The sequence below is a fragment of the Niallia sp. FSL R7-0271 genome, assembly GCF_038005785.1.
Taxonomy (GTDB): Bacteria; Bacillota; Bacilli; order Bacillales; family Cytobacillaceae; genus Niallia.
Genome location: NZ_JBBOTZ010000001.1, coordinates 937,744 through 1,053,086 on the forward strand (window position 1 = coordinate 937,744; position 115,343 = coordinate 1,053,086).

At 39.9% G+C, this 115,343-nt stretch carries 101 protein-coding genes, 1 pseudogene and 1 riboswitch (1 of these 103 running past the window's edge); of the genes and pseudogenes, 88 read left to right on the forward strand and 14 right to left on the reverse strand.

Going from position 1 to position 115,343, the window contains the following annotated elements:
- Nucleotides 1-258 precede the first annotated feature (258 nt).
- From MKX82_RS04935 to MKX82_RS04955, 5 genes are all read left to right on the forward strand, one after another.
- Nucleotides 259-1,563, forward strand: a complete 1,305-nt coding sequence (locus MKX82_RS04935; protein WP_237940984.1) for an ABC transporter substrate-binding protein — start codon at nt 259-261, stop codon at nt 1,561-1,563.
- Between the two features lie 69 nt (nt 1,564-1,632).
- On the forward strand, nt 1,633-2,505 hold the full coding sequence (locus tag MKX82_RS04940; RefSeq protein ID WP_396953793.1) for a carbohydrate ABC transporter permease: 873 nt from the start codon (nt 1,633-1,635) through the stop codon (nt 2,503-2,505).
- Entirely contained in the window at nt 2,492-3,379 is an 888-nt protein-coding gene (locus tag MKX82_RS04945) for a carbohydrate ABC transporter permease (protein WP_233316772.1), read from the forward strand. Before MKX82_RS04940 ends, MKX82_RS04945 begins: the two co-directional genes overlap by 14 nt.
- Nucleotides 3,380-3,431: 52 nt before the next feature.
- Nucleotides 3,432-4,022: a YesL family protein gene (locus MKX82_RS04950; protein ID WP_251645350.1), complete on the forward strand. Its 591-nt coding sequence runs from the start codon at nt 3,432-3,434 to the stop codon at nt 4,020-4,022.
- A gap of 34 nt (nt 4,023-4,056) precedes the next feature.
- Nucleotides 4,057-5,358 carry an alpha-glucosidase/alpha-galactosidase gene (locus MKX82_RS04955; protein WP_233316774.1) on the forward strand — a complete coding sequence of 434 codons (1,302 nt, stop codon included), beginning with the start codon at nt 4,057-4,059 and terminating at the stop codon, nt 5,356-5,358.
- Nucleotides 5,359-5,398: 40 nt separating this feature from the next.
- Here the strand turns inward: MKX82_RS04955 and MKX82_RS04960 are convergent, their stop codons facing one another.
- A complete protein-coding gene (locus tag MKX82_RS04960) occupies nt 5,399-6,943 on the reverse strand; it encodes a glycosyltransferase family 2 protein (protein WP_341075377.1) in 1,545 nt (514 codons plus the stop codon).
- Between the two features lie 363 nt (nt 6,944-7,306).
- Here MKX82_RS04960 and nagA point away from each other — a divergent pair, with 363 nt between their 5' ends.
- The 12 genes from nagA to MKX82_RS05020 all read left to right on the forward strand — a co-directional run bounded on the left by nagA (nt 7,307) and on the right by MKX82_RS05020 (nt 19,863).
- The gene (gene nagA / locus MKX82_RS04965) at nt 7,307-8,503 is read left to right on the forward strand and encodes an N-acetylglucosamine-6-phosphate deacetylase (RefSeq protein ID WP_251645391.1); all 1,197 of its coding nucleotides are present in this window, start codon (nt 7,307-7,309) and stop codon (nt 8,501-8,503) included.
- Nucleotides 8,503-9,255, forward strand: coding sequence for a glucosamine-6-phosphate deaminase (gene nagB / locus MKX82_RS04970; RefSeq protein ID WP_233316776.1), 753 nt, complete (start codon nt 8,503-8,505; stop codon nt 9,253-9,255). The genes nagA and nagB overlap by 1 nt, the downstream gene beginning before the upstream one ends.
- A complete protein-coding gene (locus MKX82_RS04975; protein ID WP_233316777.1) occupies nt 9,252-9,968 on the forward strand; it encodes a GntR family transcriptional regulator in 717 nt (238 codons plus the stop codon). The genes nagB and MKX82_RS04975 overlap by 4 nt, the downstream gene beginning before the upstream one ends.
- Before the next feature lie 4 nt (nt 9,969-9,972).
- On the forward strand, nt 9,973-10,893 hold the full coding sequence (gene murQ / locus MKX82_RS04980) for an N-acetylmuramic acid 6-phosphate etherase (protein WP_233316778.1): 921 nt from the start codon (nt 9,973-9,975) through the stop codon (nt 10,891-10,893).
- Between the two features lie 71 nt (nt 10,894-10,964).
- Nucleotides 10,965-12,413, forward strand: a complete 1,449-nt coding sequence (gene nagE, locus MKX82_RS04985) for an N-acetylglucosamine-specific PTS transporter subunit IIBC (protein WP_341075382.1) — start codon at nt 10,965-10,967, stop codon at nt 12,411-12,413.
- Between the two features lie 440 nt (nt 12,414-12,853).
- Nucleotides 12,854-13,198, forward strand: coding sequence for a DUF2294 domain-containing protein (locus tag MKX82_RS04990; RefSeq protein ID WP_233316780.1), 345 nt, complete (start codon nt 12,854-12,856; stop codon nt 13,196-13,198).
- A gap of 235 nt (nt 13,199-13,433) precedes the next feature.
- On the forward strand, nt 13,434-14,477 hold the full coding sequence (locus tag MKX82_RS04995) for an ABC transporter substrate-binding protein (RefSeq protein ID WP_251645354.1): 1,044 nt from the start codon (nt 13,434-13,436) through the stop codon (nt 14,475-14,477).
- An 18-nt stretch (nt 14,478-14,495) separates the two neighbouring features.
- The gene (locus tag MKX82_RS05000; protein ID WP_233316782.1) at nt 14,496-15,431 is read left to right on the forward strand and encodes a nucleoside hydrolase; all 936 of its coding nucleotides are present in this window, start codon (nt 14,496-14,498) and stop codon (nt 15,429-15,431) included.
- A 15-nt stretch (nt 15,432-15,446) separates the two neighbouring features.
- Nucleotides 15,447-16,268, forward strand: a complete 822-nt coding sequence (locus MKX82_RS05005; protein WP_233316783.1) for an ABC transporter permease — start codon at nt 15,447-15,449, stop codon at nt 16,266-16,268.
- A 6-nt stretch (nt 16,269-16,274) separates the two neighbouring features.
- Nucleotides 16,275-17,063: an ABC transporter permease gene (locus MKX82_RS05010; protein WP_341075393.1), complete on the forward strand. Its 789-nt coding sequence runs from the start codon at nt 16,275-16,277 to the stop codon at nt 17,061-17,063.
- Nucleotides 17,064-17,078: 15 nt separating this feature from the next.
- A complete protein-coding gene (locus tag MKX82_RS05015) occupies nt 17,079-18,140 on the forward strand; it encodes an ABC transporter ATP-binding protein (RefSeq protein ID WP_233316785.1) in 1,062 nt (353 codons plus the stop codon).
- Nucleotides 18,141-18,153: 13 nt separating this feature from the next.
- The gene (locus MKX82_RS05020) at nt 18,154-19,863 is read left to right on the forward strand and encodes an adenine deaminase C-terminal domain-containing protein (protein WP_341075396.1); all 1,710 of its coding nucleotides are present in this window, start codon (nt 18,154-18,156) and stop codon (nt 19,861-19,863) included.
- 49 nt (nt 19,864-19,912) lie between these two features.
- On the opposite strand, the gene MKX82_RS05025 is transcribed toward MKX82_RS05020, so the two are convergent.
- Nucleotides 19,913-21,406, reverse strand: coding sequence for a peptide MFS transporter (locus tag MKX82_RS05025; RefSeq protein ID WP_341075397.1), 1,494 nt, complete (start codon nt 21,404-21,406; stop codon nt 19,913-19,915).
- Nucleotides 21,407-21,696: 290 nt separating this feature from the next.
- Between MKX82_RS05025 and MKX82_RS05030 the strand changes: the two genes are divergently transcribed.
- From MKX82_RS05030 to MKX82_RS05045, 4 genes are all read left to right on the forward strand, one after another.
- On the forward strand, nt 21,697-21,813 hold the full coding sequence (locus MKX82_RS05030; protein ID WP_233316788.1) for a DUF4023 family protein: 117 nt from the start codon (nt 21,697-21,699) through the stop codon (nt 21,811-21,813).
- A gap of 129 nt (nt 21,814-21,942) precedes the next feature.
- A complete protein-coding gene (locus MKX82_RS05035) occupies nt 21,943-22,104 on the forward strand; it encodes a hypothetical protein (protein WP_233316789.1) in 162 nt (53 codons plus the stop codon).
- Nucleotides 22,105-22,180: 76 nt separating this feature from the next.
- The gene (locus MKX82_RS05040) at nt 22,181-22,390 is read left to right on the forward strand and encodes a hypothetical protein (RefSeq protein WP_233316790.1); all 210 of its coding nucleotides are present in this window, start codon (nt 22,181-22,183) and stop codon (nt 22,388-22,390) included.
- A 90-nt stretch (nt 22,391-22,480) separates the two neighbouring features.
- Nucleotides 22,481-22,756, forward strand: a complete 276-nt coding sequence (locus MKX82_RS05045) for a YqhV family protein (RefSeq protein ID WP_233316791.1) — start codon at nt 22,481-22,483, stop codon at nt 22,754-22,756.
- A gap of 59 nt (nt 22,757-22,815) precedes the next feature.
- On the opposite strand, the gene metG is transcribed toward MKX82_RS05045, so the two are convergent.
- A complete protein-coding gene (gene metG, locus MKX82_RS05050) occupies nt 22,816-24,456 on the reverse strand; it encodes a methionine--tRNA ligase (RefSeq protein ID WP_341075403.1) in 1,641 nt (546 codons plus the stop codon).
- Between the two features lie 526 nt (nt 24,457-24,982).
- On the opposite strand from metG, the gene MKX82_RS05055 reads away from it, so the two are divergent.
- The 3 genes from MKX82_RS05055 (at nt 24,983) to MKX82_RS05065 (ending at nt 28,778) form a co-directional block, all read left to right on the forward strand.
- A complete protein-coding gene (locus MKX82_RS05055) occupies nt 24,983-26,392 on the forward strand; it encodes a glycoside hydrolase family 1 protein (RefSeq protein ID WP_341075405.1) in 1,410 nt (469 codons plus the stop codon).
- A 78-nt stretch (nt 26,393-26,470) separates the two neighbouring features.
- Nucleotides 26,471-27,172 carry a GntR family transcriptional regulator gene (locus MKX82_RS05060; RefSeq protein WP_233316794.1) on the forward strand — a complete coding sequence of 234 codons (702 nt, stop codon included), beginning with the start codon at nt 26,471-26,473 and terminating at the stop codon, nt 27,170-27,172.
- A gap of 454 nt (nt 27,173-27,626) precedes the next feature.
- Nucleotides 27,627-28,778 carry a M20 family metallopeptidase gene (locus tag MKX82_RS05065; RefSeq protein WP_237941002.1) on the forward strand — a complete coding sequence of 384 codons (1,152 nt, stop codon included), beginning with the start codon at nt 27,627-27,629 and terminating at the stop codon, nt 28,776-28,778.
- Nucleotides 28,779-28,836: 58 nt separating this feature from the next.
- Here the strand turns inward: MKX82_RS05065 and rpe are convergent, their stop codons facing one another.
- From rpe to pepT, 3 genes are all read right to left on the reverse strand, one after another.
- The gene (rpe, locus tag MKX82_RS05070) at nt 28,837-29,484 is read right to left on the reverse strand and encodes a ribulose-phosphate 3-epimerase (protein ID WP_341075411.1); all 648 of its coding nucleotides are present in this window, start codon (nt 29,482-29,484) and stop codon (nt 28,837-28,839) included.
- 221 nt (nt 29,485-29,705) lie between these two features.
- On the reverse strand, nt 29,706-30,173 hold the full coding sequence (locus MKX82_RS05075) for a hypothetical protein (protein WP_341075414.1): 468 nt from the start codon (nt 30,171-30,173) through the stop codon (nt 29,706-29,708).
- Between the two features lie 165 nt (nt 30,174-30,338).
- Entirely contained in the window at nt 30,339-31,568 is a 1,230-nt protein-coding gene (gene pepT, locus MKX82_RS05080) for a peptidase T (protein WP_341075417.1), read from the reverse strand.
- Between the two features lie 180 nt (nt 31,569-31,748).
- On the opposite strand from pepT, the gene MKX82_RS05085 reads away from it, so the two are divergent.
- The 14 genes from MKX82_RS05085 (at nt 31,749) to MKX82_RS05150 (ending at nt 46,056) form a co-directional block, all read left to right on the forward strand.
- On the forward strand, nt 31,749-32,345 hold the full coding sequence (locus tag MKX82_RS05085; protein ID WP_341075419.1) for a hypothetical protein: 597 nt from the start codon (nt 31,749-31,751) through the stop codon (nt 32,343-32,345).
- 231 nt (nt 32,346-32,576) lie between these two features.
- Nucleotides 32,577-33,236, forward strand: coding sequence for a heme uptake protein IsdC (gene isdC / locus MKX82_RS05090; protein WP_233316800.1), 660 nt, complete (start codon nt 32,577-32,579; stop codon nt 33,234-33,236).
- 42 nt (nt 33,237-33,278) lie between these two features.
- Entirely contained in the window at nt 33,279-33,740 is a 462-nt protein-coding gene (locus MKX82_RS05095; protein WP_233316801.1) for an NEAT domain-containing protein, read from the forward strand.
- A gap of 44 nt (nt 33,741-33,784) precedes the next feature.
- Nucleotides 33,785-37,030 carry an NEAT domain-containing protein gene (locus MKX82_RS05100; protein ID WP_341075421.1) on the forward strand — a complete coding sequence of 1,082 codons (3,246 nt, stop codon included), beginning with the start codon at nt 33,785-33,787 and terminating at the stop codon, nt 37,028-37,030.
- A 68-nt stretch (nt 37,031-37,098) separates the two neighbouring features.
- Nucleotides 37,099-37,980: a heme ABC transporter substrate-binding protein IsdE gene (isdE, locus tag MKX82_RS05105; protein WP_233317182.1), complete on the forward strand. Its 882-nt coding sequence runs from the start codon at nt 37,099-37,101 to the stop codon at nt 37,978-37,980.
- 15 nt (nt 37,981-37,995) lie between these two features.
- Nucleotides 37,996-38,979, forward strand: coding sequence for a FecCD family ABC transporter permease (locus MKX82_RS05110; RefSeq protein WP_237941007.1), 984 nt, complete (start codon nt 37,996-37,998; stop codon nt 38,977-38,979).
- Nucleotides 38,969-39,739: an ABC transporter ATP-binding protein gene (locus MKX82_RS05115; RefSeq protein ID WP_233317180.1), complete on the forward strand. Its 771-nt coding sequence runs from the start codon at nt 38,969-38,971 to the stop codon at nt 39,737-39,739. The genes MKX82_RS05110 and MKX82_RS05115 overlap by 11 nt, the downstream gene beginning before the upstream one ends.
- 16 nt (nt 39,740-39,755) lie before the next feature.
- Nucleotides 39,756-40,508, forward strand: a complete 753-nt coding sequence (gene srtB / locus MKX82_RS05120) for a class B sortase (RefSeq protein WP_341075427.1) — start codon at nt 39,756-39,758, stop codon at nt 40,506-40,508.
- 8 nt (nt 40,509-40,516) lie between these two features.
- Nucleotides 40,517-41,464: an ABC transporter substrate-binding protein gene (locus MKX82_RS05125; RefSeq protein ID WP_341075430.1), complete on the forward strand. Its 948-nt coding sequence runs from the start codon at nt 40,517-40,519 to the stop codon at nt 41,462-41,464.
- 2 nt (nt 41,465-41,466) lie between these two features.
- Entirely contained in the window at nt 41,467-42,465 is a 999-nt protein-coding gene (locus tag MKX82_RS05130; protein ID WP_411410690.1) for a FecCD family ABC transporter permease, read from the forward strand.
- A complete protein-coding gene (locus MKX82_RS05135) occupies nt 42,465-43,238 on the forward strand; it encodes an ABC transporter ATP-binding protein (protein ID WP_341075431.1) in 774 nt (257 codons plus the stop codon). Before MKX82_RS05130 ends, MKX82_RS05135 begins: the two co-directional genes overlap by 1 nt.
- A gap of 12 nt (nt 43,239-43,250) precedes the next feature.
- Entirely contained in the window at nt 43,251-43,583 is a 333-nt protein-coding gene (gene isdG, locus MKX82_RS05140) for a heme oxygenase (protein ID WP_233317176.1), read from the forward strand.
- A 213-nt stretch (nt 43,584-43,796) separates the two neighbouring features.
- Nucleotides 43,797-44,678 carry a helix-turn-helix transcriptional regulator gene (locus MKX82_RS05145; RefSeq protein ID WP_341075435.1) on the forward strand — a complete coding sequence of 294 codons (882 nt, stop codon included), beginning with the start codon at nt 43,797-43,799 and terminating at the stop codon, nt 44,676-44,678.
- Nucleotides 44,679-44,778: 100 nt separating this feature from the next.
- A complete protein-coding gene (locus MKX82_RS05150) occupies nt 44,779-46,056 on the forward strand; it encodes a glycoside hydrolase family 27 protein (protein WP_341075437.1) in 1,278 nt (425 codons plus the stop codon).
- A gap of 38 nt (nt 46,057-46,094) precedes the next feature.
- Here MKX82_RS05150 and MKX82_RS05155 read toward each other — a convergent pair whose 3' ends face one another.
- Entirely contained in the window at nt 46,095-47,204 is a 1,110-nt protein-coding gene (locus tag MKX82_RS05155) for a GntR family transcriptional regulator (RefSeq protein ID WP_282581422.1), read from the reverse strand.
- A 354-nt stretch (nt 47,205-47,558) separates the two neighbouring features.
- On the opposite strand from MKX82_RS05155, the gene MKX82_RS05160 reads away from it, so the two are divergent.
- The 22 genes and pseudogenes from MKX82_RS05160 to MKX82_RS05265 all read left to right on the forward strand — a co-directional run bounded on the left by MKX82_RS05160 (nt 47,559) and on the right by MKX82_RS05265 (nt 75,161).
- Nucleotides 47,559-49,793, forward strand: a complete 2,235-nt coding sequence (locus tag MKX82_RS05160; protein WP_341075439.1) for a glycoside hydrolase family 127 protein — start codon at nt 47,559-47,561, stop codon at nt 49,791-49,793.
- 263 nt (nt 49,794-50,056) lie between these two features.
- A complete protein-coding gene (araB, locus tag MKX82_RS05165) occupies nt 50,057-51,760 on the forward strand; it encodes a ribulokinase (protein ID WP_233317172.1) in 1,704 nt (567 codons plus the stop codon).
- Nucleotides 51,744-52,469, forward strand: a complete 726-nt coding sequence (gene araD, locus MKX82_RS05170) for an L-ribulose-5-phosphate 4-epimerase (protein ID WP_233317171.1) — start codon at nt 51,744-51,746, stop codon at nt 52,467-52,469. Before araB ends, araD begins: the two co-directional genes overlap by 17 nt.
- Before the next feature lie 20 nt (nt 52,470-52,489).
- The gene (gene araA / locus MKX82_RS05175) at nt 52,490-53,983 is read left to right on the forward strand and encodes an L-arabinose isomerase (RefSeq protein ID WP_233317170.1); all 1,494 of its coding nucleotides are present in this window, start codon (nt 52,490-52,492) and stop codon (nt 53,981-53,983) included.
- 186 nt (nt 53,984-54,169) lie between these two features.
- Nucleotides 54,170-55,660, forward strand: coding sequence for an alpha-N-arabinofuranosidase (locus MKX82_RS05180; RefSeq protein WP_233317169.1), 1,491 nt, complete (start codon nt 54,170-54,172; stop codon nt 55,658-55,660).
- A gap of 4 nt (nt 55,661-55,664) precedes the next feature.
- Nucleotides 55,665-55,937: a DUF6171 family protein gene (locus MKX82_RS05185; RefSeq protein ID WP_233317168.1), complete on the forward strand. Its 273-nt coding sequence runs from the start codon at nt 55,665-55,667 to the stop codon at nt 55,935-55,937.
- A gap of 44 nt (nt 55,938-55,981) precedes the next feature.
- On the forward strand, nt 55,982-57,490 hold the full coding sequence (arfA, locus tag MKX82_RS05190; protein ID WP_233317167.1) for an arabinosylfuranosidase ArfA: 1,509 nt from the start codon (nt 55,982-55,984) through the stop codon (nt 57,488-57,490).
- Between the two features lie 43 nt (nt 57,491-57,533).
- Nucleotides 57,534-58,580 (forward strand): aldose epimerase family protein, encoded by a 1,047-nt coding sequence (locus tag MKX82_RS05195; RefSeq protein ID WP_233317166.1) that lies wholly within the window; start codon nt 57,534-57,536, stop codon nt 58,578-58,580.
- A gap of 45 nt (nt 58,581-58,625) precedes the next feature.
- Nucleotides 58,626-59,864 (forward strand): sn-glycerol-1-phosphate dehydrogenase, encoded by a 1,239-nt coding sequence (locus MKX82_RS05200; protein WP_341075448.1) that lies wholly within the window; start codon nt 58,626-58,628, stop codon nt 59,862-59,864.
- 507 nt (nt 59,865-60,371) lie between these two features.
- A complete protein-coding gene (gene iolA, locus MKX82_RS05205; protein ID WP_233317164.1) occupies nt 60,372-61,841 on the forward strand; it encodes a methylmalonate-semialdehyde dehydrogenase in 1,470 nt (489 codons plus the stop codon).
- An 84-nt stretch (nt 61,842-61,925) separates the two neighbouring features.
- On the forward strand, nt 61,926-62,744 hold the full coding sequence (gene iolB / locus MKX82_RS05210; RefSeq protein ID WP_341075451.1) for a 5-deoxy-glucuronate isomerase: 819 nt from the start codon (nt 61,926-61,928) through the stop codon (nt 62,742-62,744).
- Between the two features lie 18 nt (nt 62,745-62,762).
- The gene (gene iolC, locus MKX82_RS05215) at nt 62,763-63,758 is read left to right on the forward strand and encodes a 5-dehydro-2-deoxygluconokinase (protein WP_233317162.1); all 996 of its coding nucleotides are present in this window, start codon (nt 62,763-62,765) and stop codon (nt 63,756-63,758) included.
- Between the two features lie 11 nt (nt 63,759-63,769).
- Nucleotides 63,770-65,680: a 3D-(3,5/4)-trihydroxycyclohexane-1,2-dione acylhydrolase (decyclizing) gene (gene iolD / locus MKX82_RS05220; protein ID WP_237941013.1), complete on the forward strand. Its 1,911-nt coding sequence runs from the start codon at nt 63,770-63,772 to the stop codon at nt 65,678-65,680.
- A 15-nt stretch (nt 65,681-65,695) separates the two neighbouring features.
- Nucleotides 65,696-66,610, forward strand: coding sequence for a myo-inosose-2 dehydratase (gene iolE, locus MKX82_RS05225; RefSeq protein ID WP_233317160.1), 915 nt, complete (start codon nt 65,696-65,698; stop codon nt 66,608-66,610).
- On the forward strand, nt 66,607-68,028 hold the full coding sequence (locus MKX82_RS05230) for a sugar porter family MFS transporter (RefSeq protein ID WP_233317159.1): 1,422 nt from the start codon (nt 66,607-66,609) through the stop codon (nt 68,026-68,028). The genes iolE and MKX82_RS05230 overlap by 4 nt, the downstream gene beginning before the upstream one ends.
- A 62-nt stretch (nt 68,029-68,090) precedes the next feature.
- Nucleotides 68,091-69,128: a Gfo/Idh/MocA family protein gene (locus MKX82_RS05235; RefSeq protein WP_237942257.1), complete on the forward strand. Its 1,038-nt coding sequence runs from the start codon at nt 68,091-68,093 to the stop codon at nt 69,126-69,128.
- 90 nt (nt 69,129-69,218) lie between these two features.
- Nucleotides 69,219-70,094, forward strand: coding sequence for a sugar phosphate isomerase/epimerase family protein (locus tag MKX82_RS05240; RefSeq protein ID WP_233317157.1), 876 nt, complete (start codon nt 69,219-69,221; stop codon nt 70,092-70,094).
- Between the two features lie 14 nt (nt 70,095-70,108).
- Entirely contained in the window at nt 70,109-70,954 is an 846-nt protein-coding gene (locus tag MKX82_RS05245; protein ID WP_233317156.1) for a sugar phosphate isomerase/epimerase family protein, read from the forward strand.
- A gap of 36 nt (nt 70,955-70,990) precedes the next feature.
- Nucleotides 70,991-71,860 (forward strand): class II fructose-1,6-bisphosphate aldolase, encoded by an 870-nt coding sequence (gene fba, locus MKX82_RS05250; protein ID WP_341075471.1) that lies wholly within the window; start codon nt 70,991-70,993, stop codon nt 71,858-71,860.
- Between the two features lie 196 nt (nt 71,861-72,056).
- Entirely contained in the window at nt 72,057-73,730 is a 1,674-nt protein-coding gene (gene treC / locus MKX82_RS05255) for an alpha,alpha-phosphotrehalase (protein ID WP_341075474.1), read from the forward strand.
- Nucleotides 73,731-73,799: 69 nt separating this feature from the next.
- Nucleotides 73,800-74,228, forward strand: a pseudogene (locus tag MKX82_RS05260) (PTS sugar transporter subunit IIA); the annotation flags it as partial.
- A gap of 117 nt (nt 74,229-74,345) precedes the next feature.
- Entirely contained in the window at nt 74,346-75,161 is an 816-nt protein-coding gene (locus MKX82_RS05265; RefSeq protein WP_233317153.1) for a histidinol-phosphatase, read from the forward strand.
- 37 nt (nt 75,162-75,198) lie between these two features.
- Here MKX82_RS05265 and MKX82_RS05270 read toward each other — a convergent pair whose 3' ends face one another.
- Complete coding sequence (locus MKX82_RS05270) at nt 75,199-76,167, reverse strand: Gfo/Idh/MocA family protein (protein ID WP_341075480.1); 969 nt, start codon at nt 76,165-76,167, stop codon at nt 75,199-75,201.
- 245 nt (nt 76,168-76,412) lie between these two features.
- Here MKX82_RS05270 and MKX82_RS05275 point away from each other — a divergent pair, with 245 nt between their 5' ends.
- The gene (locus tag MKX82_RS05275) at nt 76,413-78,125 is read left to right on the forward strand and encodes a methyl-accepting chemotaxis protein (RefSeq protein WP_341075482.1); all 1,713 of its coding nucleotides are present in this window, start codon (nt 76,413-76,415) and stop codon (nt 78,123-78,125) included.
- Nucleotides 78,126-78,198: 73 nt separating this feature from the next.
- Here the strand turns inward: MKX82_RS05275 and MKX82_RS05280 are convergent, their stop codons facing one another.
- Nucleotides 78,199-78,546: a hypothetical protein gene (locus tag MKX82_RS05280; protein WP_237941024.1), complete on the reverse strand. Its 348-nt coding sequence runs from the start codon at nt 78,544-78,546 to the stop codon at nt 78,199-78,201.
- A 173-nt stretch (nt 78,547-78,719) separates the two neighbouring features.
- Between MKX82_RS05280 and MKX82_RS05285 the strand changes: the two genes are divergently transcribed.
- The 4 genes from MKX82_RS05285 to MKX82_RS05300 all read left to right on the forward strand — a co-directional run bounded on the left by MKX82_RS05285 (nt 78,720) and on the right by MKX82_RS05300 (nt 82,042).
- The gene (locus MKX82_RS05285; RefSeq protein WP_341075485.1) at nt 78,720-79,742 is read left to right on the forward strand and encodes a C45 family peptidase; all 1,023 of its coding nucleotides are present in this window, start codon (nt 78,720-78,722) and stop codon (nt 79,740-79,742) included.
- Between the two features lie 125 nt (nt 79,743-79,867).
- Nucleotides 79,868-81,082, forward strand: coding sequence for a Bcr/CflA family multidrug efflux MFS transporter (locus tag MKX82_RS05290; protein WP_233317148.1), 1,215 nt, complete (start codon nt 79,868-79,870; stop codon nt 81,080-81,082).
- A gap of 138 nt (nt 81,083-81,220) precedes the next feature.
- A complete protein-coding gene (locus MKX82_RS05295; protein ID WP_233317147.1) occupies nt 81,221-81,655 on the forward strand; it encodes a MarR family winged helix-turn-helix transcriptional regulator in 435 nt (144 codons plus the stop codon).
- A gap of 90 nt (nt 81,656-81,745) precedes the next feature.
- Nucleotides 81,746-82,042 (forward strand): putative quinol monooxygenase, encoded by a 297-nt coding sequence (locus tag MKX82_RS05300; protein WP_233317146.1) that lies wholly within the window; start codon nt 81,746-81,748, stop codon nt 82,040-82,042.
- Between the two features lie 42 nt (nt 82,043-82,084).
- On the opposite strand, the gene MKX82_RS05305 is transcribed toward MKX82_RS05300, so the two are convergent.
- The gene (locus tag MKX82_RS05305) at nt 82,085-82,477 is read right to left on the reverse strand and encodes a tautomerase family protein (protein ID WP_233317145.1); all 393 of its coding nucleotides are present in this window, start codon (nt 82,475-82,477) and stop codon (nt 82,085-82,087) included.
- Nucleotides 82,478-82,640: 163 nt separating this feature from the next.
- Here MKX82_RS05305 and safA point away from each other — a divergent pair, with 163 nt between their 5' ends.
- The 3 genes from safA (at nt 82,641) to MKX82_RS05320 (ending at nt 85,637) form a co-directional block, all read left to right on the forward strand.
- A complete protein-coding gene (safA, locus tag MKX82_RS05310; protein ID WP_233317144.1) occupies nt 82,641-83,231 on the forward strand; it encodes a SafA/ExsA family spore coat assembly protein in 591 nt (196 codons plus the stop codon).
- A 270-nt stretch (nt 83,232-83,501) separates the two neighbouring features.
- On the forward strand, nt 83,502-84,386 hold the full coding sequence (locus MKX82_RS05315; protein ID WP_233317143.1) for a cation diffusion facilitator family transporter: 885 nt from the start codon (nt 83,502-83,504) through the stop codon (nt 84,384-84,386).
- 93 nt (nt 84,387-84,479) lie between these two features.
- Nucleotides 84,480-85,637: an ROK family transcriptional regulator gene (locus tag MKX82_RS05320; RefSeq protein ID WP_341075494.1), complete on the forward strand. Its 1,158-nt coding sequence runs from the start codon at nt 84,480-84,482 to the stop codon at nt 85,635-85,637.
- A 41-nt stretch (nt 85,638-85,678) separates the two neighbouring features.
- Here MKX82_RS05320 and MKX82_RS05325 read toward each other — a convergent pair whose 3' ends face one another.
- The 3 genes from MKX82_RS05325 to MKX82_RS05335 are packed head-to-tail and all read right to left on the reverse strand — an operon-like array spanning nt 85,679 to nt 89,346.
- Nucleotides 85,679-87,163, reverse strand: a complete 1,485-nt coding sequence (locus MKX82_RS05325; RefSeq protein WP_341075496.1) for a UDP-glucose--hexose-1-phosphate uridylyltransferase — start codon at nt 87,161-87,163, stop codon at nt 85,679-85,681.
- Complete coding sequence (gene galE, locus MKX82_RS05330) at nt 87,160-88,161, reverse strand: UDP-glucose 4-epimerase GalE (protein WP_233317140.1); 1,002 nt, start codon at nt 88,159-88,161, stop codon at nt 87,160-87,162. The genes MKX82_RS05325 and galE overlap by 4 nt, the downstream gene beginning before the upstream one ends.
- 15 nt (nt 88,162-88,176) lie before the next feature.
- Nucleotides 88,177-89,346, reverse strand: a complete 1,170-nt coding sequence (locus tag MKX82_RS05335; protein ID WP_341075500.1) for a galactokinase — start codon at nt 89,344-89,346, stop codon at nt 88,177-88,179.
- Nucleotides 89,347-89,610: 264 nt separating this feature from the next.
- On the opposite strand from MKX82_RS05335, the gene MKX82_RS05340 reads away from it, so the two are divergent.
- The 9 genes from MKX82_RS05340 (at nt 89,611) to MKX82_RS05380 (ending at nt 103,264) form a co-directional block, all read left to right on the forward strand.
- Nucleotides 89,611-90,603, forward strand: coding sequence for a LacI family DNA-binding transcriptional regulator (locus MKX82_RS05340; protein ID WP_233317138.1), 993 nt, complete (start codon nt 89,611-89,613; stop codon nt 90,601-90,603).
- A 186-nt stretch (nt 90,604-90,789) separates the two neighbouring features.
- Nucleotides 90,790-92,067: a sugar ABC transporter substrate-binding protein gene (locus MKX82_RS05345; RefSeq protein ID WP_341075504.1), complete on the forward strand. Its 1,278-nt coding sequence runs from the start codon at nt 90,790-90,792 to the stop codon at nt 92,065-92,067.
- An 89-nt stretch (nt 92,068-92,156) separates the two neighbouring features.
- Entirely contained in the window at nt 92,157-93,413 is a 1,257-nt protein-coding gene (locus MKX82_RS05350) for a carbohydrate ABC transporter permease (RefSeq protein ID WP_251644677.1), read from the forward strand.
- Between the two features lie 15 nt (nt 93,414-93,428).
- Nucleotides 93,429-94,268, forward strand: coding sequence for a sugar ABC transporter permease (locus MKX82_RS05355; RefSeq protein ID WP_445738828.1), 840 nt, complete (start codon nt 93,429-93,431; stop codon nt 94,266-94,268).
- Nucleotides 94,269-94,299: 31 nt separating this feature from the next.
- Nucleotides 94,300-96,363, forward strand: coding sequence for a beta-galactosidase (locus MKX82_RS05360; RefSeq protein ID WP_237941034.1), 2,064 nt, complete (start codon nt 94,300-94,302; stop codon nt 96,361-96,363).
- Between the two features lie 131 nt (nt 96,364-96,494).
- The gene (locus tag MKX82_RS05365) at nt 96,495-99,233 is read left to right on the forward strand and encodes a glycosyl hydrolase 53 family protein (protein ID WP_341075512.1); all 2,739 of its coding nucleotides are present in this window, start codon (nt 96,495-96,497) and stop codon (nt 99,231-99,233) included.
- 271 nt (nt 99,234-99,504) lie between these two features.
- Nucleotides 99,505-101,088: a PTS sugar transporter gene (locus MKX82_RS05370; protein ID WP_341075514.1), complete on the forward strand. Its 1,584-nt coding sequence runs from the start codon at nt 99,505-99,507 to the stop codon at nt 101,086-101,088.
- Between the two features lie 123 nt (nt 101,089-101,211).
- Nucleotides 101,212-102,231 carry a threonine aldolase family protein gene (locus MKX82_RS05375; RefSeq protein ID WP_341075517.1) on the forward strand — a complete coding sequence of 340 codons (1,020 nt, stop codon included), beginning with the start codon at nt 101,212-101,214 and terminating at the stop codon, nt 102,229-102,231.
- Nucleotides 102,232-102,349: 118 nt separating this feature from the next.
- Complete coding sequence (locus MKX82_RS05380) at nt 102,350-103,264, forward strand: dihydrodipicolinate synthase family protein (protein ID WP_341075519.1); 915 nt, start codon at nt 102,350-102,352, stop codon at nt 103,262-103,264.
- 156 nt (nt 103,265-103,420) lie between these two features.
- Here MKX82_RS05380 and MKX82_RS05385 read toward each other — a convergent pair whose 3' ends face one another.
- Entirely contained in the window at nt 103,421-103,819 is a 399-nt protein-coding gene (locus MKX82_RS05385) for a (deoxy)nucleoside triphosphate pyrophosphohydrolase (protein ID WP_233317129.1), read from the reverse strand.
- Between the two features lie 421 nt (nt 103,820-104,240).
- Nucleotides 104,241-104,321, forward strand: a riboswitch (ZMP/ZTP riboswitch).
- A 122-nt stretch (nt 104,322-104,443) separates the two neighbouring features.
- Between MKX82_RS05385 and MKX82_RS05390 the strand changes: the two genes are divergently transcribed.
- From MKX82_RS05390 to putP, 11 genes are all read left to right on the forward strand, one after another.
- Nucleotides 104,444-105,643 carry a phosphoglycerate dehydrogenase gene (locus MKX82_RS05390; protein WP_233317128.1) on the forward strand — a complete coding sequence of 400 codons (1,200 nt, stop codon included), beginning with the start codon at nt 104,444-104,446 and terminating at the stop codon, nt 105,641-105,643.
- Nucleotides 105,644-105,876: 233 nt separating this feature from the next.
- Nucleotides 105,877-106,077: a hypothetical protein gene (locus tag MKX82_RS05395; RefSeq protein ID WP_341075522.1), complete on the forward strand. Its 201-nt coding sequence runs from the start codon at nt 105,877-105,879 to the stop codon at nt 106,075-106,077.
- Nucleotides 106,078-106,193: 116 nt separating this feature from the next.
- Entirely contained in the window at nt 106,194-107,399 is a 1,206-nt protein-coding gene (locus MKX82_RS05400; RefSeq protein ID WP_237941045.1) for a M20 metallopeptidase family protein, read from the forward strand.
- Nucleotides 107,400-107,552: 153 nt separating this feature from the next.
- Nucleotides 107,553-108,119 (forward strand): phosphate propanoyltransferase, encoded by a 567-nt coding sequence (gene pduL, locus MKX82_RS05405; RefSeq protein WP_237941047.1) that lies wholly within the window; start codon nt 107,553-107,555, stop codon nt 108,117-108,119.
- 139 nt (nt 108,120-108,258) lie between these two features.
- Entirely contained in the window at nt 108,259-109,227 is a 969-nt protein-coding gene (locus MKX82_RS05410; protein ID WP_341075525.1) for an SIS domain-containing protein, read from the forward strand.
- 104 nt (nt 109,228-109,331) lie between these two features.
- Nucleotides 109,332-110,150 (forward strand): PfkB family carbohydrate kinase, encoded by an 819-nt coding sequence (locus MKX82_RS05415; RefSeq protein WP_233317123.1) that lies wholly within the window; start codon nt 109,332-109,334, stop codon nt 110,148-110,150.
- Between the two features lie 72 nt (nt 110,151-110,222).
- Nucleotides 110,223-110,933 (forward strand): GntR family transcriptional regulator, encoded by a 711-nt coding sequence (locus tag MKX82_RS05420; protein ID WP_233317122.1) that lies wholly within the window; start codon nt 110,223-110,225, stop codon nt 110,931-110,933.
- 302 nt (nt 110,934-111,235) lie between these two features.
- Nucleotides 111,236-111,997 carry a transporter substrate-binding domain-containing protein gene (locus MKX82_RS05425; protein ID WP_445738838.1) on the forward strand — a complete coding sequence of 254 codons (762 nt, stop codon included), beginning with the start codon at nt 111,236-111,238 and terminating at the stop codon, nt 111,995-111,997.
- A gap of 313 nt (nt 111,998-112,310) precedes the next feature.
- Nucleotides 112,311-113,225: a proline dehydrogenase family protein gene (locus tag MKX82_RS05430; protein ID WP_233317121.1), complete on the forward strand. Its 915-nt coding sequence runs from the start codon at nt 112,311-112,313 to the stop codon at nt 113,223-113,225.
- A gap of 54 nt (nt 113,226-113,279) precedes the next feature.
- Nucleotides 113,280-114,848, forward strand: coding sequence for an L-glutamate gamma-semialdehyde dehydrogenase (gene pruA, locus MKX82_RS05435; RefSeq protein WP_341075531.1), 1,569 nt, complete (start codon nt 113,280-113,282; stop codon nt 114,846-114,848).
- 193 nt (nt 114,849-115,041) lie between these two features.
- A protein-coding gene (gene putP / locus MKX82_RS05440; RefSeq protein WP_341075533.1) for a sodium/proline symporter PutP crosses the window boundary here: on the forward strand, nt 115,042-115,343 show its beginning. The gene runs 1,162 nt beyond the window's last position; only the first 302 of its 1,464 coding nucleotides appear in the window; the start codon lies at nt 115,042-115,044; its stop codon lies beyond the right edge, outside the window.

Sequence of the window (115,343 nt, forward strand, 5' to 3'; positions counted from 1 at the left end):
TTGTAAGGGATATTCTTGAAAAAGCGGAAGCGGGCACTTAGACTAAAACTTGTAATTGGTAGCGGTTACATATTGCGCTATTAGGAATGATCCCCGTCTGACATCATAGAAATACAAAATTTTTTCTTTAAGTTTGTAAGCGGTTGCAAGTTTGTCTGATGTTTTAAAGAGATGAACGTGTTAGACTCTGAGTTTATTTAAGGGAGTGGGGTCCTCTTAGATAGTCAGAAATCAAACAGAGAAAAGAGGGGAAGAAACATGAAAAAAAGCAAGCTGATTTTGTTAACAATCGTCATGATTTTAGTGCTTGTGCCAATACTGCAAGCCTGCAGTTCCAAATCAGGCACTTCGGGGTCAGACGATACAGTCCAGCTCACCTTCTCAGCATGGGGAAATCCAGCTGAAATAAAGGTGTATCAAAAAGCGGTCGATGGATTCATGAAAGAAAATCCAAATATTAAAGTGAAGTTAGTACCAATCCCAAGTGATGGGTATATTCAAAAGCTGCAAACACAGCTGCAAGGAAGCCAAGCACCAGATGTATTCTATGTCGGTGACGGTGATATTTCCAAAATTATTGAAACAGGCAAGCTTGCACCGCTCGGTGAATTTATGAACAGCTCGGAAAGCTATGCAAAACCAGATGAATTTGCAGAAGGGTTATGGGGAGCGGCTAAAAAAGACAATGAGATTTACGGCATCACAGTCGATTGCAATCCGATGCTTATATATTACAATAAAAAGCTGTTTTCAGAGCTTGGAATTAAGTCTCCTCAGGACTATTATGACGAAGGCAAATGGAACTTCGAAGCGATGAAGGAAGTGACTGATGCCCTGCGTGACGGCGGCAAATATGGATTAATTGTTGATAACTCATGGAATACTCTTTTCAGCTGGATTTGGGCTAACGGCGGGGAAATTTACAACAAAGAGACTGGCGAATTCATTCTCGATCAAAATGAAAAAGGAATTGGCGCAATGAGTTTCTTGGAGCAAATGATTAAAGGAAAGAACTTCACTTATTCAGGATCTCTGCCGAAAGGTCAAGGCTCTGAGGCGATGTTTATGTCAGGGCAAGTTGGCATGGTTACTGCAGGCAGATGGTTCACACCACTTTTCCATGAAAATAAATCATTAGAATGGGATTATATTTCATGGCCATCTAATACAGAAAATAAGCAAGAGCCTGTTGCCATTCCGACTGCATATCTAGCTGCTAATAAAGATTCAAAAAATAAAGAGGCGGCGATGAAATTTGTTTCTTACTACACATCTAAGGTAGGGCAAGAGCAGCGTCTTAACGGTATCGGAAATGCAATTCCTTCTATCAATGGTATTGATGAAGCAATTACTAGCTCCAATGTTCCAGAGCATGTCAACTATATTATTGAAGCAAGGGAAAAAGGCTATGCAAACGCAATTCAATCCACCATTCCTGGGTTGGATAAGGAAGTCAATGACATTATGGACTTGATGTATCTTGGCAAAGATGATGCCCAGACAACAGTAGATAAACTGACGAAAAAAGCGAAAGAAATGATTGAAGAACATAAAGCGGAATAAAAAAGTAAATGGAGGAAGGGGAAGGAATTCCTTTCCCCCTTCTATTTTAAAAAAAGTGGGTGAACGCTGATGAGAGGCCGACAAAATCTTTGGGGATATGCATTTTTAGCTCCGCAATTAATCGGATTAATACTATTTTCATTGATTCCAGTTATCTTCACATTAACATTGAGCTTTATGAAATGGGACGGGTTTGGCGCTAAAGAATTTATTGGGTTAGCTAACTATATCGATCAATTTCAAGATGCCGACTTTTGGAAGGCCTTAGGAAATACGGTTTATTATACAATTTTAGTCATTCCTGTCAGTATCGCTTTGTCATTAGCGGTTGCAATTGCTCTCAATAAAATTAAGGGCAAAAATTTCTACAGACTTTTTTATTTTATGCCTGTTGTTACAAGCTCTGTTTCTATCGGGGTTATCTGGATGTGGATTTTAAATGGAGACTTCGGCATATTAAATCAAATTCTAGCAAACTTTGGAATTAAAGGACCAATGTGGCTGACAGACACAAACTGGGTCATGCCATCGATTGCTATTCTAAGTATCTGGTGGGGACTAGGACATAATATGGTTATTTTTTTGGCAGGCCTGCAGGGGATTTCTAAATCCTATTATGAGGCGGCAGAAATAGACGGAGCAACAAAGTGGCAAAAGCTTCGCCATATTACCTTGCCTCTGCTATCACCAACGACCTTCTTCATTGCTATAATGGCAATTATTTCTTCTTTCCAAGTTTTTGATCAGGCTTATGTTATGACAAGCGGAGGACCTGCTAAATCGAGCTACACGTTTGTGTATCATATTTACGAAGCCGCCTTTGTTGATTTCAAAATGGGTATCAGCTCGGCAGCAGCAATGGTATTGTTTGTCATCATACTCGCATTTACGCTAATCCAATTCAAAATGTCGAAAAGGTGGGTGCATTATGAAGATCAATGACGTACCTGTTAATACAGCCCCCAAGCCTGTGGTTCCATTGCCAACAAAGAAAAAAATCTCTGTTCTGCGCATATTGCTCCATCTTGTCCTAATTGCTGGTGCCTTTTTGATGGTTGCACCTTTCCTTTGGACAATAAGCAGCTCACTGAAAGATATGTCGCAAATTTTCCTTGTGCCGCCGAAATGGTTCCCTAATCCTATTAATTTCCAAAACTATCCCAATTCCTTAACAGCCATGCCATTTGCAAAAGCTTATTTTAACAGCTTCTATATAACAGCAGTTGTTGTGCTTTTAAACTTGCTGACTTGTTCCATGGCTGCATTTGCTTTCGCAAAAATGCGCTTCCGCGGTTCCAATCTGCTGTTCATTATGTTCTTGGCAACAATGATGATACCGAAGCAAGTGACGATGGTGCCATTGTACTTAATTATGGATGCCTTTGGCTGGATTGATACACATCTATCCTTAATTGTTCCAGCTGGCTTGTTTAATGCATTCGGGGTGTTTTTATTGCGGCAGTTTATTAGAGGGATACCGAATGAACAAATCGAGGCAGCTGTATTAGATGGGGCAAACCCAATTCGGATTTATCGAAGCATCATACTGCCATTGATCAAACCAGCACTTGCTGCCTTCGGAATATTTGCCTTTATGGGAATATGGAACAGTTTTTTAGAGCCGCTGATTTATTTAACTTCACCAGAAAACTTCACTGTTCCGCTGCTCTTGAATACCTTTAAAGGCTTATATTTTACAGACTGGTCCTTGATGATGGCTGGAACGACCATTTCCATTATTCCAGTTATTATTGTCTATATTTTTGCCCAAAAACAAATTATTGAAGGCATCGCCTTAACGGGCTCTAAAGGCTAAAGTCATTGATGGTTAGAACTATCCTTAATGAGGTGATCTTATTAACAAGCTGATGAATGCGTGCACATGGATATACCGCCTGCTGTATGCTAATCTTCTCTGGCTGCTGTTTACAGCCGCAGGACTTGTCCTGTTTGGAATTTTTCCTGCAACTGCAGCCATGTTTTCTTTAACGAAACAATGGCTCGAGGGAGCGGGAGATGACCATATGTTCCGAGAGTTTATGCTAAAGTTCAAAGCGTATTTCATCCAGGCAAATATTTTAGGGGCAATCGTTCTATTTACTGGTATCTTGCTGTATGTTGATTTCCAGTTTTTTTTACAAGCAGAGAGTACTATTTTTGTAGTTTTCAGATATACTCTACTGACTATTGCATTTGTTTATATCATTATGCTTCCATACTTATTTCCTCTATTAGTGGAAAAGAAACAAACTATAAGGGAAGTGCTGAAAAGTATGCTGTTTATGAGCATTACCCGGATTGCACACAGCGCAATTATGGTTATCGGCACTATCACGATTTTTGCTGTTTTCAGCCGATTCGCCGGCTTCTTCTTGTTATTCCTAGGAAGCACGATAGCGCTGTGGCTGACTTGGAATGTTAATACAGCATACAGGAACATACTGCGTAAACAAGCATAGCGGTTTTATAGAAGAATAGAGGGGAGAAAAACATATGTCCAAAATTACTTTCATCGGAGCAGGAAGCACTGTGTTTGCAAAAAATGTACTAGGAGACTGCATGATGGTCCCTGCACTGGAAGGTTTTGAGTTTGCTCTGTTTGATATTGATGAAGGCCGCTTGAAGGATTCGGAAAATATGCTGAACAATTTGCGTAACAACTATAATTGCTCTATTACGATAAAAGCTTATTCCAATCGGAAGGAAGCATTAAGAGGAGCAAAATATGTCATAAATGCCATCCAAGTTGGCGGGTATAAGCCTAGCACAGTTATCGACTTTGAGATTCCGAAAAAATACGGTCTGCGTCAAACAATTGCAGATACTGTTGGAATTGGCGGTATTTTCCGCAGTTTACGGACTATTCCTGTCATGCTTGAGTTTGCGAAGGATATGGAAGAAGTTTGTCCTGATGCCTTGTTTTTGAATTATACAAACCCAATGGCAGCACTTACTGGTGCGATGCTCCGTTATACGAATGTTAAGACAGTCGGACTGTGTCACAGTGTTCAAGTTTGTACATCCCATCTTTTAAAGTCTTTAGGGATAAAAGCCAGTAATGTAGAGGAGAAGATTGCCGGGATTAATCATATGGCATGGCTTTTGGAAGTAAAAGCAGACGGGCAGGACTTATATCCAGAAATAAAGAGGCGTGCGAGAGAAAAGCAATTGCAAAAGCATTCGGACATGGTCCGGTTTGAATTGATGGAGAGATTTGGTTTTTATGTGACTGAATCATCAGAGCATAATGCTGAATATCATCCATATTTCATTAAGAAGCGCTATCCTGAATTAATTGACCGCTTTCAAATTCCGTTGGATGAATATCCGCGCCGCTGTGTTCAGCAAATCGAAAACTGGGAAAAAATGCGCAAGGAGCTTGTACATAACAGCAATCTAACACATGTGCGCTCCCATGAATATGGTTCAAGAATTATCGAAGCGATGGAAACAAACATCCCTTTCAAATTTGGAGGCAATGTTTTAAACACAGGCGGCTTAATCAGCAACCTGCCTGAAAAGGCATGTGTCGAGGTGCCGTGCCTTGTTGATCGCAACGGGATATTGCCATGCTATATAGGCGAGCTTCCAGAGCAGCTAGCTGCATTAAACAGAACTAATATCAATACACAGCTGCTGACAATTGAAGCTGCTGTCACCCGGAAAAAAGAATATATTTATCAAGCAGCCCTGCTGGACCCTCATACTGCAGCTGAACTGTCTATTGATGATATTGTTGCCATGTGTGATGATTTAATTGAAGCACATGGAAGCTGGCTGCCGAATTACGAATGAAAAATGGATGCATCTATTATGGATGCATCCTGTTTTTTCTTTATTTAATTTTCAAAGCAAGATTTTGATTAACAGTACAATAGAAATGACAGTTTTTACTCTGCTGTTTCTTTAAGCTTTCTATAGATGCCGGGATATGCAATTGCACCTTTTGATAGTCATTGTAGCGTAAATAAAGATTGTACACTGATTTTGGAAGAGCGCTTAGCCACTCGAGCGGTATGGCTATTATTCCTTCACCATTTTCATCGACGGATGCAGGAAGGCTGAATTCTGATGCTGCGGACTGCCTGTCCCGTAAAAGAAGTTCTTGGATCGCTGCATCAACACCTGTTGCCTTCAAATGAAGGCTAATATGGTCCGTGTTAGGGGTGCAGTTGGCAAGCTCTGCATGAGCAGGAAGCTCGATATATTTATAGGGCTCTGCTAATGGTGACACCATAAAGACTTGATCATCTTTAAAATGAAAGTTTTTTATTTTTGTATTCGCATGCCAGCGGGTGAGTTCTTCCATTTCCTTATAGCAACCGTTTTTAAAAAGCTGATAGCATGCTTTGTTAATAGGCTTAAAGAAATGATCGCTAATGTCATAATCTAAACTCTTAGCTGTCCTTAATGTTTTTTTCATTGTCCAAACATAGGCTTTCCTTTTCAAATAGTCATTTGCTTTATGCTTTACTGAAGATTTTTCACTTCGCAAAGTATGGTAACGGTTGATAAAGCCGGTAAAGCAGTCAAATTCATATAATCTGTTCAGTATCATCTTTTTTATAACAGGATCAAGTTCTTTGCCCTTAAAGTAGCGAATCACCTTTTGATTACATTTCATCTTATGTAGGACATTCGTTCTTGAAGTTAAGGAATCTTTATTTTCGTTTTGTCTGTTTAAATAGTAAATGACATCTTTTGTTGTTGAGATGGATTTACAGCATGCGAGCACATCCATAAAAAATTGCTTATCTTCGGCAAATTTCATGGCAGGAAACTTTAGGCCATTTTCTTTAATAATGCTCGTTTTCATCATTCTTGCTCGTGGTCCTAAGTGATGAAAGATATGGGGGATAGAAACTGGCGGAACATTCCTTCGCTCTGTGCTTGATTCATGCTCTCCCACGATTGCTGTACCGTCTGTCCGTATTTTCACAGTTTTACCCACGATATAATCATCATTTGTTTCTTTAAGCACATTATAAAGCTTTTCAAGCCCGGATAATTCAAACCAGTCATCTGCATCAAGGAATGAAATATAGGGAGCCTTAGCAAGCTTTATACCTAAGTTTCTTGGGTAGGCAGGTGTCCCTGTATTCTTCTTTAGGAATGCTAGCTTAATATTTGGATGTTTCTTGCTGTACTCAAGCAGAATGGAGCGGGTATTATCTGTTGAACCGTCATCCACGAGGATGTATTCAATTTTTTCTCCTAATGTTTGATTCAAAACAGAATCGATTGTTTTTTTTATAGTGGCATCATTGTTGTATACAGGTGTAACCACCGTTACAATGGGGGCTGCAGTCTGGTTGGGATGCTGGAAAAGCTCATAATCGCTGGCAGTTTTAGTTTTCGGCCGAAAAAAGAGTAGATTCATCTATCATCCAAACTTTCTTTAATGTATTTATTTGAAGCTATTAGTTAAACTAGTGCTATCACCATTATGAAATATTTAGTATAAAACTATACATTTTTCACGAAATTATGCTAGTTTTAGAAATAAAATCCAAGGGAAAGGGGAGAATAAAATAGAAGTATTGACAATATAAAGGGCAGTCATTTATAATCTGCTTGTAAGCGGTTTCGATTGATCGCTAAAAAAATAGGTCAGATAATCTAACAAAAACCAAGCATTATTTTTAATATTTGCTAGAATTGGTTTATATTGAATTAACTGGTCTAGACATCTAGTTATATAGTTGATAAATCATTTTCAGTTAGAAGGGATCATGTTATGACAATGAAGGAACAAGGTGAGCTTTTGCTTCTTAAAGACTTAACCATTTACACAGAAGAGGGAGTGCTCTCAGATGGTTATTTGCTTATGGAGAAAGGAAGGATTCATTCTTACGGAAAATTAGCGGAGCTTGAGAAGACAGAGAACGTGCAAACAATATCATTCCCTAAAGGAAGCAAGCTTATTCCAGGGATGATTGACATTCATATTCATGGGGCGAAAAATGCCGATGCGATGGATGGTTCACACGATGGACTAAAGACAATCGCCGAAATCCTGCCATATGAGGGAACAACAAGCTTTTTAGCGACAACGATGACACAAGGGCAGGAAGAAATTGAATCTGCGCTTACGTGCATTTCGGCATTTATAGAAACAGACAACAAACCAGGCCAGGCAGAAATTCTGGGCGTTCATTTAGAAGGACCATTTATTAATGAAAAGAGAGCAGGAGCACAGCCGCTCGATGCAATTAAAACGGCAGATATTGAGCTTTTCCAAAGATGGAATCAACTGGCTGGTAACCAGATTCGACTGGTTACATTAGCGCCTGAGAAGGAGAATGGGCTAAAGCTTGCAGCTTACTTAAAAGAGAATGGTATTGTCGCGTCAATGGGACACACAGATGCTGTTTATGAGGAAGTAGTTGAAGCCGTACAAGCAGGAATGAATCATGTTACACATCTATATAATGGCATGAGAGGTTTCCATCATAGAGACCCAGGCACAGCTGGAGCTGTCCTCCTTCATGATGAGTTAACAGCAGAGATGATTGTAGATGGAGTTCATATCCATCCAGAAATCGTCAAACTGACCTATAAACAAAAGGGGAAGGATAAAATCATTCTGATAACAGACAGCATGAGAGCAAAATGGCTTGAGGATGGTGTTTCCTCACTAGGCGGTCAGAAAGTAATTGTAAAAGACGGCAAAGCGTTGCTCGAAAATGGGGCTCTTGCTGGAAGCACATTAAAGATGAATGATGCACTCACCAATATGATGGCTTTTACAGGCTGTTCGTTAGAGGATGTCATCACAATGGGTGCTTATAATCCAGCTAAACAAATTGGCGTTTTAGATAGAAAAGGCAGTATTAAAACAGGCAAGGATGCAGATTTAGTCGTACTAGATGACAACAATAAAGTAATCTTAACCATTTGCAGAGGAATAATCGCAGCAAAATCCGGAGGTGCAGAATAATGAAATGGATCGAAGTAGATAACTATGAAAAAATGAGTGCGCAGGCAGCAGATGCCATCATCAGACTTGTGAAGGAAAAGCCTGATGCTATTCTTGGTTTGGCAACTGGCGGAACACCTGCTGGGACATATAAACGTCTTGCAGAAGACTTTAAGCAAAACAAAACATCCTATGAAAACATCAAAACTGTTAACTTAGACGAATATGTGGGCTTAGAGGCAAATAGTGAACAAAGCTATTCCTATTATATGGATAAGCATCTGTTTGATCATATTGACATTAAAAGAGAAAATGTTCATCTTCCAAAGGCGGAAACACCGCCATATGAACAAGATGCCGCAGAATATGAGGAGCTGATCGACAAATTAGGAGGAGTGGACTTACAAATTCTTGGTATTGGCGAAAATGGCCATATTGGCTTCAATGAGCCGGGCACATCATTTACCTCGAAGACAAGTGTTGTCGAATTGGATGAGTCAACAAGAGAGGCAAATGCAAGATACTTCGAAAATCGCGATGACGTACCGACACATGCGATTTCTATGGGGATCTCTACCATCATGAAAAGCAGAAAAATCATTTTGCTCGCTTCAGGCAGCAAAAAAGCGCCGATCTTGTATAATCTTTTCCAAACAGAGGTGACAGAGGATATTCCTGCATCTATTCTGAAGCAGCATCCAGATGTAACAATAATTGCAGACAGTGAAGCTTTGGCAATTTTGAAGGATAAAGAAGGAAGTGTATATCGTTGATTATTAAGGATTCCCATATTCCAATCTATTTTCAGCTGGAAACGGAAATAAAGGAGCTTGTAAAGGGCTTAAATCCTGGGGACCCAATTAGTTCTGAAAGAGAATTTGCAGAGAAATATGACATCAGCAGAATGACTGTCCGTCAAGCTATCAATAATCTTGTCAATGAAGGTATTTTAGTTAGAAAGAGAGGCAAAGGAACCTTCGTTGCAGCACAGAAGGTAGAGCAGCCTCTTTCCGGCTTGACGAGCTTTTCAGAGGATATGCGTTCAAGGGGGATGAAGCCGCAGACGAAAATCCTTTCTTTTCAACAAATCAGTTCTGACAAAAATATTGCTGCAAAGCTGAAAATAGAAGAAAACATGCCGGTATATGAAGTGAGCCGTCTAAGGCTAGCAGATGAAAGTCCAATGGCGCTGGAGGTTTCTTATTTACCGGCCCATATTATCACTGACCTGACCGAAAAAACCATTCACGCCTCCCTTTATGATTATATTGAAAAGGAGCTGCAGCTTACAATCAGCCATGCATCACAAACGCTGGAGTCATCCCTTGCTCAAGGAAACGAATGCAATTTATTAAAAATTGAGGAAGGCGATCCTGTGCTGCTTATTGAACGTTACAGCTATTTGGAAAATGGAGCGGCCTTTGAGTATGTTAAATCCATTTACAGAGGAGACCGCTATAAATTTGTCATCGATATGAAGAGGTGAAAATATGAGCGAATTAAGAGGAACAGAGCAGCGCAATCCACACAGTCTTCATTTAGATGAATGGTCAACACTAGAGATTGTTCAATTTATGAACAAGGAGGATGAAGGAGTTGCTCAGGCAGTCCGTGGAGCACTGGCAGAAATTAGCCTTGCCGTCGATGGGATTGCTGACAGATGGAAGCGCGGCGGCAGATGCTTTGTTGTTGGGGCAGGGACGAGTGGCAGACTGGCGGTAGTTGATGCAGTAGAGCTAGTTCCGACGTTTTCAATCGCGCAAAACAGATGGGTGCCTCTCCTTGCTGGCGGATATGAAGCAATGTGGAATTCCCTTGAAGAAACAGAGGATGATGATAACTGGATTATTGCTGCACTGAACAGCCACTCTCTTGCAAAGGACGATGTGGTGATAGGGGTAACAGCCAGCGGGTCAACACCTTTCGTTCTCGCTGCTGCAAAACTTGCAGCTCAAGTCGGTGCGATGACAATTGGAATCAGCAACAACGAACAAACTGTTTTATCCTCTATATGCGAAATCGGGATCGAGGCGCCAACAGGACCTGAAGTGATTAGGGGATCAACAAGGCTGAAGGCAGGCACAGCTCAAAAAATGATTTTGAATATGCTGTCAACAGCAACGATGACAAAGCTCGGCAAAGTATATCAAAATGAAATGGCAGACATGAAACTGATTAACAAAAAGCTTGTGGACAGAGCTGTGCAGATGCTGATTAACATAACAGATACAACAGAGGAAGAGGCGCGGGCTGCTCTTATGAGTGCAGACCTTAACTTGAAATCAGCAGCATTTTTGATTCTGACAGGTGCAGCAGCTGAGGAAGCAGCGGAATTCTTAACACAATCAGAGGGGCATTTAAAAAAAGCGATTCAGCTTTATTTCCAGGACGTAAAGGAGGGGAGGGCTTAAACGAACAAAGAAGATTAATCTAAGCTATTATATATAATTTTTTTACTTTGAAAAACTAAAGGGGTAATAGTATGAAAGCTTATTTGCAAAAACTTGGTCGAGCTTTAATGCTGCCTGTAGCTGTATTGCCAGCGGCAGCGATTTTAATGGGGATAGGTTATGCAATCGACCCTTCTGGATGGGGAGCAGACAGTCCAACCGCAGCTTTTCTAATAAAGGCTGGTTCTTCCATTCTTGACAATATTCCATATTTATTTGCAGTTGGGGTTGCATTAGGATTATCTAAGGATAAGGATGGATCTGCTGCGTTAAGCGGTTTAGTAGCATTTCTAGTTATTAAGACATTGTTATCCACAAATTCCGTTGCGATGCTTCAAGGAGTTAATCCAGAAGATGTGAATATTGCCTTTACAAAAATTGAAAATGCCTTTATTGGGATGCTTTCTGGTATAGTCGCATCGATTATGTATAATCGCTTCAGCAAAACACAGCTTCCAGCCGCATTTGCATTTTTCAGCGGCAAAAGGCTTGTTCCAATTCTAAGTGCTGTCAGTATGCTTGTAGTTGCTGTTATCTTATTATTCTTATGGCCGGCTATCTACAGCGGATTAGTATCATTTGGAACACAAATCAGTAAGCTAGGAGCAATCGGAGCAGGTTTATATGGTTTCTTCAACAGACTGCTTATCCCGACAGGTCTCCATCATGCGCTGAATGCCGTATTCTGGTTTGACTTAGCAGGTATTAATGATATCGGGAACTTCTGGGCTGGCAAAGGGGAAAAAGGTGTGACCGGTATGTATCAAGCAGGCTTCTTCCCTGTTATGATGTTCGGATTGCCAGCAGCTGCTTTGGCAATGTATCATACAGCTAAGACGAAAAGAAAGAAGCAAGTCGCATCCCTTATGCTTGCAGCAGGAATTGCGGCATTCGTAACAGGTGTAACAGAGCCAATTGAATTTGCCTTTATGTTTGCAGCACCTGGATTGTATTTAGTTCATGCCGTGCTTACTGGTTTCTCACTGGCAATCGCGTCCTTCTTCCATTGGACGGCCGGGTTCTCCTTCAGCGGTGGCTTAATTGATTTTATTTTAAGCTCACGGCTGCCTTTGGCAAACCAGCCGTATATGCTGATTGTTCAAGGGTTGGTTTTCGCCGTTATTTATTATACGCTGTTCCGCTTTTTAATCACGAAGTTTAACTTGACGACACCAGGACGTGAGGAAGAGACTGCTGAAGAAGCAGCGGTAACAACACAGACTGGTGATAACAAATTTGCTGCAATGGCTTCACAAATATACGAAGGTTTAGGCGGAGATGAAAATGTCGCTTCTGTTGATAACTGTGTAACAAGATTAAGAATTGAAGTGAAAGACATGAATGCAGTAAATCAGAATAAAATCAAAGCGACGGGAGTGCCGGGAATTAATATCGTCGGCCCAACTAGCATTCAAGTCATTGTCGGCACACAAGTGCAGTTTGTTGCAGATGAAATAGAGAAAATCAGACAAGAAGACTAACAGCTGTCTCTTAAAATACGAACAAATCCCGATTAAAAGGTAATCGGGATTTGTTGTATGTTAATGGAGGCGTAACTCCTGTTATAAATAACCTTAAGAGTGATATTCACAAGAATTCTGCTTTTTTATTAAAAAAGTAATTTTCTAAATAATTTTATAATGATATGATATGTAACAAGATTAAAGAGATTTGGTTAAAGTGAAAACTGGTCAGATATTCTGACAAGTGTCTCGTTTTTTTACATGAAAAGAGGTAAACTAACGCAAAAGAGTGTTTTTTTTCTATTTAATAGGGAATGTTGTTTTTGGATATAGTTCGTATTTTGCTTGTATTTTATTACTTTAGAACTGTTTTTTTATAATTTTTTATTTAAAAAGCGCACATTTTGTTGTAAATAAATAAAAAGGTATGTATAATACAGGTATAAACAGTTTGGCAGGTGATTATCATAGATTCGAATGAAACGAAAAGATTACTTTCTCAAATCTATAATAAAGTATCAAAGGAATTGTTTGGTGCTGGTACCACATTGCTGAAAGTAACCATCGATCAAAACGTAATAACCTTGCAAGCCAAGCATCCGAGGGCTTCCCGATCAGCTGCACTGGAAGGGGAAGTGCCGAGCTTAAAGCTAGAGGTGGATTTCCATCTGTCTCTATTGTTTAAGAAAAAGTTCAGGCAGCAGCTTGAGGAACAAACAGGCTGGAATATTGAAGCTTTATTAAGAGATTACGATTCATTCACTCAATTTGCTTTTACAAATATCGTCTTAAATACTAAATAATGAGGATTTTTTCTTGGATTTATCTGAGTGAAACGCCAAAATATAAGACTAAGATAGTTTTCCCTTTGTTTATCAAAGAAAAGACAATCTTAAGTAGAAGAATGATTCTATTTAAGATTGTCTTTTTTTGTTTTGCTTCGCGCCTTTAAGGCGGGCAGGATAAAAAAAGGGAGTATTATACAGCATTTATTATAAAAAAATACCTAATAGAAATGAAAATGGAGGAGCATAAAAAATGAAAAAAATAGTTCAAGCATTTGCAGCATCATCTTTACTGTTATTGGCAGCTTGTGGTTCTAATGATTCAGGCAGCAACGAAGGAAAAGAGAAACTTGTTGTATCGACATGGGGCTTTAATGAAGACTTTTTCCGTGAAGAAATTTATAAGCCTTTTGAAGAGGAAAACAATGTAGAAATCGTTTTAGATACAGGCAATAATGCTGATCGTCTCAATAAAATCAAGCAAGGCAATTCAGATGTAGATGTTATTTTCTTATCAGACTACTATGCACAGCAAGGCATTCAAGATGGATTATTTGAGACGATTGACCGCGAGAATATTCCTAATGTTGACAAAATCTATGATGTAGCGAAAGCTCCGCTAGGGGAAGAATACGGACCAGCGTACACAATTGCTCAGTTTGGAATTGCCTATAACCCTGATGAGTCTCCAATTGAAATCACTTCTTGGAAGGATTTATGGAGTGCAGATTTAAAAGGGAAAATTACCATTCCAAGCATCACTTCTACAACAGGTCCGATGATGGTTGATTTAGCATCACAGGTGAGCGGTCAAGAAACATTTAACGAAGATGCAGCTTTCACATCCTTGAAAGAAATTATGCCAAGTGTTGTGAAGGAATACGGACAAACTTCTGAATATGTAAACATGTTTGCACAAGGCGAAATTGCAGCTGGACCAATTATGGAAATGTATTTTGCTGACTTGAAAGAAGCAGTTCCAAATGCAGAATTTGTAACACCGGCTGAAGGTGGTTATGCAGTAATGAACACAATGAATGTTATTAAAGGAACAGATCAAAAAGAGCTTTCTGAAAAATTCATCAACTACATTCTCGGTCAAGAAGCTCAAGAGAAATCAGCAAAAAATAAAGTGGATTCTCCTGTAAATATTGATGTCGAGCTGACAGAAGAGGAAGCTGAGGGACTAACATATGGAGAAGACTTGATTAACAGTCTTCACACAATGGATATGAAATTCGTTAATGAGAACTTGAGCAAGTGGATAGACCGCTGGAACCGTGAGCTTATTCAATAAGAGTAGGAGGAACTTGGAATGCCTGAAAAGCTGATACTTGATGTGGATACAGGGATTGATGACGCGATTGGCATTTTGCTCGCTGTTAAAAGCAAAAACTTTGACCTGTTAGGTATAACGACAGTGAGCGGAAACGTCTCCTTGAATACCGCGACTATTAATACATGCAAAATACTTGATTTGCTTGGTAGTACAGAAATACCGGTTGTTAAGGGAGCAGAGTCTCCCTTGTTTAGAAAGCCGGTTTTTGAACATCGTATTCATGGAGAGGATGGCCTTGGCGGAGCGTTAAAGGATATCCCTGTAAGCAATGAGATAAGCGATGGCTTTGCACCAGACTTCATAATCAATTCAATTTTAAGTTTTTCTGGAGAGGTTACCTTAATCTGTACCGGTCCTCTTACCAACTTGGCATTGGCTGTGAAAAAATGTCCTCAAATTACGAAGCATGTCAAAAAGGTGATTTTCATGGGCGGTGTAGTAAGAGGTGTCGGCAATATTACCCCAACAGCTGAGTTCAATGCTTATGTTGATCCAGAGGCTGCAAAGATTGTCCTTCAGGCTGGCTTTCCGTCCATTGTACAGGTTGGCTTGGATGTAACTAGAAAGGCATTGCTTACTAGAGATCATATTCAACAGTTGAAAGATGAAAAGCTTGCGAGCTATATAGATGAAAGCACAAGCGATTATCAGCAAAAGTACTACTCCCGCTATAATGTGCATGCATGTGCCATGCACGACCCGTTAGCGGTCGGAATTGCCATTAACAGCAAGCTGGTGGTAACAGAGAAGCATTATGTGGATGTGGAAACAAAGAGTGAATTATGCGATGGTCAGTTTGTGTGTGATTTCCAAAACCGCTTGAACAAGGAGCCTAATTTAGAGGTATGTCTTGAAGTGGATACGGAAGCCTTTTTTGAAATGTTTATTGAAACTTTAAATTCTAAAAACTAAACAGGGAGTGATGAGATGAAGAAAAGATATCTATACCTGTTGCTTCTACCAGGATTGCTGTTTTTAACTGTCTTTATGGTTATCCCAATCTTGTCGATGATTGGTACAACCTTTCATGATAATGGAACAATTAGTGTAAAAGGATATATCGATTTTTTTAAGGATGATTATTTCATCAAGATTTTACTGACTACCTTGCGTGTCAGCTTGTTGACGACGCTTATCTGTATCTTGATTGGCTTTCCGGTCTCTTATTATATTTCTAAACTTCAAGCTCGGAAAAAGGCAGTTTTCCTGCTGTTAACTATTTTTCCGTTGTTGACAAGCCCTGTTGTCCGCTCATTTAGCTGGATGATTATTATCGGGAAAAACGGAGTTCTGAACAAAATTTTACTAGGAGCCGGGCTTATTGACCAGCCGCTTGAAATTTTGTATACACCAACAGCTATTATTATTGGTTTAGTGCATTTATTCCTGCCTTTAGTAATTGTTACACTTGTTGGAGTAATGGAGAATATCGAAATGGATTTACTGCAGGCAGCAGAGAGTCTTGGGGCATCAAAACTCGGAGTCTTCTTGAAGATTGTTGTGCCGCTTTGTGTGCCAGGGCTGGTAATCGGCAGCATTCTCGTGTTTGTCGGCAGCTTTACAGCTTATACGACGCCAGCATTGCTAGGCGGAAAACAAAGGGTTATTTCGACGTTTTTATATCAAAATGCGATTACATTAAATGATTGGAAGCTAGCATCCATTGTAGCAACAATCATGATTGTGGTGACCTTTATTATTATTTCCATTATGAATGGAGTAGCAAAAAAACTTAATCCGAAGGGGTAGAGGTGTATGCAGGAAAAGAATAGAGGGTTGGCCCTGTTTACCTTCCTCGTTTTTGTTTTTTTACTAGGGCCTTTGCTAATTATATCAATTACTTCATTTGAGGGCGGAACCATCTTGAAGTTCCCTCCTGAAGAGTATTCGTTTAAATGGTATGAAAATATTTTTCAAGTAGAAATGTTCTTGAGCACATTCAAGACATCTATCCTTGTTTCCATTGCCGGAAATATTTTAGCATTATTACTTGGCGTGCCAGCTGCATATGCGTTAAGCAGATTTGACTTTGCGGGTAAGGGAATTATCAATGGGATTTTTGTTTCGCCAATTCTTATTCCGGGAATTGTGTTAGGTTTTTCCTTCTTACGTTATATTGTGGTTGCATATGAGCTGCCGATCTATACTTCCCTATTTATCGGTCATACTGTCATCATGCTGCCGTTTGTTATTCGTGTTATCTCGTCAAGCTTAACAAACTTTGATTTTTCGATAGAGGAAGCTGCACTTAGTTTAGGAGCAAGCAGAATTGGCACCTTTTTCTCGATAGTTGTCCCGAATATAAAATCAGGCATAATTGCAGCTGTAATGATTGCCTTCTTAGAGTCATTCAATAATGTTGATATCTCTGTTTACATGACAGGACCAGGTGTGAGCACATTCCCAATCCAGATGCTGTTGTATGTAGAGAACTACTTTGACCCTACTGTTGCAGCTATATCTGTACTGTTAATGATTATTACTGCATTGTTCATGTTTATAGTAGAACGATTAATGGGATTATCCTATTTTACAAAAAGATAGAAGGGATTGTTAAATGTGGCTTTGTTTACATTACAAGACATATCTGTAGCTTATAACAAAAAAGAAATTCTTAAGGATTTCAATCTTGAAATCGAAAAGGGGCAGCTTGTATCCCTGCTTGGACCAAGCGGCTGCGGCAAGACAACAACGCTTCGTCTAATTGCCGGTTTCCTGCAATCAAATAACGGGAAGTTCTTGTTTAAAGATAAAGATTATACAAAGGTTCCTGTTAACAAAAGAAACTTTGGGTTTGTGTTTCAAAACTATGCTTTGTTCCCCCATATGACTGTTGCTGATAATATTGCCTTCGGTCTTCGTTTGCGAAAGGTTCCGAAAGCAGAAGCTGTGAAGCGAGTAGAGCGCATGTTGGAAATCGTCAATCTAGAAGGATACGGTAAAAGATACCCTGCAGAGCTCTCAGGTGGACAAAGACAACGGGTCGCAATCGCAAGAGCACTTGTCATTGAACCGGATATTCTCCTTTTTGATGAACCATTAAGCAATCTCGATGCTAATTTGCGTGTCAATATGCGTGTTGAAATAAGAAGAATACAGCAAGAGCTTGGAATAACAACGGTATACGTTTCTCACGATCAAGAAGAATGCTTCTCTATTTCTGATCAAGTAGCCATCATGAATAAAGGCATCATCGAGCAATTGAGCGATCCTGCAACCATTTATAAATATCCTGCAACAAAATTTGTCGCTGATTTTATCGGCTTCAAAAACTTTATTGAGTTTGATAGAAGAGAAGATAAAGGGGATATAGTGGAGCTGTATAAGAATGGCAGTATGTTTACTGTTGAAAAACATTCCCATATGACGCCAGCTAAAAAGGTTGGAGCTGTCCGGCCAGATGACTTCCTGCTTGCAGAATGGAACGAAACACAAGTCCTTCCTTCTAATGGCATACCAGGAAAAATAAAGATTACAACATTCCTCGGCAGAAGCTATCAATATGTTGTCAGCACACCAATTGGTGAATTTACTGTTAATAAAGAGATGACAGCACCATTTAATGTCGGACAAGTTGTAGTCCTGATTATTCCAAAGGATCAGATGGTGCTTGTAGAGTAGGAGGGGTCAAACAATGAAAGTAGATATGCTTATTAAAGAAGCAATGGTTTTTAACAGCTATTTCAAACAGTTCACAAAAGCAAATGTCGCTGTTAAGGATGGCAAGTTCTTTTATATAGGTGCAAAAGGCAGTGAAACGTTTACGGCAGAGAAAATAATAGAAGCTGCTGGCATGTATCTTGTTCCAGGATTGATTGATATCCACCTCCATATTGAAAGCACGATGGTTACTCCAGCGACATTTTCATACGGTTTGCTAAAAAATGGGGTCACCACGATTGTACCTGAGCCTCATGAAATGGCAAACGTGTTTGGAATAGCAGGTGTAAAAGAGATGATCAAGGCAAGCAAGAACTGTCGTTTGGACATGTTCTATGCTATTCCAAGCTCGGTTCCTGCAACTAGTATGGAAACTACTGGCGGAGCAATTGAGATAGAAGATATCGAAGAATTGCTGCAGACAGAGAGAATAAAATGCCTTGGGGAAATCATGAATTATTATGATGTTATTTCCAAACCAGGCGGAAAAACAAACAAGATATTATCATATATGTCAGAGAATTATCCTGAGCTTATTATTGAAGGACATGTTCCAAAACTCCTTGATCTCGAATTACAGAGTCTGGCATTTGCAGGAGTTACATCCGATCATACCCATCAAACAGTAGCAGGGATGAAGGAGCGTATAGCAATAGGGATGTTCCTTGAAATTCAAGAAAAATCAATGACAAAAGAAGTTATAGATTATTTAATTGATCAAGATGTTGATGAGCATTTCTGTTTTGTGACAGATGATGTAATGGCAGATTCCCTGCAAAACAGAGGGCATTTAAATGTTCTCCTGAAAAAAGCTATCGCAATGGGCATGTCTCCTGAGAAAGCGATTTATGCTTGTACTTATACACCAGCTGCCCGCATGCGAATGTATGACAGAGGCGTAATTGCACCAGGCAAGCTCGCAGATTTTCTGCTAATTTCAGAGTTAGAAAGCTTTCATATCCAAGAAGTATATAAAGAAGGAACAAAGGTCTATGATGAGACAATTCCTTACGTACAGGAAGAAAGCAGCCAAGCATTTCCGAGCAGCTTCTACGAAAGTGTAAATCTAAACAAACTGGGTGAAGATGCTTTTCAAGTGAAGCTTATGAAAAATGATGGCAAAGTAAAATGCCGAATAATGAATGTGAAAAACGGCTCTACCTTCACAGAAGAAAAACATGATGATTTAAATATAGAAGCGGGTATGCTGCAGTGGGAGGAAAGTGAATACGGACTTCTTGCTACATTTGAACGCTATGGCAAGAACGGCAATAGTGCAAGAGGGCTTATTGGCGGGGATGTCCTGAAAAGAGGTGCTGTTGCCACAACTTATTCACATGATAACCATAATCTCCTTGTCCTAGGTCAAAATAAAGAGGATATGGTGATAGCAGCGAATGAAGTAATAAAGCAGCAAGGAGGAATCTGCTGTGTTCATAATGGCGAAATTCTTGCAAATGTGCCGTTGCCTGTTGGCGGTATTCTTTCAGAAGAGCCTTTATCTATCATTTCTAAGCAGGTAGAACAATTAACAGCAACACTCCAAGCGCTTGGCTATGAACATTATAATGCGATTATGTCGTTAAGCACTTTATCGCTGCCAGTAAGTCCTGCATTAAAAATTACAGATCATGGCTTAATTGATGTTAATAAAGGGATGGTTGTTCCTTTAGTGGTTAAGTAAGCAATAAAAAAAGAACTAGATCTAAATGGATCTAGTTCTTTTTTTATATTTATTTAATGCCCTTCATTTTGCCTTGAATCATTGGTGATAGAAGGAATAATACAAGAGCTAGTAAAATCGAGCAGCCACCGATGATGCCGAAGTACAACATTTCAGTTTTTTCTGAATAGAACTTAACAATTTGTGCATTCAATCCTTGTGCTGCAGCATTAGATAAGAACCAAAGGCTCATCGTTTGTGCAGAGAATGCAGCCGGCGCTAATTTTGTCGTTGCTGATAATCCTACAGGAGATAAGCAAAGCTCTCCAATTACAACGATAAAGTAGCTAAGCACAAGCCATAAAGGATTAACAAGCGAGTTCGCTCCGCCAAAATAAGCTGGAAGCAGGATTACTAGGAAAGAAAGACCTGCAAACAGCAATCCTATTGAGAATTTCTTTGGGATAGAAGGCTGGCGGTCACCAAGCTTAACCCATAGCCATCCTATAATTGGTGCAAAGATAATGATAAACAGCGGGTTCAATGATTGGAATAGTGTTGGCGATAAGTGCAAGCCAGCAAATTCAAGTTGTGTACGTTTATCAGCATATCCTGCAAGAATTGTAGAACCTTGCTCCTGTATTGCCCAGAACATTACAGATGCTAAGAACAATGGGATATAAGCAATCAAACGAGAACGTTCGTCAGATGTTGTTTTTGGACTGCGGTACATTACCGTAATATAGATTGCTGGAATCAAGAATCCAAGGATACCGACTACAATAGCAAAAGTGTCAAATGTAAGAAGGCCTGTTGGAATAGTAATGGCTAAGATGATAGCAAGAACAACGATTCCAATACCAATAATAGAATAAACCTTTTTCTTTTCAGTAGCTGAAAGAGGATTTGCAACAAGGGTACCTGCCAACCCAAGGTTTTTCTTTTTTGTAAACATAAATACTAATAATCCAATAAGCATACCGATTGCAGCAAGACCAAAGCCTAAATGGAAGCTTGTGTTCATGCCGACTTCACCGACGATCAGCGGAGAAAGGAATCCTCCAAGGTTGATACCCATGTAGAAGATACTGAATCCTGCATCGCGGCGATTGTCTTCCTGTGAATAAATTTCACCGACAATACTTGATACGTTTGGTTTCAATAAGCCTGTACCAATAACGATTAGCACCATTGATACGAAGAACATGCTGATGCTTCCTGGTACTGCTAAAACAATATGACCAAGCATGATGAAAATACCGCCATAAAATACTGCTTTAGAAGTACCAAAAATTCGGTCAGCTAACCAGCCGCCAATGATTCCTGACATATAGACAAGTGAACCGTAAATAGACGTAATGGCAAATGCAGTAGTTTCAGGAATGCCTAGTCCGCCTTTTGAAACTTCATAATACATGTAGTAAACAAGGATAGCTTTCATTCCGTAGTAAGAGAATCTCTCCCAGAACTCTGTGAAAAACAGAGTGAAAAGTCCTTTTGGATGACCAAAAAAACCCTTTTGCGGAACACTGTCCACAATTTTCTGTTTATTTAAGTCTAGCATTGTTTTAACCTCCTCTAGTATTCTAATATAATACTGAAAAAACAGATGTTTTGTCAAAAAAAATTTTAATATATCGAACGATATTGTTCTGTAAAGGATTAAACAAGTATTTCCATTTTTATAATCAAAATAGTTTTATGTAGTTTTAAGTAGAATTTTGTTATTTTATTATATCTATATATAATTTTTAGGTATAATTTGGAATAATTAGAAATGTAGTGAAAAGGAATGGAAATATGTACATTCGGTTAAATTAACAAATGTTTGTAAATTTAAGGAGGTTAAAAAACATGAAGGATACAAGTGAGTTTGTACAAACATTAAAGGAAAACAGTAAAAAACAAGAGAAAAACAAACATAAAGGAAAAGGCCATCCAGAAAGCAGCCTTCCTAACAAACAGCATTGATGTGAAAGCTGCCTGTTTTAATAAATGGGCAGCTTTTTTTCTTTCTGCCAATTCTAATTTTCCCCCAACTAGCACCTTTTTAAACGAAACGCATAACTTAACAAGGGCTGTTTAAGGAGGGAGAACAGATTGAAAATTGAACGTGTTGTCACTTATTACGGTTATGATCTGCTTATTAATGAAGAACTACATAAGAAATGTTTAAATTGTCAAAAGTGGTATGCTTTTGCAGAGGAATTAGGCTTTTGTCCAAACTGCATGAAATCCATTAGAGAGAATAAGCGTATGTAAATGGAAGCATGTTTTCCTAAATATCGGGTATTCTACTTATTAGACAATTAATGTGTGGAAGGGAGTACAAGAATTTATGAAGGAAATGACTGTTTACTTAAAGGAAGCAACAGAAGCACAGCCAATTAACTCATTAGAAGCAGCTTTAGTTACGACAGAAGGGATAGAGAGAGCCCTTGTTGATGTTTCGGACGGAGAAGTCAAAATTGTTTATGATGAAAACCAAATAACAAAGGAAACAGTACTAGAGAAGATAAAAGAGCAAGGGTTTCATTCTATAAGCTGACACTAATATAACTTAAGTAAAGAAAACTGTCCTATTAGTCTAGTAAATGCATATAAATAAAGTAAGTTTGCATGCTAATAGGAGGAGCTTATGTTTTCTTTAATCGGTAAGGCCGTGTTAGGAATGGCGTTGCTCAGACTGCTGTCAGGATGTATTGAAATAACAGCAGCAGTATTGATGCTAAAGTCCAATCAAATAGAAAAAGCCTTAATTATCAATAGTTCTCTTGCAATTGTCGGTCCGCTCATCCTGATTGCCACGACATCAATCGGCCTTTTCAGTATTGCTGACAAAATTTCGTTCGGGAAGATGCTATGTGTGCTAACAGGAGTTGGCTTTATCTTGTATGGTGTTAAGGGCAGCTGAATAATAATAAACCTGATAGACTTCTATCAGGTTTATTTTGCTTTTTGTTTATAGCAGCTCTAGCTGGTTGCTGTCTGGTTTTTTATTTTGTCTGTTTCTTCCTCTATAGAAACAACATCAATTCGTTCAAATAACGGCTCTATATCCTTTATAAAAGCAGGTATCTTTTCCGTGTATTCCCAAGACCATTTTTCAAGCTGAAATAGAGATTTAAGTTTGTTTGAACTAAATGGTAAAAAGGGATGGAGCATCTGCCCGATATTTATTAACAGGATGCAGCAATCATAAATCGTCTGACGGCATGATTCCTCGTCTTCCTTGATATCAATCCAAGGTTTCCTATTATCAAAATATTTATTCGAATATCGAATAAGCTCAAACAATGATTGAAGTGCCTGCTTTATTTCTCCTGCTTCTATTTTTTTGGCCACTAGTATGTAGCTAGTATTAATTTGCTTGCGGACTTCTTCGCTTGTCTCCCGTTTTTCCACATTATTTGAATAGTATTTACTGATGAATCTCACAGTCCGATTCACAAAATTACCAAAGCTGCCGAGAAGCTCACTGTTATGGCTGTAGATGAATTCGCGCCAAGAGAAATCAGCGTCCCGCTTTTCAGGAGCATTGATTGTAAGAAAATAACGAATAGAATCTGGGTGATATTTCTTGATTAAGTCAGGAATCCAAACAGCATAGTTTTGGCTTGTAGAAATTTTCTTTCTCTCCAATGTCATATATTCATTGGAAAGAATATAGTCCGGCAGTGCTTTGCTGTTTAAGCCAAGAAGGAGAGCCGGCCAAATAATAGTATGAAAGGGAATATTGTCTTTCCCATGCACATAATAAGACACAGTATTCTCATTCCAGTAATCATCATGCTTTCCTCCGGTTTTGTGAGCCCAGTGTTTGCTTGCTGAATAATATCCAGCAACAGCCTCCACCCAAACATATATTTTTTTATCTTCATAGTTAGCGATTGGAACACTCACACCAACAGGCAAGTCTCTTGTTACAGCTCTGTCGCGCAGTCCTTCTGTTAAATATCTTTCTGTCAAAAATCTGGCATTGTTTCTCCATGTCTCATTCTTTGAAGAGCTTTTCAGCAGTTGCTCAAGCTGCTGCTGAAAGGAGCTTAAGGAGAAGTAAAAGTGCTCCGTTGTTCTAACAGTAGGTTCATGCTGGCAAAGCTTGCATTTTTTATCATGAAGCTCCAATGCTTCTAAAATGGCAGAGCAATGATCACATTGGTCTCCCCGTGCCTTATTACCGCAGGCTGGGCAGATGCCTTCAACAAAGCGGTCTGGCAGAAATTGAGCACAATTTATACAGTATGCCTGCTCGACCTCTTTTTTATATAGATGACCATTTTTTTGTAAAGCTAAAAATAGCTCCTGAACGGTTTTATGATGATGGTCTGCATCTGTTCTTGTATAAACATCATAGGAAAATCCTAGTGCTTCAAAATCATGTGCAAATTCCTGATGATACCTGTCTGCGATTGTTTTTGGCTCAACGCCTTCTTGGTTTGCCCGAACTGAAATGGGAGTACCATTGCAGTCACTGCCTGAGACATAAAGTACTTTTTCTCCTTTTTGCCGGTAATATCTTGCCAGAATATCACCGGGCAATAAACTTGCGATATGGCCGATATGCAATGAGCCATTTGCATATGGCCAAGCTCCTCCAATAAAAATAGTCATCCTGCATTCCTCCTAAAAAGTTTTGGAAAAATGAACAAAGCTGCAAAATAAAAAGCCCCGCCCTTTTCCATAAGAAAAGGACGGGGCTCTATGCCGCGTGTTACCACCTTTGTTCACTGCTTGCTCACACAAGTCAGCCTCTGCAAGTACATCCAGCTTAATAAAAGCCTTCATACTGTGACATGGATAACAAGTGTCAAATCTTGCCGCAGCCTACTAATTAATATGTTCAGTGCGGAGCTCAGAGGCCATTTTTCTAATAGATATCAATGCTTCCTTGCAGCAGGGTGGAAGCTCTCTGTAAAAGATAATCTATTGTACTTTCCCTCATCAACGCTACATTTTATATGATTGGATATATTATAAGCTTTGTAATTACCAAAATCAACCATAAAAGAACAAAAGAAGAAAATCAAAATAAAGCGTTTACATTAATAATGAAAGCATTTACAATATAATTGTACCAACAAATATAAGACGTTCTAATAAATAGATGGTTAACATTAGATAATGGAGGTTCCATATTATGAAATTCCCTAAAGATTTTTTATTCGGTGCAGCATCGGCTTCTTACCAAGTGGAAGGTGCGTGGAATGAAGACGGTAAAGGTGTGACTAACTGGGATATCTTCTCTAAAATACCTGGAAAAACATTCGAAGGAACGAATGGCGATGTTGCAGTTGACCATTATCATCGCTACAAGGAAGATGTACGATTAATGGCTGAAATGGGATTGGAATCCTATCGCTTCTCCATATCTTGGGCACGGATTATTCCAGATGGTGATGGAGAAATTAATGAAAAAGGAATTGAGTTTTATAATAATTTAATAGATGAATGCCTAAAGTACGGAATTGTCCCATTTGTGACTCTTTACCATTGGGATCTCCCACTTCCATTAGAAGAGGATGGCAGCTGGACAAATAAACGCACAACAAATGCGTTTGCTAAATATGCGGAAGTTTGCTTTAAAGCATTTGGAGACAGGGTTAAGCATTGGATTACATTTAATGAAACAATTGTTTTCTGTACGCTAGGGTATTTAAACGGTGCTCATCCGCCAGGATTAGTGAATGCGCATAAAGAATATTTCCAGGCGACACATAATGTGTTTCTTGCCCATGCGATGGCAGTGAAGAAATATAAAGAACTAAAGCAATACGGGGAAATTGGTATTACGCATGTATTCAGTCCTGCATTCGGCGTGGACAGCAAGGAAGATAATCTGTTTGCTGCTAAACATGCGAATTACTACCAAACATATTGGTACTATGACCCTATCCTTAAAGGCGAATATCCGCAATATGTATTGGATGCACTAACGGAAAAAGGACTGACGCCAGATTGGACAAACGAGGAGCTTCAGCTTTTGAAAGAAACAGCTGGCTTCAATGATTTTATCGGGCTTAACTATTATCAACCGGCACGTGTTGAAAAAATTCAAGGGTCAGCTGAAGCAGTTGAAATCAGCCGAGACAATGCGACAGGCAGGCCTGGAAACCCATCCTTTGACGGGGTCTACAAAACGGTCATGATGGAGGACAAAGTGTATACAAAATGGGGCTGGGAAATCTCCGCAGAAGGATTTCTTGATGGCTTGCGAATGCTAAAAGAAAGATATGGAGATGTAAAACTGTATATTACGGAGAATGGTCTTGGTGACGAAGATCCAGTCATTGAGAATGAAATTGTCGATGTCCCAAGAATTAAATATATTGAAGAGCATTTAAAAGCAGTAAAAACAGCAATTGGAGAAGGTATCCATTTAAAAGGATACTACGCATGGTCTGTAATTGATCTTTTAAGCTGGCTGAACGGTTATAAGAAACAGTATGGATTCATCTATGTGGACCATAAAAACAATCTGGCAAGAAAGAAAAAGCTTTCCTTCCATTGGTACAAGCATATTATTGAAACAAGAGGAGAAGAGCTTTAATTGTAGTCTGTAAGTATTTAAAAGGGGTATTCTTCTAGGTAGAAGTCTGCCCCATTTTTATCGAGAGGAGAAAAGCATATGACAGTCAAATACCAAATGGTTGCCAGTGCCCTCGAGAATGATATTCTAAAAGGGAATTTCCAAGCGAACGAAAAGCTCCCGACAGAAGAAGAGTTGATGCATAGGTTTCAAGTCAGCCGTAATACCATTCGAAGAGCATTAAAAATATTGGCAGATGAAGGCTATGTCTATCAAGTGCAAGGTAGCGGTCTTTTTTTGAGAGAGTTTTCCAGGCCTGGCTGTATAACGATTCGAAAAATGCGGGGGCTCACTAGTGAGTTGGCCGGGGCTGATATGAACAGCTCTATCATTGAATTGTCACTCGTGCTGGCTGACAGCAAACTGGCTGCTAAAATGAAGTGTAAGCCTGGTGATTCTCTGTACTATATTAAAAGACTTCGCTTCGTAAATGGCGAGCCTCTTGTTTTAGAAGAAGCTTACTACAATAAGACATTGGTACCATATTTGAATACAGAAATTGCTGAATCATCTATATATCGATATATAACAGAAGACTTAAGACTAAAGGTAGGGTTTGCCGATAAACTCATTTATTGCGAGAAGCTTTCGAAAGAGGATGGTCTTCATTTAAGTTTGCCAGAAGGAGACCCTGCCTTAGTTGTGGAAAATACCGTTTTTTTAAATACAGGAGTTGTATTTAACGTTTCTCTAGAAAAATATAATTATGCTTCAGCAAGACTGCTGGCATTGACGTTTTAAAGAGGAGGCCGCTTATAAAGCGGTTTTTTTCATTATGAAAAAGGGGGGAAGTACGTTTGACCCTTATTGACAATAAATTTTTTGGCCCTATACTATTGTATATCGGTTAATTTTTCTGAATAGTATGTAAATTATTGATGGGCCATACACGTAAATCAAAAGATATTTAAAAGATTTGCCTAGTCCCCAAACAGGAAGATACTTGCATATAATAATAATGAAGAGGGAGTGTCAAAGTTTATATAAAAGCATTTTACCAGCAATAGAGGTTAGTATGCTGACTTATTATCATTGCTGGGTATCGTAAAATTATAACAATACTTGTCTTTAAAAACGGCACACTTATCGTGACGAAGATAAGGGGAGATTAACAAATAAAGAGAAGTAAGTTTTAAAAGAGCATCGAAAGAAAATATAATGGCTAAAAGCATGGATTATCAGGGGGAACACTATTATGGAGGAATATTTAAAAGAAAGGGAAAAAGAGATGATTGAGCTGCTCAAGAATCTCGTAAATATTGACAGCGGAAGCTATGTAAAAAAAGGAGTCGACCAAATTGCAGACATCTTAGAGAGTAAGTTTGCAGAGGCTGGCTTTGTTTCAACCATAAAAAAAGAGAAGAAAACAGGAAATAATCTTGTTTTGCGTCATAAGGATGCTAGAGATCCGAAAGTTATTATTGTTGCCCATATGGATACTGTCTTTCCGGAAGGCACTGCAAAAAAACGCCCGTTCCGAATAGAAGGAAACAGAGCATACGGCCCTGGAGTTGTTGATATGAAGGGCAGCCTTGTATCTGTTCTGTATGCAGTTAAAGCACTAAGAAGCATTCATTCTTCTGCACTAAAAAATGTGGAAATAGTCTTAAATAGTGACGAAGAAATCGGTTCAGCTAATTCAAGAAAGCTTATCGAACAAACGGCAAGAGGGAAGGATTATGCCCTAATTGTGGAGCCAGGCAGAAAGGATGGTTCGATTGTATCTGCTCGAAAAGGCGGGGGACGCTATACGATTATGGTCAAGGGAACCAGTGCACATGCAGGTGTTGAGCATGAAAAAGGGAGAAGTGCAATTGAGGAGCTGGCATACAAAACCATTAAGCTTCAAAAACTGACTAAATACCAAGAAGGAATAACTGTTAATGTAGGAATGATTGAAGGAGGAACATCCATCAATACGGTTGCTTCATCTGCGAAAGCTGGAGTGGATGTTCGTCTTGTTAATATGGAACAAGCTCCTCTTATTGATAAGCAAATCCGCGAAATCTGTGCTGTTTCTGACGTGGAAGGCACTGAGATTGAGGTGAAGGGGAGCATAAGCAGACCGCCAATGGAGAAAAACAGTCAATCAGTTCAACTATTAAAAATAATTAAAGAAGCTGGCAAGGAACTTGGAATTGAAGTCAAGGACACCTTTACCGGCGGAGGCTCTGACGGAGCATTTACAAGCTCGATGGGAATTCCGACAATAGATGGACTTGGACCAGTTGGAGGAAATGCCCACAGTGAGGAAGAATATTTGGAGTTGGATACTTTCATTGAGCGGACACTGCTTCTTGCAACAGTATTAACAAAACTGACCGCCAAAGTGAGAATGACAGCGTAAGCTAGATAATGCTTAACACAAAAAAAGCGAATCAATGATTCGCTTTTTTTTGTGTGTATTATTCGCCGCGCACAGCTTTAATGGCTGCAGCTCTGTCTTCACTGTCATAAATAAAGGAACCGGCAACAAGAACATTTGCACCTGCTTCTTTGCAAAGGACAGCTGTTTGTTCATTTACACCGCCATCTACTTCAATTTCAAGTCCTGGATTGAACTGATCAGCAAGTTTACGAACTTCTGTTATTTTTGGCAATACGCTCGAAATGAAAGCTTGTCCGCCAAAGCCCGGGTTTACCGTCATGAGCAATACCATTTCAACATCTTGAATTACATGCTTAATCATCTCAACTGGTGTGCTTGGATTTAGAACAACACCTGGTTTTGCGCCATGCTCTTTAATGAGCTGGAGTGTGCGATGAAGATGAGGACATGCTTCTGCATGTACTGTGATAATATCTGCACCAGCTTTAGCAAATGCCGGGATATATTGGTCTGGATTTTCAATCATTAGGTGGACATCCAATGGAAGTGTTGTAACCGGTCTGATTGCATTAACAATTAGAGGGCCGATCGTGATATTTGGAACGAAATGGCCGTCCATAACGTCAACATGGATATAATCTGCTCCGCCGCGCTCCACATCTTTTATTTCTTCTCCTAGTCTTGCAAAATCGGCAGACAGGATGGATGGTGCTATTTTAACCATAATAATTGCCTCCACTTATGTAATAATTTGCAGCAAGCTTTCCATTACGTCGCCCATGACTTGGACAAAAAAGCTTTATATGTCTTCTTAGAAAATTATAACAGAGCCTACAAGAAAATTGAAGTATACGGAAACACAGCCCATTGAGGAAGAAAGACAGCAAAAAGACCTAATATCCTCCTAGCTTAAAAGCAAGAGATATTAGGTCTTTTGAATGGATATTACATAGATTGTTCGATTGCTGTTCTTACGTCCTCTGGAGAGTTCTGATAGCCTTCGGATATGCATTGTACAAGTAATTCCTTGTTTTTGTATTGTTCAGGCTTGTTCTTATTATAGTAATAACGTACACATTCTTCTTCTTTAAAGAACGCTTTCCCGATTTTTAATAATGCAGTGACTGGTAGAGCACTAAAGGCAGGCGCGTTTGCTGCTTCAGCTGGTTGTGCCTTAACTTCTTTAACTTCTTGTGTGGATGCTTTTAATTCTGCTGCAGGCGCTTGTCCTTGGCCTTCATGATGGAATTCTTGAACCACTTGATTAATTAAGTTTTCCTGAGAAACAAGCTGCTTTAAAAGCTTTTTCTTTACACGTTTCTTTTTGGACTGCAATCCAAAGGTTTGGAGGATATAATGCTGCAGCTCAGTGTTTTCTGCTAATTCTTCATGTGTTTTGTAAATCGAATTCATTGCTTAACTCCTTTTTTTGCTTCTATCTATTTGCATATCTTATTCGAACAAATTTTTTGCACTTGTACTATTATATACTAATCTATGAAAAGTACAAAATATCCTTCGTGTTACGAAGTAATACTCACGAAAAAAGAGGAGGGCAGAGGCCCTCCTTTTAAGTATTTAAGCTCGTTCTTCAAACAGTCTTGCAATCTCAACAATAGTATTAGTTGCTTTTTGCATGTTATCTACTGAAATATACTCATATTTACCATGAAAGTTTTCTCCACCTGTGAAAATATTAGGTGTCGGCAGCCCCATATAGGAAAGCTGGGACCCGTCTGTTCCTCCGCGAATTGGTTCAATAATCGGTGATATTCCAAGGTTTACCATTGCTTCATGTGCAACTTCCACGATTTCTTTAACAGGTTCAATTTTTTCGCGCATATTATAATATTGATCCTTTAGGTCTAGGACTACTGTCTTTTCTCCATACTTCTTATTTAATTGAGCTACAATCTCAGATAAATTTGTCTTTTTCTCTTCAAACAGTTTTTTGTCAAAATCACGGATTATATATGCAAGCTTCGTTTGTTCCACATCACCTTCAAAAGATAGAAGATGGTAAAAGCCTTCGTAGCCGGATGTTTTTTCAGGGGCTTCTTCAGAAGGCAAGCTGTTTTGTAATTCCATCGCGATTTTCATAGAATTGACCATTTTTCCTTTTGCTGTGCCAGGATGGACATTTGTACCATTTACCGTGACTTTTGCCCCAGCTGCATGAAAGCTTTCATATTGCAGCTCGCCTAATGGACCGCCGTCCACTGTATAAGCAAAATCTGCTGCAAATGCTTTGACATCAAACTTATGAGGCCCCCTTCCTATCTCCTCGTCAGGAGTAAAGGCAACCCTGATTTTCCCGTGCCTAATATCAGAGTTCTTTAATGTAATAAGGGCAGTCATGATTTCTGCAATGCCTGCTTTATTGTCAGCACCTAAGAGGGTTGTTCCATCTGTTGTAATTAACGTATGACCTTTGTAGTTTGCAAGCTCTGGAAAATCAGCTGGAGATAATACAATATGTAAATCAGAATGAAGGACAATATCCCCGCCGTCATAATATTCTACTATTTGCGGACGGACATTTTTCCCAGTAAAGTCAGTTGCTGTGTCCAAATGGGCCAGAAAGCCGATAGTTGGGACACTTTTCTCTGTATTGGCAGGCAGTGTTGCCATAACATAGCCATTTTCGTCTATTGTCACTTCTTCCATGCCAATTTCTTGTAATTCATTCACAAGCTTTTTGGCTAGTGTCAGCTGTCCAGGTGTAGAGGGGCATGAAGTGCTTTCCTCGTTTGATTGTGTGTCAATGACAGCATAGGATATAAAGCGATCAATGATAGAATTTTTCATTATTTCATCTCCTTATTAGCATCTAATGCGATTTTACCATATAAATATTTCGCCTGTCTTAATTTAAAAAAGGGTTAACAAGCCGTTTGTCACAAATATGTCAGAATTGACTGGCAAAAGGATGTCTAAAGGCTTTTTCTGTTCGCTACAATAGAAATATCAAAACGAAGGGAGCGGAAGATGAATAAAAAGGTTAAAGGGCTAATTTTTTCGGCAGTGGTTATATGCTTAGCAGGGCTGCTTGTTATGCTGATACAAACGAACGGACCGAAAGAGATAAAGGACATTAAAAAAATTGCGGCTCAAGAGACATACACGCAAGCTGACAAGGAATATATTGTTTACTTTTGGCAAGAGGCATGCTCTTACTGTAAACAAATAGAAAATGTTGTCCTTGAATACACAAAAACTGGAGAAACTCCACTTTATATCGTTGATATGGGCGATAAGGAAAATGCAGTCAGCTGGTATGATTGGCAAGATCATCACAACAAGTACGACAAAGTGATTGGTAGGGTGGAGGATGGGAAGGAAATTCTCGATGATGCCATAAATATCAATGATTTTATAAATGACAAGGATATAGCTTGGTCTATTCAATCGAGGGATGATCATAAATTGTATGCTGTCCATCAGACTGCATATGAAAATCAAATGCCAAAGTCAGCCTCCGAACTAGAAATAGCAGGGACGCCAACCATGCTGAAGATAAAGGAGGGCAAGCTCGTCGATTATCGTGTCGGTGTGGAGGAAGTGGCTAAATTGCTGAAGAATTAACTAATTAAGAAAAGCAGTTGCGAAAAAACCACAACTGCTTTTTTCACAGCTTATTATCAACTAAATGAGAATAATATTTTCTAATTGAGAAAAAACCAATTGACAATGAGAATCACTTTCATTTAATATGAACCTAGGGCAGGTTGTGCCTGAAATAGGTACAGGAAGGGGGGCACTGAAAATTCGTATTTTAGCTTTACCAATATAACTATATAGAGGGGAGAAATATACTTGCTTAAACAGAAAGTTGCAATAAAAATAGTTGCAATATTAGCAATATTCACATTTCTATCTGTTGGTTTCAGCACTAAATCTTTAGCTGCATCACTAGCAGACGGCGAGTACTCCATTAATTACTCTGTATTAAGAGCAGATAATGACTCAGCCTCAATGGCTGATGGCTATTTCCAAAAACCGGCAAAATTGATTGTCGAAAATGGAGCTCTTAAAGTCCAAGTAGGTATTTCTACTTCAGCTATTACAGAGTTTAAAGTAGGAGGACAAAACGTTACCGAAATAAGTAAAAATGGTGAATCCAGTGTTGTTCAATTTAACATCAACTCACTTCAGAATCCTACAAATGCAGAGATTCATGTCATTGTGGAAGACCAGAATTACGACCATTGGTACACGATAAGATTTGATTTTGATGAAAGTTCAGCAAATGCTCTTTCTTCACAATCTAATTCATCCACTTCAGAAACATCAAATTCAACCTCTGAGACAGCAGCAAGTTCAACTGAACAAGACACAACAAAAGAAACAGCAGCCAAAGTGGAAAACCCAAGAACTTCTGATCAATCAGAAATCACTGTCTTCACTGTATTAATGGTTGTATCCCTTGGGATTATCGTATTTTATGTTGTAAACAGAAAAAAGCTAGTTAAATAGTTTCTAATAAGAGTTACAAATTCTACTAAAAAGGAGAAAAAGATGAAAATGAAAACTGCAAATATAGCACTTGCGTTTCTTGTAACAGTTTTTTCCGTTGTTAGTACAGTAATTCCTTTGGATAACAAAGCTTATGCTGCCGAGTCAAGCAGCCGTTCAGTTGTAGCAGATGGGGAATATAGTATCGGCTACACGGTATTGCATGCAACAAATAATGTAGCATCAATGGCCGACCAATATTATACAAAACCAGGAAAGCTAATCATAAAGAATGGTCAGGCTAAAGTCCAAGTAGAATATAGCAATTTAATTACAGAGTTTAAAGTAAATGGTACGCCGGCAACAAAGATAAGTGAAAGCGGCGGCAAAATTAAGGCTGAGTTTCCTGTTGCTGATATTGAGGGTTTAACAGCTGCAGAAATTCATGTACAAGTTCCAGCGATTAGTTATGACCACTGGTATACAGTGAGGATTGACTTTAATACTACTGGATTGTCCAACTAACAGCCGATTTAGTTCAGAATCAAGAAGCAGAACTAAATAACTACATGAAAAGAGCTACATATTCTACTAAAAAGGAGCAAAAGAACAGAATGAAGGCTGCAAAAATTGCACTTGCGTTTCTTGTAATAGTCTTTTCCATCGTAAGCACTGTCATTCCTTTGGATAATAGAGCTTATGCTGCCGAATTGAACAGCAGTACTGCTGTGGCAGATGGGGAATATAGTATTGGCTATACTATATTGCATGCAACAAATGATGAAGCATCAATGGCCGACCAGTACTATACAAAGCCTGGAAAATTAATCATTAAGAACGGACAGGCTAAAGTTCAGGTAGAGTACAGTAATTACATTACAGAGTTTAAAGTTAACGGCACTCCTGTTACAAAGATAGGCGAAGCTGGAGACAAAACTACGGCTGAGTTTCCAGTTGCTGATCTGGAAGGACTGACAGAAGCTGAGATTCATGTCGAAGTTCCAGCAATAAGCTATGATCACTGGTATACAGTCAGATTTGACTTTGATACAGCTTCTTTACCTGTTCAAACAGAACCAAGTGAAGAAGCAGAAGAACCTGCAACAACACCAGAAAATCCAGGTGAAGAAGCAGAAGAACCTGCAACAACACCAGAAGATCCAGGTGAAGAAGCGGAAGAACCTGCAACAACACCGGAAAATCCAGGTGAAGAGCAAGAAGAGCCTGTAACAACACCGGAAAATCCAGGTGAAGAGCAAGAAGAGCCTGTAACAACACCGGAAAATCCAGGTGAAGAGCAAGAAGAACCTGCAACAACACCGGAAAATCCAAGTGAAGAAGCAGGAGAGTCAGAGGAAGAAACCCCTGCTGCACCACAGGAAGATATCGTGTACGAAGACGGTGAGTATGAAGTCGACTATACAGTGTTGCATGGAACGGCAGAGGAGAAGTCGATAGCAGATAACTACTTCACAAAACCAAGTAAAGTTATCGTTAAAGATGGAAATATTACTGTGCAGACGGAGTACAGCAGCCTGATTACGGAATTCACTGTTAATGGTGAAAATCCGACGATTATCAGCAATGATGGCACAAAAACAGTTGCTGAGTTCCAGCTAGCATCTCTCAACAGCATTACAGAGGCGCAAATACATGTTGAGATTCCAGCAATTAATTATGATCATTGGTACAATGTAAGGTTTGATTTCAACACAGAAAACTTGCCTGTATTGGAAGAAAAAGAACCACTTGCAGATGGCACATACACAATCGATTACAAAGTCTGGAAGGAAAATGCAGATGAAGCTTCCAGCATGGGCAATTACTTATCAAAACCAGCGAAGCTAATTGTTGAAAATGGAAAAACATATATTCAACTAAATCTGTCTTCCAGCAATTTCGTAACAGGCTTTAAAGCAGAAGTGAATGGAGAATATATGGATGCTGACGTCATTTCAGAAGACGCTGCAGCCAATACAAAAGTGCTTCGTTTTGAAGTTCAGGATTTAAGTGGAGAAACAAACATCCAATTAGCCATGTCTTATGGAATGAGTCATGTAGTCAGAATGGTGTTTGATGAAGGCACTGTTGTTGTAAGTGAGCCAGAAGAAAATCCAGAACCTTCGCCAGGTGAAGGAGAAGAAGAGCCGCTTGCAGATGGCATATACACAATCGATTACAAAGTTTGGAAGGAAAATGCAGATGAAGCTTCCAGCATGGGCAATTACTTATCAAAACCAGCGAAGCTAATTGTTGAAAATGGAAAAACATATATTCAACTAAATCTGTCTTCCAGCAATTTCGTAACAGGCTTTAAAGCAGAAGTGAATGGAGAGTATGTGGATGCTGACGTTATTTCACAAGACGCTGCAGCCAATACAAAAGTGCTTCGTTTTGAAGTTCAGGATTTAAGCGGAGAAACCAATATCCAATTAGCCATGTCTTATGGAATGAGTCATGTAGTCAGAATGGTATTTGATGAAAGCTCCATTTCTGTTGATGATGAAGGAGAAAATCCAGGCACAATACCAGGTGAAGGCGAAGGAGAAAATCCAGGCACAACGCCAGGTGAAGGCGAAGGAGAAAATCCAGGCACAACACCAGGTGAAGGCGAAGGAGAAAATCCAGGCACAACGCCAGGTGAAGGTGAAGGAGAAAACCCAGGCACAACACCAGGTGAAGGTGAAGGAGAAAACCCAGGCACAACACCAGGTGAAAGTGAAGGAGCAAACAGTCAATTTGTAGATGGTGAGTATCAATTAGATTACAGCATTTTACATGCATTGCAAAATGAAAAATCAATGGCAGATCAATATTTCACAAAGCCTGGTAAAGTGACATTAAAAAATGGTAATGCAACTGTTCAAGTAGAATTCAATGACTATATTACAGAGTTTAAGATTAACGGTAAAGAAGCTGAAATTATTAGCCAAAGTGCTGGGAAAACAGTTGTGCAATTTGCTGTTGCTGATTTGACTGGACTAACTAGTGCAGAAATTCATGTTGAAGTTCCGGCAATTGGCTACGATCATTGGTATACCGTTCGCTTTGACTATGATACTAGCAAACTGCCAACAAAATCCGGAGATAATGGAAACGGTACAGGCGGGAACGAAGAAGGAAATGGCAATGGAAATGAAGAAAAGCCTGAAGAAAATCCAGGCAATGTAGATGAAGATAAAGAAGATGGCAAAGGTGATAAAGGCGAAAATACTGTCTTAAAGGATGGAGAATATACGGTTGATTATTCTGTATTACATGCAAGTAATAATGAAAAATCAATGGCAGATTCTTATTTCGTTAAGCCAGGAAAACTAATTGTGAAGGACGGCAAAGTAGTTGCTAGACTGACAGTTAACACAGAATTTATCACTGAATTCCTTGTAGGATCTAAAGCTGTAACGGTAATCAGCAAATCTGGCAATTCCACAGTAGTAGAATTCCCTGTTGCAGATTTAGCTAATCCGACTGTTGGTAATATTCATGTTGTAATTCCTGAGTTGAATTATGATCACTGGTATGAAATCCGCTTCTTATTTGATGTGTCAGATCTTCCGGTCGAAGGAATTGACAATGATTTTGACCAGATTAATCACGAAGACACTAATGCAGAAGATGGTACTACAGACAATGGTGAAAATCTTGAATTTAACCGAGATGGAGACACAACAGCTGATGAAACAAAAACAGCAGAAACTACCAATAAAGTTATCAATGCAAAAACTGGAGATACAGCACAAATAGCATTATATCTATCATTACTGCTTATTTCCCTTGCCGTGTTGATAAGAAAATATCGCAAACGCTCATTTTAAGATATTCTGCGAGATTGAGCAATCAATCTCGCGGAAAATGTATTTGCTTTAACTCAGGGAGGAGAAATATGAAATACGTTAAGACATGTTTATTTGTATGCATATGTCTTCTGCTTGCAAGCTGCTCTAATAACAGTAGTGATGTGTCCAGCAATAAGCCGGCAGAAAAACAACCGGAAGAAACAGTTGTTGCCACTACATTAGCAGTTGCTGAAATCATGGATAAGCTGGAAGTAGATTTAGCAGGAGTGCCGACAACACAATATACTCTGCCTGAAAGGTACAAGGATGTAACGGAGGTTGGCAATCCGATGAGTCCTGATATGGAAATCATTAAATCTCTTAACCCTTCAGAAGTTCTGTCTGTAACAACTTTGGAATATGACTTGAGCGAAAAGTTTGAGAGCATGAATATTCCGGCCTCTTTTGTGAATTTGGAAAGTGTCGATAATATGATTCAGTCTATCACAGAGCTTGGCGAAAAATATGAAAAAACCGATAATGCAAAGAAGCTTGTTGACTCGATTCAATCAAAGGTTGCAGAAATGGAGGAGCAGACAAAGGATAAGGAGCAGCCAGTTGTGTTGATATTGCTTGGTGTGCCTGGTGCCAGTTATCTTGTGGCCACAGAAAATTCTTATGTCGGCAATTTAGTGGAAGTAATGGGCGGGAAGAATGCCGTTGAAGATCAGGCCGCAGAATACATATCTGCAAATACGGAGTTTCTACAGCAAACCAACCCAGATATAATTTTACGCTTATCACATGGGGTGCCAGACCAAGTTGCCAAAGAATTTGACAAGGAATTTGCGGAAAATGATATTTGGAAACATTTTAATGCAGTGAAAAATGGAAGAGTGTACGACTTGGAAGAGCCGTTATTCGCTACAACTGCTAATTTAAACATCACGCAGGCATTAGACCAGCTATTGGAAATGATGTATGAGTAGCAAAGGAAGAGATACATGAATAAGAAAATTATCAGTTTTATTATCGTAATTATGGCGCTGATTGGAATAACTGTTTACTCTGCTGCAAAGGGGAGCATCTCCGTTAGTTTAATGACATTGGTAAATGGAGTTCTGCACGGTAACAACGAAGAAGTTAATGTCATTGTCGATCTCCGGTTTCCGAGAATTATCGTCGCCCTCCTTACAGGAGCGATTTTGGCAGTTTCCGGTGTTCTTTTTCAATCTGTCATGAGGAATCCACTGGCAGATGCAGGAATTATGGGGATTTCAGCCGGTGCAAGCTTTTTTACGTTATTTGGATTGTTATTTTTGCCAACGCTGTTCATCAGCAGCACCCTATTTGCCTTTTTAGGAGGAGCGGTATCTTGCTTTATTATTTATATGCTTTCCTGGAAATCTGGATTGAAGCCTTTAAGGGTTATTCTGACAGGTATCGCAGTGAGTGCTATGTTCACAGGGTTGAGAGAAGCTCTCATTAATATTTGCGCCTATTTTAATATCACTGTTGGAGCATCGAACGCATCAAATTTAACAATGAAAACTTGGGAAGATGTTGAGTTAATTGTCCCCCTTGGATTAATAGGTATCCTGCTCGCGTTACTAGTAAGCCCATGGTGTAACCTGCTGAAATTACAAGATAAGAAGGTTGTCCAATTAGGAGTTAATATTCAGCTTGTCCGGATTATTATTTCTGTGATTGCTGTATTTCTCGCATCTGTGGCAACATCTATCGCAGGTATTATTATCTTTGCCGGATTGATTATTCCCCATATATCAAGACAGCTAGTCGGGACAAATCATCATATTCTTATTCCTTTTTCGGCATTGGCAGGAGCTTTTCTGATATTAACTGCCGATACGTTTGGAAGACTTTTGATTGCTCCCCTAGAAATTCCTGCCTCGACAATCATGGCAGTAATTGGCGGTCCATTTTTGATCTTTTTGCTGAGGAAAGGGGATAAATTAAATGGAGTTTAAAGGCCTGTCTTTCTCCTATGACCAAGGAAGAGCCTTTATGGAGGAATTAGAAGGAAGGATAGAAAAGCATAAAATAACGACAATCATTGGTCCAAATGGCTGCGGAAAATCAACCTTGTTATCACTTTTAGCAAGAGGTCAAAAACAAACTGCTGGTGCCATCACCTTGGATGGTAAGGATATACATTCCTATAAAGCGAAGGATTTTGCCCGGAAAATTGCGATGGTTAACCAAACAAACCACATCTCAGAGGATATGACAGTCCAAGAGCTTATACAGTTTGGGAGAATACCTTATAAAAAGATTTGGAAACAGGACAATGAGGAAGATACAGATGCAATAGAGTGGGCACTTGCATGCACCAAACTGCAAGACTTCAAGGATACACCTGTGAGTGCATTATCCGGAGGGCAAAGACAGCGTGTCTGGATAGCGCTGGCACTTGCACAAAAAACAGAGATATTATTTTTAGATGAACCAACAACCTATTTGGATATCTATCATCAACTAGAATTACTGTCATTAATTAAAGAATTAAATACTGTTCACGGCATTACAATCGTTATGGTTCTCCATGATATGAACCAGGCGCTCCGATACTCCGATTTGGTCATCGTTATGAAGGATGGGGCAATAAAAGCTTATGGGCGTCCGGAACAAGTGATTACACAGGAAAAAATAAAAGAAATTTATGATGTTCATATAGTCGTTAATGAGGATGACGAAACAGGTTTATATATCGTTCCGTTGAGCATTTGAGAAAGGAAGGGAAACAATGAGTGCAAAGCTGATAATCCAACGAATAATTACCATCATGGCCGTTCTAGTCTTTGTTTACTCAGTCTATAAACTAGTTCCTCCTTTATATGATTACTACACCAACAGAAAAGTGCTGGAAACGGTGCAGGAAATCTATAAACCTAATCAAACGTCGGACGAAAGCTTACAGCCAACATCCATCCGCTCCTCATTTGATCCATTGCTGGAAATTAATGAAGATATGGTCGGCTGGATAACAGTTGATGATACAAAAATAAATTATCCTATCCTACATTCCTCTGATAATGAATTTTATCTGACCCGAAATTATAAAAAAGAAGAAACACGTGCTGGCAGTATCTTTTTGGATTACCGAAATGATAAAAAGCTTGAAAACAATAAAAATACCATAATTTACGGACATAGAATGAAGGATGGTACGATGTTCAGCGGTTTAAAGAAATATTTAAATGAGTCCTTTTTTGAAAAACATAAAAAAATTCACTTAGATTCTTTATATGAAGGCTATGAACTGGAAGTCTTTTCTGTTTATCAAACTACAACGGATTTCTATTATATTGAAACAGATTTTTCTACAGACAGTGAATATCTTGATTTTGTTGATTTATTGCAGGCGAAATCTTTGTATGATACAGAAATGGAGTTTAGTCCGGAAGATCGAATTGTTACATTATCAACATGTGATTATGCGATTGATTCACTGGAAGGAAGGCTGGTTGTTCATGCCAAGCTGGTGAAAAGGAGTTGATACAAATCTTGCTTAACAAAAAAATAGGAAAGTATATGTCTATATTGAGTATAGGTTTCCTGCTTGCAGCATGTGGAAAAACAGGCGGAGGAACAGCAGAGTCGAGTGCTGATTCTATAGCTGTTACTGATTTTGCAGACCGTACTGTAACATTTACGGAAGCACCGGAAAAGGTAGCGGCTTTGGGCAGTGGAGATGTTGATTTAATGCATGCATTTGGAGTAGAAGTAGTTGGGAAACCAACACTTTCAGACGAAAGCAAGCTTGAAATCGCAAAGGACGCTGAGCAAATTGGAACAACACATGAAGTTAACTATGAAAAAATCGCACTGCTTCAGCCGGATGTTGTGTTAGCAAATGTTGGCTTTAATCAGGAGGATGTGCCGACAATTGAAGGGCTAGGTACGAAAGCAGTTTTGACAGAAGCAAACTCTATTCAAGATATTAAAAAGCAGATTACTCTTTATGGAGAAATGCTGCAAAGTACAGATAAAGCTGATCAGTTGATAAAGGAATTGGATGCAGACTTAAAGGCTGCTAGTTCCGCTTTAAAAAATTCGGAAAAACGTGTGCTTCTTGTTTATGGTGCACCAGGCACGTATATGGCAGCATTGCCAAATTCATTAAGCGGTGATTTCTTAGCTGCGGCAGGAGGGATAAATGTAGCAAGTGATTATCCTGCCTTAGAAAAATTCCCGCAATATGCACAAATAAATACAGAAAGAGTTGTGGAAGCAAACCCGGATGCCGTTCTCTTAATTACACATGGTGATGCAGAGGAAATTAAACAAGGCTTTCTAAAAGAAATGAAACAAAATGCTGCTTGGAATACATTAGATGCTGTTAAAAATGACAGAGTAGAAATCTTGCCTGCCGATTTATTTGGCACAAATCCAGGTACAAGAGCAGTTGACGCTGTGCAATACTTGGTTGAATTGTTAAATCATTTGGAGTGAGCATGTTGGAATATGTAGAAAGAAAGAAAAAACGAATGGCAGTCCTTGTGAGTCTCCTATTATTGCTGCTTATTGCCATATATGCAGGCTTATCATTTGGCGCAGTTTCTGTGTCCTTTAAGGAGTTATGGAGTGTGCTCGCATCAGGTGGAGAAGGTGTGTATGAAAAAATTGTATACAATCTCCGTCTTCCGAGAGTTATTGTCGGCTTATGTGTTGGAGCATGTCTAGCTGCATCAGGAGCATTGCTGCAAGGGGTAATGAGAAACCCGCTGGCAGATCCAGGTATTATCGGAGTTTCGTCTGGCGGTGGCTTGTTCGCTATCATCACAATGGTTATATTTCCACAGTACAGCTATTTATTGCCGTTTATTGCATTTATCGGGGCCTTTTTAACAACCGTTTTGATTTATATGTTTGCTTGGGATAAAGGCGCATCACCGGTAAAGATTATACTGGCAGGTGTGGCAATGAATGCAGTGCTTGGAGCAATTATGAATGGAGTAATGGTCTTGTACAGCGACAGAGTCCAATCTGTAATTGGTTGGCTGTCGGGAGGGTTAAACGGGCGAAGCTGGTATCATGTTGATATCATCTTGCCGTATACAATCATTATGCTGCTTGTCAGCTTGCTCGCCATTAAACCTGTTAATATATTGATTTTAGGAGATGATGCAGCGAAATTATTAGGACAAAATGTAGAGTTAATTCGCATGCTGATTATTCTGCTCGCCTCTTTTTTAGCAGGGATTGCCGTCAGTGTTGCCGGTTTGATTGGGTTTGTTGGATTGGTGGTTCCCCACATCATACGCCTTCTTATCGGAGAAGATTATCGGTTTTTGCTGCCTTTTTCCATTATTGGCGGAGCAGCCTTAGTTGTCATTGCGGATACGGCAGCACGAAGCTTGTTTGATCCAATTGAATTGCCTGTCGGTATCTTGCTTGCAGCACTAGGTGGTCCTTTCTTCATCATTTTGCTGCGTCGAAGGAGGATATTGTAATGACAGTGTTAAAATCAGAGGATTTGAGGTTTGCGCAAGGGAAATTTCGTCTCCATGATATTAACCTTGAATTTCCACAGGGAAAAATGACAGCAATTGTTGGTCCCAATGGTTCAGGGAAATCGACACTATTAAAACTTTTTGCACGACTCTTAAAAACAGACAGCGGCAATGTGACATTGGACAATCAGCTCATTCATAAATATAAAAGAAAAGAGTATGCAAAGAAAATTGCCATGCTTCTGCAGGCAAAAGAAATAATGCCAAATATTACGGTGAAAGAATTAGTTGCCTATGGGAGAGTTCCATTTCATAAGCTTGCCGGAACTGCTTCAGCAGAAGATAAAGAGATTATTGCGTGGGCAATAAAAGAAACTGGGTTAGAAAAAATGGCCGATCGTATGGTAGGACATTTATCTGGCGGGGAAATGCAACGAGCGAGGATTGCCATGGCGCTTGCCCAGAAAACACCGGTTTTATTGCTTGACGAACCAACTACCTATTTAGATATTACCCATCAGCTGGAGCTGATGAAACTTTTAACAAGAATAAATAAAACGTATCAGATTACTATCATTATGGTATTGCATGAGCTGCAATACGCAGGGGCTTACAGTGATAACTTGATTGTTATGAAGGATGGCGCAGTCTATCAAACTGGAAAACCGCAAAGTATTTTAACAGCTCAATTGCTAAAAGACGTGTATGAAATTGATGCAAAAATAAAATTTGAAAATAATTATCCTATTATTATCCCAAACTACGAAATTTAGGAGGAAGAAAATATGTATATTGTAACAAACACGGTAAAGGTTAAAGAAGGATTTGCAGAAGGATTTATCGAGAGATTTAACAGAACTGGAAAAATTGAAGAAAAAGCAGGATTTATCGGATTAGAAGTACTGTTAACTGCTGGGACAACAGATTATGAGGAAATTACTATCGTCACTAGATGGGAAAACAAAGAAGGCTTCTTAGGCTGGGTAGGAAGTGAGGAATTTAAAGAATCACACGCACATAGAGGCGGTGTTCCTGAATTCATTATTGAAAACAAAACTACAAAATATGAAGTGAGAGTGCAACGGAAGCCGATTATTAAAGAGGTTGCTGGCAACTAATGAGGAAAAAGAGGAGCTGTGAAGGCTCCTTTTTCTTTTGTCTTTAAGCTATCTGTCATTGGCAGTAAAAGCAATCATTTCTCTAAGGATTGAAAACGCTTCAAAAAAGTGGTGGAAAATTAGGTAATGTTGTATGATAATAGACAATAAGTCTAATAAAGGAAATTATCCTGCACATAAATTTAAGCGCTTACATTTTTTGGAGGAGCAACCATGTCAAATAATAAACAGGAAGTATATGGTTTTCGGTTTTTAGACACATTGAATCAATCATTTTATCAGCTGTTTGCTGTAGGAAACCAAAGTATTACAAAGGAAGCTTATCATTGGAATGGATTAACACGTAAAGATGGTCCGCTTTTTTTGTTCCAATATACACTCGAAGGCTGTGGTTACATTGAAATAGAAGGAACTCTCTATAAATTAGAAAAGGGAACCGGCTTTATGGTCGAGATACCAAGCGACCATCGTTATTTTTTTCTGGAAAATAATTCGAATTGGGAGATTCTATTTATTATGTTCCGTCCTACCAATATTGAAGCAGAATGGCAAAGGGTCGTGTCTAATATTGGCTCTGTTTTTTCTATGTCAGAGGACAGCTCGCCGATTCGTTTCTTAAAAAGGATTTTTGCCAGTGCTGCGAAAAACCACATAACAGATGGCTTTCGGGCCTCTGCGATTGTCTATGAGTTTGTTATGGAACTGTTCAGACATCAAGTATCTGCGAAAAAGGCAAAACAGTCATGGCCCCTGCCAGTAGCAGAAGCTGCATCTTATATGGAGGCATCTTACCAGTGCTTGCAAAGCTTGGAGGAAATAGCGGATAAAGTTAATCTTTCCAAGTATTACTTTACAAGACTATATAAAAAAACAACAGGATACACACCAATTGAGTACTTAACAAAGATTAGGATGGAAGAGGCAATCAGGCTTCTAAGAGAGACGGATATGACAATGGAGGCAATTGCTCAGGAGCTTGGCTACTCGACGGGCAGTTATTTCATTAAAGTATTCCATCAGTGGATTGGCATTTCGCCAGGTGAATTTCGTTTGGCGACAGAACATGCTTATTTACATCAATTAAAATTAGATTAACATAGCAATATATTACATATATAAGCAAAAAGTTATCGTAGATGTGCTGTATGCGTTTCCTTTAAGATTAACTTATAAATCGCGAAGGATGTGAATAGTAATGAATCATCATCGTTTTGCCCAGACTCCTCCACTAGGATGGAACAGCTGGGATTGTTACGGCGCTTCTGTAACAGAAGAGGAAGTTAGAGGAAACGCTGAATATATGGCAACGCATTTAAAGGAGTCTGGATGGCAATATATTGTTGTAGATATCCAGTGGTATGAGCCTGGTGCGAACTCCTCTATGTATCGTCCATTTGTTGAACTGGAAATGGATGAGTTTTCCCGCTTAATTCCTGCAGTCAATCGGTTTCCTTCCGCTGCCGACGGAAAAGGTTTTAAGGAGCTTTCGGATTATGTACATAGCCTTGGCTTAAAATTCGGCATTCATATTATGAGAGGGATACCAAGGCAAGCTGTTCATCAGAATACGCCTATTTTAAACTCTGTTCATACAGCCCGCGATATTGCTCATCCTAATTCTATCTGTCCATGGAATACTGATATGTACGGAATAGATGCGAGCAAGGAAGGGGCACAAGCATATTATGATTCGCTGTTTAAGCTGTATGCTGAATGGGGAGTCGATTATGTAAAGGTCGATGATATTGCTGCATCAAAGCTTTACAACACACATGTGGATGAAATCGAGCTGATCAGAAAGGCGATTGATCATTGCGGCAGAGACATGGTTTTAAGCCTTTCGCCAGGACCTGCTCCATTAGAGTTTGCAGACACATTGCGTGATAATGCGAATATGTGGAGAATGACAGATGATTATTGGGACCAATGGGAGCTTTTGTACGATATGTTTGATAGATGCGAGAAGTGGAGCGGTCTTTCGGGACCAGGCTATTGGCCGGACTGCGATATGCTGCCATTAGGGCATATTGGCATTCGCTCCGTTGATGGAGGGGGAGCAGACCGCTGGACAAGATTTACAAAAGATGAACAGGTTACGATGATGACTTTATGGTCGATTTTCCGTTCGCCACTTATGTTTGGCGGAGAGCTTCGGGATAATGACAGCTGGACACTGTCATTGCTTACAAATAAAGATATGCTGGAACTAAACCAAAAAGGTTCTCACAGCAGACTTTTGTTTAGAGAAGACAATAAAGTTGTCTGGACTGCCAATGGTCCTGAAGATGCTGTTTATGTTGCTCTATTCAATATTGGTGAAGCACATTGTGAAATAGAGGTTTCTTTAGAGGAATTAGGGGGGAACAGTTCTTCCATAGTGAAGGATGTTTGGAGCAATGAAGCCACTTCCAATAAAGAAAAAATCCAAGTAACTCTTGCACCCCACAGCAGTAGACTATATAAAATAACATAATAGCAAAAAGGCTGAACATAATCGTTCAGCCTTTTTGCTTATTGTTTTACGACAGGAACTGCCGCAGTTGAATCTCTGATGATTATTTCTGGTTCATAGACAATCGATGGGGCAGGTTTGCTTTTCTTTTCAACAGCAGCGACAATCCACTTGGCCGCCTCTTCGCCCATTTTCATTTTTGGATGGGTAATAGATGTTAGTTTGACTTCTGAAGCTTCTGTTAAAAAAGAATCGTCAAAGCCTAGAATGGAAATGTCATTAGGAATAGATAAGCCCATTGTGCGCAAAATGCTGATTGCTTTAATCGCAAGCTGGTCATTATAGCAAACAATCGCAGTCGGCCTGTCTTCTCTTTTTAAAATTTCCTGCAAAGTTTCCAAGGATTTGTCTTGGTCTTCTGTTGTAAAGTTAATGATCATATCCTGAAAGAAAGGAACGGAATGATCTTTGTATGCTTGAATGAAACCTTTCATCCGGTTGACACCTTGCAAATCATCTGTTTTAAAAAGGCCGATGATTCGTTTATGTCCAAGCTTAATTAAATGCTCTGTAGCAATATACCCACCCTTTTCATCATTGACGATTATATAAGGCGGGGCAAGCTGGGAGTAGAACTGATTAATCATTAAATACGGAATCTTATTTTGCTCTAATTCCAAATAATAGCTGATATTAGGGTTGAAATTACTGCTTTTTGTCGGTTCAACAATCAGGCCGTCAATATTGCTACCAAGCATAGTCTGCAAGCTTTGCTTTTCTTTTTCAATATCATTATCCGTACATGCAAAGGTTAAGGAGTAGCCTTTTGTCGATAGATAAGATTCAATGCCTTTGATAATAGAAGGGAAGATGTAATCAGAAATATAAGTGGTAATTACCCCGATATTCTTTGTGCGCTTCACTGCTTGACCAGCAGAATTTGTACTTGTATTTCTGTCGGAGCAGAACGTTCCGGCACCTTGTTCTCTGTACAGCCATCCTTCATGAACCAAATCTCCAATTGCTTGGCGAATGGTATGGCGGCTTACGCCAAACATTTTGACAAGTTCATTTTCAGAATGAATTTTTTCTCCTGGTTTTACTTTGCCTGTTGTAATCCATTCGGTAATTTGTTCTTTTACCATGTTGTATTTTGTTTGTTGTGCCACACTATCACCACTTTCTCGCGTTTCCATATCTGTAACTTATACGTACAAAATTAGATATAGAGATATCGTACCAAAAAACACCGAAAAAAACTATCATTAAATTTTTTACCTAATGCACTTGGAGCAAACACCTTTCAGCTTATAGGAAAAAGGGTGTTTTCGTACAAGTGAATGTATGCAAGTTGTTCTCCATTTCAGCGAAAAAGAATAATACATGTCTAGAAATGTAAAAGGAATTCAGTTGACATGTACGAACAACTAGCATAAAATTTTTATTATAGAATGCGCTTACATAGAAGGATGCTTAAATTGCAGTTACTGCTTATAAATAAGAGATAGGGAAGTGAAGCTAAAATGACAGTTGAAGCTTTTCATTTAAGGCAAGTGAGAATTACGGATGGCCCGTTTAAACATGCGATGGAATTAAACAGAGATTATCTGTTGCAGCTCAAACCAGATAAGCTATTGTCCAGATACAGACAATATGCAGGGTTAGAGCCGAAAGCAGATCATTATAAGGGCTGGGAAGAACAAGGAATTTCCGGCCATACGCTTGGACATTATATTTCTGCATGCTCTATGATGGCAGCTGCAACAGGTGACAGCAGATTTAATGAAAGAACAGCATATATAATTGACGAACTAGCGCTTTGCCAACAAGCGGACGGAACAGGTTTAATTTGTGGCATACCGAGAGGGAAAGAGATTTTTCAGGAAGTAAAAGAAGGCAAAATCTATTCTCAAGGCTTTGACTTAAATGGAGGATGGGTGCCTTTATACACCATGCATAAAGTGTTTGCTGGTTTAAGAGATGCGTATATTTACACAGATAATGAAAAGGCGCTTCAAGTGGAAATAAAGCTGGGACTTTGGCTTGAGGACATGGTTAGGGGTTTGTCTGAAGAGCAGATGGATGAACTGCTTAAATGTGAATTCGGGGGAATGGCAGAGGTTCTTGCTGACTTGGCAGTCCATACTAGTGACGACCGATTTTTTGCTCTTTCAGAAAGATTTTATCATAAAGAAGTATTAAGTCCATTAGCAGATAGAAGGGATGCTTTAGCTGGAAGGCATGCTAACACACAAATACCGAAAGTGGTCGCTGCGGCACGGCAGTACGAAATCTCCGGCAACGAAATGTACAAGGAAATTTCTGAGTTCTTTTGGGACACTGTCGTTCATGAGCATTCCTATGTAATTGGAGGTAATTCACTTAATGAGCATTTTGGCGAAGCTGGCAAACTGAATGACCGCCTCGGTGAAAATACGTGTGAAACATGCAATTCATACAATATGCTGAAGCTTACAAAGCATCTTTTCAAGTGGAAACCTACAGCTGAAGAAGGCGATTACTATGAGAGAGCTCTTTACAATCATATACTTGCATCACAAAATCCGCATGATGGTAGTGTCTGTTATTTTGTGTCACTTGATATGGGCGGACATAAAAAATACAACTCTAAGTTTGACAGCTTTACATGCTGTGTAGGATCTGGGATGGAAAACCATGCGAGCCATGGCAATGCCATTTATTTTCATGATGAAAATAAACTGTATGTTAATCAATATATACCTTCTCGTCTTGACTGGGATAACATGGGGGTTATTGTCGAGCAAAAAACAGAATATCCACAGAATGGCAGAATTAGAATAGAACTGTCTTGCCAAGAGGAAAAGGCTTTTTCTCTCTATTTAAGATATCCTTACTGGGCGGTTAGTGGAATGGAAATCTCCATAAACGGTGAACAGTACCAGCATGATAATCAGCCTGCGAGTCTTATTGAAATAGAAAGAGTTTGGCAGGATGGAGACGTGCTGGATATTCATATACCAATGACACTTCGCAAGGAAGCAATCCTGGATAATCCAGACAGAGTCGCTTTTTTACACGGGCCGATTGTGCTTGCAGGAGATTTAGGGGAGATAAGTGACGCACAGGTTACGAAGGATTTATTATTTACACCGGTCCTTGTGACAGATGATGATCCAATTCATGCAATAGTCGCTACTGCTGATGCAGAATACAGGCTGGATGGCATCGGCAATCCTCGTGATGTGAAGCTATTGCCGTTTTACCTTCTGCATGACAGAAGTGCGACTGTTTATTGGGATGTGTTTACAAAAGATAAGTGGCAGGAAGCGGAGAAAGCTTATAAAGAAGCGCTTCAAAAGGAACAAGCGCTGCAAGAAAAAACGCTTGATTTCGTTCAGCCTGGAGAAATGCAGCCAGAGCGCGACCATCAGTTTGAAGGAGAGCATGTCGGAATTGGAACTGTGTCTAACCGGAAGTACCGCGACACATGGCCGAATGGGCATTTCAGATTTAATCTGACAGTCTTGCCAAACGAAAATAATAGTCTTATAGCAGCTTATACAAAAAATGAATGGAACAGCATGAAGGAATTTGATGTGTTAGCAGATGACAGGAAGCTTGCCGACGGAAAGATAGAATGGGAAGAAATGAGTCAATTTGTATACGTTAAATATGAGATTCCTAGTGTGGCAACAGACAGAATTTCCATTACATTCCGGGCACATCCAGACAAAAGGGTGCCGAAAGTTTTTGAGCTAAGGACAATTAAGGGCTAAATCATACAAGTTGAAAATAAATAAAAAATTTTCAAAAAAGAGATTGAAATAATTTCAATAGATGTTAGAATTACATTATAGTTATACGTACAAGTTGATAAAAGTTATCTGGTTGTAAGGATGAATGAGAAATGTTTATGAACAGAGACAACAGGCTTCTTGTACGTATAAAGATTTTAAAGAAGTAAAGGAAGAACTAGACAGATACATTTAAATATCTCAATTTTGAAAACGCATACTTTAGCTAGGAAGGAGAAATACACATGGCAAAGTACTCAATAGGAGTAGATTATGGAACCCAATCAGGCAGGGCGGTTCTTGTAGAGGTAGGAACAGGCAGAGAGGTAGCTACTGCCGTTAAGGAATATACACATGGTGTAATGGACGAGTATTTACCTGACGGAAAGACGAAGCTGGAACATGACTGGGCCCTTCAGCATCCTGCTGATTATTTAGAAGTTTTGCAGATTACGATACCAGAGGTTTTACAGAAAGCTAATGTTTCAAATGAAGATGTTATTGGGGTTGGGATTGATTTCACTGCTTGTACGGTCCTGCCGATTGATAAGAACGGCATTCCGCTCTGCTTCTTGCCAGAGTTTAAGCAAAATCCTCACAGCTACGTGAAATTATGGAAGCACCATGCAGCTCAAGATGAGGCAAACCGTCTGAATGAAATTGCTGCACAGCGGGGAGAAACATTTTTACAGCGCTATGGCGGAAAAATTTCGTCTGAATGGGCAATCCCGAAAATCTGGCAAATTCTTAATGAAGCACCAGATGTTTATGATGCCGCAGATCAAGTGCTAGAAGCAACTGATTGGGTTATTTCCGAATTGACAGGAAAGATTGCGCGAAACAGCTGTACTGCAGGCTATAAAGCAATCTGGCACAAACAAGAAGGCTACCCAAGCAAAGAATTCTTTAAGGCGCTAGATCCACGCTTGGAAAATGTTGTAGAAGAGAAGCTGTCTACAGATATTCATTCCATTGGTTCTAAAGCAGGGGAAATCACAGAAAAAGCTGCAAAATTAACAGGCTTAAAACCGGGGACAGCAGTTGCAGTTGCAAACGTGGACGCCCATGTTGCTGTGCCCGCAGTAGGAATAACAGAGGCAGGTAAGCTGCTAATGATCATGGGTACATCAACATGCCACATCTTGCTTGGTGAAACAGAGGAAATTGTACCAGGAATGTGCGGAGTGGTCGAAGATGGAGTTATTCCAGGCTTTCTAGGATATGAAGCCGGCCAATCTTGCGTTGGAGACCATTTTGAATGGTTCACAGAAAACTGCGTACCGGAAAGCTACCAGAAGGAAGCGGAAGAAAAGGGCTTGAACATCCATCAGCTGTTGACAGAAAAAGCCAGCAAGCTGAATGTTGGGGAAAGCGGACTGCTTGCTCTTGACTGGTGGAACGGGAACAGATCAACACTTGTTGATGTTGACCTGACAGGAGTATTGCTTGGTGCCACTCTTTTAACAAAGCCGGAAGAAATTTATCGTGCCTTAATTGAAGCAACTGCATACGGCACAAGGATGATTGTGGAGACATTCCGTAATAGCGGGGTGCCAGTCAATGAGGTTTACGCAGCAGGAGGCATCGCGGAAAAGAATACCCTTATGATGCAGATTTATTCAGATGTATTGAACATGGATATTAAAATTTCAGCATCCTCCCAAACACCAGCTCTTGGAAGTGCAATGTTTGGTGCTGTCGCAGCGGGTAAGGAGCGCGGGGGTTATGACCATATTAATGAAGCGGCTCAAGATATGGGAAGAATTAAGGACCATATCTATCAGCCTATTGAAAACAATGTCAACGTTTATGAGAAGCTTTTTGATGAATATTCCCGCCTATATGATTATTTTGGTCGCGGTGAAAATAATGTGATGAAAACACTCAAGCAGATTAAAAAAGAAGCTGCACTTGAGGGCAAGGAGGGAAACTATGTTAGAGAAGCTTAAGCAGGAAGTATTAGAAGCTAACCTGGCGCTGCCTCAGCATAATTTAGTAACTTTCACTTGGGGGAATGTAAGCGGTATCGACAGAGAAAGCAATCTTGTAGTCATTAAGCCAAGCGGTATCCCTTATTCACAGCTGAAAGCAGAAGACCTCGTTGTCACTGATTTGGATGGAAATATTGTGGAGGGGAATTTAAACCCTTCCTCTGACACACCGACACATCTTGCTTTATACCGAGCATTTCCAGAAATCGGCGGGATTGTACATACACATTCGCCTTGGGCAACAAGCTGGGCTCAGGCAGGCAGAAGAATTCCTGCATTAGGAACAACACATGCGGACTATTTCTATGGTGAGGTGCCTTGTACAAGAAAGCTGACGGAAGACGAGGTCAACCGAGCTTATGAGCTGGAGACAGGCAATGTCATCATTGAAACAATTCGAAAAGAGGGCATTGACCCGAAAGCACTCCCAGGGATATTGGTGACAGGCCATGCCCCGTTCTGTTGGGGAAAGAATGCAGATAATGCGGTCCATAACGCTGTCGTCCTGGAGGAGGTAGCTAAAATGGCCCTTCATACATTGCAGTTAAATCCAGATGTGGAGTGGATTGATCAGTATTTGCTTGATAAGCATTACTTAAGAAAACATGGTGCGAATGCCTATTACGGACAAAAAAGCGAAGAAACAAAACAAAAAACATCCAAATAAAATAACTAGGAGGAATTAATGTGTTAAATACAAGAGAGTACGAATTCTGGTTTGTTACGGGAAGTCAGCTGTTATACGGTGAAGATGTATTAAAGCAAGTGGAAGAGCATACGAAGACAATGGTAAACGGTTTAGATTCCTCGTCTTCTTTAAGCTATAAATTAAGATTTAAGGCGGTTGTGAAAGATGCTGATTCAATCAGAAGACTTGCTTTAGAAGCAAATGCTAATGAATCCTGTGCTGGTATCATCACATGGATGCACACTTTCTCTCCATCTAAAATGTGGATTGCCGGTCTTTCGGCCTTGCAAAAACCTTTATTGCATTTTGCTACACAATACAACAGAGATATTCCATGGGAATCGATTGATATGGATTTCATGAACCTTAACCAATCAGCACATGGTGACAGGGAGCATGGTTTTATTGGAAGCAGACTGCAACTGAACAGAAAGGTTATTGTCGGACACTGGGAAAATGAAGAAATCCGCGGACGAATCGGCAGCTGGATGAGAACTGCAGTTGCTTTCTCTGAAAGCAAAGCTTTGAAGATTGCTAGATTCGGAGATAATATGCGTCAGGTTGCCGTGACTGAAGGCGACAAAATTGAAGCACAGATTAAGCTTGGCTGGACAGTGAACGGCTACGGCATCGGAGATCTTGTAGCGAAGATGAATGAAGTAACGGATGCAGACCTCGACGCTTTGATGGCCGAGTATGAAGAAAAATACGATATCGTACCAGCAGGTTTAGAGGAAGGCTCAATCAGAGACTCCATCCGCGAGCAAGCAAAAATTGAATTAGGTATGAAAGCATTCCTGGAAGAAGGAAATTATACGGCTTTTACAACAACATTCGAAGATTTGCATGGTATGAAGCAGCTGCCTGGTCTTGCTGTGCAAAGACTGATGGAACAAGGCTACGGCTTTGCAGGTGAAGGAGACTGGAAAACAGCAGCGCTTGTCCGCTTAATGAAAATAATTGCAGGCAATGAAGGAACATCCTTTATGGAAGATTACACATATCATTTCGATCCAGAAAATGAAATGGTTCTCGGCTCACATATGCTGGAGGTATGTCCGACAATTTCGGCAACAAAACCGAAAATCGAGGTTCACCCGCTAGGTATTGGCGGCAAGGAAGATCCTGCCCGCATCGTGTTTGATGGAAGAGGAGGATTAGCATTAAATGCTTCTATCATTGACCTTGGCCACCGTTTCCGTCTGCTTGTAAACGAAGTGGATGCGATTCAGCCAGAAGAGGAAATGCCGAATTTGCCAGTGGCAAGAGTGTTATGGAAAACGCAGCCATCATTAAGCCAAGCAGTAGAAAACTGGATTCAAGCAGGCGGAGCCCATCATACATGCTTCTCTTATGTTGTATCAACAGAACAGCTTAGAGACTTAGCAGAATTAGTAGGTATTGAACTCGTTGTTATTAACAATGACACAAACTCTATTTCATTTGAAAACGAGCTGCGCTGGAATGATGTGTATTACCGTTTGAAAGGATAAGAAAATTCATCTATTAAGACGGAACAAAACAACAGCATGATAAGTCAGAACTTCCATGACAATTCTAGATTTTTTTAGAACAATGGAGGTTCTGACTTCAGCTCTTTTATCACAACGATAAAGATTAGCGGGAATATTAACGAAGTACATATTCTGTAAGCGAATCAATAAGGAGGAGAAGATAGCATGGGGAATACGGTAATCATTAACGCGGACGTAAAAAAAGGAAAAATTAATAAAAATATTTACGGTCATTTTGCAGAGCATTTAGGCAGATGTATATATGAAGGAATATGGGTTGGAGAGGAATCGCCAATACCGAATACAAAAGGAATAAGAAATGATGTTTTAGCAGCGCTAAAAAAAATTAATATTCCAGTCTTAAGATGGCCAGGCGGCTGTTTTGCAGATGAGTACCATTGGAAGGATGGAATCGGCCCAAGAGAAGACCGCAAACGAATGGTTAATACACATTGGGGCGGCGTCGTTGAAAACAACCATTTCGGAACACATGAATTTATGCTTCTGTGCGAGCTGTTAGGGACTGAACCGTATATCTGTGGAAATGTTGGCAGCGGCACTGTCCAAGAAATGTCAGAATGGGTAGAATACATGACATTCGAAGGAGAATCTCCAATGGCAAATTGGCGCCGCGAAAACGGCAGAGATGAACCATGGCAGCTGACTTATTTTGGCGTCGGCAATGAAAACTGGGGATGCGGCGGAAATATGAGACCAGAATATTATGCGGATCTTTATCGCCGTTACCAAACATATGTCAGGAACTACGGAGATAACAAAATTTATAAAATTGCAGGCGGAGCAAATGTCGATGATTATAACTGGACAGAAGTGCTCATGAAAAATGCCGGCCACTTGATGGATGGGCTTAGCCTTCATTATTATACAATTCCGGGAGACTTCTGGCTTGGTAAAGGCTCAGCACTAGACTTCCCTGAGGATGAGTGGTTCATTACGATGAAGAAAGCCATTCATATGGATGAGCTCATTACAAAGCATGGCAATATTATGGATAAATATGATCCTGATAAACGTGTTGGCATGATTATTGATGAGTGGGGCACATGGTTTGATGTAGAGCCGGGAACAAATCCAGGCTTCTTGTATCAGCAAAATACGATTCGTGATGCACTCGTCGCAGCACTGCATTTTAATATTTTCCATCAGCATTGTGACCGTGTCCAAATGACGAATATCGCACAAACAGTGAACGTGCTGCAAGCGATGATTTTGACAGAAGGCGAAGAAATGATTCTTACGCCGACATATCATGTTTTTGATATGTACAAAGTCCATCAAGATGCTGAGCTTTTAAGTGTGGATGCGCAAATTGGCAGCTATGAACATAACGGAGAATCCCTTCCGCAAGTAAGTGTGACTGCATCGAAGGATTCTGCTGGCCAGGTTAATGTGAGCTTCTGTAATATCGATCATGTAAACGGCAGCTCATTCGAATTGGATTTACGCGGACTGACCGAGGCGAAAGAGGTGTCTGGTACAATCCTGACAGCAGATGCAATGAATGCTCATAATACATTTGATGCGCCAGAAACAGTTAAGCCAGCTGCATTTACAGATGTGTTAGTAAACGGAAGCAAGCTGTCTGTGAATATTCCACCGATGTCTGTAGTGACATTAGCTATAACAGGAGCTTAAAAACATGATGCAAAAGAATGCATGCAAGGGCTGTGTCGAGAGTGTAATAGTTTCAGAGGAAGTCATTGAGGAGCTGCTTAAAGAGGCAGCAGAAACACCGGAAAAGCTTGTGCTTGATTCAGTCTATCAAGAAAGGCTGAGCATTTGCCGAGACTGCACTTCTTTACAATACGGGACGACTTGTGCCTATAGCGGATGTATTGTCCGCTATAGAGCAAAGTTTAAAAGAAAAGCATGCCCGAATATCGGAAACCCTAAATGGTCTAAAGTTGTATAAAGCTTATCTTTAAAAAACTTTCAAGAAGAAAGGAAGTAAAGCACATGACAGCGAATAAAGCAAAGATGATTCTAGAAAAGGATTTTAAAGTTGGAGAAATTGACAATCGGATTTATGGCTCATTCATTGAACATCTCGGTAGGGCTGTGTATGGAGGTGTCTATGAACCGAATCATCCGGAAGCGGATGAGAACGGTTTCAGGAAAGACGTTATCCATTTAGTTAGAGAACTTCAAGTGCCCCTTGTCCGCTATCCAGGCGGTAACTTTGTGTCCGGCTATAATTGGGAAGATGGTGTTGGTCCTGTTGAAAGCCGCCCGCGCAGATTGGATCTGGCTTGGAGAACGACAGAGACAAATGAAGTAGGTACAAATGAATTCATGAAATGGGCAAAACTGGTAGGTGCAGATGTAAACATGGCAGTCAACCTTGGGACAAGGGGAATTGATGCTGCCAGAAATCTTGTTGAGTATTGCAACCATCCAGGAGGTTCCTATTACAGTGATCTTCGTGCTGCGCACGGGGTGAAGGAACCATACAATATTAAAACATGGTGCTTGGGAAATGAAATGGATGGTCCTTGGCAAATCGGCCATAAGACTGCAGCAGAGTATGGAAGAATTGCTCAAGAAGCAGCCAAAGTGATGAAATGGGTCGATCCGTCCATTGAGCTGGTAGCCTGCGGCAGCTCTCATCGCAATATGCCAACATTTGCAGATTGGGAAGCAACAGTGCTTGACCATACATATGACCATGTTGATTATATTTCCTTACACCAATATTACGGAAATCAGTCTAATGATGTAGCCAATTATTTGGCTTTATCACTTGAAATGGATGACTTCATCTCCTCTGTCATCTCGATTGCAGACTATGTAAAAGCAAAAAAACGAAGCAAAAAGAAAATAAATCTGTCCTTTGATGAGTGGAATGTCTGGTACCACAGCAATGAAAACGACAAGTTGATCGAGCCTTGGAGCATCGCGCCGCATCAGCTTGAAGACGTTTACAACTTTGAAGATGCTCTGCTTGTAGGCTGTATGCTGATTACGATGTTAAAGCATGCAGACAGATTGAAGATTGCTTGTTTAGCACAGCTTGTAAACGTTATTGCGCCAATTATGACAGAGGATAATGGGCCAGCATGGAAACAGACTATTTTCTACCCGTATATGCATACATCTGTTTACGGAAGAGGAGTATCCTTGAATCCAATTATCTCCAGCCCGAAATATGACAGTAAGGACTTTACAGATGTCCCATTTTTAGAATCAACAGCCGTATATAACGAAGAACAGGAACAGCTGACTATCTTTGCTGTGAATCGTCATTTAGAAGAAGGTCTCCTGCTTGAATGTGATATTCGCAATTTTGAAGGGTATCAAGTTGTCGAACATATCGTTTTAGAAAACGATGATATCAAGGCGGAAAACAGTGCCGAAAAACAGCGCGTAGAGCCGCATACAAATGGGAATGCCGAATATAAAGACGGAATTATTACAGCTGTTTTGCCAAAGCTGTCCTGGAACGTAATCAGGTTAGAAAAACGATAATGCGCTATTAAACTAATAGCTGCTAGCGGAAGGGATAGATTATATGAACATAACAGTAGAAGCATATGGGAAAATCGGCGATAAAGCCGTAGATCAATACAAACTGACGAATGATAACGGAATGGATGTTACGTGTATCAACTACGGCTGCATTATTACAAGCATAGTAACACCAGACAAAAATGGCAGCTTTGAAAATATTGTTCTTGGATACGATTCACTTCAAGAATACGAGCAGGATTCCTACTTTTTAGGAGCGGTTGTCGGCAGGATAGCAGGCAGAATTAAAGGAGCTGGTTTTGAACTGGATGGCAAGCAGTATACACTTGCCAAAAATGACGGAGCAAACCATCTGCACGGAGGAGTAAAGGGCTATAACAGAGTCGTTTGGCAAGCGGAGCCAATAGAAGAGGACGGGGCAGTTGGCGTTAAGTTTACTCATACAAGTCCTGATGGTGACGAAGGCTATCCAGGTGAGCTGAGGCTAACAGTATCCTACTTGCTCAATAATGATAACGAATTAAGCATTACTTACGCAGGTACAGCAGATCAAAAAACAATCGTCAATTTAACAAACCACTCTTACTTCAATTTAAGCGGAAATCTTAAAAGAGATGTCCTAAACCATAAGCTGACAATAGCTGCTGACCGTTTTCTGGAATTGGATGGAGAACTGATTCCCACAGGTGTCCTAGCAAACGTGGAAGATACAGTTTTTGACTTTAGGGAAGGACGACTTATTGCGTCTGGTGCTGAATCAAGAGATGAACAAATATCACTTGCAGGTGGCGGCTATGATCATCCATTCCTTCTGAATAAAGAGAAGACGGACGAAATTCTGTTAACGGAAGAAGAGTCAGGCAGAACTTTGACAATCAGTACAGATGAAGCTGGTGTTGTGTTATATACTGGCAATCAAATTGACGAGTCCAGCAGATTTTTTGAAGTTCCGGCAAAACGATACCATGGACTTTGCCTAGAAACACAAGGACTTCCAGATGCAATCAATCAACCTGAATTTCCGACATGGGTAATGGAGGCAGACGAGGAATTTAAAAGAAAAACAACTTACACTTTTGGAACATTATAATAAATAAACACGTGGACTTGGCGGGTGTTAGAGGAGGAGTTTGCAATGGAAAATTTTGTTGCCGAAATTCATGATCTATTTAAAACATGCAGCTGCGGAAATCATCATAATGACATACCGATTGAAACAATTATGGCAGAGAACGGAGCTCTGAACAAAGTAGCTTCCTTCCTGGCTGAAAAGTCATTTATCAGTCCGAAAATCGTTGCTGACAGCAATACGATGACTGCGGCGGGAGATAAATTGACAGAGCTGCTTAACTCAGCAGGTTTAGCGGTAACATCCTGTGAAGTAACTCCAGATGAGAACGGAGATGTAGTAGCAGATGAAAAGGCACTTGTTCAAGTGCTGCTTGAAACAGGGAGAAACAGCGATTGTATGATAGCAGTCGGTTCAGGGACAATTCATGATATTACCCGCTTTTGCAGCGCTACATTAAATATACCATTCATTTCTATACCTACTGCACCTTCCGTTGATGGATTTACTTCACTGGGAGCGCCGCTCATTGTTAGGGGTGTGAAGAAAACATTTCAAATGACATCACCTATTGCAGTATTTGCTGATATTGATGTCTTAAAAAAGGCACCGAAAGAGATGATTGCAGCAGGTGTCGGCGATATGATTGCCAAGTACACGTCTCTAGCTGATTGGAAGTTTGAGCGTTATGCAGCGGATGTTCCTTATTGTGAGCTTTCTGCTGAATTAACTCAGCTCGCATTGGATGAATGTGTTGCCAATATCGAAAAAATAGCGAAAGCAGAGGACGAAGGCATCACCATCTTAATAGAAAGTCTTATCAAGTCAGGCATCGCCATGCTTGTCTTCGGGCAATCACATCCAGCTTCAGGAGGAGAACATCATTTATCTCATTATTGGGAAATGGACCTTTTGAAAAACAATCGTCCCCAAGTCCTGCATGGAGCGAAGGTTGGCGTTACTACTATATTGTTAAGCTCCATATATAAGAGTGAGTTTCTTAATGAACTGGACAATATATTAGAGAATGGCGAAATACAAGCAAAGCATGGTAAAGTGTTGGCTAATTTAAGAGAGAATAAAGACAAAGTGAAAGAAATACTTGAAGCGATACCTGATCCTGAAAGCACTAAAAGGCTGATTGAAAATTTAGGTGGGCCAGTTTTGCCAAATGAACTAGGCATCTCGGAGTCATTAGTGCACGACAGTCTAAAACATGCTCACCATCTTAGAGACCGTTACACAGTCTTGAAGTTTTTGAATGTAGTGTTACAAACAGAGTATGATTTTGCGGCAAAAGCATAATACAAAAAAACCTGCTGTTTAAAACAGCAGGTTTTTTTGTATTTGAATGGTTAACTTTTGAATATCTATCCAAAACTGTTGTGAAAATAAGTACCAAGAATCATTTTCAATAAAAACAAAAATAAATAGAGGAAAACACCTTTATTTGTAAAATATTTAGGTTGGTAGACAATTTTTTCAGTATTTACAGCTCTTATTCACTATTAATAACAAAAATGCACCAGAGATAGACAGGAAACCTATCCTTTTTATCTCTTTATCTCCAAAAATATGAAAAAATAAAGAGGAAAACGGTTGACTGAAAGCGTTATCCGTATTATGATGTAATCATAAATTATCAAAACATAACCAAAACATAACAACAAGATGATGATAGTATGAATAAGTTTTCCCAATATATTTATGAACTGCAGTATCAGCAGACAGAATAAAGTGAGAAGGGAAGCAATACAATCAACTTATTAGCTGTTCAAACAGCCGAAATAATATCTGGAGGAGGAAATGAAGATGTCTACAGTTACAGCAGAAAAACTGAAAAACTATATTAATGGTGAGTGGGTTGAAAGCAATACTTCTGTTTACGAAGAGGTATTTAACCCTGCTACAAAAGAAGTCATCGGTCGTGTTCCTATTTCCACTAAGGAAGATATTGAGCAGGCAACAGAAGCTGCAAAGGCAGCATTTGAAAAATGGAAGAATGTCGCGGTGCCAAGAAGAGCTAGAATATTATTCAACTATCAGCAGCTGCTTATGAAAAATAAAGAAGAGTTGGCAAGGCTGATTACAATTGAAAATGGAAAAAACTTAACAGAGGCTTTGGGAGAAGTACAAAGAGGAATTGAGAATGTAGAATTCGCAGCAGGTGCACCAACATTAATGATGGGTGACTCACTTGCTTCCATTGCAACAGATGTTGAAGCGACAAACTATCGTTACCCAATCGGTGTAGTCGGCGGAATTGCACCATTCAACTTTCCAATGATGGTGCCATGCTGGATGTTCCCAATGGCAATTGCTCTTGGCAATACTTTCATCTTAAAGCCATCTGAGAGAACACCGCTGTTAACAAGAAGATTAGTAGAGTTGTTCACAGAAGCAGGATTACCTAAAGGGGTATTCAATGTAGTTTATGGAGCACATGATGTTGTAAACGGCATCTTGGAGCATCCTGAAATTAAAGCAATCTCTTTCGTCGGCTCAAAGCCGGTTGGTGAGTATGTTTATAAAAAAGGTTCAGAGAACTTAAAGCGTGTTCAAGCACTGACAGGTGCAAAAAACCATACAATCGTCCTGAATGATGCTAACTTGGAAGAAACAGTCACTAATGTTGTTTCAGCTGCATTCGGTTCAGCTGGTGAACGCTGCATGGCATGTGCTGTCGTTACAGTAGAAGAAGGCATTGCAGATGAGTTTATGGCTGCATTAAAAGCGAAAACAAGCAGCATCAAAATTGGAAACGGCTTGGAAGACGGTGTGTTCTTAGGTCCTGTTATCAGAGAGGAAAATAAACAAAAAACATTAGGTTATATCGAAAAAGGTATTTCCGAAGGCGCAAACTTGATTGCAGACGGTCGACAAAATGCTCCAGAAGAAGGATATTTCGTTGGACCAACAATCTTTGATAATGTCACAACAGATATGACAATCTGGAAAGAAGAAATATTTGCTCCTGTATTGTCCGTCATCCGTGTGAAAAACTTAAAAGAAGCAATTGATATTGCGAACCAATCAGAGTTTGCTAACGGTGCCTGCTTGTTTACATCCAATGCATCTGCCATTCGCTACTTCAGAGAAAACATTGATGCAGGTATGCTTGGCATTAACCTGGGAGTACCAGCGCCGATGGCATTCTTCCCATTCTCAGGCTGGAAGTCTTCTTTCTACGGAACACTTCATGCAAACGGCAAGGATAGTGTAGATTTCTATACTCGCAAAAAAGTAGTTACAGCAAGATATTTGGCACCGACTTTTGATTGATAGATAGAATGAGAGTTTTTGTGAATTTTTTGGCCTCGATCAGAGTGGAAAACTCTGATCGTAAGGCTTAAGGAGGAAAAACGTATGAGTCAACTGCTGCGAAAATTTCAGCATACGGAAGCAATCGATGGTGTAAAAGTTATTCATAATGTTACGCAAGAAAACTCCCCGCTAAAATATGTTGGTTTTAAATTAATTGAATTATCCCAAAATGCTCAATACAAAGAGACGCTCGGTTTAGAAGAATGCTGCATTGTTGCTGTAACAGGAAAAATTACTGTCAGTGACGGCACAGCTGTATTTGAGAATATCGGCACTCGAGACAGCGTGTTTGAACGGATTCCAACAGACAGTGTCTATGTTTCTAATGGGAATGAATTCACAATCTCTGCAAACAGCAGAAATGCTAGAGTAGCCCTATGTTATTCCCCTTCTGATGAGGCAAAGCCAACGAAGTTGATTAAAGCAGAAGAAAACAGTGTAGAGCATAGAGGGAAATTTAATAACCAGCGCCTTGTCCATAATATCCTTCCCGATTCGCATCCTGCAGCCAACAGCCTTCTCGTTGTTGAGGTCATCACAGAAACTGCGAATTGGTCAAGCTATCCGCCCCACAAACATGACCAGGATAATTTGCCAGAGGAATCATTTTTGGAAGAAACATACTACCATGAAATCGATCCAAGACAAGGATTCCTGTTTCAACGCGTATACACTAATGACCGATCATTAGATGAGACGATGGCAGTTGAAGATGGTGATGTAGTAATTGTGCCTAAAGGTTATCATCCTGTTGGTGTGCCGGATGGTTATACATCTTACTATTTAAATGTCATGGCAGGACCGACAAGAATTTGGAAATTCAATAATGATAAAGACCATGAATGGATTTTAAACCGCTAAATTAGGAGGATGCTACCAATGAAATATGAATTCAATTCAGATAAAGAGTTTGACTTAATAGCAATCGGCAGAGCCTGCATCGACTTAAATGCAGTGGAATATAACCGTCCAATGGAAGAGACGATGACATTTTCCAAGTATGTAGGAGGATCACCGGCAAATATAGCAATTGGCAGCAGCAAACTAGGCTTAAAAGCTGGCTTTATCGGAAAAATTGCTGATGATCAGCATGGCCGCTTTATCAAGAGCTATATGCAGGGTGTTGGCATAGATGTTTCTAACATAGTGACAGACACAGAAGGTCATAAGACAGGCCTTGCCTTTACAGAAATCAAAAGTCCTGATGAATGCAGTATCCTCATGTACCGTGATGATGTAGCAGATTTATATCTTGAGCCTTCTGAAGTAAACGAAGAATATATCAAAAGAGCAAAGCTGCTGCTTGTATCTGGAACAGCTCTAGCTGCAAGTCCTTCTAGAGAAGCTGTAATTAAAGCAGTCCAACTAGCTAAGAAGAATGGCGTTAAGGTAGCGTTCGAACTAGATTATCGTCCATATACATGGAAATCACAGGAAGAAACAGCTGTTTATTATTCTCTTATTGCAGAGCAAGCGGAAATTATTATTGGTACACGTGATGAGTATGATGTGATGGAAAACAGGAAAGATGGCCGTAATCATGAAACAGTGCAGCATCTTTTTGGCCAAAGTGCTGAATTAATTGTCATTAAGCATGGTGTTGACGGATCATACGCTTATGTGAAATCAGGTGATGTCTTCAGAGCGCAAGCGTATAAGACGAATGTATTAAAAACCTTTGGAGCTGGAGATTCCTATGCATCTGCCTTCTTGTATGCATTAATTTCCGGCAAGGAGATCGGCGAAGCTCTGAAATACGGAAGTGCGTCCGCTTCTATTGTAGTAAGCAAGCACAGTTCATCTGAGGCGATGCCGCAAGTGGAAGAAATTGAGGAACTGATTGCGAAAAATGAAAAGATTGAAGCATCAAGATAGGAGGCAAAAGAATGGAAACGATTCGTTTGACAACTGCACAAGCGCTGGTCAAATTTTTGAATCAGCAGTATATCCATGTTGATGGTAATGAGTTTCCTTTTGTAGAAGGAATCTTCAATGTATTTGGTCACGGAAATGTATTAGGAATTGGTCAAGCCCTGGAACAGGACCGAGGACATTTAAAAGTGATTCAAGGTAAGAACGAACAAGGGATGGCACATGCTGCTATTGCTTACAGCAAGCAAATGCTCAGACAGAAGATATTTGCTGTTTCCACTTCTTCAGGTCCTGGCTCAGCAAATGTTATTACGGCAGCTGCCACAGCGCACGCTAATAATATTCCTGTTTTATTTATTCCGGCAGACACTTTTGCATCAAGACAGCCAGACCCTGTTTTGCAGCAAATGGAGCAAGAGTACAGCATTGCAGTAACAACAAATGATGCATTTTTGCCAGTTTCCCGCTACTGGGACCGCATTACTCGCCCGGAACAGCTGATGTCAAGTTTGCTGCGCGCATTTGAAGTGATGACAGATCCAGGGAAGGCTGGCCCGGCAACGATTTGTATCGCTCAAGATGTCGAAGGGGAAGCCTTTGATTATGATGTGAAGTTCTTTGAGAAAAGAGTGCATTATGTTGACCGGAAAGCCCCTCATGAGCGTGAGCTCGACGGTGCTGTCAAGCTGATCCAATCCTCTAAAAAGCCGCTTATTTTAGTAGGCGGAGGCGCGAAATATTCAGAGGCAAGAGAAAGCTTAATCGCATTTTCTGAAAAATACAACATCCCGCTCGTTGAAACACAGGCAGGCAAATCGACAGTAGAAAGTGACTTCAAAAACAATCTTGGCGGTATGGGTATTACTGGTACTCTTGCTGCTAATAAAGCAGCAAAAGAAGCAGATCTCATTATTGGTATTGGTACAAGATATACCGATTTTGCGACATCCTCCAAAACGGCCTTTGATTTTGCTTCAGCTAAGTTTTTAAACATTAACGTAAGCAGAATGCAAACATATAAATTTGATGCATTCCAAGTCGTAGCAGATGCAAAAACAACACTCGACCGGTTATTCCCGCTTCTTGAAGGCTATGAAAGCGAATTCGGAAGCAGAATCGGCCAATTGAAAGATGAGTGGCTTGCAGAAAGAGAGCGATTAGGCAAGGTTGAATTCAACCGTGAAGCATTTAATCCTGAGATTAAAAACCACTTTTCACAAGAAATTCTGAATGAATATGCTAACGCTCTTAATACAGAGTTAGCCCAAACAACAGCATTGCTAACTATTAATGATAGTGTTGCAAAAGACAGTACGGTTATCTGTTCTGCTGGTTCTCTGCCAGGCGACTTGCAGCGCTTATGGCATTCTAGTACCCCGAACACATACCATCTTGAATACGGATATTCCTGTATGGGCTATGAAATTTCTGGAGCATTAGGTGTGAAATTAGCTGATCCATCAAAAGAAGTTTACTCCTTTGTCGGAGACGGAAGCTTCCTCATGCTGCATTCAGAGCTTGTGACATCACTGCAATATAAGCAAAAAATTAATGTTCTCTTGTTTGATAATTCAGGGTGGGGCTGTATCAACAACCTGCAAATGGATCATGGCAGCGGCAGCTTCGATTGTGAGTTCCGCGATGCTGATAATCAGATTATGAACATTGATTACGCTAAAGTTGCAGAAGGCTATGGAGCAAAGGTTTATCGTGCCAACACAGTCGAGGAATTGAAAGCAGCTATAGAAGATTCGAAAAAACAAGATATTTCTACCTTGATTGAAATGAAAGTGCTGCCAAAGACAATGACAGACGGCTATGACAGCTGGTGGAATGTTGGGGTGGCTGAAGCCTCTAACATGGAAAGTGTCCAAAAAGCTAATGACTCCAGGAAGGCGAAACTTCAAGAAGCAAAACAATATTAAAAGGGGAGAATGGGGATGGGGAATCAAATCTTATGGGGTATTGCACCGATTGGCTGGCGCAATGATGATATTCCCGAAATTGGTGCCGGCAATACGTTGCAGCACTTGCTTAGTGATATTGTAGTTGCAGGTTTTCAAGGAACAGAAGTAGGCGGCTTTTTCCCAGAACCGAGTGTCTTGAATAAGGAGCTTGGTTTGCGAAACTTAAAGATAGCTGGGAAATGGTTCTCAAGTTACATCATCCGAGACGGCATGGATTCAGCGGCAGAAGCGTTCCATGAGCATTGCAAATATTTACAAGAAGTGAATGCGTCTGTTGCTGTTGTGTCTGAACAGACCTACAGCGTGCAAGGCACTTCAGAAAATGTATTTTTGACAAAGCCCTTCTTTACCGATCAAGAATGGAGACTGTTGTGCAGCGGCTTGAATGAGCTCGGTAAAATTGCTGAAACTTATCAATTGAAGCTTGTCTATCATCATCATATGGGAACAGGGGTTCAGACATTAGCGGAAATAGACCGTTTGATGGATCATACAGATGCCAATCATGTACACCTTCTTTATGATACTGGCCATATATTCGTATCTGACGGAGATTATATGACATTGCTTATGAAGCACAGAGACCGTATCAAGCATGTTCATTTTAAAGATGTCAGAGAAAATGCGCTTACTGAATGCAGTAAGGAAGGCTTGTCCTTTCTGCAATCCTTCCTTCGGGGCATGTTTACAGTACCTGGGGATGGCTGTATTGACTTTACAGAAGTGTATGCCTACTTGCTTGAGACGAATTACAGCGGCTGGATTGTGATTGAAGCAGAACAAGATCCCGCAGTCGCAAATCCTTTAGAATATGCTCTTATCGCCAGAAATTATATAAATAAGAAATTGCTTGTCCAAACATACACGGAAAAGGGGAATGTTGTATGACTACAAGCAAGGATACCCATAAAAAACACTTGAAGAAAATCACCATTATTTCTACATTCGGGGGGCTGCTGTTCGGTTATGATACAGGCGTCATAAATGGGGCCCTCCCCTTTATGTCAGAAGAAGATCAGTTGAATCTTACTCCCTTTACAGAAGGGCTTGTCACAAGTTCTCTCTTGTTCGGAGCTGCTTTTGGAGCAATGTTTGGCGGCAGATTATCTGATCATCATGGCCGGAGGAAGAATATTCTTTATCTTGCTATCTTGTTTATCTTTGCTACATTAGGCTGTACTTTTGCACCAAGTGTAGAATTGATGGTTACCTTCCGCTTCATTTTAGGTCTTGCTGTCGGCGGAGCTTCGGTAACAGTACCTGCTTTCCTGGCAGAAATGTCGCCTGCTGAAAACAGGGGAAGAATGGTTACACAGAATGAGCTAATGATCGTATCAGGGCAGCTGCTCGCATTTACTTTCAATGCTATTTTAGGAAATACACTAGGTGATACAGCTCATGTCTGGCGATATATGCTTGTCATTGCATCCCTTCCTGCTGTATTTCTATGGTTTGGAATGCTCGTTGTCCCGGAAAGTCCGCGCTGGCTTGCTTCTAAAGGCAGAATCGGCGATGCACTGCGCGTGCTGCAAAAGGTAAGAGCAGAAGCAAGAGCACAAGCAGAACTGAAAGAAATTGAGAAATCGCTTGAAGATCAGTCTCAAATGAAAAAAGCGACTTTTAAAGATTTGAATGTTCCATGGGTTCGAAGAATTGTGTTTATTGGTTTGGGGATTGCTGTTGTACAGCAAATAACAGGCGTTAACTCAATCATGTATTATGGAACAGAAATCTTAAAGGATGCTGGTTTTGAGACAAGAGCAGCTTTAATAGGAAATATTGCAAACGGTATCATATCGGTTGTTGCTACGTTTGTCGGAATCTGGCTCCTAGGTAGGGTCGGCCGCCGTCCAATGTTGATTACAGGTCAAATCGGCACAACCATCGCCTTGCTGTTAATCGGAATCTTTTCTCTTACGATGGAAGGATCACCAGCATTGCCATATATCGTCTTATCCTTAACTGTAACCTTTTTAGCCTTCCAGCAAGGAGCTATCTCACCAGTGACTTGGCTCATGCTTTCGGAAATTTTCCCGCAAAGGCTTAGAGGACTTGGAATGGGAGTGACAGTGTTTTGCTTGTGGATCACGAACTTCTTAGTTGGCTTGCTGTTCCCTGTATTAATGGCAGGAATTGGACTGTCCACAACATTCTTCGTTTTTGTCGGATTGGGAATCATTGCGATTGCGTTTGTTAAGAAGTATTTGCCGGAAACAAAGGATCGCTCCTTAGAGCAATTAGAACAGGAATTTCGCAACTACGGGAAGAACCTCTCAGATGATGATGCAATACCAGAAGCGAAATAAGTTTTTTTGTAAGCGTATACCAAAGGATAGAAAAGAAACTAATCGAAAAGAGGATGAGAGATATGACATTGAATATCGGGGTAATTGGCACAGGTGCTATTGGGCGTGAACATATTAAAAGAATTACAAACACACTGTCAGGCGGAAAAATCGTAGCTGTTACAGATGTAAATCAAGAGTCGGCAAAACAGGCTGTTGAGCAATATGGTTTAGATGCTGTCGTTTATCCAGATGATGTATCATTAGTTGCAGCAAATAACGTGGATGCTGTTTTTGTAACAAGCTGGGGACCTGCCCATGAAGCAAGTGTGCTCGCAGCTATTAGTGCAGGTAAATATGTGTTTTGTGAAAAGCCTTTGGCAACAACAGCAGAAGGCTGCATGAGAATAGTAGAAGCAGAAATGAAGCATGGCAAACGACTAGTGCAAGTTGGATTTATGCGCCGTTATGACAGCGGCTATGTTCAGCTGAAAGAGGCAATTGATAATAAATTTATTGGAGAGCCATTATTAATTCATTGTGCTCACCGCAATCCGGAAGTTAATGAAATGTATACAACAGATATGGCAATCTCAGACACATTAATACATGAAATTGATGTTCTTCATTGGCTAGTAGATGATGACTATAAATCTGTGCAAGTTCTATTTCCAAGAAAATCTAAATACGCACATGAAAACTTAAGAGATCCACAAATTGTCCTATTAGAAACACATTCAGGCATTATCATAAATGTAGAAATCTCCGTTAATTGCCAGTATGGCTATGATATTCAATGTGAGGTAGTTGGTGAAGACGGGATTGTGAAGCTTCCTGAATTCCAAAGCATCACATACCGCAAAAATGCTACATTAGGTTCTAATATATTAGTAGATTGGAAGCAGCGCTTTCTTGATGCCTATGATACAGAGCTTCAGGATTTTATGGATTCTATTAAAAAGACTGGAGAACCAAACGGCCCGACAGCATGGGATGGCTATATCGCTCAAGTGACTGCAGATGCATGTATTAAATCCCAGCAATCAGGCGAAAGAGAAGAAGTTGTTCTAGCGGATAAACCAGATTTCTATAAAAAAGGATTATCAGCAGCAAGTCTATAATTTATAAGTATAAGTTTCTGCATGGTTGAGGGGATTTATTTCCCCCTCACAAGCATATTTATAATTTTCAAAGGGAAGAGGTTAAAAAATATGAGATTAGCATACGATCCATCACACTTTAGGGATAATACAGGTTTAAAGGAAACAATCGACAATGTAGCAAGACTCGGCTACGAATATGTAGAGCTTTCTCCGCGCAAGGATTTCATCTGGTTTTACGAATATCCAAAAGTTGATAAGCAGCTAATCAAGGATTTGAAGAGATACTGTTCAGATGCAGGGGTGAAAATTTCATCTGTTTTGCCTGTACAGCAATGGTCTTCCCCAAATGAATTAGAACGGCAGGCTGCTGTGAGGAACTGGAAACGATGCATTGAAATCACATCTGATTTAGGTGTTGATTTAATGAACAGTGAATTTGCCGGCGATAAAACCCGCCCAACCGAAAGTGAAGCATCCTTCATTCGCTCCATGGATGAGCTTATGCCTATTTTCGAAAAGGAAGGAATTGCCCTTAATCTGCAATCACATCCTCATGACTTCATTGAATTGAATATTGAGGCTGTTCGAATGATTCGCGCGTTAGATAAGGATTGGATTAAGCTTGTTTACTCTGTGGCACATGCTTTCTTTTATGATGACGGCATCGGCGATATCGGAAAACAGCTGGATGAGGCAAAGGACTTGCTGGCACATGTATTGATTGCAGATACGCTGAACCATAAAGCAGCATTTGGCTTGCGCTATATCGTCAATCCGCCGAATGCTAATGTGACTGTTCATCAGCACTTGAACCCAGGCGAAGGCGAAATTGACTTTGATACACTATACCGCAAGCTGAGAGAATTCAATTTCAACGGCATTATCACAAACTCTGTTTTTGCTTATCCGGATAAACCAGATTGGTCCAATGAAGTGACATTGAGATCCATTAAAGAAGGATTAGGATTGTCAGCAGTTAAATAAGGAGGATTGTCAGAATGAAAATAGGATTAAATCAAGGGACAACATTGGAAAACTCAAGCTTAGAGAAGGATTTAGAGCTTTGTGAGAAATACGGCTATGACTATATAGAAATCAGATCAATCGACCAGCTGAAAGACTACTTAAAAACACATACACTTGAAGATTTAGCCCAGTACTTTCAAACTCATCATGTAAAGCCGCTCTCATTAAATGCACTAGTGTTCTTTAATAATCGCACAGAGGAAGAATATGCAGCATTGCGTGAAGAGTTTCAGGAAATGCTTGAGATTTCAAAAGTAATTAATTGTAAGAATATTGTTGTAGTACCGCTTGTTTCTGAACAGAAGATTCTGCGTAAAGACATTATCAACAGCAGTGTCGAGACTTTACGAGATTTGTCTGACTTGGCAGAGCCATATGGAGTGAAACTAGCAATTGAATTTATCGGCCATCCACATGCCACTATCAACACATTGGAATTCGCCAATGAAGTGGTCAAGGAAGTCGACAGACATAATGTTGGCATCGTGTTTGATACATTCCAATATTATGCGATGAATTCTACGCTGGAAAGCTTGAAAAACACAGATTCTGAAAAGATATTTATCTTTCATATTAATGACGTCGAAGATTATCAGCCTGGTATTTTAATGGATGTTGACCGAGTATGGCCAGGGCATGGAGCCATTGATTTAGACAGCATTATCCCTATCTTAAAGAATAAGGGTGTAGACCATGTGTCTGTTGAACTCTTCCGACCAGAATACTATCAGCTTGATGCGGAAGAAGTTATCAAGACTGCAAAGGAAACAACACTTCAAGTGCTTGCTAAGCATTTTGAAGCGGAAAAAGCTCTGTAAGTTTTAGGGGGAAAATAAATAGATGGAGGTGTAGCAATGGCGATTGTTTCGATGCATGATATGTTGAGAAAAGCGAAAGAAGAAAAGTATGCTGTCGGTCAATATAATATGAACAGCTTTCAGTGGGTTCAAGCAATTCTGCAGGCAGCCGAAGCTGAGCAAGCACCTGTCATTGTTGCCGCTTCCGACCGGTTAGTTGATTATTTGGGAGGCTTTAAAATAATTGCAGCAGGTGTATCTGCATTAGTAGAAGAATTAGAAATCACTGTGCCTGTAGCTCTCCATTTAGATCACGGCAAAAGCGTAGCAAGATGCAAGCAAGCGATTGATGCAGGCTTTAGTTCGGTCATGATTGACGGCTCCCATTCACCTATTGAAGAAAATATCAGGATGACAAGAGAAGTCGTTGATTATGCTAGGAACTTTGGTGTTTCTGTCGAAGCAGAGGTAGGAACGGTCGGCGGAAATGAGGATGGTTTAATCGGAGGTATTTCCTATGCAGATCCAAATGAGTGTTTGCAGCTTGTCAATGAAACTGGTATTGATGCACTGGCAGCAGCATTAGGATCTGTTCATGGACCGTATAAAGGAGAGCCAATCCTTGGCTTTAAGGAAATGGAGCATATTTCTCGGATTACAAATGTTCCGTTAGTCCTGCATGGCGGGTCGGGAATTCCGCTCCATCAAATCCAAAGATCGATTGAACTAGGTCATGCAAAAATAAACGTTAATACAGAATGTCTGCAGGCATGGGCTCAGGCTGTACGAGAGCTTCTCGTCCAGGATGACAAAGTATATGATGCGAGAACGATACTTGCACCTGGGCAAGCAGCGATCATAGCAACGGTGAGAAGCAAAATGAAAGAATTCGGAACAAGCCGGAAAGCTGTAAAGCTCAAAGCGTAAAGGAAATATGTAAATATTGGATGAAGACAAAGCTTATTGTGAAACCTAATCACAATAAGCTTTTTTGATTTTGTCAGAAGAAATCAAAAATGAAAACGCATTATTTTTTAATTGACAACATGTATATACATGTTATCATAAATATATAACCTGTATATACAGGGTTCATAAATGTAAATAATGGCGGTGTATATAGATGAATCAAACATGGTGGGAAAAGGCAGTTGTATATCAAATATATCCGAAAAGCTTCAATGATACTACTGGTAACGGTGTCGGTGATATTCAAGGCATTGTGGAAAAATTGGACTATTTGCATGAGCTTGGTGTAGATGTCATATGGTTAACACCAATTTATGCTTCTCCTCAAAGAGATAATGGCTACGATATTAGTGATTATTTCTCCATTCATCCTGAATACGGGACAATGGAGGATTTCGATGTATTGCTGAGTGAGGCTCATAAAAAAGATATTAAGGTTATTATGGACATTGTCGTGAATCATACGTCAACAGAGCATGAATGGTTCAAACAGGCGGCTTCCTCGAAAGATAATCCGTATCGAAATTATTATATTTGGAAAGACGGTAAAGAAGATGGAAGTGCACCGAATAATTGGCAGTCAAAGTTTGGCGGAAATGCATGGCAATATGATGAAAAAACAGGGCAGTATTATCTTCATTTGTTTGATGTCACACAAGCTGATTTAAACTGGGAAAATGAAGAAGTTCGCCATAAAATCTATGAAATGATGAACTTTTGGTTTGAGAAGGGCGTCGATGGCTTCCGCCTTGATGTTATCAACTTAATTTCAAAAAATCAGCAATTTCCAGATGACAATGTGGGGGACGGAAGAAGATTTTATACCGACGGACCAAGAGTGCATGAATTTATTCATGAGATGAACAAGGAAGTCTTCTCAAAATATGATTCTATGACAGTTGGCGAAATGTCATCTACAACATTAGAGCATTGTATTCAATATTCCAACCCGACGCGGGAAGAGCTTAGCATGACTTTTAATTTTCATCATTTAAAGGTTGATTATCCGAATGGAGAAAAGTGGGCGCTGGGCGATATGGATTTCCTTTCCTTAAAGAAAATATTATCTGATTGGCAGACAGGCATGAATAAAGGCGGAGGCTGGAATGCGCTGTTTTGGTGTAATCATGATCAGCCCCGGGTCGTTTCAAGATATGGCAATGATCAAAAATACCATAAGGAATCAGCGAAAATGCTTGCTACAGTCATTCACATGATGCAGGGAACGCCTTATATTTACCAAGGAGAAGAGTTTGGGATGACAGACCCTAAATTCGATTCTATTGAAGATTACCGGGATGTTGAATCAATCAATATGTTTCAACTATTAAAGCAAGCGGGAAAAATAGAAGAGGAAATCCTCGAAATATTAAGACGTAAATCTCGTGATAACTCAAGAACTCCTGTACAATGGAATGCAGAGGCAAATGCTGGCTTTACAACAGGAACACCGTGGATAAATACAGCTAGAAACTATCATGAAATAAATGCAGAAGCAGCCTTAAAGGATTCTGATTCGGTCTTCTATCATTACCAAAAGTTGATATCATTGAGAAAAGAGTACGATATTGTTACAAATGGCGATTATGAGCTATTGCTTCCAGATCACCAGCAGCTTTTTGCATATGTTCGTTCCAATGATAACGAAAAGCTGATTGTGGTTAATAATTTTTATGGAGAGCCTATTTCATTCGAATTGCCTGACACATTAGAGGTTGAAGGTTATACAAAAACCATGCTGTTATCTAATTACTCTGACTCAAAAGAGGATCTAGAAAATATCGAATTACGTCCTTATGAATCAATTGTGTTTTATTTAAAGAAATGACGTTCGTCCTAAATTCATGGAGGTGCTAGTATGTTCAAAAACCTGTTTAAGAAAAACCAGTCAAATGCAGATGAGAATTCCTTTATTCTTCCATTAGAAGGAAGACTTCTTCCTATTGAAGAAGTGCCAGACCCAGTCTTTTCCCAGAAAATGATGGGAGACGGTGCAGCCATTGATCCAACAAATGGCACACTAATCTCACCGGTTAATGGAACAGTTATTAATGTTTTTCCTACAAAGCATGCCATTAGTCTGTCAGATAACAACGGCAGAGAAATTCTCATTCATGTAGGATTGGATACAGTTACTTTAAAAGGGGAAGGCTTCACATCCTTTGTTACGGACGGTCAAAAAGTGAAGCAAGGTGAGAAATTAATGGAAATAGATTTTGAGGCAATTAAGGACAAGGTGCCGTCTGTTATTACACCAATTATTTTCACAAACCTAAAGGAAAATGAAAAGGTAGTTATAGAGGATAACCAGATAAAAATTGTGTAATTGATGCGGGCATGGAGAATTCTCCATGCCTTTTTTTATAGTCCGCCTCACATGACAGTACGATTCAGATTCGTATATACTTAGTTTACAAGATAAAAAGCAAGTGAGGAGAGGCATATGAACAGCATCTTATTTGATTTGCATACACACCATGACAGATGTGGCCATGCAATTGGTAAAATCGAAGAGTATATTCAGGCAGGGATTGAGAAAGGGCTGCATTATATTGGCATATCAGATCATTCTCCTTTGTTCTTTCATAAAGAAGACCAGCCGTTTCCACGGTACTCCATGGGGAAAAGTGAGTTTGTTCACTATGTGGAAGAGGTCCTCAAGCTGAAGGAAGCCTATAAGGACAAAATTCATGTTCTGCTTGGAGTGGAAAGTGATTATTATCCACATCTTCTTCATATGTACAAAAAAGAATATGATAAATATCCATTTGATTATATTATCGGTTCTGTTCATTATGTGAATGGAAAGAGTATTTTTGATAAAAGCAGATGGCCAGGGCTTACTGCTTCACAGCAAGTTCAAGAGAAGGAAGATTATTACCGATTAATTCAAGGATCAGCCAAAAGCGGTGTTTTCCAAATCCTTGGTCATATTGATGCAATGAAAGGTTATTATCCTGCCTTTTCAGCCATTGAAACACCAATCTTAGATGAGACACTGAAAATTATTGGCGAATCAGGTGTATCCATTGAAGTGAACACATCAGGAAAAATGAAGGATGTGGGCGGCTGGTATCCAGCTGATGACATGTTAGAACGTGCCTTTTATTATAATGTCGATATAACATTTGGATCCGATTCTCATCATCCTGACCGAATCGGCGATGATTTGTTCGCTGTCCAGAAGAAGCTGAAACAGATTGGATATCAAGAAATGGTCTATTATGTTGGCCAGAAAAGGCAAACAGCACCACTATAAAAGAGAGAGGAATGCAGAACAACTGCATTCCTCTTTTTTATTCAAATGGATAACGTATACCCCATTGATTGCGAACATCTGTCATAATTTCCATCACATCAACCGTTAATGGCAATGTGCTTTCCTTTTCTTTTTCTGCAACAAATCGCTCCATATCTTCAATTTCATAATGCAAAGCTTTACTGCTCTCTCCTGCTTCCACCGTCTCTTGTGTACCATCTAAATAATGAATGGTTGCCTTATCGGCTCTAGGAAAATCAGGAACCATGATATAGCCGTTGTCGCCAGCGATAATGCCAAGCTTTTGTGTTCTGGCTCTCATTGCAAGTGTGACGACAGCCATTTCGTCTTCTTTGTTTTTTAGGATAATTCCTGACTGTTCATCTGCACCTGTTGAATATTTATTAACGGTTGTCAGAATCTCATGAGGCTGGCTTGAAAGAAAGGATCTAGCAAATGAAAGAGCATATGTACCGATATCAAGCAAGGCCCCGCCTGCCAAATCCATATTAAAATAACGGTCTGTAGGATCATCTTCCTTAGAGCTGCCAAACAGCACATTAACCATTTTCAATTTGCCGATACTGCCTGAAGTGATCCGATGACGCAATTCTTTATACAGCGGCATATGGTAAATAGTCATTGCTTCTGCTAGTACAAGCTGTTTGTCTGCAGCTAGCTTTACTGCAGCAAGAAGCTGCTCAGAGCTAACCGTAATTGCTTTCTCACAAAAGACATGTTTATTGTTTTCTAGGCTTTTCATAATGAATTCATAGTGGTTTGAGTGCGGGGTTGCAATATAGACAACATCTATTTTGTCATCGTGAAGCATTTCCTCATAACTTCCGTATGCCTTTGCAACATTATATTGCTTTGCAAACTGCTCTGCTTTTTCTAATGTTCGTGAACCGACTGCATAGATGCTCCCGTGCATGTCATTTAACGCTCTTGCAAAATCAGCAGCGATACTGCCAGGTCCAAGGATTGCCCAATTTAATTTTTTCATCTACTGTCACCTCTTAAATAGTTTCATAGCCCGAAACCTATATAGAATAATTCCCTATATTATTCCATTGTAAACCATTTACGTAAGTGATTACCAATCCTGCAACTTGAATTTTAAACCAAATATTATAACTAATTTGTACATTATTTGCAAGAATAATAAATTTTATAAAGTGCTAATGTTTAAGGTAGAGTTGGACGATAGAGCAAGTAGGGGAGATAAATATAAAATGAGGAGCGAAAGGCATGAAAGTGATAAAAAACAGTAAAATTTCTATTAAAATATTAATGATCATTATATTCAGTGCTATATCATTAATTACAGTCGGAATTTATGCTATTAATGGTATGAAAAACATGGCTGACGGATCTGAAGAGATGTATAATGACCGCCTAATACCAAACACATGGGTGGCTAAAATAGTAAGCGACGATCAGGCGACAGATCGGTTTGTTTTAGAGCTGATGTTAAATGAGGATGACATAAGAAATAGTCAGCTTAATGAAATGTACAAGAAAACAACTGACGAAATAGATCAGTATGTAAGCAAATTAGACCAGCTGGATTTGTCTTCAGAGGAACAGACAGCGCTTGATCAATATAAACAGTCACTGACTGAAATCAGTGAAACAACAAATGAAGCTTTAGCATTAGCATTGGACAATAAAAATGCAGAAGCATATCGTCTTTATTCTGAAGAAGTAATAAGAAAACGGGAAGAAATGACAGATTTGCTCGAATCATTACAAAAGGCAAATGAAGACCAGGCAAGTAAAATCGCACAGGAAAACAAAGATAATTACAGTACAACGCTTGTGCTTTCCATCAGCATTATTGCGGTATTTCTAGTGCTGTCTGTATTATTCGGTCTCTATATTTCACGGACAATCACAAATCCAATTAAAAAGCTAAAAGGTTTAATGGAAAGTGGAGAAAATGGCGATTTCTCTCAAAGATCTGACTATGCATCGAAGGATGAAGTAGGCTCTCTGTCTTTAAGCTTCAATAGTATGGCTGACGGAATCAAAGAGCTTGTGGAAACAATCGGTGAAACATCTCAAGCTCTCGCTTCCTCTTCTGAGGAATTAAGTGCAAGCTCAGAGGAAAGCAGCAAAGCGAGTGAGCATATCTCAGAGACGATTCAGGAGCTTGCATCAAGCTCAGAGAATCAAATGAGATTAATGGCATCAAGCTCAGAGGGAATTAACAATGTAACGGCAAGCACGGAAAAAATCTCCGAAAACGCAGAAAAAGTAGCGCAAACAGCCTCCTCTACAGCTGAAGCGTCAAAAGAAGGGCTGCAAAACATTGAGGAAGTAACAGCTCAAATGAATTCGATTAATACAAATGTTGGGAACTTAGCTATGTCTATTGATACGTTGGAAGGACGTATTAAAGAAATCGGCGAAATCACAAAGGCAATTACGGACATCTCTTCACAGACAAACTTGCTTGCACTTAATGCAGCTATTGAAGCTGCAAGAGCAGGAGAGCAAGGCAAGGGCTTTGCTGTAGTAGCCGATGAAGTAAGAAAGCTGGCTGAACAGTCTGCCCAATCTGCAGAGCAGATCACAAGTCTTATCGGTCAAATTCAAGGCGATACAAGAGTTACGATTCAATCTATGTCAAGTGCAAAAAATGAAGTTGATTTAGGCTTAAACATTGTGAAAAATGCAGGAGAATCCTTCGGTAAAATAGAAGTGTCTGTTCTGGACTTAGTCAGCTTGTTTGAGAATGTGTTCACTTCGTTGAAAGAATTGAAGGAGAATACAGAAGTTATTAATGTATCGGTAATGGAAGTAAACAGCATGGCAGGGGAAGCGGCAGCAAATACTGAAAATGTGTCCGCTGCGACAGAAGAGCAAGTGGCGTCAATGGAAGAGATTGCAGCATCGTCGTCTTCTCTAGCAAATCTTGCCGAAAGCTTGCAAGAACTTATCCAGAAGTTTAAAGTGTAAATCACGTATCCCCTAAAAAGGCAAAGGCAGCAACGCTGCTTTGCCTTTTTTTATGCGTCCATATTCAGGTCAATTATACCTCTAGTATGGCAGCATTCTCAAAACCAGTGTTTTTAATGATACGATTAAATTGCATTTTAAGCATGGGGCTTTTGTTAATAATGAGAATCATGCTTTTGCATCCTGTTTCCTGGTAAACACGGAAACAGCGCTCCATATATGGAATCATTGCCTGTGTCAGCACATCAATATCTAAACAGTTAATTCTTAATGTGTGCTCACAAGATGGGATGCAATTTACCTGTAAAGCGTATTCAGCAAGAAACTCCTCTACCTTTTCAGGTGTAAAAGTCCCCGCAATAATCATATCAATTGATTTGGCTGAGGGATTCACTGTAATTTCAAATTTTCCACTGTTCATGTCCCTAGAATCTCCTTATTAGATGATGCAGCCTCCTCTTAAAACGAAGAAAGTTTTTATTTCTGTTCTCAATGAGCAAAAATTGACAGGTCTCATCAGTCTGTCGGATATAAACTAATTATAATAGCAGTGCAAGCTTGCTCTGCTACAATTTTAATTTAGGGGGCATATAAATGACAACTTTCAAGGCTTATATTTGGCAGCTGAGAAAAAGTTCCTTTGAAATCGGTAAGGATTATGGAGTTTTCTTGAAGAAACAGCCAGATTTGCTGACTATGTATAAACATGTAACAAAAGAAACGATTGATTGGCGCAATATGGAAGCCATCTATAGGGAACTTGCTCCACATCTTCTAGAGGAGCTTCAAGGTGTGGCAGAAAAGCTAGAAGTTAGCTATACATCGGCTGCAGCCTGTTTTAGCGGTTATGATGTCCCAAAGACAAAAGCAATGGGCTGTACAACGCTCATTGATAATGGTGTTTATACAAGAAACTATGATTTTTCGCCCCTTTTATATGATGGCATTTTTTCCATGATTCAAACCAACAGTCAGTACGCTTCAGCGGGGTACAATTTACAGCTGCTTGGAAGGCATGACGGCGTAAATGAAAAAGGGCTTGTAATTGGTTTGCATTTTGTCAGCAATGAAGGATATAGAAAAGGAGTTTCCCCATGGGTAAGCTGCAGAATAGTGCTGGATAACTGTTCGACCGTGGAGGAGGCTGTCTGTTTATTAAAATTAATTCCTCATGCGGCTTGCTATAATTTCTCCATTGGTGATGAAAAAGGAAATATGGCAACTGTGGAAACCTGTCCCGAAAAAGTGGAAGTTCTTTGGGGGAATGGCTCACTAGCATGTACAAATCACTTCAAGCATAAGAAGATGACCACAAAAAACCGTACAAATATAGCGGGATCGCTTCAAAGGCAGACTCATTTGGAGAAATTGATGGGAAGCAGCTGGAATCAGACTAAATTATTTGAGCATTTCAGTGAGGACACATCTCCGCTGTTTTTCACAGATTATCAGGACTTCTTCGGAACCATTCATACTTTCTCTTATGCTTTCGATCAAGGCTTAATTAAGACTGCTCTTGCTAAAAGCGCTCATCCGTTAGTGCTTGATTTTAAAAAGTGGGTGGGGGGAGATGACATTGTTGAGTCAGTGCTGACAGGGGAAATCAACGAAGGTTAGCATAATCCTTAGTATATAGAAATATTTTATCTAAAAATAACGATTTCAGCTATTCAAAGGGAGGATATCAAGTTATGATAGAAGCTAGCAAAAGTTAATTAAAAATATAGGAAGGTGGAAAGATTTTGTCCGATGTACTGGAAAGAAATAAAAGGCTGCGTTTAGCATTCCTGCTTGGTTCACTGGCTATTTTAGGTCCGCTTACGATCGATATGTACCTGCCATCCTTCCCGACCATTGTGAAGGATTACGGCACGACAGCCTCCCTAGTTCAGATTAGCTTGACTACCTGTCTGCTTGGCTTAGGAGCGGGCCAGCTAGTAATAGGGCCGATGAGTGATGTTATAGGACGGAGAAAACCTTTAGTCATTTTCCTGATTGTTTACTTAATCGCTTCTGTCATTTGTTCTTTTGCCCCAAATATTTACTTCTTTATTGTAGCACGCTTTGTCCAAGGCTTTTCAGCAGCCGGCGGGATTGTTATCTCAAGGGCGATTGTCCGCGATGTTTACAGCGGCAAGGAATTGACGAAATTCTTTGCGTTATTAATGCTTGTTAATAACTTGGGACCAATCTTAGCACCTGTCGCAGGAAGCACGATACTCAAGTTTGGCGATTGGAATGTTGTATTTCTTGTGCTTGCATGTGTAGGAGTAATCCTATCACTTACTGTTTCTTTGCGTCTTAAGGAAACATTGCCTCCTGAGAAACGAGTGCCGAGTAATATAGGGCAAATTTTGCGGAATTTCGGGACGCTTCTAAAGGATCGCCAATTCAGAGGATATGCACTTACACAAGGCTTTATTGTAGCAGGGATCTTTGCCTATGTTTCAGGGACACCGTTTGTTTATCAAAATATTTACGGCGTTTCGCCAACAACATTCAGTCTGCTGTTTGGAATGAACGGAATTGCTTTAATGATTGGCTCCCAGCTTGTCGGAAGGTTTGCAGATACTGTTTCTGAGAGGACTTTCCTGCAAATTGGCCTCCTTATTGCCAATCTTTCAGGTATTACCTTATTCATTGCCCTGTTGCTTCATGCCCCATTGCTAGCCATTGTTATTCCCATTTTCTTTTTTGTGTCGTCCATTGGAATTATTTCAACAACATCTTTCTCATTAGCGATGGAAACACAAGGTCATATTGCAGGAAGTGCATCTGCATTGCTCGGTTTGCTTCCATTTATTTTAGGATCCATATCCGCGCCTCTAGTAGGTATTGCCGGCGAGCAAACAGCCCTTCCGATGGGTGTGATTATGTTTTTAGCGAGCTTTTTGGCGCTGCTGTCTTATTACGGCTTTGTAAGAAGGGGCAGCCGTGTGGTTGGCTCACCACAGTAATTTGTACAGATGATAGATAAGCCGCTTCTTAAACAGAAGCGGTTTTTTGAATTAATTCTTTGACAATTGGAGAAAATAGGTTTATATTTGATGTATCAATTATTGACATGTCAACTAATTGTTTGGAAGGAGAATACCATGAGTAATGATTGCCTCATACAGCTCCAGATTTTTTATCAGCTGCAAAAGCTGAATAATAATGTAAATACAAAGTTTGAGTCCTGTTTAGGCTCCAGTCCGACAAGGATTGAGATCTTGCATTGCCTCTATAATGCTGATGAGATAAGCCAGAGTGCCCTGCAGAAGGAAGTTAACATTGATAATGCAGCAGTTACAAGGCATTTGAAACAGCTTGAAGCAGCAGGACTAATATCGCGCCGTAAAAAAGCGGAGGATAACCGTGTCACGTTAGTTAGTTTAACAGAAGGCGGCCGGGAGGAAATTACCGTTTCCCTTCAGGCGAAAAAAAGCTTTATTGAACAGACGTTAAACGGTTTTAGTTCAAGCGAGCAGGAAACATTGCTTGATATGCTCTCCCGCTTGAGTAAAAATGTGTCTACGGTTGAAATATAAGATAGCTTAGATACAGTTTAAGTGCGGCTGCCTGCCTTAAGCAAGTCAGCTGCAGCCGCTTATTATACAAATTATAAGGAGGAAATAACTATGTTCATTATTCACGCAAAAATGAAATTACAAGAAGGTAAAGAAGCAGCATTTTTAAATGAGGTACAAGCTTTAGTTAAAGCATCACAAGCAGAAGAAGGAAATGTTGCCTATAATCTTGTGAAAAGTGTAGAAGAAGAAAACACTTATTTAATGATTGAAGGCTGGAAAGACCAAGCTGCTATCGAAAGCCACAACAAAAGCAGCCATTTCCAAGGATTTGTTTCTAAAGCAGGCGAATATTTAGCTGCACCGCTTGAAGCAGAATTATACCATGCAGAGAAAATCGAAAGATAACAACATAACAAAAAGGGCAGAGAATCCACTCTGCCCTTTTTATTATGTCAACTTACCAGTCAAAAATTGTGCTTCTCCAAACCCAAAGCTCCAATCCTCATCATTGTTTATCGTAAAGGATACCATAACGTCATTTGGGGTAATCCCGCATTGGCGTTCAAGTTCATCTGTCAGGCTTTTATAAAATGTCTGTTTCTGATCAGGGGTGCGGTATCTGCTTGTCACACTTATTATGAGGACATTTTCACTTCTCGAAAAACCAAGCCCTGTATCCTCAATGACCATTTCATATGATTTGTGCTGGGAAACAATCTGATATCTGTCTCTTTCTGGCACCTGAAATGCCTCTACCATGACACGGTGAGATACATCAAGTATTTTTTTGATTTCTGTCTCAGATCTTCCTTCATACATATCGAAGCGTATTAACGGCATATTATCCTCCCCAATGTTTATGATTTAATATACCATAATATTATCATTAATTAATCAAGATGTCACCAACATATTATCTTTTTTCTGGAATAAGAATCGGGATATTTTTTTGAATATTTTTACCGGAAAAGACGCATCTTATCTTCGATAAGGAGGTGAAAACATGAAAAAACTAGTAATGGCGCTTCTGTGTTTATTTGCTGTTCCTACAATGGCTTTTGCTGATACATATACAGTCAAAAGCGGAGATTCTATGTGGAAAATAGCTGTTAAATATCAAATAGGCTTAAGGGAAATTATTGGAGCTAACCCTCAAATTAAAAACCCAAGCCTTATTTACCCTGGCCAAAGCTTAAACATTCCGAATATCGATTCTGTTAAAACAGTAGAACGTGAAGTAATTAGATTATGTAATATCGAAAGACAAAAAGCAGGCCTTGCTCCTTTAACAGAAAACTGGGAATTATCGAGAGTAGCAAGAGACAAGTCGATGGATATGGCACAAAAGAATTATTTCAGTCATACGAGTCCAACTTATGGATCACCTTTTGACATGATGAAAGCATATGGAATCAGCTATAGATCAGCTGGTGAAAATATTGCTAAAGGACAGACAACGGCGCAGCAGGTCGTAAATTCCTGGATGAATTCAAGCGGCCATAGAGCAAATATTTTAAGCAGCTCCTTCACTCAAATAGGTGTAGGTTACTATGCAACAGGACATCATTGGACTCAAATGTTCATTTCTAAATAAGCCTTTGGTTATTGCCGCCAACTTTCTAAAAATAGCAGGCGGCAATAATCCCTCTTATATCTAATTAACGATTCCTCTGTTTAAATTGAAGAAAATTTCCAATAATGAATGGTGTCTCATCTTTTTGGCTTTCCGTCATATAAACGGTTAACGTATCTGTATTTTGGCTAGGTGAATAGTTGTGGTAATGACCAACAATTTTTCTCTAGACCCATAAGGTTCGCGTTTGTTAAGATACAAAGGTGATTTTTTTAGAGGGGAAGTATTGCTTTGTCGACAAGAGAACGAATTGCGAAAAAAGTAGCTTGGATTAGCGTTATAAGCAATGTAATATTAACGATAGGAAAACTGGTAGTCGGCTGGGCGGCAAACAGTGACGCTGTGTTTGCAGATGGTATTCATTCAGCTGCAGATGTTTTTGCTTCTGTCATTGTATTGTTTGTTATTAAAATAGCAAACAAACCGGCAGATCTTGAACACCCATACGGACATGGAAAAGCGGAAATCATTGTTTCTGGAATTGTTGGAATTGTTCTGTTTGCGGTGTCTTTATATGTTGTTTATGAAGCAATCATCGGCCTGTTTCACCCGATTACAGCTCCGAATATACTTGCTATGTGGATTGCCATTATTTCATATGGCGCAAAGGAATACTTATACAGGTACAGCATGAAAATTGCTAATGACCAAAAAAGTAAAGCAATCGAGGCAATCGCGTATGATCATAAAGCAGATATTGTTGCAAGTATTGCAGCAGCAGCTGGTGTTATTCTCTCCATTATAGGAGATAAGTTCGACATCAAGCTTTTGCTGTTTGGCGATAAAGTTGCGAGTATTATTGTGGCATATTTGATTTTCAGAATATCGAGGGAAATGCTCAAAGAAGCTTTTGATATTCTGCTTGAGCGCAATATTGATTCTGCTATCTTAAGTGATTATGAGCAAATCATCTCTTCTTTTTCAGAGGTAAAAAGAATAGACCGGCTCAGAGCACGTGAACATGGTCATTATGTGCTTGTCGATTTGCGGATTTCTATCGATCATGACAAGACAATCAAGGAAGGGCATGATTTATCGAGAGAAATAAAGCAAAAGCTGATGAAAAAGCATGATAATATTGAAGAAGTGCTTATTCACTTAAATCCTTACTATTAAAACAGCCTGTGGACGCCTAAGTATGAAGGCAGCCACAGGCTGTTATGGTATAATGAAGGATATAGAAGGACTTTTAAATGGAGGATTTTTTTTGTGGAGCGTGGCAGTTTTCAATGGATGAAGTCTGTTAACAAGACAATCATCCTTAATAAAATCAGGATGTCAGAGCCGATTTCGCGAGCGCAGATTGCGAAGGAAACAAGCCTTACTCCGCCGACTGTCAGCAGTATTGTCAAAGAGCTGATGACAGAAGGGCTTGTGGTGGAAAGTACGCTTGGCGAATCGAGCGGCGGCCGCAAACCGACAATGCTGCATATTAACAGCACAGCTTTTTTTGCAGTTGGAGTGGATGCGGGACCAGAAACAGTTGAGTGTGTGCTTACAGATTTAACAGGGAAGATCTATGATCGCAGCACAGCAAAATTGCAGGTGCCAATTACGAATGAAGCGTTTATTGGAACGTTAAAGCAAGCTGTAATAAATCTATTTCTTTGTTCAGGCATTGATAAGGAGCAAGTTATTGGGATTGGCATGGCTATGCACGGTGTAGTTGATGTCGATGCAGGAGAGGTGCTTGTTGCTCCGAATATAAGCTTACGCAATATACGTGTTAAAGAGCTTTTCGAGGAAGAATTCGGCATGACGATAAGAGTGGAAAATGATGCAAGGGCAATGGCATTAGGAGAGTCATGGTTTGGCGGGCATGGTGGTGTGAACAGCATGGTGGCAATAAATATTGGCAGAGGTGTCGGTGCCGGACTTGTTTTGAATGGCAAGCTCCATCACGGGGCACAGGGAATAGCTGGAGAATTCGGCCATATGACGATTGATCTCCATGGTGCAGTATGTGAATGTGGAAATCAAGGCTGCCTGCAAACATTAATAAGCGGCAACGCAATAGAAGAGCGCTCGATTGGTATTTGCGGCGAGCGGATAAGTGGTGAGGAGATATTCGCTTTAGCGCAGGCAGGCAGCGAGGTTCATGCCGACTTCCTTTCGCAAATCGGCGAAATGATTGGAATCGGCTTGACGAATTTAATTCATTTGCTCAACCCTGATAAAATTGTGCTGGGCGGAGGCGTCATGAAAAGCGAGCAGTATTTGCTGCCTGCCATCCAAAGAAAAATCGAAAGAACAGCATTGACGAAAGAAGCAGCAAAAACAGAAGTGGTGGCAACGAGCTTAGGAGATGATGCTACTGTATTAGGAGCTGTATCCTTGCTGCTTGTCGAGCTGTTTGACCAAAGTTAAAAAAGCTGAACCTGCACTTAGGTTCAGCTTTTTTTGTACGTTTAGTTTAATATATCGAGGAAGCGCTGAAAGGATTGTTTTTCTTTAAAGACACCAGCATCTTCAAGCACTCTCACGAATTTTTTGCCTAACTCTTTTTTGACAATCTGTTCTGCTTCAGAAACAGTGGAGATGATCCCGTATTCTTGAACAATAGCATCAGCCCATTGCTGATGATAATCTTTAACCGCATTTTCTTTCCCGAGTAAAAGCTTTGTGATTTCACCAAGCTCCTCTTTTAAGCGGGGCGGAAGGACTGCCAGCCCCATCACTTCAATCAAGCCGATGTTTTCTTTTTTGATATGATGCACATCAGCATGAGGGTGGAAAATACCGAGCGGATGTTCAGCTGTTGTCCGATTGTTTCTTAAAACAAGGTCAAGCTCAAAGGACCCGTTTCGAACTCTGGCAATCGGCGTAATGGTATTATGAGGCACATCTTCTGTAAATGCATGAATATGTGCTGCTTTATCAGAATAGCCTCTCCAAGATTTTAGAATTAGCTCTCCAGCATTGACAAGCTCTATGCTGCTTTTCCCTCTCAATCGAATCACTGACATCGGCCATTTAAGGACAGACGCAGTGACGTCAGGAAAATTATTTAAGGGAAATTGGAAGCTGTCCTCTGCTCGAGTCATCGCGAATTCATAACAGCCGCCTTGATAATGGTCATGACTGAGAATAGAGCCGCCGACAATCGGCAAATCTGCGTTAGAACCGATGAAATAATGAGGAAATTTCTCGGTAAAATGCAGCAGTCTTTCGAATGCTTGACGGTCAATTTTCATATCTCTGTGTTCGTCTGAAAAGACAATGCTGTGCTCATTATAATAAACATAAGGTGAATATTGTAAGTTCCAAGTTTCACCTGCAAGCTCAATAGGAATAATCCGATGGTTCGATCTGGCAGGATGGCCGATACGGCCGGCATAGCCTTCGTTTTCTTTGCAAAGCAGGCATTTTGGATAATGAACATCCTTCTTCATCGCACGTTCCCGCTTAATTTCCTCTGGATCTTTTTCAGGCTTGGACAGGTTAATGGTAATATCCATAACGCCGTATGCTGTATCAATTTTATAGGAAATATTATTTTTTATTCTGTTCATTTGTATATAGTTGCTGTTCTTACTTAATTGATAAAAGTAAGCTGTTGCAGCTGTCGGTGCTTGTTTATATTTATCGTAAAACGTCTCCCTAACCGCTGAAGGACGAGCTACAAAACAATTCATTAAATTGGCGGCGAAAATGTCCTTCATATCCAATAAGTTCTCGATAATAGCTTGATCAGTGGCATAGGAAACAAGCCAGTCGATTACATCATGAATAGAAAGGTCATCAGAAAGTTTCTCGACAGCAGATTCTTCTGGAAAAGCTTCCAGTTTAAAAAGCTGTATTACTTGATTTCTTACATAAATGACATCCGCAGCTTCAATCAACTCTGCTTCCTTTGCTTTTTGGACAAGTTTGTCTATATAAGCATAAATCATCTGGCCACTTCCTTCTTGTATCCGTTCGGATGGGACAAGTGCCAGTTCCAGGCATCCTTCATAATCTGCTCAATGGAAGTTCTGCTCGGCTTCCAGCCAAGAACTTCTTTTGCTTTAGCAGAACTTGCAATTAAGGTGCTCGGATCGCCGGCACGGCGCGGACCGATAACAGCAGGGATTTCTTTGCCTGTTATTGTACGGGCTGTATCGACAAGCTCCTTAACAGAGAAGCCTTGGCTGCTGCCAAGATTGAAAATATCACTTTTGCCGCCTTGTTGTAAATATTGTACGGCTAGTAAATGGGCGTCAATGAGATCCTCCACGTGAATATAATCTCTTATGCATGTACCGTCCGGAGTGTTATAGTCATCACCATATATGGTAACAAATGGGCGCTTGTTCAAGGCAGCCTGCAGAATAATCGGGATAAGATGTGTTTCAGGATCATGGTCTTCTCCAATTTCCCCTGTTTCTCTTGCTCCTGCTACATTGAAATAACGCAGTGATACATACTTTATGCCGTAAGCCTTGTCAGCCCATTCTATCATTCTCTCCATAGCCCGCTTCGTTTCTCCGTAAGGATTAGCTGGATTCGTTGCCATATCCTCTGTAATAGGAACTGTGTCCGGCTCGCCATAAGTTGCTGCGGTAGAAGAGAACACAATATTCTTTACGTTAAACTCTACCATTGCCTCAAGCAGCATTTGTGTACCGTGAACATTGTTATCATAATATTTAAGCGGGTTCTCCATTGATTCGCCGACAAGAGAGTTGGCAGCAAAGTGAATAACTGCCTCAATTTCTTCCTGTGCAAAAACAGAACGGAGGAAATTCATATCACGAATATCTCCCTCATAAAATGATGCATCAGGATGGATAGCCTCTTTGTTGCCAGTCTCTAAATTATCGATAATAATTACTTTTTGCCCACGATCATGCAGCTGATGCACAGCGTGCGATCCAACATAGCCTGCTCCGCCTACCACTAAAATGCTCATAAATAACCCACCTTTTTAAATTTCTTTTGCTCCGTCGCCGATAGTCGCTTTATAAAAGGTTGCTTCATAACCAATCTTCTTTAGATAAATTTCATTAACATTCTTTTTGAAATCCTCTGCTTTATCTTCTTCCACAATCGCAATCGCGCATCCGCCGAAGCCTGCACCAGTCATACGTGCCCCGATAACGCCAGCTTGATTCCATGCTGCTTCGACAATTGTGTCCAGTTCAGTTCCAGTCACTTCATAATCTTCTTTTAAGCTGACATGTGATTGATTCATCAGCTCACCGAATCTATTAAGGTCGCCATTGTTTAATGCGGACAGCGCTTCCAATGTTCGCGCATTTTCATAGACAGCATGCTTTGCACGCAATAGATTAACTGGGTCTTTAATAAGATGTTTTGCATTATCAAATTCCTCAACCGTCAAAGCACCTAAGCTTTCAATGGACAGCTCTGTCTGAAGATCACTTAAGGCGGCTTCGCATTGGGAGCGGCGCTCATTATACTTTGAACCAGCAAGGGTGCGCTGTTTATTTGTATTGATGATCATGATTACATGGTTTGCCAGCTTAATCGGTGCATACTTATACTCTAATGTTTGACAGTCTAGCAAAATAGCAGAATCCTTCTTACCCATTCCAATTGCAAACTGGTCCATTATCCCGCTGTTAACTCCAATATAGCTGTTTTCGACTTTTTGCCCAAGTTTTATCATCGGTATGCGCTCAATTGGAAGGTCGAACAGACCTTGAAGGAGTACACCTGTCACAAGCTCGATTGAAGCAGAAGAAGAGAGGCCGGCGCCGTTTGGAATATCGCCGTAAAACAAGATATCTGCACCAGTATCGATTGAAAAGCCGGCTTCTCGTAAATGATGAATCATGCCTTTTGGATAATTTGCCCAGTCATGAGCCTTATCGTATGCTAATGAAGACAGGTCACATTCAATGATACCGCTATCAGAAAAGTTAACAGAATAGAAACGAAAGACAGAATCATCCCGTTTTGTAGCTAGTGCGTAAGTTCCATAAGAGATGGATGCAGGAAAGACATGGCCGCCATTATAGTCTGTATGCTCACCAATCAGATTGATTCTGCCTGGAGCAAAGAACTTCCGAGGCGCAGTATCTGTAGAAAAAATAGACTGATATGTTTCAAGTAAAGGATAGTTAGTATTCATAATAGCCTCCTGTTATCGACTGTTTTAACTTTGTTAATTAATTTAATTAAGTCTATGTTCAGATTACTACTATTCTGCAGAGGACGCAATAAAAAATATAGTGATTTTTTTAAATTCGTGGCATTTTGAAAAAACAGTTTACATCATCATTATTATTTAATATAATTTAGTAAAAAATAAGTAAAAAAATTTACTGATTAAAAAGAGCTATTAAAGTTCATTACATAGATGAAAATGGTGAATGATAAGGCATGGAGGTAAAAGATGGCTACCATTAAAGATATCGCAGAAGAATCAGGGTTTTCGGTTTCGACGGTTTCCCGTGTATTAAATAATGATAAAAGTTTATCTGTTCCAGATGAGACAAGAGAAAAAATTTATGAAGTGGCAGAAAAGCTCAATTACCGAAAGAAAACAGTAAGACCGCTAGTTAAAAACATTGCTTTTTTATATTGGCTCACAGACACAGAAGAGCTTGAAGATATATATTTCAAGGAAATGCGGATTGAGATTGAAAAATCAGCAAAGAAAGCAAATGTTGAAATGTCTACATATAAAATATCAGAAGGAATCATTAGCATACCAGATACAATAGAAGGATTTATTGCTGTCGGTTCTTTTACAGAAACAGAGTTAGCTTATTTAAGAAAGATTACCACAAACGGGGTATTTATTGATACTACTCCTGATCCGGATCATTTTGATTCTGTTCGGCCTGATTTGGCGCAAATTACGAAAAAAACGATAGATTTCTTAATGGAAAAAGGACATACGGAAATTGGCTTAGTCAGTGGTACTTATCATAACCCCAATACAGATAAGGATGAAATGGATGTCAGGGAAAAAATCTTCCGGGAAATTATGGCGGAAAGAGGGCTTTTAAACGAAAGCTACATTTTCTGCAGAAGAGGCTTTTCTGTGGAGAACGGCTATACTTTGATGGGCAGAGCCATTAAAAAGCTTGGTGACGATATGCCGACGGCGTTCTTCACCGCTGCTGATCCAATTGCGGTGGGCTGCCTGCAGGCATTGAATGAGCATGGTATATCCATACCTAACAGAGTCAGTATTATCAGCATAAATAATATCAGTATTGCCAAATATGTATCGCCGCCGCTGACTACTTTTCATATTGATATGAAGGAAATTTGCAAAAACGCCATCACCTTATTGTTAGAGCAGGTAGTGGAGAAAAGAAAAGTGGTTAAAACCTTATATTTAGGCTCAGAGCTTATTATAAGAAGAAGCACGAATTAAGCTAAAAGCAGCACTGTAAAGAGTGCTGCTTTTTTTTGTGAAGAAAAATAATTTCGTAAAAAAATTTACTTAATAAAGTAAAATAATTGTTTACATATTTCTTTACCGGTGCTATATTGATTTTAGTGAAACGCTTTCACATCAATTGGTGCAATTAGGAAAACTATTGGAAAGGATGTCCTATATATGAAAAAGTCTAAAAAGTATTTAAGCCTGATTGGAGGCATCGCTTTAACTTTATCACTGGCAGCCTGCGGACCTCAAGACAGCGAAGGTTCAAGCGGACAGAAAGCTTCATCTAATAAAGACTACGATCTATTAGTCTGGGAAGATATTGAAAAATCAGAAGGAATTAAAGATATCGTTGCTAAGTTTGAAGAAGAAAATGATGTTACAGTAAAAGTAGTGGAAAAACCGTACGCACAGCAAATCGAGGATTTACGCCTTGATGGTCCTGCAGGAACTGGTCCAGATGTTTTAACAATGGCTGGCGACCAAATTGGAACAGCAGTTACGGAAGGACTTATTAAAGAGCTTGCTGTTGATGACAGCACAAAATCCATCTATACAGAGTCTGCTCTGCAGTCACAAATAGTGGACGGAAAAGTATACGGTTTGCCAAAAGCAGTAGAAACGACAGTGCTTTATTATAACAAAGATTTGGTCTCAGAAGAAGAACTGCCAAAAACATTGGATGAATGGTATGAATATTCCAAGCAAAACACATCTGGGGACAAATACGGATTCCTTGCTTTATTTGACCAAATTTACTATGCACAAAGCGTGTTAAGCGGCTACGGCGGTTATATTTTTGGTGAAGATGAAAGCGGTGCTTATAAGCCTGATGACATTGGTTTAAACAATGCTGGGGCATTAGAAGGTGCACAATATATTCAGAAGTTCTATAAAGAAGGACTGTTTCCAGCTGGAATTATCGGCGAACAAGGAATCAATGTGCTAGAGTCATTATTCACAGAAGGAAAAGCTGCTGCAATTATTTCCGGACCATGGAATGTTGAGCCATTTAAAAAAGCTGGCATCAACTATGGTGTTGTGAAATTGCCAGAGCTTTCTAACAGTAAAAATATGAGTGCATTTATCGGCGTGAAAAGCTACAATGTCAGCTCTTATTCTCAAGACGCAGAGCTTGCTGAAAAGCTGGCAGTATATTTGACTAATGAGGAAAATTCAAAAACAAGATACGAATTGACACAGGAAGTACCGGCTGTACAGGCATTAGCTGATGATCCGGCTGTGAAGGAAAGCGAAATAGCAAAAGCAGTTGCTGAACAGTCGCAATTCTCTGAATTGACTCCGAATATTCCGGAAATGAATGAAGTTTGGACACCGGTTGATGCTGCCCTGCAGACAATCGCAACAGGCAAAGCAGAGCCAAAGGATGCCTTGAATCAGGCAGTTGAGACAGTTAAAGGTCAAATTGAAGCAAAGCATAGCAGCAACTAAAATTTACTGACAGTGCCAAACAAAAATTGTTTGGCACTGCATAATTCCGGCTCATTACATAAAGTAAGAATAATCAAGGGGTGAAAAAGGTGCAACATCGCAATAAAGCTCTTATTCTATCAATTATTCCAGGAGTTGGGCAGTTCTATAACAAGCAATGGGTAAAGGGTCTGCTGTTGCTTTTAACAGGCATAATGTTCTTTTTAGTATTTGGAGATTTGCTTAATATGGGTTTCTGGGGAATCTTTACTTTAGGAACAGAAGTACCTCGTGATAATTCTATTTTCCTTTTAGCAGAAGGAATCATTGCCATCATAGTTACATGCTTTGGATTAGCGGTATATTATTTTAACTTAAGAGATGCTTATAGAAACGGAAAATTACGTGATGAAAACATGGAATTAAGTTCATTGAAAGAACAATACCATAATCTGGTTGCGCAAGGATATCCGTATCTTGTGAGCGGACCTTCTTTATTCATTTTAATTTTTGCGGTAATTTTCCCAATCCTTTTCAGTTTCGCGTTAGCCTTTACGAATTATGACTTATACCATTCTCCGCCGGCACATTTGACAGATTGGGTCGGATTGAAAACATTCGCTGAAATTTTCACAGTAGATATATGGCGTTCGACATTCTTCGATGTGCTTGCATGGACGGTTGTGTGGACAATTGTTGCCTCAACTGTGCAAGTTAGCATTGGTATTGGGCTGGCAGTCCTTGTTAACCAAAAGGAAATCCGCTTTAAGAAATTTTTCCGCACAATTCTAGTATTGCCTTGGGCAGTGCCAGGTTTTGTTACGATTTTGATTTTTGCAGGATTATTCAATGACAGTTTCGGTGCAGTCAACAACGATATTCTTGCAGCATTAGGCATAGGGCCGATACCGTGGCTGACAGATGCTAGCTGGTCAAGAGTTGCCTTAATCTTAATGCAGGGCTGGCTTGGATTCCCATATATATTCCTAGTAACAACAGGTGTGCTTCAGTCTATTCCAGACGATTTATACGAAGCAGCAACGATTGATGGTGCGAGTATTTTTGCAAAGTTCAAGCATATAACAATGCCGATGATCTTAATCGCAATGGCGCCAATCATCATTACACAGTTTACGTTCAATTTTAATAACTTTAATATTATCTATCTATTTAATGGCGGCGGCCCTGCAGTGCCTGGTTCAACAGCGGGCGGCACCGATATTTTAGTATCGTGGATTTATAAGCTGACAATGCAATCAAGCCAGTACTCTTTGGCTGCCGCATTAACGATTCTGCTTTCTGTATTTGTTATTGCGATTGCTCTATGGCAGTTCAGACGCACAAATTCATTTAAAGAAGGAGCGTAAGAGATGAAGACAAACATGAAGCAAAAAAGATTCTTTCGGCTCCTTGTCTCCTATGGCATCTTAGCTTTTATGACAGTAATCATCATTTATCCTTTGCTTTGGACAATCGGAGCAAGCTTTAATCCTGGCAACAGTCTTATTAGTACGTCCATTATTCCGAGCAATCCGACATTGGATCATTATAAAGAGCTGTTCGCAGGCAAAGAGAGTCTGCAATATGCCAACTGGTATATGAACTCGCTAAAAATCAGTGTCTTTACCATGATAGGAACGGTTATCAGCGTATCGTTCACAGCATATGCGTTTTCTCGTTTCCGTTTTAAAGGCAGAAAAAATGCACTTACAGTGTTCTTGCTGCTGCAAATGATTCCGCAGTTCTCTGCATTGATTGCCTTGTTCGTTTTAGCTCAGCTTCTTGGGCTTATGAACAGCCATTGGCTTTTGATCTTACTATATATTGGCGGACAAATACCAATGAATACGTATTTAATGAAGGGCTATATGGATTCCATTCCGATGGATCTTGATGAAAGTGCCAAAATTGATGGCGCAAGCAATACAAGAATTTTTTGGCAAATCCTCATGCCGTTATCAAGACCGATGATTGCCGTTGTAGCAATGAATGGATTCACAGGACCGTTAGGAGATTTCGTTTTGTCATCAACTATCCTGCGCACACCGGAATCTTACACATTGCCGATTGGACTCTATAATCTTGTTAATGAAGTGATGGGTGCAAGCTATACAACATTCGCTGCAGGAGCCATTTTAATAAGCATTCCAATTGCCATCATATTTATTCTGCTGCAAAAGAACTTTGTATCAGGTCTGACTGCAGGTGGAACAAAAGGTTAACTAAAAATAAGGAAACAAAAAGGAGACTTTTATGGCAAACAAAGAGAAAACATTTGTTACAGATGCTAAATTTATGCTGCATGGCGGCGATTATAACCCTGATCAGTGGCTGGACCGTCCAGATATTTTAGCGGATGACATTAAGCTGATGCAGCTGTCCCACACAAACACTTTCTCGCTTGGGATATTTGCGTGGAGCGCCTTGGAACCAGAGGAAGGTGTCTACCATTTTGAATGGCTTGATGAGGTGATAGAAAGAATTCATGGTATTGGCGGCAAAGTGATTTTGGCTACGCCAAGCGGTGCAAGACCTGCATGGATGTCCCATAAATATCCGGAGGTGCTGCGTGTTGACGGCGCTAGAAGGAAGCAGCTCCATGGCGGGCGCCATAATCACTGCTTCTCTTCTAGTGTTTATAGAGAAAAAACACAGCAGATTAACAGATTGCTTGCTGAAAGATACGGCAGCCATCCGGCTTTGCTGATGTGGCATATTTCCAATGAATATGGCGGGGAATGTCATTGTGATACCTGTCAGGAAGCCTTCCGACAATGGCTGAAGAAAAAGTACGACAATAACTTGAAGGCTGTCAATGATGCTTGGTGGGGGCCGTTTTGGAGCCACACATACAGTGACTGGTCACAGATTGAATCTCCTTCTCCAATCGGTGAGAATGCAGTGCACGGATTAAACTTGGATTGGCGCCGATTTGTGACAGACCAGACAATTGACTTTTTTGAGAATGAAATTGTTCCAATTAAAGAGATTTCACCAGATATTCCGATTACTACAAATTTGATGGCAGATACATTTGATTTGATTCCATTCCAAAGTCTTGATTACAGCAAGTTTGCGCGTCACGTAGATGTGATAAGCTGGGATGCATATCCTGCTTGGCATAATGATTGGGAAACAACAGCGGATTTAGCGGTGAAGGTTGGCTTCATTAATGATTTATTCCGCAGTTTAAAAGAGCAGCCGTTTTTGCTGATGGAGTCAACACCAAGTGCTGTCAACTGGCATAAAGTCAATAAAGCGAAACGTCCAGGCATGCATTTGCTTTCTTCTATGCAGATGGTTGCCCATGGTTCTGACAGCGTTCTATACTTCCAGTGGCGCAAATCGCGTGGGTCGTCAGAGAAGTTTCACGGTGCAGTTGTTGACCATGATAACAGCCCGGATAACCGGGTGTTCCAGGAAGTTGCCAAGGTCGGTACAACGCTGGAAAAGCTGACCGATATTGTCGGTACAAATCGTGTAGCAGATACAGCCATCCTGTATGATTGGGAAAATAACTGGGCGCTGAATGATGCGCAAGGCTACGGATTAGACACGAAGCGCTATCCGCAAACATTGCAGCAGCATTATCGCACATTTTGGGAGCAGGATGTTCCAGTTGATGTGATCACAAAGGAAAACGATTTTTCTAAATACCGTCTGTTGATTGTGCCGATGCTCTATTTAGCAAGTGAAGAGACGATTGCCCGCTTAAAAGCGTATGTAGCAAATGGCGGTACGTTAATCATGACATATATAAGCGGAATCGTGAATGAGCATGACTTAACGTATATGGAAGGCTGGCATCAAGATCTGCAAGACATGTTTGGCCTAAATCCAATTGAAACAGATACACTTTATCCGAAAGATGCTAACACTGTCCATTACGAAGGCAAGGATTATGTACTGAAGGATTATGCAACCGTTGTAAATATTGCCTCTGCTAATGTGGAAGGTGTGTATAAAGAAGATTTTTATGCAAACACAGCAGCAGTAACAAGCAATGCTTATGAGAATGGGAAAGCTTACTATATTGGCGGCCGATTAGATGATGAGTTTCATCGTGCTTTCTACGGCAAGCTTATTGAAGAATTGTCATTAAAGCCAGATTACGCGATAACACATGGCAGCGGAGTATCTGTTCAAGCAAGACAAGATGAAGGTAAAGAGTATCTCTTTATTATGAACTTTACAGAAGATACGCAGCCAGTTGTCCTTGGCAGTGAAGTAAAGGATGTTATTACTGGTGAGCAGCTTCATGGCAGTATAAAGCTAGATAAGTATGAAGTGAGAATAGTAGAGAAAGTAAAAGGCTAATTTTTAGGAAGAGAATGCGAGAACAGCAAGGAGTATCATGCATCATTTTAAAAAAATGAATGTATTAAGCACTGTGCTGTAACTCGTATTCTCTTTTTGTTGTAAAATTCTCCAATTAGAAGGTGATGTTGATGAAAAAGAAGTGCGGTAAATGGAGGAAAGTACTTCCTTTATTGTATGTATTGATATTAATGATAAGTCTAATGCCGACAAACACTAAAGCAGCAGAAAACAGCTATGCAGTGAATGGTGGAATGGAAACAGACTTCTGGACAGATGGTTCCTGGAGCTTTCAAGATTTAGATGATAGTCAGGTTGAGGTACATCATTTTGCTTATGCAGAAGATACTTGGATAAAACCTGCTGAAGGACAGTATGCTTTGAAATTCTGGATAAAGGACAATGCCAGTGCTCAAACCTTTAAAGTGAAGCAAACAGCTGCCTCACTTCCTGCCGGAAAGTACGAATTAACCGTGCAAACGATGGGGGGAGCAGATAAAGAAGCTGGACAGGTAGCGTTATTCGCAGGTTCAAGCAAAATAAGTCAGGCAGCTACAAAAGGCTATAACAACTGGGAGACACAGTCATTGACGTTTGAACTGTCTCAGGATACAGCAAACTTTGAGTTTGGCGCTGAAATTGCAGGACAGCCGAATACTTGGGGTTATTTGGACGGCTTTTCTCTGAAAAAGGTCGATGGCAGTGCAACGGAACCAGTGGAAAGTGATATTTTCGTTGAAAAAGTTGAGGGCTTAAACGATAACTTTATCAAGGGAGTCGATGTTTCCAGCATTATTACCCAAGAAGACAGCGGTGTTACATATTACAATGAAGCAGGACAAGAGCAGGATATTTTCAAAACATTGGCAGATTCAGGCGTTAATTATGTACGCGTCCGCATCTGGAATGATCCGTATGATGCAAGCGGAAACGGATATGGCGGCGGAAATAATGATTTGGAAAAAGCAAAGGAAATAGGAAAAAGAGCGACAGCGAATGGAATGAAGCTGTTAGTAGACTTCCATTATTCGGATTTTTGGGCAGATCCTGCTAAACAGCAGGCACCTAAAGCTTGGGCCAATTTAAGTCTTGAAGACAAGAAAAAGGCGTTGTACTCGTATACGAAGGACAGTTTGCAAGCATTGCTTAACGAAGGAATCAACATCGGCATGGTCCAGGTCGGCAATGAAACGACAGGTGGATTTGTGGGCGAAAAGGACTGGACAAAAATGTCTGAGCTGTTTAATGAAGGCAGCAAGGCAATCAAGGAAGTGGATCCTAACATCCTGACAGCCTTGCATTTCACTAATCCGGAAACAGCAGGCCGCTATGCATCAATAGCAAAGACACTCGATGATAACAATGTCGATTATGATGTATTTGCAAGCTCTTACTATCCATTTTGGCATGGGTCATTAAGCAATTTAACATCTGTTTTGAAAAATGTCGCAGACACATACGGTAAAAAAGTAATGGTCGCCGAAACATCCTATACATATACAAGTATTGATGGAGATGGCCATGAAAATACAGCACCAAAAAGCTCTGGACAAACATTAAATTATCCTGTCACTGTTCAAGGACAAGCAACAGCGGTCCGGGATGTGATAGAAGCGGTCGCTAATGTGGGAGATGCTGGCATCGGCGTGTTTTATTGGGAGCCTGCCTGGATACCAGTCGGCAGCCCAGATAAGTTAGCACAAAATAAAGCCATATGGGAGAAATACGGTTCTGGCTGGGCGTCAAGTTATGCTGCAGAATATGATCCCCATGATGCCGGAGCGTGGTTTGGCGGAAGTGCAGTCGATAACCAGGCATTATTCGACTTTAACGGAAAACCGCTCGCTTCGTTAAATGTGTTTAAATACGTGAACACAGGAGCAGTTGCCCCAGTTAAAATAGAGAAGCTGACAGACGTTACAATTGAGGCAGCAGCAGGGGAAGACATCAAGCTCCCTGAAACCGTAACAGCTGTTTATAATGATGGCACAGAAGGGCCGATTGCTGTCACTTGGGATGAGCAAGCTTTAATCGAGGCAATTAATGCAGGCATCGGTGAGTATGTTATTAACGGGACAGTAGAGGGCGGTTTGTCAGTTAAGGCAAATCTTACAATTAAACCGGAAAACTTTGTGCAAAATCCAAGCTTTGAAGAGGCAGATAAAAGCATGTGGAAAATTACGTATCCGAATGATTTAGCACCACATGCCGATTTTCTAAAAAATCCCGCAGATGCTAAATCTGGTGAACATTCTTTGCATTTCTATTCAGCAGACCGTGTAGACTTTACTGTTGAACAGACAATCACAGGACTGACTCCAGGCTACTATGATGCTTCCATGTTCATTCAAGGCGGAGATGCAGCTGCTGCCAATATGAAGCTGTATGTAAAAACGAATGATAAACAATATGATGTGCCAACTAATGTTACTGGGTGGAATATTTGGGCAGATCCTAAAATCAGCGATATTCTTATATTGAATGGAACTGTTACGATCGGTGCAAGCATTCAGGCGAACGCTGGCGCATGGGGAAGCTTGGATGATTTCTCCTTCGTAAAAACTGCTGATTACGAGGAAGCTGTAGAAGAGGAGGAGCAGACACCGCCTGCACAGGATGATCAAGCAGAGGACTCAGATGAGCAGGAGGAAGTTTCAGCAGGTGAAGAGACAAACAATGAAACTCCTGTAAAACAAGAGGAACCAAAACAAGAAACAGAAAAGCATGAAACAAATAAGCAAGTGAAAGAGGAAAACACACACCAAGAGCAAAAAGGCAACAGCCTGCCTGATACAGCTACAAGCATTTTTAACTTCTTGCTGTTAGGTTCTGTTCTTTTAGTTAGCGGCGCAATTTTGTATAAAATATAAAAGCAAGCCTGTCACTTTTTGAGAGAAGTGACAGGCTTTTTTGATTTTATTTAATAAAAAAGGAGAATATTACAAGTAATTATATATTTATTTATTTCGGCAAAGGTGTACAAGTTATGACACTTTTATGAATTTAAATACTTCTAAATTATCAAAAAATAACTAGAGAATTTAACCTGTATATGTTATTTTAGTATGGTAGCACTTTACCAAACTACCAAACTAAAGAAGTGTTTATTTATACATATATTAAATAAAGGGATGATGTGCAATGAAGAATATTGTCATTATTGGCAGCAGCGGCGGAAATCTGTTTAACCTCGGCGGCGCAAAACCAGTACAGCTATTGGAAGAAATATTAAAACAAGCACATGCAGCTGGATTGAATGTAGCTAATATCCAGTTTATCGCTGCGAAAGAGTCGATGGATACAGCAAAGGACCATACGAATGCGGCTATTTACGGCTATAAAGACAATGAGGTGCTATCTTTGTTTGAGGCTTCTTTAAAAGAGGTTAATCTTGAAGCAGCAAAGCTTGATAACATGATTGCAGCAAGTATTAGAAAAGGGGAAGTGGACGGCATCATTGCGATGAGTGCTGACACAAAAGCTGTTAACAAGGAGACTTTAGCTGCCGCCATTGAGAGAAAGCTGCCAATTGTCGGTACAGGAGGAACCTCTATGGCTGCAATGACAGCAATGGGCGCCAATGTTATTTCTTCCTCTGGTACGACAGGATCAACAAGCAGAACAAGAGCCATTTCGTTCATATCCTCCTTGTGTAAGCATTGGAACATAAAATTTAATCCCATCATCGGCTCATACGAAAAGACGCAAGCAACAAATACAGCTCCGTGGAAAAACATTAATATAAGGGGCATTATGGTTTCATCACTGCCAGGCTTTATCGCAATGGCGCTTAGTCTCGCTATTAGCCAGATTCCAGCGCTGAAAGGATTAAGTGACATATTTGATTTAATGATAAATGCCTTACCAGTAATGCTTGCAGTTATAGCGGCTAAACAGGTTTCTGAACTGGATGAAGTGTCTATTATCGCGGGTGTTATTGCTGGGATATTGTCTGTTCAAGGCGGTATTATTGGCGGAATAATCGGCGGGATTGCAGCAGGTCTTCTTGTACAATTTTTCTTCCGCAAATGCATACAGTGGAAATTCCCAATCACGACTGTCAATATTGTCAGCGGCGGTTTATCGGGACTAATTGCTGGCTTATTCGTTTACTATTTAATCGGTCCGATTGCTTTACAGGCTGGCAACCTTATTAAGGATGTTATTGAACAAGCGGTAGCTTTTAATCCGATACTTGCCGGTGTACTAGCAGGCGTGCTCATATGGCCTGCAATTTTAGGCGGGGTTTATCATGCAGCAATCTTGCCAATTGTGCTGCTCGAAATGGAGAAAACAGGAAACAGCTTTTTAGGAGCTGTCGATATGGTTGGCTTAGTAATGGTGGCTGCAGGAATTAATCTTGCGAACATCGTTGCGCCAAGAGACAGAGGAGAGAGTGCTGTAGCTGCACCGGGCTTTTTAATCAATATGGGCTTTGGGACATTTGTAGAATCAGCGTATCCGTTCATGTTCTCCAATAAAATCGTCTTTGGCGGAGCACTTGTTTCAGCAGGAATTGGCGGAGGTCTTGTCGGCTTATTCAATGTAAGAGGAACAGCTTATGTTCCATCCTTTACAGCACCATTCCTTTCCAATAACATTGCAGGTTTTATTATCGCAATGGTTGTTCCCCTTGTCGTTGCTTTTCTGATTACACTAACTGCAAATAAGCTATCTTCCAAAAAGAGAACAGGAAAGAAACGGGAAGATGAAGTTGCAGTTTAATTGAAAGAAATCCCATTTTAAACAATGGGATTTTTTTTATTTAGGAAAACGAATATAATTAGTGTAGATATCTATTTTTAACTAGGCAATATGTTTATTGTATTGCCAGACTGGAGGCAAAAGATGTACAGCTTTAAAAATGATTATAGTGAAGGTGCCCATCCAAATATATTGCAAGCACTAATAGAAACAAATCTTGTACAAGAAGCTGGTTACGGAGAAGACAGCTTCACAATACAAGCGGTGAAAGTTTTAAAGGAAAAAATGGGCCATGCAGATGCAGATATTCATTTGCTCTCTGGCGGCACACAAACAAATTTGACAGCGATTTCTGCCTTTTTAAGACCACATGAAGCGGCAATTGCTGCAACTAGCGGTCATATTTTCGTTCATGAAACTGGAGCAATTGAGGCCACAGGGCATAAAGTTGTTGCCATTGATACAGAGGACGGCAAGCTGACACCAGCACATATTCAGCAAGTGTTGGACGAACATACTGATGAACATATGGTTAAACCAAAGCTTGTTTACATATCCAATTCAACAGAAATTGGCTCTATTTATTTAAAGAGTGAGCTAGAAGCGCTGAAAAGCTTCTGTGACAGCCATAATCTTTTGCTATTTTTAGATGGAGCCAGACTTGGTTCTGCATTATGTGCAGACGGCAACGATCTTCAATTAAGCGACCTGCCCCACTTAGTGGACGCATTCTATATCGGAGGCACGAAAAACGGTGCCTTGCTTGGTGAGGCGCTTGTGATTATTCGTGATTCCTTGAAAGAGGATTTTCGTTATCATATTAAGCAAAAAGGAGCACTGCTTGCTAAAGGCAGACTTTTAGGAATTCAGTTTTTAGAGTTATTCCGTGATAATCTCTTCTTTGAGCTTGCTGAACATGCTAACAACATGGCAAGTCTTTTACGAACAGGTCTGCATAAGGAGAATATTGATTTCCTTATTGATTCTCCAACCAATCAACTGTTTCCGATTCTGCACAATGATCAGATCAAAAAGCTGCAAGACAAGTATGCTTTCTTAGTGTGGGAAAAAACGGATGCAGATAAATCAGCAATCCGCTTAGTAACGTCTTGGGCGACGAAAGAAGAAGCTGTCATTCAGTTTTTGAAAGATATAAAAGGGTAATAACAAAGTAAGCATGAAGACTTTTTTCATGCTTATTTTTAGTTATATGTAAGGGTTTACAATTGGCAAAATCTGCTGGTATAATCAGATTACATTATTAGGTAAAGGAGGAAGCAAATTGAACAAATTCAAGGGAATTATTCCACCTGTGTCCACGATTTTTGACGAAGAAGGCAAGCTGAGTGAAGTGGAAATGGGACAGTTGATTGACAGGCTGATTGAAGCAGGTGTTGACGGCTTGTTGTTTCTGGGGACTGGCGGGGAATTCAGTCAGATGTCTAGGGAGGAAAGATTACAGACAGCTGAGTTTGCGGTGAGGCATGTAAAAAGGAGAGTGCCTGTGTTAATTGGCACTGGCAGCACCAATACAAGGGAAGCGGTAGAATTAAGTGTACATGCCCAAAAAATAGGGGCAGATGGCGTTATGGTCATCAATCCTTTTTACTGGAAGCTGACTGATGACAATCTATATGGCTACTTCAGCAAAATTGCCCAGTCTGTTGACATTCCTGTTCTCCTCTATAACTTTCCTAACCTTACCGGCCAGGATTTAAGCCCTGAGTTTGTGGCCCGCCTTGTCGACAATCATCCCAATATTTCTGGCATTAAAGAAACCGTTGATTCTATCGGGCATATCCGTGATATGATAATGCAAGTAAAGCGTAAACATCCTCACTTTTCTGTTTTATGCGGTTATGATGACCATCTCTTAAATACGCTTCAGCTTGGCGGAGATGGAACGATATCTGCAAGCGGCAACTTCGCACCGCAAATTTCCATCGGCATTTACCGTTCCTTTTTAAACGGCGACCTTGTTAAGGCCTCCATCCTTTATAAGCAGCTAGCTATACTTCCGCAGCTTTACAAGCTTGACAGCCCATTTGTAAATGTTATAAAGGAGGCAATAAAGCAATGCGGCCTCGACATTTCTACATATGTTCTGCCACCGTCAGCACCACTTAATGAAAAGAAGATTTCACAAGTTAAGGAGATTTTAGCAGAAGCGGGAGTTTTACCTGCGGCAAAATCATAAAATTCCGTAACAGATGAACAATTGGTTCATCTGTTTTTTGTTTCTGTGTATAAACAAAGTGATATCTTAAAAATGATGGTCCTATTGCCAGCTTTCTATCAATCAAGTCGCTTAATTTCAGACCTAATTTCCAGAATAAAGCCTTAATTAATATTGTCAGATGTATTCATTTATCAATTTATGTACTGCTGGAATATCAGCTGGAGCCCATTTTAATGATTCAAGATTCTCTCTCTTTAGCCAAATTAATTTAGAATGTTCCTTTGCATTTGGGCTGTCAGAAATAATAGTTGCCTTTATGCAAGTTAGGGTAATAATAAAGCTCTCATATTCATGCGTATTTTCGTGAAATAAATCGGTCGCTTTTATTTGGCAGCCAAGTTCCTCCATGATTTCTCTTTCTAATGCTTGAAATGCATTTTCACCAGCTTCTATTTTTCCTCCAGGAAACTCCCAGCTGTTCGGAAGAGACATAACAGGTGAACGAAGGGCACATAATATTTCGTTTCGTTCGTTTTCTATAATTGCTGCAACTACATGAACTACCTTTTTCAATATGAGTATCCTCCTGTAACTCGAATGGTACCATAATAGCATTTTTTTCGAGTAAGAGCATGCTTCATCTAAAAAGCATTTGGCAGTTAAAATGGCAGCATAAAGGCTGGTCCAAAATTAAAGGAACAGCATACTTTAATGAAGAGATGCCTTTACACTGTTTTTCCGCGATAGAAATCCTCAAAGAAGATATCTTCGACTAATAAGATTAAAAATAGACATAGCTCTCTCTGTAGAATAGAGGCGTAGACTGATTTATACAAAATAATCTGTTAGTGAGCTTATTCTTTAGAATCCCGATTAATAGAAATATAAAGTTATTCCAGTAAAATGGCTTGGGATTTGGAAAATAATAAACTTGGTGAATTTTTAAATAATCATTGAATCTTACTGGAGAATTTGTTAAATTAGAAGAAATCAAAAGGCTGTGTGTGACTGGCGAAACGCGGGATTAACCGTAGGGGAGCACATAGTGTCGATGCCGTTCGCCTGGGCAGAGGTAAGGGAATAAAGCTTTCTCTTTTTCCTTTGCCTCTTTCTCTTTATTGGAAGAGATTTTGGGCTGTTTTTGGTCAAATAGCAAAGAATTTTGCAAACTATTTTATGGGAAGAGGAGCAACTTACATGAGCACAACCCTTTTAGACAAAGTAAAAACAATCAAAACCTTGAATAATATCGCAGGCAGCGGATTGAACGTATTTAAGAAAGAGAATTTTATCATTGATAATGACAGTGAAAATCCTGATGCGATTGTAGCTCGCAGTTATAATATGCATTCTATGGAATTTGGGAACAAATTAAAGGCGATTGCTCGTGCAGGTGCAGGTGTTAACAATATTCCTGTTGAAAATTGCACAGAAAAAGGAATTGTCGTTTTCAATACACCTGGAGCAAATGCAAATGCAGTAAAGGAAATGGTTCTGACTTCCTTAATGGCTTCTTCTCGTAATCTGTTTGATGGTGTTGCTTGGGCGAAAAACCTGAAAGAAGAAGGCGACCAAATTCCAAAGCTTGTTGAAGCAGGTAAAAAGCAGTTTGTCGGTAAAGAAATTAAAGGAAAAACACTTGGTGTTATCGGTTTAGGAGCGATTGGAGCACTTGTTGCCAACGATGCTCTTGATTTGGATATGGATGTAATCGGCTTTGACCCATTCATCTCTGTTGATACAGCATGGAATCTTTCTCGAAATGTACAGCGTGCGATGACAATTGAGCAGCTGTTTACAGAAAGCGACTATATTACTGTTCATGTACCATTAACTAATGATACAAAAGGGATGTTTAACAAAGAAGCATTCAGCATCATGAAGGAAGGTGTTCAAATTCTGAACTTCTCCCGCGGAGAGCTGGTAAATGAAATCGATATGGCGGTTGCTCTTGAAAATGGCGAAGTCGGCAGATATATCACTGATTTTCCAAATGAAAATGTATTGAAAATGAAAAATACAATTCCTGTGCCTCATCTAGGTGCTTCAACACAGGAATCAGAAGAAAACTGTGCGATTATGGCTGCACGCCAAGTGAAGGATTACTTGGAAACAGGGAATATTAAGAATTCCGTTAACTTCCCAAATGTATATCTTCCTTATACAGGCAAGCAGAGAGTCGCAGCATTCCATAAAAACGTGCCGAATATGGTTGGACAAATCACGATGGCAATCTCTGGATACAGTTTGAATATCGCTGACATGGTTAACAGAAGCCGTGGTGAATATGCATACACGATGATTGATATTGACAATGAGGTGGCTGGCGATATCATCCCATCATTAGAAGCAAAAATCCGTGAAATTGAAGGAATTGTAACAACTCGTATAATTTAAGATGAAAGCTCTCACTTTGATGTGGGAGCTTTTTATTTATAATAAAAAAAATTAATAGGTTAAATAGTTTTAATTTTCTTATAATTATTTGACTAGAAAGATCTCAAAAAGTATAATGAAACCATTATTTTCTAAGATTTGTTTAATGTCAACGTGAATCATATTAGAGGAACAAGCAGGCCTTCTACATAAAATAGCAGGAAACGCCCACCCTAAAAAGGTTGGGAGGTGCAATGATGGGAAATGACAAAATGCCTGATTTTAACAGCCTTAATGATCGTCTTATTGGAGATGGCTTGAACCAAGCAGCTTTTTCAATGAAAACAAATCTAGATCCAAAAGACCCTTTAGAGGACAATCCGTATTTTGATAAAACGAAGGAATATAGCAAAGAAGAACTAGAGAAATTTAGAAAGTTTTTCGGCGGCCGATAAAAATGAACTCCTGTGCCAAGGCATGCAGCCTGCTGCCTTGGTATCTTAACTATATAAGCATAGGTGTAAATTTAAATTTCGGAATTTACTGAATAATAAAAGGGGGAGGAATAGATATGCTGGAGAACTGGAACGAACAATTGGAGGAAATGTATAACAAGATGGTGGAATGGAGACGGCATTTTCATCAGTATCCAGAGCTAACTAACCAAGAATACAAAACATCTAAACTGATTGCAGACATCTTGACTGATTTTGGTATTAAAATCCGAACAAATGTCGGTGGGATGGGAGTTCTTGGGTATATTTACGGAGCGAAACCTGGTAAGACAATTGCACTGCGGGCCGATTTCGATGCATTGCCGATACAGGATGAAAAGAACGTACCATATAAGTCGAAGGTTGATGGTGTCATGCATGCATGCGGCCATGACGGGCACACAGCTACCTTGCTGGCAGTTGGCAAGGTGCTGAATGAAAATCGAAAAAATCTTGCAGGAAACGTCATTCTTCTGTTTCAGCATGCAGAGGAAGGCGGAGGCGGTGCCGAAAAAATGATAGCAGACAATTGCCTTGAAGGAGTAGATGCAGTGTTTGGCAATCATTTATGGAGTCTTTATCCTACAGGGGAAATAGCATATACGAAGGGGTATACAACCGCTGCTGGCGATGGTTTCTCGATTAAGATTAAAGGCAAAGGCGGTCATGGATCATCTCCTCATGATACAGTTGATTCTATTGCGGTAGCAGGCCAGCTTATTAACCAGCTTCAATATATCGTCAGCCGCAAGGTGAATCCACAGAAAACAGCTGTACTAACAATTGGTTCCATTCATGCAGGGAATGCTGCAAACGTCATTGCTGATTCTGCCGTAATGAAGGGCACGGTGAGAACATACGAAAAGGAAGTACAACAGCTTGTAAAAGAAGCAATGGAAGAGGCGATTAAAGGCATCTGCATGAGTTCGAAAGCAGATTATGAATTCAACTATAAGTATGGAATGCCAAGTGTATATAATCATCCTGCTGAAACGGATATTTTTGCAAACACCGTTAAGACCTCCCTGCCTGAGTTAGTAATAAAAGAAGTACCTGCCCTCCTTGTAAGTGAGGATTTTGCATTATATCTAGAGAAGAAGCCGGGGATGATATTTTTTACAGGAGCAGGAAACGAGGAATTGCAAGCAATATATCCACATCACCATCCAAAGTTTGATTTTGATGAAAAAGCAATGCTTTATGCCGGAAAAGCAATGCTTGCTATCAGTCATTATTATTTAGCAGAAATACCGTCAGGATGTGCGGCAGTTACGGTAAAATAAGGATAACCTACCTTTTATCCATACAGGAGAAAAGGTTTTTTTTATTATAGGTTTATGGCAGACATATTGGGGCGATACAGGATATGATTAATCTTGATTAAACTGCTTTTATTAGGGAAAGGTAAAAAAAACGTATAAAGGAGCTGGCAGAAAATGCAAATCCCGATCGGTGTATCAAATAGACATATCCATTTAACAAAAGAAGATGTAGAAAAGCTGTTTGGAGAAAATTATGAGCTGACAAGTAAAAAAGAATTATCACAGCCTGGAGAGTTTGCCGCAGAAGAAACGGTGACTATCAAAACAGATAAGTCTGAAATTAACAGGGTGCGAATTCTTGGTCCAATCCGTACGCTGACACAAGTGGAAATTTCAAAAACAGATGCCCGCCAGCTGGGCATTAATCCACCTATCCGCCCTTCCGGCAAAATTGAAGGAACACCTGGCATTACGATTATTGGTCCTCATGGAGAAATCACAATAGATAAAGGGGTTATTATTGCAGAGCGGCATATTCATATGACACAACAGGATGCTGACAATTTTGGTGTAAGTGATGGACAATATGTTAGTGTAAAAACGGACGGGGAAAGGGAGCTTATTTTCAATAAAGTATTAATCAGAGTTAAGGATACTTATGCCTTGGACATGCATATTGATACAGATGAAGCAAATGCTGCAGGAATTCAGACAGGGGATAAAGGGGTATTAATAAAATAGGTAAAAAACACGGTCTTTAGGGACCGTGTTTTTTATTAGAAACGAAAAGGTTGACGAAAAAGCAATATGTCGCTATTATTTGTATTAATAATACGTTTTAATACGTATTTTAAAATGGACGGATAGGGGAGAGATAAAATTGAATATTAAGGAAATTATTAATGAAATACACACAAAAAAGGAAGAAGGAATGAAAGATATTTATTTAGTGGCCTGTGGAGGTTCTTTAGTCGACATGTATTTATCTGAATATTTCCTCAAAAGTGAAGCAAAAAGAACGAGAGTGTCCCTATACACGAGTAATGAGTTTGTGCATGCGGTGCCTAAAGCGCTGGGAAGTCATTCACTTGTTGTTGTCTGCTCCCATGGAGGCAATACGAAAGAGACTGTGGAAGCAGCAAAAACGGCAAAAGAAAAAGGTGCATCGACTATTACATTGACACATAATGAAACAGGTGCATTAGTCGAATATGGAGACTATAATATTCTTTATAAATGGGGAGAAGAAACAGACGTAAAAGACAACCCAATGGCAATTATTTTTGCCATTGCCGTCGAAGCTTTACACAGTATAGAAGGATATGATGCTTATCATAAAGTAATAAAAGGGTTAGAGCAAATCAATACAGTTATTGCAAAAGCACGCATACAAGTAGCAGAAAGAGCAAGAGCCTTTGCTAAAAAATATGAGCATGAGAATATATTCTATGTTTTGAGCAGCGGTGCTTCATACGGTCATGCCTACGGGTTTTCCATTTGTTCTTTAATGGAAATGCAATGGGTTCATGCTTCAGCCATACATACTGGGGAGTATTTTCACGGTCCATTTGAAGTAACAGATAAAGAAACACCATATATCTTACTTATGAATGAAGGCAGAACGAGAGCTTTAGATGAAAGGGCGCTTAGCTTCTTGAAGCAATATGGAGAAAAGCTAGAAGTGGTTGACTGCAAGGAATTAGGGATTAATACAATCGATGATGAGGTTGTCGAGTTTTTTAATCCGATTGTTTTCTACAGTATTTTAAGTGTGTACCGAGCAGAATTGGCAAAAATCAGACAGCATCCGTTAGAAACAAGAAGATATATGGGCAAGGTTGCGTACTAAAGTCGTTTTCTTCAGCTGTTTTTACACAATTGATTAAAAATTGAGCAGTATTGTATAATTGGCGTGGGTTTTATACAGGTGATGTGACGGGGGAGAGGATTGCGGTGAAAGTATTAGGGATTGGCGATAATGTTGTCGATAAATATACATATAAAAGAATAATGTATCCAGGAGGAAATGCTCTGAATTTCAGTGTTTATGCGAAAACGCTTGGCGCTGATGCTGCTTATTTAGGGATATTCGGCACAGATGATGAGGCACAGCATATTAGAAATGTACTGAAGGAATTAGCAATTGATACAAAACGCTGCCAGGAAGTCGAAGGAGAGAGCGGCTATGCATTAGTCGGACTAGAAAACGGTGATCGGGTGTTTTTGGAGAGCAATGATGGCGGAATAAGGAAGTATCATAAGCTCCAACTAAATAAGGAGGATATAAAATATATCCAATCCTTTGATTTGCTGCATACTAGCAAGTACAGCTATTTGGAAAAAGAGATGCCGAATATTAAAGCTGCGGGTGTACCAGTTTCCTTTGATTTTTCTGATGATTTCACAGAGGAATACTTGCTTGAAATTGGGCCATTTGTTGACTATAGCTTTCTTTCATGCAGCCACTTAACAGAAGAGGAAGCAAAGGCTGTCCTTAAGAAAATGGTATCACTTGGAAGCACACTTTCTATAGCAACAATGGGAGCAGAAGGAGCATTGCTATATGATGGAGTAAGCTTTTACAAGCAAATACCGAAACTAATCGAGGCTGTTGATACATTAGGAGCTGGAGATTCCTTCCTGACAGCATTTTTGCTGCACTACTTACAACAAGAACAAGATGGTTTGGAAACTGCACTTGCTAAAGCTGCCGAATTTGCGGCAGCATCTTGTCTTGTAGAAGGTGCTTTTGGTCATGGCAAAGCTTATTAAGTGGAAAAGATTTATTTATTTTTAAGTCTTTGTTATTCTTGGAGTAAATGAATAGAATAGGTGATAACTAATATGATTAAGCAAGAGAATCGTGTCCCTCTCTATATACAGCTGAAAGAAACGCTGCGCACAGCTATTACTGCCAATCGCCTTAAAGCTGGTGACAAGATTCCGACAGAGGTGGAGCTCAGTGATAAGTATAATATCAGCAGAGTTACTGTCCGCAAAGCGATTACCGAATTGGTGGAAGAAGGCTATCTTGTAAAAAAGCAAGGCAAAGGGACATTTGTTCAGACACAAAAGATTGAAAGAAAGATTCTTCATTTAAAGAGTTTTACCGCTTCTTGTGAAGCACATGGCCTGAAAGTAACAAGTAAGGTTATCAAAAAGGAACTGATTGATCCAGATGACAATGAAAAAGAACGGTTAATGCTAGACGATGATGACCAGCTGATTCATATTCAAAGGGTCAGATATGCAGACGATCGTCCGCTCATGCTCGAAAATAATTTCTATTCCTTTAAGCGGTATAAATTTTTGCTGGAAGAGAGTCTCGACGGCTCCCTTTATGAGCTGTTAGAAGAGAAATACGGTATTAACCTAAACAATGCAGGAGAAACTTCCTTGGAAATTGTCAGAGCATCTGACCAGGAAGCGCCGCTGCTTGATATTACAATTGGAGAACCGCTTTTCTATTTGGAAACAGTCGTTTCTGATACTGCTGTCCCTGTTTATTTAGGAAGACAGTATATTGTCGGCGAACGATATAAGTTTTCGTTTTAAAGCCAGCTTGCAACCTTCTTAGAGGAGGTTGCTTTTTTGTATTATGCTGCTAAACGGTTGCCCACGCTCGAGGTCATAAGCCAAGCTGTCCAAGAAGGTGGAAGAGCGCCACCTTCTAAGGCCATCTCGTCTTATGCAAGTCGCCGATAAGCAGGCGCCCTGCACTTTTCTGTAAATTCTAATAATATATTGACTATGCTGGTGGAAAGTAGTATAAATAAGTAAAACGTCATGAAACGTATTAAATAATACATATGATTGTTGAGATGGAGGGGTTCTTTTTGAAGAGGAGATTTGTGGGGATGGTTATGCTGGTTGTTTGTATGCTTGGTTTAGCTGCATGCGGGAAGAGTGCGGCTGGTGGAGAGGAAGGTAGTAAGCAATTGGTGATGGGAACTTCAGCTGATTATGCTCCGTTTGAGTATATTGATACGGCAACGAGTGAGGAGATTATTGGGTTTGATGTGGATCTTGCGAAAGCGCTTGGTGAGAAGCTTGGCTATGAAATAGTCATTCAGGACATGGATTTCAGTGGTTTGATTACATCACTGCAATCAGGTAAGGTTGATTTTGTTATGGCTGGTATGGAAGCGACTACTGAGCGCAGCAAGAATGTGGATTTTACTAATCCTTATTTTCGAAGTGATATTTCTATGGTTGTAGCCAGTGATGGAGCTGTTCAGACTTTTGAAGACATTAAAGGGAAAGTAGTGGGAGTACAAGTTGGTTCCATACAAGCGGAAAAGGCAAAAGAACTGCAAAAAGAAGTTGATTTCACTGTGGAGACAAGGGATAGAGTGCCTGACTTAGTGGAAGAGATTAAAAGCGGCCGTTTTGAAGGAGTTTTAATGGAAGATGTTGTTTCCAAAGGATATATAAAAAACAATGATAATCTGAAAGTTATCTCTGTCCCAAATAATGAAACTGGCGGCGCTTCTATTGCCTTTCCAAAGGACAGTGAGCTGACAGAGAAATTTAATACAGAATTGGCAGAGATGAAAGAAAATGGTGAAATGGATCAACTCGTTTCTAAATGGTTTGGCGGCGTTAAATCAGTAGATTAACAAGTAGCAATATATTATAGAAGAAACTAGGGGAAAAGAGGATGCAGATTAGTCTGCATTCTCTTTATTTTTATAGGCGAGAATGGAGGAATTTAGTAAAACATATATTCATTGTAAAAAATAAAAAAATGTGTTAGATTTTCTTACTTTTTTATACAATTCTGAATAATTATATTATATAATCAACTTAAATAAACAACATTGTCCAAACAAACGAAGTAATTGAACACTTTTGTTCAAAAAGATGAATTTTCCACATTCAATATGAATAAAATGGAGCAAGAGGCTTGAGTACAAGGAGGATTGACGTAAAATGGAAGCGCTTATGCGGAATATGTTTCAGTCATTAGCAAAAAATCAGCCAGCCAACAGACTTGCGAAAAAATATGGGCTTCGTTTAGGTGCAGCAAGGTTTGTTGCAGGAGAATCAATCGGAATGGCAATTGATGCGGTAAAAAGATTAAACAAACAAGGTAAGGTCGTAACTCTCGACCATTTAGGTGAATTTATCTCAACAGAGGCAGAGGCAGTAGAATCTGCTGCGATGTGTATTCAAACATTGGACGCCATTGCTGAAGCGAAGGCAGAATCAAATCTTTCTCTGAAGATGACTTCCCTCGGATTAGATATCAGCAGGGAGTTATGTATGAAAAATATGCGTAACATTCTCGACCGGGCGAAGTCGTACGGAAATTTCGTGAGAATTGATATGGAGGATTATGGTCATTGTCAGGAATCAATCGACATTTACAAGGAGCTTCGTCAGGAATATGACAATGTCGGAATTGTACTTCAGGCCTATCTATACAGGACAGAAGGAGATATTGCTGATCTGCATGATCTGTCTGCTAATCTTCGGCTAGTGAAGGGAGCGTATAAAGAGTCACCGAATGTCGCTTTTCCGGAGAAAAAGGATGTTGATAACAACTTCAAAAAAATTATTGAACAGCATTTGCTTAACGGCAACTATGCAGCTGTAGCGACACATGATGAGGCGATGGTCGAGTATACGAAATCCATTGTAAAACAGCATGGTATTCCAAATGACCAATTCGAGTTTCAAATGCTGTACGGCATTTGTGAAGAGCTGCAAGACAGACTTGTGAAGGAAGGCTACAAGGTTCGGATTTATGTTCCTTACGGTATCGATTGGTTCGGTTATTTTATGAGGAGGCTTGCAGAAAGGCCGGCTAATGTTTGGTTTATCGTCAAGAATTTCTTTAAGTAAGCTTAAAGTTTAATAGTTTTATCCAAAATATACAAAAAAGGAGACTGAATTATTATGACGACAACTGCACCTTACACAACTTTCAAAAACGAGGCATTAACTGATTTTACAGCAGAGGAAAATAAAACGGCAATGTATGCAGCAATAGCTAGGGTCAAAGAGGGGCTTGGGAAGAAGTATCCAATTGTGATCGGCTCGAAAAAACTTTTTGTTGAGGAAGAAACAGTCTCAGTGAATCCAGGAAATGTGGACGAAGTAGTTGGCACTGTAAGCAAGGGATCTACTAAGCTGGCAGAAAAAGCTATGCAAACAGCATTAACAGCATTTGAAACGTGGAAAAAGGTAGCTCCGGCTGAACGTGCAGCCTACTTGTTCAAGGCTGCTGCATTGATGAGAGAGCGTAAGCATGAATTTTCCGCCTACCTTGTTTTGGAGTCAGGGAAAAACTGGGTAGAAGCAGATGCTGATACGGCAGAAGCTATTGATTTTCTGGAGTTTTATGGAAGAGAAATGATTCGTTTGAGCGAGACGAGTATTCATCAGCCGCTTACGCAGATTGCTGGTGAAGAAAATAAGATTACGTATATTCCGCTAGGTGTCGGCATTGTTATTTCACCGTTTAATTTTCCATTGGCAATTATGGCTGGAACGACTGTTGCTGCTATCGTCTCAGGCAACACGGTTATTTTGAAGCCGGCTGATGCTACACCGGTTATTGCTGCTAAGTTTGTCGAGTTGATGGAAGAGGTAGGCTTGCCTTCTGGAGTATTAAATTATTTGCCTGGTGATGGTATTGAAGTTGGTGAGTATTTAGTTGAGCATCCGAAAACACGCTTTATCTCGTTTACAGGTTCAAGAGCAGTTGGCTGCAGAATTTATGAAAAAGCTTCAAAAGTTCAAGATGGTCAGCTTTGGTTAAAACGTGTGATTGCTGAAATGGGTGGAAAAGATGGTGTGGTTGTTGATGAAACAGCTGATTTAGATGCTGCTGCAGCGGCAATTGTTGCTTCTGCTTACGGATATCAAGGCCAAAAATGTTCTGCAGGCTCCCGTGCAGTTATCGTAGAGTCTGTCTATGACGAAGTGGTCAGCAAGGTAGTACAATTGACAAAAAATCTTTCAATCGGCTTGCCGGCAGAGAATCATCCGGTAGGACCTGTTATCGATCAAAAATCATTTGACAAAATAATGGGCTATATTGAAATTGGCAAACAGGAAGGAAAATTGCTTGCTGGAGGAAAGAGAGCGGATGGAAACGGGTTCTATGTGGAACCGACAATCTTTTCAGATGTTGATCCACAGGCACGTATCATGCAGGAGGAGATATTTGGACCTGTGCTTGCGATTGCAAAAGCTTCCGATTGGCAGGAAGCGATTGACATTTATAACAATACGGAATACGGACTGACAGGTGCATTTCATTCGCAAGATGACAGCAGAATAGATTATGCCCTTGAAAATATGCATTGTGGAAATCTTTATATAAATAAAAAATGTACAGGTGCACTTGTAGGTGCCCATCCATTCGGCGGATTCAATATGTCTGGGACTGATTCAAAAGCTGGCGGCTATGATTATTTGCTATTATTTACGCAAGCGAAGTTGACATCTAGAAAAAAATAATATAAAAATAATAGACTAGGAGATGTACTTTTTCATTGTGCATCTCCTGTTTAAGCGAAAAACATATAAAAATACATATTCGCTTAAATATTTATTGATTTTTGCTTATAAAAGAATGAATATTCGAAAATTTGGCAAAGGATCAAAATGGGGATAAAAGGACTTCTTAGATTAGAGAATGGAGGATGGGGACTTGAATACACAAATTTTAATTTCGATTGCTATTTATATGGCTGGAATGCTTGTTATTGGCTACTTCGCCTATAAACGTACATCCAATCTAGAAGATTATATGATTGGCGGAAGGTCGCTTGGTCCTGCTGTTACAGCATTGAGTGCAGGAGCAGCTGACATGAGCGGCTGGCTGCTTATGGGGCTTCCGGGAGCAATGTACACCCAAGGGATAAGTGCCTCATGGATTGCAATCGGCTTGACGATAGGAGCTTATTTAAACTGGCTATATGTAGCTCCGCGCCTTCGGGCATACACAGAAGT

Coding starts and splice junctions, on each gene's coding strand:
- MKX82_RS05240 (WP_233317157.1), top strand. CDS start 69,219: ATGAGATTAGCATACGATCCATCACACTTTAGGGATAATACAGGTTTA.
- MKX82_RS05235 (WP_237942257.1), top strand. CDS start 68,091: ATGACATTGAATATCGGGGTAATTGGCACAGGTGCTATTGGGCGTGAA.
- MKX82_RS05365 (WP_341075512.1), top strand. CDS start 96,495: ATGAAAAAGAAGTGCGGTAAATGGAGGAAAGTACTTCCTTTATTGTAT.
- MKX82_RS05355 (WP_445738828.1), top strand. CDS start 93,429: ATGAAGCAAAAAAGATTCTTTCGGCTCCTTGTCTCCTATGGCATCTTA.
- MKX82_RS05055 (WP_341075405.1), top strand. CDS start 24,983: ATGAAATTCCCTAAAGATTTTTTATTCGGTGCAGCATCGGCTTCTTAC.
- MKX82_RS05075 (WP_341075414.1), bottom strand. CDS start 30,173: ATGAATTCGATTTACAAAACACATGAAGAATTAGCAGAAAACACTGAG.
- MKX82_RS05305 (WP_233317145.1), bottom strand. CDS start 82,477: ATGCCGTTAATACGCTTCGATATGTATGAAGGAAGATCTGAGACAGAA.
- murQ (WP_233316778.1), top strand. CDS start 9,973: ATGAGCGAATTAAGAGGAACAGAGCAGCGCAATCCACACAGTCTTCAT.
- MKX82_RS05115 (WP_233317180.1), top strand. CDS start 38,969: ATGGAGTTTAAAGGCCTGTCTTTCTCCTATGACCAAGGAAGAGCCTTT.
- MKX82_RS05265 (WP_233317153.1), top strand. CDS start 74,346: ATGAACAGCATCTTATTTGATTTGCATACACACCATGACAGATGTGGC.
- MKX82_RS05095 (WP_233316801.1), top strand. CDS start 33,279: ATGAAAATGAAAACTGCAAATATAGCACTTGCGTTTCTTGTAACAGTT.
- MKX82_RS05280 (WP_237941024.1), bottom strand. CDS start 78,546: ATGAACAGTGGAAAATTTGAAATTACAGTGAATCCCTCAGCCAAATCA.
- MKX82_RS05005 (WP_233316783.1), top strand. CDS start 15,447: ATGAAGAAAAGATATCTATACCTGTTGCTTCTACCAGGATTGCTGTTT.
- iolA (WP_233317164.1), top strand. CDS start 60,372: ATGTCTACAGTTACAGCAGAAAAACTGAAAAACTATATTAATGGTGAG.
- MKX82_RS05425 (WP_445738838.1), top strand. CDS start 111,236: ATGGTTATGCTGGTTGTTTGTATGCTTGGTTTAGCTGCATGCGGGAAG.
- MKX82_RS05130 (WP_411410690.1), top strand. CDS start 41,467: ATGTTGGAATATGTAGAAAGAAAGAAAAAACGAATGGCAGTCCTTGTG.
- MKX82_RS04995 (WP_251645354.1), top strand. CDS start 13,434: ATGAAAAAAATAGTTCAAGCATTTGCAGCATCATCTTTACTGTTATTG.
- araD (WP_233317171.1), top strand. CDS start 51,744: ATGTTAGAGAAGCTTAAGCAGGAAGTATTAGAAGCTAACCTGGCGCTG.
- MKX82_RS05230 (WP_233317159.1), top strand. CDS start 66,607: ATGACTACAAGCAAGGATACCCATAAAAAACACTTGAAGAAAATCACC.
- MKX82_RS05345 (WP_341075504.1), top strand. CDS start 90,790: ATGAAAAAGTCTAAAAAGTATTTAAGCCTGATTGGAGGCATCGCTTTA.
- MKX82_RS05295 (WP_233317147.1), top strand. CDS start 81,221: ATGAGTAATGATTGCCTCATACAGCTCCAGATTTTTTATCAGCTGCAA.
- isdE (WP_233317182.1), top strand. CDS start 37,099: ATGAAATACGTTAAGACATGTTTATTTGTATGCATATGTCTTCTGCTT.
- MKX82_RS05045 (WP_233316791.1), top strand. CDS start 22,481: ATGTTTTCTTTAATCGGTAAGGCCGTGTTAGGAATGGCGTTGCTCAGA.
- MKX82_RS05360 (WP_237941034.1), top strand. CDS start 94,300: ATGGCAAACAAAGAGAAAACATTTGTTACAGATGCTAAATTTATGCTG.
- pduL (WP_237941047.1), top strand. CDS start 107,553: ATGCAAATCCCGATCGGTGTATCAAATAGACATATCCATTTAACAAAA.
- nagA (WP_251645391.1), top strand. CDS start 7,307: ATGAAGGAACAAGGTGAGCTTTTGCTTCTTAAAGACTTAACCATTTAC.
- MKX82_RS05375 (WP_341075517.1), top strand. CDS start 101,212: ATGTACAGCTTTAAAAATGATTATAGTGAAGGTGCCCATCCAAATATA.
- MKX82_RS04950 (WP_251645350.1), top strand. CDS start 3,432: ATGAATGCGTGCACATGGATATACCGCCTGCTGTATGCTAATCTTCTC.
- treC (WP_341075474.1), top strand. CDS start 72,057: ATGAATCAAACATGGTGGGAAAAGGCAGTTGTATATCAAATATATCCG.
- MKX82_RS05195 (WP_233317166.1), top strand. CDS start 57,534: ATGAACATAACAGTAGAAGCATATGGGAAAATCGGCGATAAAGCCGTA.
- pepT (WP_341075417.1), bottom strand. CDS start 31,568: ATGAAAAATTCTATCATTGATCGCTTTATATCCTATGCTGTCATTGAC.
- galE (WP_233317140.1), bottom strand. CDS start 88,161: ATGAGCATTTTAGTGGTAGGCGGAGCAGGCTATGTTGGATCGCACGCT.
- iolC (WP_233317162.1), top strand. CDS start 62,763: ATGAAATATGAATTCAATTCAGATAAAGAGTTTGACTTAATAGCAATC.
- MKX82_RS05110 (WP_237941007.1), top strand. CDS start 37,996: ATGAATAAGAAAATTATCAGTTTTATTATCGTAATTATGGCGCTGATT.
- rpe (WP_341075411.1), bottom strand. CDS start 29,484: ATGGTTAAAATAGCACCATCCATCCTGTCTGCCGATTTTGCAAGACTA.
- MKX82_RS05085 (WP_341075419.1), top strand. CDS start 31,749: ATGAATAAAAAGGTTAAAGGGCTAATTTTTTCGGCAGTGGTTATATGC.
- MKX82_RS05030 (WP_233316788.1), top strand. CDS start 21,697: ATGAAGGATACAAGTGAGTTTGTACAAACATTAAAGGAAAACAGTAAA.
- MKX82_RS05145 (WP_341075435.1), top strand. CDS start 43,797: ATGTCAAATAATAAACAGGAAGTATATGGTTTTCGGTTTTTAGACACA.
- srtB (WP_341075427.1), top strand. CDS start 39,756: ATGAGTGCAAAGCTGATAATCCAACGAATAATTACCATCATGGCCGTT.
- MKX82_RS05400 (WP_237941045.1), top strand. CDS start 106,194: ATGCTGGAGAACTGGAACGAACAATTGGAGGAAATGTATAACAAGATG.
- MKX82_RS05185 (WP_233317168.1), top strand. CDS start 55,665: ATGATGCAAAAGAATGCATGCAAGGGCTGTGTCGAGAGTGTAATAGTT.
- MKX82_RS05275 (WP_341075482.1), top strand. CDS start 76,413: ATGAAAGTGATAAAAAACAGTAAAATTTCTATTAAAATATTAATGATC.
- MKX82_RS05010 (WP_341075393.1), top strand. CDS start 16,275: ATGCAGGAAAAGAATAGAGGGTTGGCCCTGTTTACCTTCCTCGTTTTT.
- MKX82_RS05420 (WP_233317122.1), top strand. CDS start 110,223: ATGATTAAGCAAGAGAATCGTGTCCCTCTCTATATACAGCTGAAAGAA.
- metG (WP_341075403.1), bottom strand. CDS start 24,456: ATGACTATTTTTATTGGAGGAGCTTGGCCATATGCAAATGGCTCATTG.
- MKX82_RS04935 (WP_237940984.1), top strand. CDS start 259: ATGAAAAAAAGCAAGCTGATTTTGTTAACAATCGTCATGATTTTAGTG.
- MKX82_RS05040 (WP_233316790.1), top strand. CDS start 22,181: ATGAAGGAAATGACTGTTTACTTAAAGGAAGCAACAGAAGCACAGCCA.
- MKX82_RS05395 (WP_341075522.1), top strand. CDS start 105,877: ATGATGGGAAATGACAAAATGCCTGATTTTAACAGCCTTAATGATCGT.
- MKX82_RS05065 (WP_237941002.1), top strand. CDS start 27,627: ATGGAGGAATATTTAAAAGAAAGGGAAAAAGAGATGATTGAGCTGCTC.
- MKX82_RS05370 (WP_341075514.1), top strand. CDS start 99,505: ATGAAGAATATTGTCATTATTGGCAGCAGCGGCGGAAATCTGTTTAAC.
- isdG (WP_233317176.1), top strand. CDS start 43,251: ATGTATATTGTAACAAACACGGTAAAGGTTAAAGAAGGATTTGCAGAA.
- MKX82_RS05340 (WP_233317138.1), top strand. CDS start 89,611: ATGGCTACCATTAAAGATATCGCAGAAGAATCAGGGTTTTCGGTTTCG.
- MKX82_RS05135 (WP_341075431.1), top strand. CDS start 42,465: ATGACAGTGTTAAAATCAGAGGATTTGAGGTTTGCGCAAGGGAAATTT.
- MKX82_RS05020 (WP_341075396.1), top strand. CDS start 18,154: ATGAAAGTAGATATGCTTATTAAAGAAGCAATGGTTTTTAACAGCTAT.
- MKX82_RS05200 (WP_341075448.1), top strand. CDS start 58,626: ATGGAAAATTTTGTTGCCGAAATTCATGATCTATTTAAAACATGCAGC.
- safA (WP_233317144.1), top strand. CDS start 82,641: ATGAAAAAACTAGTAATGGCGCTTCTGTGTTTATTTGCTGTTCCTACA.
- MKX82_RS05025 (WP_341075397.1), bottom strand. CDS start 21,406: ATGCTAGACTTAAATAAACAGAAAATTGTGGACAGTGTTCCGCAAAAG.
- MKX82_RS05335 (WP_341075500.1), bottom strand. CDS start 89,346: ATGAATACTAACTATCCTTTACTTGAAACATATCAGTCTATTTTTTCT.
- iolD (WP_237941013.1), top strand. CDS start 63,770: ATGGAAACGATTCGTTTGACAACTGCACAAGCGCTGGTCAAATTTTTG.
- MKX82_RS05100 (WP_341075421.1), top strand. CDS start 33,785: ATGAAAAGAGCTACATATTCTACTAAAAAGGAGCAAAAGAACAGAATG.
- MKX82_RS05270 (WP_341075480.1), bottom strand. CDS start 76,167: ATGAAAAAATTAAATTGGGCAATCCTTGGACCTGGCAGTATCGCTGCT.
- MKX82_RS04945 (WP_233316772.1), top strand. CDS start 2,492: ATGAAGATCAATGACGTACCTGTTAATACAGCCCCCAAGCCTGTGGTT.
- MKX82_RS04960 (WP_341075377.1), bottom strand. CDS start 6,943: ATGAATCTACTCTTTTTTCGGCCGAAAACTAAAACTGCCAGCGATTAT.
- nagE (WP_341075382.1), top strand. CDS start 10,965: ATGAAAGCTTATTTGCAAAAACTTGGTCGAGCTTTAATGCTGCCTGTA.
- iolB (WP_341075451.1), top strand. CDS start 61,926: ATGAGTCAACTGCTGCGAAAATTTCAGCATACGGAAGCAATCGATGGT.
- fba (WP_341075471.1), top strand. CDS start 70,991: ATGGCGATTGTTTCGATGCATGATATGTTGAGAAAAGCGAAAGAAGAA.
- nagB (WP_233316776.1), top strand. CDS start 8,503: ATGAAATGGATCGAAGTAGATAACTATGAAAAAATGAGTGCGCAGGCA.
- iolE (WP_233317160.1), top strand. CDS start 65,696: ATGGGGAATCAAATCTTATGGGGTATTGCACCGATTGGCTGGCGCAAT.
- MKX82_RS05300 (WP_233317146.1), top strand. CDS start 81,746: ATGTTCATTATTCACGCAAAAATGAAATTACAAGAAGGTAAAGAAGCA.
- MKX82_RS05150 (WP_341075437.1), top strand. CDS start 44,779: ATGAATCATCATCGTTTTGCCCAGACTCCTCCACTAGGATGGAACAGC.
- MKX82_RS05285 (WP_341075485.1), top strand. CDS start 78,720: ATGACAACTTTCAAGGCTTATATTTGGCAGCTGAGAAAAAGTTCCTTT.
- MKX82_RS05180 (WP_233317169.1), top strand. CDS start 54,170: ATGGGGAATACGGTAATCATTAACGCGGACGTAAAAAAAGGAAAAATT.
- MKX82_RS04940 (WP_396953793.1), top strand. CDS start 1,633: ATGAGAGGCCGACAAAATCTTTGGGGATATGCATTTTTAGCTCCGCAA.
- arfA (WP_233317167.1), top strand. CDS start 55,982: ATGACAGCGAATAAAGCAAAGATGATTCTAGAAAAGGATTTTAAAGTT.
- MKX82_RS05060 (WP_233316794.1), top strand. CDS start 26,471: ATGACAGTCAAATACCAAATGGTTGCCAGTGCCCTCGAGAATGATATT.
- pruA (WP_341075531.1), top strand. CDS start 113,280: ATGACGACAACTGCACCTTACACAACTTTCAAAAACGAGGCATTAACT.
- MKX82_RS05390 (WP_233317128.1), top strand. CDS start 104,444: ATGAGCACAACCCTTTTAGACAAAGTAAAAACAATCAAAACCTTGAAT.
- MKX82_RS05245 (WP_233317156.1), top strand. CDS start 70,109: ATGAAAATAGGATTAAATCAAGGGACAACATTGGAAAACTCAAGCTTA.
- MKX82_RS04955 (WP_233316774.1), top strand. CDS start 4,057: ATGTCCAAAATTACTTTCATCGGAGCAGGAAGCACTGTGTTTGCAAAA.
- araB (WP_233317172.1), top strand. CDS start 50,057: ATGGCAAAGTACTCAATAGGAGTAGATTATGGAACCCAATCAGGCAGG.
- MKX82_RS05160 (WP_341075439.1), top strand. CDS start 47,559: ATGACAGTTGAAGCTTTTCATTTAAGGCAAGTGAGAATTACGGATGGC.
- MKX82_RS05430 (WP_233317121.1), top strand. CDS start 112,311: ATGGAAGCGCTTATGCGGAATATGTTTCAGTCATTAGCAAAAAATCAG.
- MKX82_RS05000 (WP_233316782.1), top strand. CDS start 14,496: ATGCCTGAAAAGCTGATACTTGATGTGGATACAGGGATTGATGACGCG.
- MKX82_RS05325 (WP_341075496.1), bottom strand. CDS start 87,163: ATGATTTATGCTTATATAGACAAACTTGTCCAAAAAGCAAAGGAAGCA.